The organism is Streptomyces sp. NPDC038707 (assembly GCF_040636485.1).
GTDB lineage: Bacteria > Actinomycetota > Actinomycetes > Streptomycetales > Streptomycetaceae > Streptomyces.
Map to the genome: position 1 here is coordinate 1 of NZ_JBEZUP010000029.1, position 99724 is coordinate 99724.

At 72.1% G+C, this 99724-nt stretch carries 87 protein-coding genes and 6 pseudogenes; 53 read left to right on the forward strand and 40 right to left on the reverse strand.

Going from position 1 to position 99724, the window contains the following annotated elements; all coding sequences use genetic code 11:
* The coding region (locus tag AB0E62_RS30000) for a hypothetical protein (protein ID WP_362200647.1) at positions 1-389 on the reverse strand (389 nt) is incomplete at its 3' end.
* Positions 390-739: 350 nt separating this feature from the next.
* Between AB0E62_RS30000 and AB0E62_RS30005 the strand changes: the two genes are divergently transcribed.
* From AB0E62_RS30005 to AB0E62_RS30025, 5 genes are all read left to right on the forward strand, one after another.
* Positions 740-2029, forward strand: a complete 1290-nt coding sequence (locus tag AB0E62_RS30005; RefSeq protein WP_362200650.1) for an extracellular solute-binding protein — start codon at positions 740-742, stop codon at positions 2027-2029.
* Between the two features lie 134 nt (positions 2030-2163).
* Positions 2164-3162, forward strand: a complete 999-nt coding sequence (locus AB0E62_RS30010; RefSeq protein ID WP_362200653.1) for a sugar ABC transporter permease — start codon at positions 2164-2166, stop codon at positions 3160-3162.
* A 13-nt stretch (positions 3163-3175) separates the two neighbouring features.
* The gene (locus AB0E62_RS30015; protein ID WP_362200656.1) at positions 3176-4090 is read left to right on the forward strand and encodes an ABC transporter permease subunit; all 915 of its coding nucleotides are present in this window, start codon (positions 3176-3178) and stop codon (positions 4088-4090) included.
* Between the two features lie 83 nt (positions 4091-4173).
* Positions 4174-5838 (forward strand): glycoside hydrolase family 13 protein, encoded by a 1665-nt coding sequence (locus AB0E62_RS30020; protein WP_362200659.1) that lies wholly within the window; start codon positions 4174-4176, stop codon positions 5836-5838.
* Positions 5839-5863: 25 nt separating this feature from the next.
* On the forward strand, positions 5864-6901 hold the full coding sequence (locus tag AB0E62_RS30025) for a LacI family DNA-binding transcriptional regulator (protein ID WP_362200878.1): 1038 nt from the start codon (positions 5864-5866) through the stop codon (positions 6899-6901).
* Between the two features lie 42 nt (positions 6902-6943).
* Here AB0E62_RS30025 and AB0E62_RS30030 read toward each other — a convergent pair whose 3' ends face one another.
* From AB0E62_RS30030 to AB0E62_RS30045, 4 genes are all read right to left on the reverse strand, one after another.
* Positions 6944-7174 (reverse strand): hypothetical protein, encoded by a 231-nt coding sequence (locus AB0E62_RS30030; protein ID WP_362200662.1) that lies wholly within the window; start codon positions 7172-7174, stop codon positions 6944-6946.
* 201 nt (positions 7175-7375) lie between these two features.
* A complete protein-coding gene (locus AB0E62_RS30035) occupies positions 7376-8287 on the reverse strand; it encodes an alpha/beta hydrolase (RefSeq protein WP_362200665.1) in 912 nt (303 codons plus the stop codon).
* 576 nt (positions 8288-8863) lie between these two features.
* Positions 8864-9178, reverse strand: coding sequence for an AzlD domain-containing protein (locus tag AB0E62_RS30040; RefSeq protein WP_362200668.1), 315 nt, complete (start codon positions 9176-9178; stop codon positions 8864-8866).
* Positions 9175-9891: an AzlC family ABC transporter permease gene (locus AB0E62_RS30045; protein WP_362200671.1), complete on the reverse strand. Its 717-nt coding sequence runs from the start codon at positions 9889-9891 to the stop codon at positions 9175-9177. Before AB0E62_RS30045 ends, AB0E62_RS30040 begins: the two co-directional genes overlap by 4 nt.
* 48 nt (positions 9892-9939) lie before the next feature.
* Between AB0E62_RS30045 and AB0E62_RS30050 the strand changes: the two genes are divergently transcribed.
* The gene (locus tag AB0E62_RS30050) at positions 9940-10515 is read left to right on the forward strand and encodes a CGNR zinc finger domain-containing protein (RefSeq protein ID WP_362200674.1); all 576 of its coding nucleotides are present in this window, start codon (positions 9940-9942) and stop codon (positions 10513-10515) included.
* A gap of 7 nt (positions 10516-10522) precedes the next feature.
* Here AB0E62_RS30050 and AB0E62_RS30055 read toward each other — a convergent pair whose 3' ends face one another.
* From AB0E62_RS30055 to AB0E62_RS30070, 4 genes are all read right to left on the reverse strand, one after another.
* Positions 10523-11512: a helix-turn-helix domain-containing protein gene (locus AB0E62_RS30055; RefSeq protein WP_362200677.1), complete on the reverse strand. Its 990-nt coding sequence runs from the start codon at positions 11510-11512 to the stop codon at positions 10523-10525.
* A 148-nt stretch (positions 11513-11660) separates the two neighbouring features.
* Complete coding sequence (locus AB0E62_RS30060; protein WP_362200680.1) at positions 11661-14468, reverse strand: LuxR family transcriptional regulator; 2808 nt, start codon at positions 14466-14468, stop codon at positions 11661-11663.
* A gap of 172 nt (positions 14469-14640) precedes the next feature.
* On the reverse strand, positions 14641-15657 hold the full coding sequence (locus AB0E62_RS30065) for a helix-turn-helix domain-containing protein (protein ID WP_362200683.1): 1017 nt from the start codon (positions 15655-15657) through the stop codon (positions 14641-14643).
* Between the two features lie 185 nt (positions 15658-15842).
* A complete protein-coding gene (locus tag AB0E62_RS30070; protein ID WP_362200686.1) occupies positions 15843-18131 on the reverse strand; it encodes a tetratricopeptide repeat protein in 2289 nt (762 codons plus the stop codon).
* A 200-nt stretch (positions 18132-18331) separates the two neighbouring features.
* Here AB0E62_RS30070 and AB0E62_RS30075 point away from each other — a divergent pair.
* The 3 genes and pseudogenes from AB0E62_RS30075 to AB0E62_RS30085 form a co-directional block, all read left to right on the forward strand.
* Positions 18332-19252 (forward strand): annotated as a pseudogene (locus AB0E62_RS30075) (ABC transporter ATP-binding protein); the annotation flags it as partial.
* Between the two features lie 176 nt (positions 19253-19428).
* On the forward strand, positions 19429-20799 hold the full coding sequence (locus AB0E62_RS30080) for an ABC transporter permease (protein ID WP_362200688.1): 1371 nt from the start codon (positions 19429-19431) through the stop codon (positions 20797-20799).
* Positions 20800-20803: 4 nt separating this feature from the next.
* Positions 20804-23554: an alkaline phosphatase family protein gene (locus AB0E62_RS30085; protein ID WP_362200691.1), complete on the forward strand. Its 2751-nt coding sequence runs from the start codon at positions 20804-20806 to the stop codon at positions 23552-23554.
* A gap of 118 nt (positions 23555-23672) precedes the next feature.
* On the opposite strand, the gene AB0E62_RS30090 is transcribed toward AB0E62_RS30085, so the two are convergent.
* The 4 genes from AB0E62_RS30090 to AB0E62_RS30105 all read right to left on the reverse strand — a co-directional run bounded on the left by AB0E62_RS30090 (position 23673) and on the right by AB0E62_RS30105 (position 25296).
* Positions 23673-23894 (reverse strand): hypothetical protein, encoded by a 222-nt coding sequence (locus tag AB0E62_RS30090; protein ID WP_362200694.1) that lies wholly within the window; start codon positions 23892-23894, stop codon positions 23673-23675.
* A gap of 225 nt (positions 23895-24119) precedes the next feature.
* Positions 24120-24551 carry a PRC-barrel domain-containing protein gene (locus tag AB0E62_RS30095; protein WP_362200697.1) on the reverse strand — a complete coding sequence of 144 codons (432 nt, stop codon included), beginning with the start codon at positions 24549-24551 and terminating at the stop codon, positions 24120-24122.
* Positions 24548-25153 (reverse strand): PRC-barrel domain-containing protein, encoded by a 606-nt coding sequence (locus AB0E62_RS30100; protein WP_362200700.1) that lies wholly within the window; start codon positions 25151-25153, stop codon positions 24548-24550. The genes AB0E62_RS30095 and AB0E62_RS30100 overlap by 4 nt, the downstream gene beginning before the upstream one ends.
* Positions 25150-25296, reverse strand: a complete 147-nt coding sequence (locus AB0E62_RS30105) for a hypothetical protein (RefSeq protein WP_362200703.1) — start codon at positions 25294-25296, stop codon at positions 25150-25152. The genes AB0E62_RS30100 and AB0E62_RS30105 overlap by 4 nt, the downstream gene beginning before the upstream one ends.
* 213 nt (positions 25297-25509) lie before the next feature.
* Between AB0E62_RS30105 and AB0E62_RS30110 the strand changes: the two genes are divergently transcribed.
* Entirely contained in the window at positions 25510-26244 is a 735-nt protein-coding gene (locus AB0E62_RS30110) for a hypothetical protein (protein ID WP_362200706.1), read from the forward strand.
* Positions 26245-26344: 100 nt separating this feature from the next.
* Positions 26345-27292, forward strand: a complete 948-nt coding sequence (locus AB0E62_RS30115; protein WP_362200881.1) for an aldo/keto reductase — start codon at positions 26345-26347, stop codon at positions 27290-27292.
* Positions 27293-27362: 70 nt separating this feature from the next.
* On the opposite strand, the gene AB0E62_RS30120 is transcribed toward AB0E62_RS30115, so the two are convergent.
* Both AB0E62_RS30120 and AB0E62_RS30125 read right to left on the reverse strand, forming a co-directional pair.
* Positions 27363-28139, reverse strand: a complete 777-nt coding sequence (locus AB0E62_RS30120) for a class I SAM-dependent methyltransferase (RefSeq protein WP_362200709.1) — start codon at positions 28137-28139, stop codon at positions 27363-27365.
* A 1228-nt stretch (positions 28140-29367) separates the two neighbouring features.
* Complete coding sequence (locus AB0E62_RS30125) at positions 29368-30720, reverse strand: endo-1,4-beta-xylanase (RefSeq protein WP_362200713.1); 1353 nt, start codon at positions 30718-30720, stop codon at positions 29368-29370.
* Positions 30721-30967: 247 nt separating this feature from the next.
* Here AB0E62_RS30125 and AB0E62_RS30130 point away from each other — a divergent pair, with 247 nt between their 5' ends.
* Positions 30968-32263, forward strand: coding sequence for a PHB depolymerase family esterase (locus AB0E62_RS30130; RefSeq protein ID WP_362200716.1), 1296 nt, complete (start codon positions 30968-30970; stop codon positions 32261-32263).
* Positions 32264-32335: 72 nt separating this feature from the next.
* Here the strand turns inward: AB0E62_RS30130 and AB0E62_RS30135 are convergent, their stop codons facing one another.
* Positions 32336-32734: a MerR family transcriptional regulator gene (locus AB0E62_RS30135; RefSeq protein WP_362200718.1), complete on the reverse strand. Its 399-nt coding sequence runs from the start codon at positions 32732-32734 to the stop codon at positions 32336-32338.
* Between the two features lie 64 nt (positions 32735-32798).
* Here AB0E62_RS30135 and AB0E62_RS30140 point away from each other — a divergent pair, with 64 nt between their 5' ends.
* Positions 32799-33716, forward strand: coding sequence for an NAD(P)-binding domain-containing protein (locus tag AB0E62_RS30140; RefSeq protein WP_362200721.1), 918 nt, complete (start codon positions 32799-32801; stop codon positions 33714-33716).
* A gap of 74 nt (positions 33717-33790) precedes the next feature.
* Here the strand turns inward: AB0E62_RS30140 and AB0E62_RS30145 are convergent, their stop codons facing one another.
* On the reverse strand, positions 33791-34525 hold the full coding sequence (locus AB0E62_RS30145; RefSeq protein WP_362200724.1) for a DJ-1/PfpI family protein: 735 nt from the start codon (positions 34523-34525) through the stop codon (positions 33791-33793).
* 251 nt (positions 34526-34776) lie between these two features.
* Here AB0E62_RS30145 and AB0E62_RS30150 point away from each other — a divergent pair, with 251 nt between their 5' ends.
* The 3 genes from AB0E62_RS30150 (at position 34777) to AB0E62_RS30160 (ending at position 37232) form a co-directional block, all read left to right on the forward strand.
* The gene (locus tag AB0E62_RS30150; RefSeq protein ID WP_362200727.1) at positions 34777-35514 is read left to right on the forward strand and encodes a hypothetical protein; all 738 of its coding nucleotides are present in this window, start codon (positions 34777-34779) and stop codon (positions 35512-35514) included.
* 199 nt (positions 35515-35713) lie between these two features.
* Complete coding sequence (locus tag AB0E62_RS30155) at positions 35714-36331, forward strand: sigma-70 family RNA polymerase sigma factor (protein ID WP_362200729.1); 618 nt, start codon at positions 35714-35716, stop codon at positions 36329-36331.
* A 136-nt stretch (positions 36332-36467) separates the two neighbouring features.
* A complete protein-coding gene (locus AB0E62_RS30160; RefSeq protein ID WP_362200732.1) occupies positions 36468-37232 on the forward strand; it encodes a class I SAM-dependent methyltransferase in 765 nt (254 codons plus the stop codon).
* Here the strand turns inward: AB0E62_RS30160 and AB0E62_RS30165 are convergent, their stop codons facing one another.
* On the reverse strand, positions 37233-37628 hold the full coding sequence (locus tag AB0E62_RS30165) for an SgcJ/EcaC family oxidoreductase (protein ID WP_362200735.1): 396 nt from the start codon (positions 37626-37628) through the stop codon (positions 37233-37235).
* A 99-nt stretch (positions 37629-37727) separates the two neighbouring features.
* On the opposite strand from AB0E62_RS30165, the pseudogene AB0E62_RS30170 reads away from it, so the two are divergent.
* A pseudogene (locus tag AB0E62_RS30170) lies at positions 37728-39044 on the forward strand (cytochrome P450).
* 122 nt (positions 39045-39166) lie between these two features.
* Complete coding sequence (locus AB0E62_RS30175; protein WP_362200738.1) at positions 39167-39637, forward strand: hypothetical protein; 471 nt, start codon at positions 39167-39169, stop codon at positions 39635-39637.
* Between the two features lie 447 nt (positions 39638-40084).
* Here the strand turns inward: AB0E62_RS30175 and AB0E62_RS30180 are convergent, their stop codons facing one another.
* Positions 40085-40573: a hypothetical protein gene (locus tag AB0E62_RS30180; protein WP_362200741.1), complete on the reverse strand. Its 489-nt coding sequence runs from the start codon at positions 40571-40573 to the stop codon at positions 40085-40087.
* 137 nt (positions 40574-40710) lie between these two features.
* On the reverse strand, positions 40711-41949 hold the full coding sequence (locus AB0E62_RS30185) for an MFS transporter (protein WP_362200744.1): 1239 nt from the start codon (positions 41947-41949) through the stop codon (positions 40711-40713).
* Positions 41950-42443: 494 nt separating this feature from the next.
* Between AB0E62_RS30185 and AB0E62_RS30190 the strand changes: the two genes are divergently transcribed.
* Complete coding sequence (locus tag AB0E62_RS30190; protein ID WP_362200747.1) at positions 42444-43895, forward strand: radical SAM protein; 1452 nt, start codon at positions 42444-42446, stop codon at positions 43893-43895.
* A 103-nt stretch (positions 43896-43998) separates the two neighbouring features.
* Positions 43999-44664, forward strand: coding sequence for a response regulator transcription factor (locus AB0E62_RS30195; RefSeq protein WP_362200750.1), 666 nt, complete (start codon positions 43999-44001; stop codon positions 44662-44664).
* A 4-nt stretch (positions 44665-44668) separates the two neighbouring features.
* Here the strand turns inward: AB0E62_RS30195 and AB0E62_RS30200 are convergent, their stop codons facing one another.
* From AB0E62_RS30200 to AB0E62_RS30210, 3 genes are read right to left on the reverse strand one after another with little or no spacing between them, the layout of a single operon-like run.
* A complete protein-coding gene (locus tag AB0E62_RS30200; RefSeq protein WP_362200753.1) occupies positions 44669-45976 on the reverse strand; it encodes a sensor domain-containing protein in 1308 nt (435 codons plus the stop codon).
* Positions 45963-47333 (reverse strand): FtsX-like permease family protein, encoded by a 1371-nt coding sequence (locus AB0E62_RS30205; protein WP_362200884.1) that lies wholly within the window; start codon positions 47331-47333, stop codon positions 45963-45965. Before AB0E62_RS30205 ends, AB0E62_RS30200 begins: the two co-directional genes overlap by 14 nt.
* 5 nt (positions 47334-47338) lie before the next feature.
* The gene (locus tag AB0E62_RS30210; RefSeq protein WP_362200756.1) at positions 47339-48088 is read right to left on the reverse strand and encodes an ABC transporter ATP-binding protein; all 750 of its coding nucleotides are present in this window, start codon (positions 48086-48088) and stop codon (positions 47339-47341) included.
* 341 nt (positions 48089-48429) lie between these two features.
* On the opposite strand from AB0E62_RS30210, the gene AB0E62_RS30215 reads away from it, so the two are divergent.
* The 3 genes from AB0E62_RS30215 (at position 48430) to AB0E62_RS30225 (ending at position 50829) form a co-directional block, all read left to right on the forward strand.
* Positions 48430-48645, forward strand: coding sequence for a hypothetical protein (locus AB0E62_RS30215; RefSeq protein ID WP_362200759.1), 216 nt, complete (start codon positions 48430-48432; stop codon positions 48643-48645).
* Between the two features lie 476 nt (positions 48646-49121).
* The gene (ppk2, locus tag AB0E62_RS30220) at positions 49122-50117 is read left to right on the forward strand and encodes a polyphosphate kinase 2 (protein WP_362200762.1); all 996 of its coding nucleotides are present in this window, start codon (positions 49122-49124) and stop codon (positions 50115-50117) included.
* A 106-nt stretch (positions 50118-50223) separates the two neighbouring features.
* Positions 50224-50829 (forward strand): HAD family phosphatase, encoded by a 606-nt coding sequence (locus AB0E62_RS30225; protein WP_362200765.1) that lies wholly within the window; start codon positions 50224-50226, stop codon positions 50827-50829.
* A 580-nt stretch (positions 50830-51409) separates the two neighbouring features.
* On the opposite strand, the gene AB0E62_RS30230 is transcribed toward AB0E62_RS30225, so the two are convergent.
* Entirely contained in the window at positions 51410-52642 is a 1233-nt protein-coding gene (locus tag AB0E62_RS30230; protein WP_362200768.1) for an MFS transporter, read from the reverse strand.
* A gap of 257 nt (positions 52643-52899) precedes the next feature.
* On the opposite strand from AB0E62_RS30230, the gene AB0E62_RS30235 reads away from it, so the two are divergent.
* The 9 genes from AB0E62_RS30235 (at position 52900) to AB0E62_RS30275 (ending at position 65088) form a co-directional block, all read left to right on the forward strand.
* Positions 52900-54504, forward strand: a complete 1605-nt coding sequence (locus tag AB0E62_RS30235; RefSeq protein ID WP_362200771.1) for an amino acid adenylation domain-containing protein — start codon at positions 52900-52902, stop codon at positions 54502-54504.
* Between the two features lie 51 nt (positions 54505-54555).
* Complete coding sequence (locus AB0E62_RS30240) at positions 54556-55944, forward strand: citrate/2-methylcitrate synthase (RefSeq protein ID WP_362200774.1); 1389 nt, start codon at positions 54556-54558, stop codon at positions 55942-55944.
* Positions 55941-58496, forward strand: coding sequence for an aconitate hydratase AcnA (acnA, locus tag AB0E62_RS30245; protein ID WP_362200777.1), 2556 nt, complete (start codon positions 55941-55943; stop codon positions 58494-58496). Before AB0E62_RS30240 ends, acnA begins: the two co-directional genes overlap by 4 nt.
* The gene (locus AB0E62_RS30250) at positions 58493-59869 is read left to right on the forward strand and encodes a DUF6025 family protein (RefSeq protein ID WP_362200780.1); all 1377 of its coding nucleotides are present in this window, start codon (positions 58493-58495) and stop codon (positions 59867-59869) included. Before acnA ends, AB0E62_RS30250 begins: the two co-directional genes overlap by 4 nt.
* Complete coding sequence (locus tag AB0E62_RS30255) at positions 59866-60873, forward strand: dipeptide epimerase (RefSeq protein ID WP_362200783.1); 1008 nt, start codon at positions 59866-59868, stop codon at positions 60871-60873. The genes AB0E62_RS30250 and AB0E62_RS30255 overlap by 4 nt, the downstream gene beginning before the upstream one ends.
* Before the next feature lies 1 nt (position 60874).
* Positions 60875-61834, forward strand: coding sequence for a D-2-hydroxyacid dehydrogenase family protein (locus AB0E62_RS30260; protein ID WP_362200786.1), 960 nt, complete (start codon positions 60875-60877; stop codon positions 61832-61834).
* 142 nt (positions 61835-61976) lie between these two features.
* The gene (locus AB0E62_RS30265; protein WP_362200789.1) at positions 61977-63329 is read left to right on the forward strand and encodes an LLM class flavin-dependent oxidoreductase; all 1353 of its coding nucleotides are present in this window, start codon (positions 61977-61979) and stop codon (positions 63327-63329) included.
* Positions 63326-63823 (forward strand): flavin reductase family protein, encoded by a 498-nt coding sequence (locus AB0E62_RS30270; protein ID WP_362200792.1) that lies wholly within the window; start codon positions 63326-63328, stop codon positions 63821-63823. Before AB0E62_RS30265 ends, AB0E62_RS30270 begins: the two co-directional genes overlap by 4 nt.
* A gap of 5 nt (positions 63824-63828) precedes the next feature.
* The gene (locus AB0E62_RS30275) at positions 63829-65088 is read left to right on the forward strand and encodes a hypothetical protein (RefSeq protein WP_362200795.1); all 1260 of its coding nucleotides are present in this window, start codon (positions 63829-63831) and stop codon (positions 65086-65088) included.
* Between the two features lie 154 nt (positions 65089-65242).
* Here AB0E62_RS30275 and AB0E62_RS30280 read toward each other — a convergent pair whose 3' ends face one another.
* Positions 65243-65911, reverse strand: a complete 669-nt coding sequence (locus AB0E62_RS30280; RefSeq protein WP_362200798.1) for a response regulator — start codon at positions 65909-65911, stop codon at positions 65243-65245.
* Complete coding sequence (locus AB0E62_RS30285) at positions 65908-66489, reverse strand: ATP-binding protein (protein WP_362200801.1); 582 nt, start codon at positions 66487-66489, stop codon at positions 65908-65910. The genes AB0E62_RS30280 and AB0E62_RS30285 overlap by 4 nt, the downstream gene beginning before the upstream one ends.
* A 424-nt stretch (positions 66490-66913) precedes the next feature.
* Here AB0E62_RS30285 and AB0E62_RS30290 point away from each other — a divergent pair, with 424 nt between their 5' ends.
* Positions 66914-68080 (forward strand): histidine kinase dimerization/phosphoacceptor domain-containing protein, encoded by a 1167-nt coding sequence (locus tag AB0E62_RS30290; RefSeq protein WP_362200804.1) that lies wholly within the window; start codon positions 66914-66916, stop codon positions 68078-68080.
* Here the strand turns inward: AB0E62_RS30290 and AB0E62_RS30295 are convergent.
* Positions 68074-68685: a hypothetical protein gene (locus AB0E62_RS30295; protein ID WP_362200807.1), complete on the reverse strand. Its 612-nt coding sequence runs from the start codon at positions 68683-68685 to the stop codon at positions 68074-68076. The two genes, AB0E62_RS30290 and AB0E62_RS30295, sit on opposite strands and share 7 nt — an antisense overlap.
* Before the next feature lie 606 nt (positions 68686-69291).
* On the opposite strand from AB0E62_RS30295, the gene AB0E62_RS30300 reads away from it, so the two are divergent.
* The 4 genes and pseudogenes from AB0E62_RS30300 (at position 69292) to AB0E62_RS30315 (ending at position 72254) form a co-directional block, all read left to right on the forward strand.
* Entirely contained in the window at positions 69292-69507 is a 216-nt protein-coding gene (locus AB0E62_RS30300) for a hypothetical protein (RefSeq protein WP_362200810.1), read from the forward strand.
* 115 nt (positions 69508-69622) lie between these two features.
* Positions 69623-70108: pseudogene (locus AB0E62_RS30305) on the forward strand (N-acetyltransferase); the annotation flags it as partial.
* 618 nt (positions 70109-70726) lie between these two features.
* Complete coding sequence (locus AB0E62_RS30310; protein ID WP_362200813.1) at positions 70727-71272, forward strand: RNA polymerase sigma factor; 546 nt, start codon at positions 70727-70729, stop codon at positions 71270-71272.
* A complete protein-coding gene (locus AB0E62_RS30315) occupies positions 71265-72254 on the forward strand; it encodes a CU044_5270 family protein (RefSeq protein WP_362200816.1) in 990 nt (329 codons plus the stop codon). Before AB0E62_RS30310 ends, AB0E62_RS30315 begins: the two co-directional genes overlap by 8 nt.
* Before the next feature lie 49 nt (positions 72255-72303).
* On the opposite strand, the gene AB0E62_RS30320 is transcribed toward AB0E62_RS30315, so the two are convergent.
* Positions 72304-73044, reverse strand: a complete 741-nt coding sequence (locus AB0E62_RS30320; protein ID WP_362200887.1) for a helix-turn-helix domain-containing protein — start codon at positions 73042-73044, stop codon at positions 72304-72306.
* Positions 73045-73121: 77 nt separating this feature from the next.
* On the opposite strand from AB0E62_RS30320, the gene AB0E62_RS30325 reads away from it, so the two are divergent.
* Complete coding sequence (locus AB0E62_RS30325; RefSeq protein WP_362200818.1) at positions 73122-73970, forward strand: NAD(P)H-binding protein; 849 nt, start codon at positions 73122-73124, stop codon at positions 73968-73970.
* A 51-nt stretch (positions 73971-74021) separates the two neighbouring features.
* Here AB0E62_RS30325 and AB0E62_RS30330 read toward each other — a convergent pair whose 3' ends face one another.
* Both AB0E62_RS30330 and AB0E62_RS30335 read right to left on the reverse strand, forming a co-directional pair.
* Positions 74022-74870 carry an aminoglycoside phosphotransferase family protein gene (locus tag AB0E62_RS30330; protein WP_362200890.1) on the reverse strand — a complete coding sequence of 283 codons (849 nt, stop codon included), beginning with the start codon at positions 74868-74870 and terminating at the stop codon, positions 74022-74024.
* A gap of 177 nt (positions 74871-75047) precedes the next feature.
* Positions 75048-75242, reverse strand: a pseudogene (locus AB0E62_RS30335) (transposase); the annotation flags it as partial.
* A 26-nt stretch (positions 75243-75268) separates the two neighbouring features.
* On the opposite strand from AB0E62_RS30335, the gene AB0E62_RS30340 reads away from it, so the two are divergent.
* Positions 75269-75811 (forward strand): MOSC domain-containing protein, encoded by a 543-nt coding sequence (locus AB0E62_RS30340; RefSeq protein WP_362200821.1) that lies wholly within the window; start codon positions 75269-75271, stop codon positions 75809-75811.
* Between the two features lie 219 nt (positions 75812-76030).
* The gene (locus AB0E62_RS30345; protein ID WP_362200824.1) at positions 76031-77104 is read left to right on the forward strand and encodes an acyl-CoA desaturase; all 1074 of its coding nucleotides are present in this window, start codon (positions 76031-76033) and stop codon (positions 77102-77104) included.
* A gap of 154 nt (positions 77105-77258) precedes the next feature.
* Here the strand turns inward: AB0E62_RS30345 and AB0E62_RS30350 are convergent, their stop codons facing one another.
* Complete coding sequence (locus AB0E62_RS30350) at positions 77259-78218, reverse strand: chlorophyllase (protein WP_362200827.1); 960 nt, start codon at positions 78216-78218, stop codon at positions 77259-77261.
* A gap of 158 nt (positions 78219-78376) precedes the next feature.
* Here AB0E62_RS30350 and AB0E62_RS30355 point away from each other — a divergent pair, with 158 nt between their 5' ends.
* The 3 genes from AB0E62_RS30355 (at position 78377) to AB0E62_RS30365 (ending at position 81775) form a co-directional block, all read left to right on the forward strand.
* Positions 78377-78973 carry a TetR/AcrR family transcriptional regulator gene (locus AB0E62_RS30355; protein ID WP_362200830.1) on the forward strand — a complete coding sequence of 199 codons (597 nt, stop codon included), beginning with the start codon at positions 78377-78379 and terminating at the stop codon, positions 78971-78973.
* Positions 78974-79280: 307 nt separating this feature from the next.
* On the forward strand, positions 79281-80624 hold the full coding sequence (locus tag AB0E62_RS30360) for a dicarboxylate/amino acid:cation symporter (RefSeq protein WP_362200833.1): 1344 nt from the start codon (positions 79281-79283) through the stop codon (positions 80622-80624).
* Between the two features lie 284 nt (positions 80625-80908).
* Positions 80909-81775, forward strand: coding sequence for an alpha/beta hydrolase (locus tag AB0E62_RS30365; protein ID WP_362200893.1), 867 nt, complete (start codon positions 80909-80911; stop codon positions 81773-81775).
* A gap of 305 nt (positions 81776-82080) precedes the next feature.
* Here AB0E62_RS30365 and AB0E62_RS30370 read toward each other — a convergent pair whose 3' ends face one another.
* The 3 genes from AB0E62_RS30370 to AB0E62_RS30380 all read right to left on the reverse strand — a co-directional run bounded on the left by AB0E62_RS30370 (position 82081) and on the right by AB0E62_RS30380 (position 85983).
* On the reverse strand, positions 82081-83673 hold the full coding sequence (locus tag AB0E62_RS30370) for a DHA2 family efflux MFS transporter permease subunit (RefSeq protein WP_362200836.1): 1593 nt from the start codon (positions 83671-83673) through the stop codon (positions 82081-82083).
* A gap of 189 nt (positions 83674-83862) precedes the next feature.
* Positions 83863-84333, reverse strand: a complete 471-nt coding sequence (locus tag AB0E62_RS30375; protein ID WP_362200839.1) for a MarR family winged helix-turn-helix transcriptional regulator — start codon at positions 84331-84333, stop codon at positions 83863-83865.
* A gap of 129 nt (positions 84334-84462) precedes the next feature.
* A complete protein-coding gene (locus AB0E62_RS30380; RefSeq protein ID WP_362200896.1) occupies positions 84463-85983 on the reverse strand; it encodes a carboxylesterase family protein in 1521 nt (506 codons plus the stop codon).
* Positions 85984-86266: 283 nt separating this feature from the next.
* On the opposite strand from AB0E62_RS30380, the gene AB0E62_RS30385 reads away from it, so the two are divergent.
* Entirely contained in the window at positions 86267-86713 is a 447-nt protein-coding gene (locus AB0E62_RS30385; RefSeq protein WP_362200842.1) for an Rrf2 family transcriptional regulator, read from the forward strand.
* Between the two features lie 143 nt (positions 86714-86856).
* Complete coding sequence (locus AB0E62_RS30390) at positions 86857-87696, forward strand: SDR family NAD(P)-dependent oxidoreductase (RefSeq protein WP_362200845.1); 840 nt, start codon at positions 86857-86859, stop codon at positions 87694-87696.
* Positions 87697-88080: 384 nt separating this feature from the next.
* Here the strand turns inward: AB0E62_RS30390 and AB0E62_RS30395 are convergent, their stop codons facing one another.
* On the reverse strand, positions 88081-88530 hold the full coding sequence (locus tag AB0E62_RS30395) for a hypothetical protein (protein ID WP_362200848.1): 450 nt from the start codon (positions 88528-88530) through the stop codon (positions 88081-88083).
* A gap of 165 nt (positions 88531-88695) precedes the next feature.
* On the reverse strand, positions 88696-89979 hold the full coding sequence (locus AB0E62_RS30400) for a hypothetical protein (protein ID WP_362200851.1): 1284 nt from the start codon (positions 89977-89979) through the stop codon (positions 88696-88698).
* A gap of 367 nt (positions 89980-90346) precedes the next feature.
* Here AB0E62_RS30400 and AB0E62_RS30405 point away from each other — a divergent pair, with 367 nt between their 5' ends.
* From AB0E62_RS30405 to AB0E62_RS30430, 6 genes and pseudogenes are all read left to right on the forward strand, one after another.
* Positions 90347-90673 (forward strand): PadR family transcriptional regulator, encoded by a 327-nt coding sequence (locus AB0E62_RS30405; protein ID WP_362200854.1) that lies wholly within the window; start codon positions 90347-90349, stop codon positions 90671-90673.
* A complete protein-coding gene (locus tag AB0E62_RS30410) occupies positions 90670-91026 on the forward strand; it encodes a DUF1048 domain-containing protein (RefSeq protein WP_362200857.1) in 357 nt (118 codons plus the stop codon). The genes AB0E62_RS30405 and AB0E62_RS30410 overlap by 4 nt, the downstream gene beginning before the upstream one ends.
* Position 91027: 1 nt before the next feature.
* Complete coding sequence (locus tag AB0E62_RS30415) at positions 91028-91354, forward strand: DUF1048 domain-containing protein (RefSeq protein WP_362200860.1); 327 nt, start codon at positions 91028-91030, stop codon at positions 91352-91354.
* A 221-nt stretch (positions 91355-91575) separates the two neighbouring features.
* Positions 91576-91971 carry a hypothetical protein gene (locus AB0E62_RS30420; protein WP_362200863.1) on the forward strand — a complete coding sequence of 132 codons (396 nt, stop codon included), beginning with the start codon at positions 91576-91578 and terminating at the stop codon, positions 91969-91971.
* A gap of 182 nt (positions 91972-92153) precedes the next feature.
* A pseudogene (locus tag AB0E62_RS30425) lies at positions 92154-92850 on the forward strand (IS5 family transposase).
* Between the two features lie 769 nt (positions 92851-93619).
* Positions 93620-93972, forward strand: a pseudogene (locus tag AB0E62_RS30430) (hypothetical protein); the annotation flags it as partial.
* Between the two features lie 62 nt (positions 93973-94034).
* Here the strand turns inward: AB0E62_RS30430 and AB0E62_RS30435 are convergent.
* Entirely contained in the window at positions 94035-94532 is a 498-nt protein-coding gene (locus AB0E62_RS30435; RefSeq protein ID WP_362200866.1) for a hypothetical protein, read from the reverse strand.
* A 95-nt stretch (positions 94533-94627) separates the two neighbouring features.
* Here AB0E62_RS30435 and AB0E62_RS30440 point away from each other — a divergent pair, with 95 nt between their 5' ends.
* The gene (locus AB0E62_RS30440) at positions 94628-95119 is read left to right on the forward strand and encodes a helix-turn-helix domain-containing protein (protein WP_362200868.1); all 492 of its coding nucleotides are present in this window, start codon (positions 94628-94630) and stop codon (positions 95117-95119) included.
* Positions 95120-95317: 198 nt separating this feature from the next.
* Here AB0E62_RS30440 and AB0E62_RS30445 read toward each other — a convergent pair whose 3' ends face one another.
* Entirely contained in the window at positions 95318-95854 is a 537-nt protein-coding gene (locus tag AB0E62_RS30445) for a CGNR zinc finger domain-containing protein (RefSeq protein WP_362200899.1), read from the reverse strand.
* Here AB0E62_RS30445 and AB0E62_RS30450 point away from each other — a divergent pair.
* Positions 95832-96014 carry a hypothetical protein gene (locus AB0E62_RS30450; protein WP_362200870.1) on the forward strand — a complete coding sequence of 61 codons (183 nt, stop codon included), beginning with the start codon at positions 95832-95834 and terminating at the stop codon, positions 96012-96014. The two genes, AB0E62_RS30445 and AB0E62_RS30450, sit on opposite strands and share 23 nt — an antisense overlap.
* A 545-nt stretch (positions 96015-96559) precedes the next feature.
* Here the strand turns inward: AB0E62_RS30450 and AB0E62_RS30455 are convergent.
* Positions 96560-98077: an alpha/beta hydrolase gene (locus tag AB0E62_RS30455; protein ID WP_362200872.1), complete on the reverse strand. Its 1518-nt coding sequence runs from the start codon at positions 98075-98077 to the stop codon at positions 96560-96562.
* A 617-nt stretch (positions 98078-98694) separates the two neighbouring features.
* Positions 98695-99144, reverse strand: a complete 450-nt coding sequence (locus AB0E62_RS30460) for a DUF5959 family protein (protein WP_362200875.1) — start codon at positions 99142-99144, stop codon at positions 98695-98697.
* Between the last annotated feature and the right edge of the window lie 580 nt (positions 99145-99724).

Here is a 99724-nt window from a genome sequence, read left to right on the forward strand (position 1 = left end):
AGCGCCTCACGCACCCGGCCCCGGTCACGCCGGTCCACCGACCAGGCCGCATAACCCTTCAGATGCGGGAACCGCGCCTTCTGCGCCTCGGTCAGCGTCGTCCTGACCAGCCTGATCCGGTGGGTGCCGTCGCCGGTTGGCGAGGAGCCACCGGTGCTGAGGGAGCCGTCGCGGGAGTACAGCAGCTGGGTGGAGGCGGCGCCCGCGACGCCGTTCCAGGCCACGGTGTCCCGGTCGATCCACACCGCCTCGGAGGCGGTCGCGTCCCGGGCGGTGGTCGGTCTTCCGCCGTCAGTGTGGGCGGCGGCCCCGGGGGCCGCGGCGAGGGGCTGGAGCAGGGTGACCGCGAGCAGCGCGGAAGCGACTGCCGCCAGCCGGTTGTGTGTCACGGGTGTGGACTCCTCGGGCCGATGGCTTGAGCGGACTGCGGCCACCCGGCTCTGCGGGAGCAGCCTCGTGGCCGTACGTCGGGCGCGACCGTAACCACGAGCGAGCTGTTACAGCAAGGGACTTGAAAGAATCAGCAAGGATTCTCAGTCCGGCCTCGCCGAGGCCCTCGCCCGGCGCGTGCAACGAGGTGGTCACATCCGGGGAACAGTGAAGGAATCTGTCTGCAACGTCTTTCGCAAGAGATTGCAACCTTGTATGTTCAACTCGCGCCCGGCGGCCGTTGGTTGAGACACACGGCACCCCGGCCCTGCTCTAGGGATGTTCCGGGCACCCAGATCAAGGAGTTGCTATGCGACGTGGCATGTCGATCGCCGCCGCGGTCATCGTGGTCGCCCTCACCGCTTCCGCCTGCGGTGGCTCGGGCGGGGACTCATCGAGCAAGCCGAAGGACCCGAAGGACATCTCCGGGACGATCACGTACTGGGACACCTCGGACGCCGCGACCGAGGCGCCGACGTACAAGGCGCTCATCAAGCAGTTCGAGAACAAGTACCCGAAGATCAAGGTCGACTACCAGAACGTTCCCTTCACCGACGTCGAGCAGAAGTTCAAGTCGGCCGCCAAGAGCGGCAAGGGCGCCCCCGACGTCGTCCGCACCGACGTGGGCCTGATGGCCGAGTACGCCGAGCTGGGCTACATCGCCCCGCTCGACGGCACCCCGGCACTGAAGGACACCGGTGACTTCAGCTCCGTCCCGCTGAACACGGCCAAGTACAAGGGCAAGACCTACGGCGTCCCGTCGGTCACCGACACCCTGGGCCTGCTGTACAACAAGAAGCTCCTGAAGCAGGCCGGCATCGCGGAACCCCCGGCCACCTGGGACGAGTTCATCGCCGACGCGAAGACCGTCAAGGAGAAGACGGGGGCCTACGGCACGTACCTGAACCCCGACTCCTACTTCCTGCTCCCGCTGCTCTACAGCAACGGCGCCGACCTGGCCGACCCCGCGGCGAAGAAGATCACGATCAACGACGCGGCCGCCGTCAAGGCGCTGACCACCGCGAAGAAGATCAACGACGAGGCGTCGATGAAGGTCGACTTCGCGAACGCCTACCAGAACATGCAGGCCGCCTTCAAGAACGGCAAGGTCGCCATGCTGATCCAGGGCCCCTGGTCGGTCGGCGACGACCTGAGCGGCCCGGCGTTCAAGGGCGACGAGAAGAACCTCGGCTTCGCGCCCGTCCCGGCGGGTGCCGGCGGCAAGGCCCAGGCCCCGACCGGCGGACACAACCTCACCGTGTACCAGGGTTCGAGCAATCTGGACGCCAGCTACCTGTTCACGCAGTTCATGACGTCGACGTCCAGTCAGGTCGAGATCGCCAAGGGGACCGGCACCCTGCCGACCCGCAAGTCCGCCTACACCAGTGAGGTCACCGGCAACCCCAAGATCGCCGGCTTCCAGCCGCTCCTGGAGAAGACGGCACGGGCACGCGTGGCGCTCCCGCAGGCCGGTTCGCTCTTCACGCCCCTGGCGCAGAACTACGTGAAGATCCTCCAGGGCGACGAGTCGGTCCAGGGCGGCCTCGACACCACCGCCAAGGAGTTCCAGAAGCTCCTGGACGGCTATTCCATCGGCTGAACCGCGGCGTACCGCCCGACGGCAACCGAAGAACACGCAGCCCCGGGGGACACCACTTCCCCGCTGCCGCCCCGTCCGGGGCTCCCCCGGGGCTGCGGTACCACCCGACTTCGCCCGCGAAAGAGCCGATGAGTATGACGACCGCAACGAGCACCGGAACGACCGACGAGACGGCCCGCGCCCACCGCGAACCACCCCGCGCACGGGGTACGTCGCTCCGCCGCGCCTGGGAGAAGTACTGGTACGCCTGGGCCATGGTGGCCCCGGTGGCCATCGTCATCGCCCTGCTGGTGCTGTATCCGCTCGGATACGGCTTCTACCAGTCGCTGACCAATGCGAACGAGTCCAACGTCGCCACCACCATCGGCGCCTTCCACCGCCCGGCCACCTACGACTTCGTGGGTCTCGACAACTACTGGCACGTCCTGTCGGGCGCGGACGGCGACTTCTACCCGCGGCTGGCGTGGACGGTCGTGTGGACGGTGTCCTGCGTCGTCCTGCAAGTCGGTCTCGGCACGGGGCTCGCGGTGCTGCTCAACCGCAAGATGCGCCTGCGGGGCTTCTACCGCGCGATGCTGATCCTGCCGTGGGCCGTCCCGTCGTTCATCGGCGTCTTCGCCTGGCGGCTGATGCTCAACTCCCAGTACGGGGTGTTCAACGAGATCATCCAGGCGTTCGGTCTGCCCGCGCAGAACTGGCTCGGCTCCCCGCTGTCCCAGAAGATCGCCGTCATCATGGTCAACGTCTGGATCGGCATCCCCTTCAACATGGTCGCCGTGCTGGGCGGGCTCCAGTCGATCCCCAAGGAGCTGTACGAGGCGGCCGAGATGGACGGCGCCTCGCCCTGGCAGCGCTTCGTCAACGTCACCGTGCCCGGACTGCGCCCGGTGTCGAACACCGTGATCCTGCTGGGCTGCATCTGGACGTTCAACATGTTCAACGTCATCTATCTGCTGCTGGGCAACAACACCACCGGCGACACGGACATCCTCGTCACCTTCGCCTTCCACAAGGCGTTCAACGGGATCTCGGACTACGCGGGAGCGGCGACCTACGGGATCATCATCCTCGCTCTCCTGCTCGCCTTCTCGACCTTCTACCGCCGCAGCACCCTGAAGTCCGAGCAGGCGTGAAGGAGCCATCGTCATGACCGCAGCAACGCACGAGACCACCACCACGCCCGAGGGCACCGCCCCGCTCCCCGCCGCCGTCCGCACGCCCCGCCGGGTGCGCGGCCGGGAGGAACGAGGGCTCGGCGCCTCCGTGGCCCTGCACGGCACGCTGATCCTGGCCACCCTGATCGCCGCCTTCCCGGTGGTGTGGGTGCTCTTCATCTCCCTGGGCCCGAAGAACGCCTGGCAGCAGCCGGGCGAGGTGCTGTCGCATCTCGGCTTCCACAACTACGGTGACGTACTGGCCCATTCGGACCTGCCGCAGTGGTTCCTGAACACCGTCATCGTGGCGGCCGGCACCACGGCGCTGGGCGTCTTCCTCGCCGCGACCGCCGGCTACGCCGTCTCCCGGATGCGGTTCCCGGGCAGCCGGCAGCTGATGTGGGTCTTCCTGGTCACCCAGATGTTCCCCAGCATCGTGCTCATCGTGCCGCTGTACCTGCTCATGGCCGAACTGCACCTGCTCGACAACTACCTCGGGCTGATCCTGGCCTACGCGACCACCGCCGTGCCGTTCTGCGCCTGGATGATGAAGGGCTACTTCGACACCATCCCGAAGGAGATAGACGAGGCGGGACGAGTGGACGGCCTGACCCCGTTCGGCACCTTCTGGCGGCTGATCGTGCCGCTGGCCCGGCCCGGTCTCGCCGTGACGGCCTTCTACAGCTTCCTCACCGCCTGGGGCGAGGTCGCCTACGCCACCCAGTTCATGCAGTCCGACCACTACACGCTCGCCGTGGGCATCCGCACCTTCGCCCAGGACCAGCGGCCCGACTGGGCGTGGACGTCGGCCACCGCGATCATCATCACCATCCCCGCCGCCCTCGTGTTCATGCTCGTGCAGCGCAGCCTGGTCTCCGGACTCACGGCCGGCGGCACCAAGTCGTGACCGGCACCGCCCCGTCCGGATCCCGGCGCCCGCCCACCGAGGACGCGCCCTCTCCGTCACCCTTCCACTCCCTGAGGGAATCCATGACCCAGCACGTCACCGGAACAGTCGCCCAGCAAGCCCCCGCCTCGGCCGCCCCGCACCGGGAGTGGTGGCGCGACGCGGTGATCTACCAGGTGTACCCCCGCAGTTTCGCCGACAGCGACGGCGACGGGATCGGCGACCTGCCCGGCATCCGCGCCCGCCTGCCGTACCTGAAGAAGCTCGGCGTCGACGCCGTCTGGCTGTCGCCGTTCTACGCCTCCCCGCAGGCCGACGGGGGTTACGACGTCGCCGACTACCGCGCCGTGGACCCCATGTTCGGCACCCTCACCGACGCCGACGACCTGGTGCGCGACGCCCACGCGCTGGGGCTGCGGATCATCGTCGACCTGGTGCCCAACCACTGCTCCGACCAGCACGAGTGGTTCAAGCAGGCGCTGCGCGAGGGCCCCGGCTCACCCCTGAGGGACCGCTTCCACTTCCGGCCGGGCAAGGGGGACGGGGGCGAACTGCCGCCCAACGACTGGGAGTCCATCTTCGGCGGCCCCGCCTGGACCCGGGTCACCGAGCCCGACGGCACCCCCGGCGAGTGGTACCTGCACCTCTTCGCGCCCGAACAGCCCGACTTCAACTGGGACCACCCCGCCGTCCACGACGAGTTCCGCTCCATCCTGCGGTTCTGGCTGGACCTGGGCGTCGACGGCTTCCGCGTCGACGTGGCACACGGCCTGGTCAAGGCGGCCGGCCTGCCGGACGTCGGCCACGACGAGCAGGTCAAGCTGCTCGGTACGCGGCCGGTGCCATACTTCGACCAGGACGGCGTGCACGACATCTACCGCGGCTGGCGGCGCATCCTCGACGAGTACCACGGCGAACGCGTCGCCGTCGCCGAGGCCTGGACCCCGACCGTCGAGCGCAGCGCCCTGTACCTGCGCCCGGACGAGCTCCACCAGGCCTTCAACTTCGACTACCTGGGCACCGGCTGGGACGCGGCCGGGCTGCGCGAGGTCATCGACCGCTCGCTGCGCGCCGTGAACGCCGTGCACGCGCCGGCCACCTGGGTGCTGTCCAACCACGACGTGGTGCGGCACGCCACGCGTCTGGCGGAGGGGGACCCGGCGCGCGGCCTGCGCCGGGCCCGCGCGGCGACCCTGCTGATGCTGGGGCTGCCCGGCTCGGCCTACCTCTACCAGGGCGAGGAACTCGGCCTGCCCGAGGTCGTCGACCTGCCCGACGAGGTGCGCCAGGACCCCGCGTTCTTCCGCACCACGGGCCAGGACGGCACCCGCGACGGCTGCCGGGTGCCGATCCCGTGGTCCGGCCAGGTGCCGCCGTTCGGCTTCGGCCCCGTCGAGGGCGGACCGGCCTGGCTGCCCCAGCCGGGGGACTGGAAGCACCTGACCGTCGAGGCGCAGGAGGGCGACCCGGCCTCCACGCTCGCGTTCTACCGCCGCGCACTCGCGGTCCGCCGCGAACACCCGGCGCTGGGCGCGGGCCGCCAGATCACCTGGCTGGACGCTCCGGAAGGGGTGCTGGCCTTCCGCCGCGACAGCGAGCACGGCTCCTTCGTCTGCACCGTCAACTTCGCCGCCGCTCCCGTCACCCTGCCGACGCCCGGGACCTTGCTGCTGGCCTGCGCGGACGTGCTGCCGGGCGCCGATACGACCGTGCTGCCCGGGGAGTGCGCCGTCTGGTGGGCGGCCTGACATGCGGCCGGTGCAGACCGTCCCCGTGACGATCCGGCTGGCCGACATCGCCGCACAGGCAGGCGTGAGCGAGGCGACCGTCAGCCGGGTCCTCAACGGCAAACCGAGCGTCGCCGCCGGCACGCGGCAGTCCGTGCTCGCCGCGCTCGACGTGCTGGGCTACGAACGCCCGGTGCGGCTGCGCCAGCGCAGCGAGGGCCTGGTCGGCCTCATCACCCCCGAGCTGGACAACCCCATCTTCCCGGCACTCGCCCAGGTCATCGGGCAGGCTCTCACCCGGCAGGGCTACACCCCCGTGCTCGCCACGCAGACACCCGGGGGTTCCACCGAGGACGAACTGACCGAGATGCTGGTGGACCGCGCGGTGGCGGGCATCATCTACGTCTCCGGGTTGCACGCGGACACCACCGCCGACACCAAGCGCTACGCCGATCTGCGCGCCCGGGGCGTGCCGTTCGTGCTCGTGGACGGCTTCTCGGCGAAGGTGCAGGCCCCGTTCATCTCCCCCGACGACCGGGCCGCGATGTCCCTGGCGGTGGCACACCTGGCCTCCCTGGGCCACACCCGGATCGGCCTGGCCGTGGGCCCCCGGCGCTTCGTGCCCGTGCAGCGCAAGATCGAGGGCTTCGTCCGCGCGGTGCAGGACCGGCTGGGCCTGTCGCCGGACCTGATCGAGTCCACGCTGATCCAGCACTCCCTGTACAGCCTGGAGGGTGGCCAGGCCGCCACCGTGGCCCTCATCGACCGGGGCTGCACGGCGGTGGTCTGTGCCAGCGACATGATGGCGCTCGGTGCGGTACGGGCCGCCCGGCAGCGCGGCATGGAGGTCCCCCGTGACTTCTCCGTCGTCGGGTTCGACGACTCGCCCCTGATCGCCTTCACCGACCCGCCCCTGACCACGATCCGCAAACCCGTGCCCGCGATGGGCCGCGCGGCGGTGCGCACGCTGCTGGAAGAGGTGGGCGGCACACCCGCGCCGCACAGTGAGTTCGTGTTCATGCCGGAGCTGGTGGTGCGCGGGTCCACGGCCGCACGGCCGAGGGCCCGCCACCCCGCCGCCTGACCCGGACGGGACTCACGGCAGGGGGAGCCGTCAGGGCATGTGTCAGGTGAACGGCAGGGGAGTGGACAGCAGCCAGGTGGCCGCCGCCGCTCCGCTCAGGCAGGCCGTCGTCCAGCCCGCCCAGGCCCGTCCGGAAAGACTCCGGGCCGCGTGCGCGGCCTCGGAGCCGATGACCACTCCGCAGATGAGGGTCAGGGACAGGTCGTCCCAGACGGGACCCGGCCGGCCGACGACCAGCCACCCCGCCGCACAGCCCGCCAGCCCGACGGCCATGTGGCGCCACGGCGTGGGGTTTCGGGGCTGTGATGAGGCACGCCCGCGGTGCGTGAGGATCAGCACGATGTCCGCGAGGACTGCCGCGATCGCAATCAACTGGTGCTCTCCGGAAGGTCCTGAAAAGATCGTTCAGCGGCGCCATGCAAGCACATATCGCGCCATTCCGGCCAGTCGGAGAGCGGAGTCGGCACACCTTGGTCAGGGGGAGTGCGCCGGGCGACCCGCGCCAGGGCTGTGGTCCCCCTTGCTCCCCCAGAAGCCGAGCAGGGCGCTGACGAGTGCCTCGGGTGCCTCTTCGGCCATGTGGTGCCCGGAGTCGATCGGCGCACCCTCCAGGCGGGCCGACGACCAGTCACGCCATACGCCCAGCACATCGCCGTAGAGGTCGGTCATGTCGTCGTGGACGGCCCACAGCACTTGCAGCGGACGGCCGATGCGCCGGCCCGCCCGCCGGTCGGCGTCGTCGTGCTGCCGGTCGATGCCGAGGCCCGCACGGTAGTCCTCGCACATGGCGTGCACGGTGGCCGGGTCGTGGATGGCGCGGCGGTAGTCCTCGTACGCCTCGGCGCCCATCTGCTCGGCGGTGGCCTTGTACCAGGCGTCAGGGTCGGCGTTGATGACGCGTTCGGCGGGCTTGTCGGTCTGCCCGAGGAAGAACCAGTGCCACCAGTCGGCGGCGAAGCCCGCGTCACAGCGCCGTAGCGCCTCCCCGATGGGCACGGCGTCCAGCACGCTGACGGCGGACACGGCTTCCGGGTGGTCCAGGGCGAGGCGCGTGGCCACGTACGCTCCCCGGTCGTGCCCGACGACGGCGAACCGGTCGTGCCCGAGACCGCGCATGACGGCCAGGCAGTCACCGGCCATGGCGCGCTTGGAGTACGGGCTGTGCCGCGCGTCGGTCGGCGGCTTGTCGGACTCGCCGTAGCCGCGCAGGTCGGGGCAGACCACCGTGTACCCCGCCGCGACCAGCAACGGGGCCACGCGGTGCCAGGTGGCATGGGTGCGCGGATGCCCGTGCAGCAGCAGGACCGGGGGACCCTCGCCGCCGTGCCGCACCCGCAACCGGACGCCGTCCCCCTCACGACGTGTCAACTCGAACCCGTCGAACATGCCACCTCCCGAGCCGGAACCACCATGGCTCCCCTGCCCCGGAGCGCCCCGGACACACGGCCGGACGCGGTCGGTCCGGTCCCGGACAGGGTGCCGGGCGCGGTCGGCCCGGCCGCCGAGCCTCAGCGGGCGGGCCGCCAGGTCTCGTCGTCGGCGGCACGGGCCAGGACACGCTGGAGAAGTCTGCGCAGGGACTCGACCTCGTTCACGGGCCGCGGATGTCCCTTCCGGGCCGGCCGCGACACACACCCGGACGACTCGCGGCTGCCGGCGCTCTCCTCAGGCCGCCGCGCGACGATCCCTGGCGGCCCTGTGCCGTGAACCGGACGATGACCGCCGGTACCCCCGTCGCGGCACTGCTCCTGCCGGCCGGCCACCACAACGGTCAGGCCGGTCCGCGCGTCCGTTCCCGCCGCGCCCGTCGCCTGACGAGGCCTACGCCTTGCGCGGCCGGCCGGTCCCGGATCCGACGCGGCCGGCCGCAGGGGGCTCTCCAATAGCAGTGCCGGCCGGTGCGGCGGCCGGATGCCCGGGTCCCGCGGCGCCGCCGTCGGCCGCCCCCGCCCGTGCGCCCTCTCACCCCGCGATCAGCCGGGTCACGGCCGCCGCGGCGGCGCCCAGGGCGACCACGAGCAGCGTGGGCCACTTCCGCCAGACCCCGAACGCGCCCACGGCCAGGCCCACCGCGCGGGCGTCGACCGCCAGCCGCTGGCCGTCGGCGAAGATCTGTGTGGAGATCAGCGCCGCGAGCAGCGTCGGCGCCATCAGGGCCACCACCCGCCGCATCCTCGGCGGCAGTTCCCGGCCGCCCAGCAGGACCGGCCCGGTGGCCTTCAGCGCCATCGACACCGCGCCCACGAGAAGGACCGCCAGCCATACTCCGCTCATCATTTCCTCAATCCCAGCAGACAGGCGACGGTGGCCGCGATCAGCGGCACGCCCGGGGCGGCGACCGGCGTCAGTGACAGGGCGACCGCGACCCCGAGGAGTGCGCACACCAGTGCGCGCCGATCGCCGATCTGCCCCTTGAGCAAGGCCAGGAAGAGCACGGGCGACACCACGTCCAGCCCGAAACGCAGCGGGTCCCCGACGTACTCCGCGCCCAGCGCGCCGACGGCCGTGCCACCCACCCACGCGCAGTAGACGACCACGCCCGCGCCCAGCAGCCGGGCGCGCGAGTAGCGGCCCCCGCCCAGGTGCCCCACGGCCCAGGACTCGTCCACCACCAACTGCGCGGACAGGAACCGTGCGACGGCGCTGCCCTTCATCACCGGGGCGACGCTGATCCCGATCGGCAGATAACGGGAGTTGAGGAGTACGGCGGCCACGATGGCCGCGGCGATGCCTCCGCCGGTGCCCACCACGGAAGCGGCCGCGAACTGGGCCGATCCCGCGAAGGTCGTCAAGGACATGGCGATGGGCGCCATGATCCCCATCCCGGCGGCCCGTGCCACCACACCGAAGGACACCGCGAAGCCGAGGACGGCGATCGCCAACGGGATCGCCATGCGCAGCCCGCGCAGCCACTCTTCCTTGAACCCGGGCAGGGGATAATGCCCTTCGGATGTACCGGAGGGAGCCGGTAATGCTTCTTGGGAGTCCATCGACCTTCCAGTCCGGAGACGGTCCATTACGGCAGATGATACGGAGCCATGATGCGCTTTACTAGTTACTCCGAGCATTCGGTGACATGGGCCGAGGACTTGGTGAACACCTACAACGTCGTGCGCGACGAGGAGAGGATGCCGGACACGGCCGCGCTGGCCGAACTGCTCATCGCGCACGGCATCCGGATCAAGCGCCCTCCCACCGGCAAGGACCTGCAAGAGGCCCGCACCGTGCGGGCGGCCCTGCGTGAGGTCTTCGACGCCCCGGACGAGGAAACCGCCGTCGCCCTCCTCAACCGGCTGCTCGCCGAGCACCACGCGGTCCCGCGCTACACCAACCACGACGGCGCATGGCACCTCCACGTCACCGACCCGCAGGCCCCGCCCGTCGACCAGTACGCCGTGAACGCCGCCATGGGCCTCCTCGGCGTCATCACCACCACGGGGATGAGCCGCCTGCACATCTGCGACGGCAACCGCTGCGCCGAGGTGTTCGTGGACGTCTCCCGCAACCAGTCACGTCGCTACTGCAGCCCGCAGATCTGCGGCAACCGCGCGAGCGCCGCCGCGCACCGGGCCCGCCGCCGGGAGACCACGGCCGACCGCCACGGCGCGCCGTAGCCCGGTCTCACGGCCGTGCCTCACCGGGCGGTGCCGCGGGGGAGGCGGCGGTGTCCCGCCAGGCGCTGGGTGAGCAGCCGTAGACGTCCTTGAAGGTGCGGCTGAAGTGCGCGGCGTTCCTGAAACCCCAGCCGCGGGCCACCGCCGAGATCGTACGGCCGGCCCGGGACCGGCGCAGCAGTTCCCGCGCGCACTCCTCGATCCGCCGCCGCTGGATGAGCCGGTGCACCGTGGTGTCCTCGCCCTCGAACAGCACGTGCAGATAGCGCAGCGAGATGCCGTGGGCCTCGGCGACCCCTGCCGGCGACAGGGCGGGGTCACGCAGGTGCGCGTCGATGTGGGCGCGGACCGAGGCCAGCAGCACGGCGCGCGGCGTGTCCGGCACCCCGTCGCCGGGGCCGGCCGCCTGCTCGTCGACGAGCGTGGCGACCAGGTCCGCGACATGGCCGGCGAGACGCTCCCTGACGTGGTCGTCGAAGGCCGCGGCACCGGAGGCGAGTCGGGCGGCGAGCGGACGCAGCAGCGCCGCCACGCCCCCGGCCGCGGGGATGGCGCGGCCGGTGAGGTGCGGGACGCGCGGCGCGGACGGCCCGAGCGAGCGTTCGGGCATCCGCAGGGCGTACAGGTGGAACGGTGTGTGCTGGTCCAGCGCGAAGGGGCGGCTCAGGTCGAGCAGGGCCAGCTGACCGGGGCGCACGACGTCCTCGCGGCCGTCCTGCCGGATGGCGCCGGTGCCTTCCTGCTGCACGAGCAGGGCCAGGCGGCCGTCCCCGGCGGCCGGTACGGTCCGGTCGGCGCGGCTCAGCCGCAGCGGGGCCGCCCGCAGCGACAGCAGCCGCAGCCGGCCCGCGTCGCCCGAGCCGAGCGTGCCCCGGAAACCGGAGGTTCCCTCGGGCAGGGTCACCTTCACCGGCGCCAGCCGCCGCCGGACCGCACGCTCCCACTCCCTGGCCCGGACCGCCCCCGGCACCGGTGCCGTTCCTGCCTCGTCCTGCACGGTCGCCCCTTCCTGTGCTCCGGCCCCGGCGGGGCGGATGCGTGACCATCAGCCTGGTCGGGAACGACGGGGAGGGGGGTAGGCCATCTGACCTGTGCCGCGGGTGCGTGTGACCTGTTTTGCGGGTGTGGGACCTCTTCCGGGGCGCCTATGCCGCGCCGCGCTCCAGAGCGCGCGCCAGGGCGGCGCGGGACGCGATGCCCAGCTTGGGAAAGATCTTCGCCAGGTGTCCGCCCACGGTGCGCGGGGACAGGCTCAGCCTGGCGCCGATCTCCTTGTTGGTGAGCCCGTCCGCCGCGAGCTGCGCGATGCGCAGTTCCTGCGCCGTGAGCGCGAGGCCGCCGCCCGGCCGGACGGCGGCGGACCGCAGCGCGCCCTCGGCCCGCTCGGCCCAGGGCGTGGCGCCCAGCGCGCGGAACGTCTCCCGGGCCTGCCGGAGGATTCCGGGGGCTTGCGGGCGGCGGTGGTCGCGCAGCCAGGTGCCGTGGGCCAGTCGCAGCCGGGCCAGTTCGAACACCCACTGGTCGGCGCCGGGCACGTCGTAGGCCGCCCGGTAGAGCGCGTCGGCCTCCTCGTCGGCGGCGGCCAGCGCCCGCGCGGCGGCCAGCAGGAAGGCGTGGTGCGGGGAGATGTCGTCCATCCGGGCCGCCTCGCCCGCCGCCACGTGCGCCCGTGCCTGCGCGGTCCGCCCGGTGCGCAGCGCCGCGTCCACGAAGTCGAAGAACGGCAGGTGGAACCAGGGCAGCCCGGGCGGCAGGACGCCGGGCGGGGTCAGACCGGCCAGGGCGGTGTACGCCTCCTCGTCCCGGCCGTGGCCGAGGGCGGCCAGGGCTCGCAGATGGGTGAGGTGGTCCGTCACGAACTTCATCCGCACCCGTTCGGCGAGCGGCCGGATCGCCCGGTCCACCGCGAGCAGACCGTCCTCGTCGCCGCGTCCGGCGAGGAAGTGGGCGTAGTGGTGCCGGAAAAGCAGGGCGTTGCAGTGGTAGCCCAGGGCGTCGGCGGCCTCGGCCTCGCGCAGGCACACCTCCGCCTGGTCCCAGTGGCCGCGGAGATAGTTCTGGTAGCCGCCGGCCTTGGCGATGCTGCCCTGGGTGGCGTAGGCGTGCTGTCCCAGGAAGCGGCGCCACAGCGAGGCGTCGGCCATGTCGACCGCGGCGGCGGTCCACAGCAGCAGCCATGCCGCCCCGGCCTGCTGTTCCTGGCTCATCGTGGCCGCCGTCGCGCGCAGTTCGCCGCCCGCGCCGTGCGCGGTGCGGGCGGGATCGGACCAGGCCCGGCGGCACAGGTCGGCCAGCGGGGAGACCTGGTGCCGGTGGGCGCGCAGGGCGGCCCAGCCGCGTGCGTCGGACGTGTACACCGTCGCCAGCAGCAGCTTGAAGTAGACCTGTTCGGCGAGGTCGGCGAACGGGCCGGCGCCCGCACCGGTGCGGGACAGGGCGTCCAGGGCCTGCGGGAGCAGGGTGAAGGACGACTCGAAGTCGACGTGGTGGCTCTGGTCGACGTAGACGACGGCGTAGGCGTACAGCGGCGCGCTGTCGGCGGGGACCGGCGCGCGGCGCAGTTCCTCGAGGAGTTTCGCCGCGTACGGCAGCCGTCCGCCGCGTGCGGCCATGGCGGCGGCCCAGGTCAGCCGGCGGGCACGGGCTCCGGCGTCGGTGCTCAGGGCGGCCGCGCGGTGCAGCAGCAGGGCGCCCTCGGCGTCGCCGCCGCGCAGCGCGAGCCGGCGGCCGGCCTCCTGGAGCCGTCCGGCGAGCGCGTCGTCGGGCAGGACGGTGGCGTCGGCCTCGTGGCCGAGCGCCCGGGGGTCGTCGTGCGGCAGGGCGGCGGCGAGCCGGCGGTGGGCGGCCCTCCGGTCGGGCCCGGAGGCCCGGGCGACGACGGCCCCGCGCACCAGAGGATGCCGGAAGGCGAGCCGGCCGTCGGGCTCCAGGCGGGCCAGGCCGCTGGCCTCGATCTCGTCGAGCACCTCGTCGGCGCGCCGGGGATCGAGACCGTCCAGCAGGGCCGGGGTCACCCAGGTCGCCGCCGTGCCGCCCAGGGCCGCGTGGAGCAGTACCCGGGCGGCCTCGCCGGACAGGCGGTCCAGCCGGGGGGCGAACAAGCGCTCCAGCCGGGGTCCGAGCGGGAACCTGCCCGGCAGCGGCATGACGCCGCGGGCCTGGTCGGGGTGGAGGTGTCCCGGCAGTTCGACCAGCGCCAGCGGGTTGCCGGCCGCTTCCTGGAGGATGCGGTCGGCCGTGGTGACCGCCAGGTGCGGGTGCCGGCGCCGCAGCAGGGTGCGGGCGTCCTCACCGTCCAGGGCGGCCAGGTCGACCACGCTGCCGGGCCGGCCCTCGGCCGCGGGCCCCTCCGGGCGGCCCGCGCTGACGAAGGCCAGCGGCACCTCGGCGGTCCTGCGCTGCAGGAACGCGAACACGGCCGCGCTGGAGGAGTCCACCCATTGCAGGTCGTCCACGAGGACCAGCACCGGGCGCATCCGTGCTTCGCCCGCGAGGAGCGCCAGCACGGCGGCCCCGACCAGGAATCCGCCCCGGACCGGTTCCGCGGCCTCCCCGAGGGCGAAGGCCAGGGCCCGCCGCTGCGGCTCGGGCAGCGCGCGCATACGATCCGACAGCGGCCACAGCAACTGGTGCAGCGCGCCGAACGCCACACCGGCCTCGGCCTCGGAGCCCACCGCGCGCAGCACGGTGAAGCCCAGGGCACGCGCCTCGGCGTGGGCCCAGTCCAGCAGGGCCGTCTTGCCGATGCCGGGCGCGCCCTGCACCAGGGTGCCCGTGCCGCCGCTGCCTGCCCGGGCGTCGTCCAGCACGCGCCGCAGCAGGGCCTGTTCGGGGCCCCGGCCGGCGAGCGGGGGACGGTTCTGGTCCGGACGGTCCGGAACCGGAGGACCGTCAGCCCGCCCGGCCACCGCGACCGACGCGGACTGACCCGCGACGGCACGCGGAACGGGCACGGCGGCCCCGGGCGCCGGCACGACACCCCCTGCACGCGGCCCGCTCCACGCGACCGCCGGCACGACACCCCCTGAACGGGCCCCGGCTCTGCCGGACACCCTGGTCCGCGGGGCGCCGGTCCCCGGGGACGCCGTGGCCGACCCGGTCGGGGCCGTCCCGGGAGGGACGCCGTCAGGCCGCACGGGACGTGTCCTGGCCGGTGCCGGCCGCCGGCGCGGTGGTGGCAGCCCGGGCCGGGGAGCCTGCCGGTGTCCGGCCCGCCGTGCTCAACTGCCGCCATTCGCGCGGCGAGTGCCCGTACACCCGGCGGAACGCCCGGCTGAAGTGGGCCGGGTTGACGAAGCCCCAGCGCTGCGCCACCGCCGCCACGGCGGGTGCGGAGCGGCCGCGGGCCAGTTCCCGCGCGCACTCCTCCAGCCGGCGCCGCTGGACGAGCCGGGAGACCGTGATGCCCTCCTCCTCGAACAGCCGGTGCAGATAGCGCACGGAGATGTGGTGGGCCGTCGCCACCGTCTCCGGTGTCAGCCCCGGGTCCTCCAGATGACGGTCGATGTGGTCGCGGATGCGCACGACCAGCTCGCCGCGTCCGCCGTCCGCGCCACCGGACGGGCCGCGCTCGGCCACCAGCGTGCCGAAGAGGTCCTCCACGCCGGCCGCGAGCCGTGCGGCCACGGCGGGGCCGTAGGAGTCCGCCGGGTCGAGCAGCCGGGTGAGGAAGGGGCCGAGCACGGCGCCGATGCCGTCCGTCCCGCTGACGGCGGTCACCGTGACGGCGCGCAGTTCCCCGTCGGACACGTCCAGACCGCGCCGGGGCAGCCGGACGACGTGGCAGGCGAACCGCTCGGGGAAGTCCAGGGTGTACGGCCGCGCGGTGTCGTAGACCAGGAGGTCACCGGGGCCGGCGACGGCGCTGCGGCCGTCCTGGACCAGCGTCGCCGTGCCGGCCGTCAGGACGAGCACCGCCACGCCGGGCTCGCCCGGCCCGCTCCGGCCGGCGCGCTGGGCGTCGGCCTCGAGGGAGCAGACGGGCAGATGCCCGAGGCGGCCGCCGGTGATCCGGCCGGTGAAGGGGCCGCTGCCGCGGGGGGTCACGGTCATCATCGGGGCCGGGGCGGTGGCGAGGGCGGCCCGCCACCGGTCGAGTCTGTCCCCGACGGGCACCGTGTCCGTCGACAGCACGAGGTCCACCTGGCTCTCCTCTCTCTCACCGCCAATCAACCAGCGGGCCGCACCGCGCACCAGGCACTCTCCAGGCAGAAACAGGGGGTGCCGCGTTGTGCGCGCGGGGAACAGCACCGTGCGCGCGGAGGCAAGTCGGTCCGCCGGCGGGCACATAGGGTGGCCAGGCCGCCTTCGCCGGGCGGCGGAACCGGTCAGGGCATGTCCAGGCGGGCGAGCCGGGAGCGGGCCTCGGCGACCCGCTTCGGGTCGGCGCCGGGACCGAGGGCGACGCAGCGCGTGAACACGTCGCGGGCCTCGGCCTCGCGGCCGGCGTCGAGGAGGACGTCACCGAGCGTGCGGAGGTAGCGGCTCTCCAGGGCGATGTTGCCGTCCGTGCGGCACAGTTCGACGGAGTCGCGCAGGTGCCGCACGGCCTCGTCCCAGCGGCCCATGCGGGCGCTGGCACGGCCGAGACCGGCGAGGGCGTTGACGCGGGTGACGGCGGCGATGTGCGGTTCCAGGCGGTCACCGGCCGCGTCGAGCCGGTCCAGGGCCTGCCGGTACGCGTCGGCCGCCGCCTCACCGCGCCGGTCGGCCTCTTGGGCCAGGGCGCGTCCGAGCAGCGCCTGGAGCATGCCGGGCAGGTCCCCGGCGGCGTCGAACAGGGCGATGGAGCGGGCGTTGTGGTCGAGGGCCGGGCCGCTCTCGCCGAGCAGGTGGTGGGCCCAGGCCGTGTACTGGTGCGCCCACGCCTGCTGGATCCGGTCGCCGGCCCGGCGGGCCGAGGCGAGCGCGCGGGCCGAGTACTCCAGGCTGTCCCGGGGTCGGCCCTCGCACAGGAGCACGGCCCAGGCGTAGTAGTTGAGCTGGGTGGCTTCGAGCAGCGGGTCGCCGAGCGCCTCGGCGGAGCGGACGGCGGTGCCGAAGACCTCCGGCCAGTGCCCCCAGAAGATCCACTGGTCGGAGAACCAGTGCAGGGACTCGGCCACCTCGACGACGGTGGCGTGGTCGCCGTCCGCCGCGGCGGCGTGCAGGGCCGCCAGCCAGTTGGGCGCCTCGGCCTGGAGCCACTCGCGTGCCCTGTCGGCGCTGGAGAGGTCCACGGTGCCCTGCCAGGTGGGCGGCGGCGCGCCGTGGTCGGGTTCGTACCACCGGCCGGCGACGACGGCCGTCTCCAGCAGCCAGTGGTGCATCGAGCGGCGGGCCCGCTCGACGTCCCCGGTGTCGTCCTCGGCGGCGAGGCGGGTACGGCCGTACAGACACAGCAGGTCGTGCAGCCGGTAGCGGTCCCCGGTGGCGCCGAGCAGACCCGCCTCGACCAGTTCCTCCAGGGTGTCCTCGGCGTCGTAGAGGTCCTGGCCGGTGAGGCGGGCGGCGCAGGCGGCGCCCGTGTCGGGGCCGGGGACCAGGGACAGGCGCCGGAACATGCGGGCGGCGGACGGGGTCAGCTGACGGTAGGACAGGTCGAAGGCGCGCGCCACCTGTACGTCGCCCGCGGACAGCGTGTCCAGCCGGCGTTCCTCGCGGGCCAGCCGGTCCGCGAGCCGGCGCAGGCTCCAGCCGGTGCGGGTCGCCAGCCAGTTGCCGGCCACCCTGAGGGCGAGCGGCAGGTGTTCGCACAGCCGGGCGACCTCCTCCAGGGCGTCCGGTTCGGCCGCGGCGCGGTCCTCGCCGACGAGGGAGGTGAGGAAGGCGGCCGACTCGGCCGCGGCCAGCCGGCCGAGCGGCAGCCGGTGCACGGCGTCGAGTCCGGTGAGCATACGGCGGCTGGTCACCAGGACCAGTGTGCGGCCCGAGCCGGGCAGCAGCGGGCGTACCTGCGCCTCGTCGCGGGCGTTGTCGAGCACCAGCAGGCAGTGGCGGTCGGCGAGGACCTGGCGGTAGAGGGCCGGGTGGGTCTGCGGGCCGGACCTGGCCAGGTCGCGGTCGGGCACGCCGAACGCCTTCAGTACCCGGACCATCAGTTCCGCGGCGGCGGGCGGGGTCTCGTCGGTGCCCCGCAGGTCCAGCATGAGCTGGCCGTCCGGGAAGCGGTCGGCGAGCCGGTGGGCGGCGCGCAGGGCGAGGGTGGTCTTGCCGGTGCCGGGTGCGCCGTGGACGGCGACGACGACGGGCCGGCCGGCCGTGGCCCCGGCATCCGCCCCGCTGCCGTCGCCGGCGGACGCTCCGGCGAGTCCGTCCAGCTCCGCCAGCTCGTCCGCGCGGCCGACGAAGTCGTCGGCGCCCCGGGGGAACGAGCGCACGCCGACGGGGCTGTATCCGGGGGTACGGCCGGCCCGGGCGGCGGCGAGCAGCCGCTCGCGTGCGGTGTCGTCCAGGCCGAGCCCGTCGGCGAGCGCGGCGACCGTCCGCCGTTGCGGAGCGGCCCGGCGCCCGCGCTCCAGGTCCCCGATGCCGCGCACGCTGACGCCGGACGCGTCGGCCAATGCCTCGATCGTCAGCGACTTCGCCAGCCGCAGCTCCCGCAGCAGCCGCCCGAAGACCGCCTCGTGTGCGGACATTCCCGTCCCCTCCACCCCGTCTTGATACTTGAACATTGTATGAGATGGGGGAGGTGTCATTGATCAAGGAAGGCCGGCGGCCGGTACCGGCGCCGGTTGACTCGCGTTTGGGCTTTCGTTCCCTGAGCGTTCAACCGGCGCTCCCTGTCGGTGTCGTGTGCGCTTCCTAGGGTCCATGAGGCCGGCGGAAGAAGGGGCTCATGGACTCACACCTCGCGGTACGGGCTCGCGGGATCACCAAGTGTTTCGGCGAAGTCGTCGCCCTCGACGGCGTCGATCTCGACGTGGCGCGGGGGCGGATCCACGGTCTGGCCGGACCGAACGGTGCCGGCAAGACGACGCTGCTCGGCCTGCTGCTCGGCCTGGCCGTGGCCGACGGCGGCCGGCTGGAGATCCTGGGCACACCGACGGGCCGGGCGTTCGAAGACCCCGGCAGCGTCTCCGGGTTCGTGGACACGCCCGGGCTGTACCCCTCGCTCACCGCCCGGCAGAATCTCGCCGCGCTCGCCGCTCTGCGCGGTGACACCGCCCGGTCGGCGCGGATCGACGACGCACTGGAACAGGTCGGGCTCACGGACGTCGCCGACGACCGCACCCGCGGCTTCTCCCTGGGGATGCGTCAACGCCTCGGCCTCGCCGCGGCCCTGCTCGCCGAGCCGCGGCTGCTCGTCCTGGACGAACCCGCCAACGGCCTGGACCCGGCCGGCAAGAAGCACGTCCACGGCGTCCTCACCCGGCTCGCGCGGGAGGGCACCGCCGTGGTGCTGTCGAGCCACCGCATGGACGATCTGGAGGCCCTGTGCTCCGAGGTCACCATTCTCGCGACCGGGCGGGTCGCCTTCACCGGGCCGCTCGGCGAACTGGCCGCCGGGCACGGCGAACTCGACTACCGGCTCGTCACGTCCGATCCCGTGCGGGCACGCCGGCTGGCCGCCGACGCGCCCGGCGTCCGCCCGGCCGGCGGCAGTACGGCACGCCAGGGCGACCAGGTGCTCGTGGTGCGCGCGGCGGTGCCCGCCCTCGACGCCCTGGTCGTCAGGCTCGTCCACGCGGGCATCGCGCTGCGCGAACTCGCCCCGGTGGTCTCCCCGTTGGAAGCCGCGTTCCTGGCCCTGACCGAGCCGGGGGCGGCCGTTGCCCAGGACACCGGGCAACGGGAGGACGGAGCCCCCGGCTTCCCGCGGCCAGACAAGCCAGGGCGACGGACCGACGCGGCGGAACAGCGCACCGGCACACGACGGCGGCGGACCGACGCCGCACGGCAACTCAGCGGTGCCCGACAGCAGGAGGCCGGTCGGTGACCGCGGCCACGACCCCGGCCGCCGCGGCCGGCCACGGCACCGCCTCCCGCCGTGTCACCGTCGCCCGGGGCTATCGCTTCGAAGTCGTCAAACTGGTCTCACTGTGGCGGGTCCGCCTGCTGGTCCTCGCCTGCTGGATCGCGCCGGCGCTCTTCGTGGCCGGGGTGAGCGAGCAGAGCACGCTGCCCACGGACACCCTTTTCGGCCGCTGGATGCACGCCACCGGGTGGGCCGGACCGCTGGTGACGCTCGGTTTCGCCGGCACCTGGGCGCTGCCGCTGCTCACCTCCGTCGTCGCCGGGGATGTGTTCGCCGCCGAGGACCGGCTCGGCACCTGGCGCCACCTGCTCGTCGTCGTCCGCTCGCCCCGGCGGATCTTCGCGGCGAAGGCACTGGCCGGCCTCACCGTCGTCCTGCTGCTCGTGGCCGGGCTGGCCGTCTCCAGCACCGTCGGCGGACTGCTGGCCGTCGGCGACCAGCCCCTGGTCGGCCTCGACGGCCGGCTGCTCGCGCCGGGGGACGCGGCCGTCAGGGTCCTGCTCGCCTGGGTCTGCGTGCTCGCCCCGACCCTGGCCCTCGCCGGGATCGGATTCCTCGGGTCGGTCGCGCTCGGGCGGTCCCCGATGGGGCTGCTGCTGCCCGCACTCGTCGCGCTGGCGATGCAGCTCGCCGAGATGCTGCCGCTCCCCGTCGCCGTACGCCTCGCCCTGCCCGGTGACGCCTTCGTCGACTGGAAGGGACTGTTCACCAGCCCGGCGCGGCTCACCCCGCTCCTGACCGGCATCGCCGTCAGCCTCGTGTGGGCCGTGACCGCGACGGCGCTGGCCCATGTCCTCTTCCTGCGGCGCGACTTCACCAACCCCACCGACGACGGCTCGCCGCGCCGCGCGGTCACCGCGGGAGTCCTGCCGCTCGCGGCGCTGCTCGCCGCGACGGTCACCGTGGTGGCGGCGACGACCACGGCCGGCGGCTCCGGCATCGAGCAGACCGAGGTGGAGCACTCGCTCGCCACCGAGTTCGCCCATCTGTACCGCATGCAGACCCGGCAGCTCCACCGCCCCGCGGTCACGGAAGCGCAGCTGAGGACGGCGGCGGCGTGCGCCAAGGCCGGTGTCCGGGACGGCGCCCAAGGGCCCGGGAACGACTGGCGCTGCGTCATCTCCTGGCACCTGCCGGGCGTCGCGGCCACCGGAGCGGCGACCTACCAGCTCGACATCACGTCGGACGGGCGGTTCGTCGCCGACGGCGACGGACCGAAGGAAGTGAACGGCTACTTCCTGGTGCGCACGCCGACCGGCGACGCGCCGAACCCGCTGTGGCAGTTCGACGGCGATGTCGATCTGCTCTCCACCTCCGCGAAGGGATGACGCCATGCAGACAACGCGCCGCCGCCGGCCGGCCGGGAGGGACCCCTACGTCCTGCTGGGCAGACCAGTGAGCCGCCGGGCGGTCCTGGTCGCGGCCTGCGTCACCGCGGCCGCCCTGGCCACCGGCACCGCCCTCGCCGACACGCGCCCGTTCGGCACCGACCAGGTCGGCCAGGTCACCGCCAAGGGCCAGGTCGTCTCCGCCGACCAGTACCTCGCCCCGTACGGCAGCCGCCTCGTCATCGACGACGGCAAGATCATGTCGTCGACGGTCAGCCCGGACGGCCGCCACCTCGCCGCCTCGGTCGCCGACGGCGACGCCGCGCTGGTCGTGGTGGACCTCGAGACCGGACAGGTGAATCAGCGCACAGGCACCTCCGCCGTGGACGACCTGCGCATCGGCAGCGGCGCCGTCGGCCAGGAGGGCCCGGCGTACTCGCCCGACGGCACACAGCTGTGGCTGGGCCAGACCGACGGCTACACCAGGTTCACCGTCCGCGCCGACGGCACCCTCGCCGACCCGGTGACCGTCAGGATCCCGGCCGCCGGCGGCAAGCACGCCCTGGTCGCCGCGGCTGTGTTCTCGGCCGACGGCAGCACCGTGTACGCCGCCGTCAACGGCCAGAACCGGGTCGTCGCCCTCGACGCGGCGACCGGGGCCGTCCAGCACAGCTGGGCGGTGGGCAACGCCCCGCGCGGCCTGGCCCTGGCCGGCGGCAAGCTGTATGTCAGCAACGAGGGCGGGCGGCCCGCCGAGGCCGGCGACTCCACGCTCAACTCCTACGGCACCCAGGTACCGGCCGACCCGAAGACCGGAGCCACCACCACGGGCACCGTCAGCGTCATCGACCCGGCCGACCCGGCCGCCGCCGTCAGGACGATCGACGTCGGACTGCACCCGACCGCGGTGTACGCGCGGGGCGGCGCGGTGTTCGTCACCAACACCGCCGACAACACCGTGTCGGTCATCGACACCGCCAACGGCAAGGTCGTCCAGACCATCTCCACCCAGCCGTGGCCCGAGGCGTCGGTCGGCTACGAACCCGACGCCGTGGCGCTCACCGACGACGGCCGCCTGCTGGTGACGCTCGGCCGGGCCAACGCGGTCGCCGTCTACCGCTACACCTCACCCCAGGAGCCGGTCGCCTACGTCGGCCTCCTCCCGACGGACTACTTCCCCGCCGAGATCACCACCGTGGGCCACGAGGTGGTCGTCTCGAACACCCGTGGCATCGACGCGCGCCGCCCCGGCGGCACCGGCCACGGCACCCACGACACGACCTCCAGCCTGACGCGGTTCACCCTGCCCGCCGACCGTGTCATCCGCTCCCGGACCGCCGAGGTCTTCCGCCAGAACGGCTGGAGCGCCGGCTCGGTCCGGCTGGCCAAGGGCAGGGGCCACACGAAGCCGCAGCCGGTCCCGCAGCGGATCGGCGACCCGTCGACGATCAAGCACGTCTTCCTCATCGTCAAGGAGAACCGCACCTACGACCAGGTCCTCGGTGACGTCCCTGAGGGCAACGGAGACCCGTCGCTGGCCCAGTTCGGCGAGAACGTGACCCCCAACCAGCACGCCCTGGCACGGCAGTTCGGGCTGTACGACAACACCTACGACATCGGCACCAACTCCGCCGAGGGCCACAACTGGCTGATGCAGGCCGACAATCCCGAGTACACGGAGTCCTCGGCCGGCGAGTACGCGCGCAGCTACGACACGGAGGACGACGCCCTCGGCCACCAGAAGACAGGGTTCCTGTGGACGGGCGCCCAGGCCACCGGCAAGACGGTGCGGAACTTCGGGGAGTTCCAGCAGTTCCTGACCAAGCCGGCCGGGGCGAGCTGGCAGAACCTGTACTGCGACGCCAAGAACATGGCGGCGACCGGGCGGGGCACCGCCTACCCCCTGAACTCGTCGTCGCCGATCCCGTCGCTGAACAGCGTGTCGGTGCCCGGCTTCCCGAAGTTCGACACCAGCGTCCCGGACGTCTACCGCTACCAGATCTGGAAGCAGGACTTCGAGAAGAACGGTCCGGCGAACCTGAACATGTTCTGGCTCTCCAGCGACCACACCGGCGGTCCGGCGGGCCCGGCCGCCCAGGTCGCCGACAACGACCTCGCGACCGGCAGGATCGTCGACGAGATCTCGCACAGCGCGTACTGGAAGGACTCGGCGATCTTCGTCGTGGAGGACGACTCCCAGGCCGGACTGGACCACGTCGACGGCCACCGCGCCCCGGTCCAGATCATCAGCCCCTGGGCCCGGCACGGGGTCGTGGACCACCGCTACTACTCCCAGATCACGATGATCCGCACGATCGAGCAGATCCTCGGGATCCACCCGATGAACCAGAAGGACAGCGCGGCGACCCCCATGCGGGGCGTGTTCACCCGGCACCCCGACTTCACGCCGTTCGACGCCCTGCCCAACCGGACCCCGCTGACGGACGGCCTGAAGACCCCGCCGTCCTGCGGGCTGGACACCCCGGCGGCACAGAACCCCGGGGCACCGGCCGTGCCCGCGGCGAAGGTGCCGGTGGACAAGAAGTCCCTCGCGGCCGAGTGGGACACCTGGAAGTCGAAGCAGCGCCTGACGGGACCGCACGCCGTCCCCGACTTCGCCAACCCCGCGCAGCTGAACCACCTCACGTGGTACCAGACGCACAACTGGACGCGGCCCTACCCCGGCGAGAAGAAGATCTACGCGCCGAACGACGTGCCCGGCGCCTACCTCCCCTCGCCCGAGTCCGACGGCTGACGCGTCCCGGGGCCGGAACGCGGGCCGCCGGAGCAGGTGACCGCCGGCACGGCTCGGTCGTGCGCGTGCCCCTCCCCGAAACAGCGGGGAGGGGCACGGCACAAGGGCGGACAGCGGATCAGCGGTAGGCGCGGATCGCGTACACCGAGATGCCGACCGTGCTGTACCTGGTCCGACGGCCCAGACCGATCCAGCCGTCCCCGCCGTCCGTGGGGAACGAGCCGACGAGGACCGCGTCGTTGCCCTGGGCCTCCGCGCCCCCGCCGATGGCGACCTGCCCGGACGGGCAATGGGCCGTGCGCCGCTGGAAGTTCGGTACGTCCGCGTCCGGCAGCCGCACGATCGCCGACAGCCGGGCCCCTCGCGCTCGCCATCCTGCCGCCCCGGCCCCTGAGGAAGGCCGTGTACAGGACCAAACGCCCGGAAGGGGGGAACGGGGAGCACGGGCGCGGATCGGTCGCCCGGTACGTCCCCGCACGTCCCGCCGGGCAGGCCCACGACCGGCTTGCGGTGTACTCCCGTACACCTGCCCCGAGTCGGTGGGCGGGAGCCGTGGCGGGCCGCGTCAGGGAGTCTCGGCGCGGACGACGACCGCGTAGGAGCCGATGCCCAGGAGGCGGTCGCCGGCGATGTCACCGAGGGCTGTGTACAGCGTGTCGACGTGTCCCGTCGTGTTGTCGAACGCGATGTCCTTGACCGTACCGTGCGCGGTGCCGTCTTCCGTCAGGACCCGGCGCCCCAGGGCCTCCTGGTGTGCGGGGAGGCCGCCCTGCCCGGGATCGGCGGCGGCACGGGAGCGCACGATCACGGCGTCCCGCCCCACCGCCTCGACCGCGTGCCAGGCGATGGCCGTGATGTGCCTCGGGGCGCCGGAGAGACGCAGGCACGCGATGCTCCCGGCGCGGGCGTCGATGGTCAGGCTCTCCACTCGCCCCAGCGGTTCGGCCTCGTCGGCGGTGATCACCGGCAGTCCCTGGACCTGCGTGAACATCATCATGCCGGGCCTCCTGCTCCGGTCGCGGGGCCGTCGGGGTACGGCGGTGCGGTGTGGGCGCGGAACGCCTCGACCTGGGCGCTGAAACTGGGCAGGTCGTCGGCGATGAAGTGACGGGCGTGCGCGGGGACCACCAGGGCCTGCCCGGAGACGGCCAGCGTCTCGCCGCGCGGGATGAACGCCCTGCGCTGATGGCGGTCCATGCTCTCGTCGGCGGAGATCTCGAAGCCGACCACACGGCCGCTGACCCCGGTCTCGATCACGATGTCCAGGACCGTGCCGATCGCCGTTCCCTGGTCGGTGAGCACGGGAGCGCCGATGACCTGGCCGTGTCCCCAGTCATCGGCTCCGACGACCACCTCCCGCTTCTCCAGCGCCGTCTCGCTGGGGATCATCACCGCGGACGGGCCGATGGCGTGCACTCCGGAGAAGGGCAGGCTCTCCTTGAGGGGGCCGGCCAGCAGACCCCGCCCGCTCAGCGTGAAGCCGGTGATCCGGCCCGCGCGGGCGTCGACGACGGTGTCCCTGATCTGGGCGACGGCCTCGCCGCCCAGCGTCACCACCACCCGCTTGGTCAGTTCGGAGGCGAGCATGAGGGGGATCACCGCGAACCCTCCCGGCCGGACCCGTGGTCCGGGCGCACCGCGATCACCGTTCCGCTGCGGCGCCTGGCCTGAACCGCCACGGCCGCCGCGGTGAGCAGCCCCACCACCGCGATCAACAAGATCACCCAGCCCCACCACGCCATCACCGGCCTCCTTGCTCTGCGTCTTCCAGCCGTCGTTCTGTCCGGCAGTCCCCGGGCTGTCCGGTTGCCCGCCGTACGCTCTCGCAAGCCTTCCGTGGCACGGGTGGCCGGAACCGGTGCTTCCGGAGGCCCCGGAAGAGGAAGCGACTATTCCACTGTCTCCGGGAAACCGGGGTTCCACGGGAACGGCAGCTATTCCTGAAAGGGTTTTATATGTCTGTGCGTCGTACGCTCACCGCGTCCGTGATCTGCGCGATGACCGTCATAGGTGTCGCGGGCTGTTCCGACGACGAATCGTCGGACCAGCCGTTCCAGGGGCAGAGCGCGGACGAGGTGGCGGCCAAGGCGGTGACCGCCACCCGGGACGCCACTTCGGTGCGCATGGCGGGAAAGCTGTCCGCCGAAGGGCAGCCCCTGACGGTCGACTTCCACGTCGACACCCAGAAGAACTGCGAGGGCAGGATGGCGATGCAGACCGGTGCGGCCGACGTCATCCACACCGGTCAGGCGACTTACGTCAAGGGCGACGAGAAGTTCTGGGAAAACGCCGCACAGGGCTCGGCCGGCGGGGAGAAGAAAGCCCGGGCGCTGAGCGGCCGGTGGGTGAAGGTGCCGGTCGGTGATTCCCGTACGACGGGACTGTGCGACAAGCAGGGTTTCCTGGCCGATCTGGACAGCGACAAGTCCGAGCGCAAGGGAATGACGAAGGGCACCGTCACCACGGTGGACGGCCGGAAGGCGATCCCGCTGCGGAAGAAGAAGGGGAGCGGCGAGACCATCACCATGTACGTCGCGACGGAGGGAAAGCCGTACATCATCAAGCTGGACCAGTCGGGCGGCAAGACTCCGGGCAGTGTCGTCTTCTCGGACTACGGAAAGCCGGTCAAGGCGACACCGCCGCCGGCCGGAAAGGTCGTCGACGGAACCAAGGCGGGGACGGCTTCCTGAGGGCCGGCCGCGCGCGGGAGCGCGGGGGAGGGGCCGCAGGGGGACCGGGCGTGAACCGGGTGCGGGCGGCCTTGACTTGAAGTGCGCTCCAGACCCGAGCCTGGTCCGTGTGAACACCACAGAACCTCAGATCATCCTGGGCACCATGGACTTCGGTACCCGGGTCGCCCCCGACCGGGCCTTCGCCGTCCTGGACTCCTTCGTCGCCTGCGGCGGGGCCTGGCTCGACACCGCGAACTGCTACTCCTTCTGGACCGACCCCGCCGGCGTCGGCGGGGCCAGCGAGCGGACCCTCGGGTCATGGCTCAGGGCCCGCCCAGGCGTGCGTGACGCGGTGCGGATCGCGACGAAGGTCCGCCAGAACCCGCTCGTCCCGCACGCCTGGCCGGAGAGTGCCGAAGGGCTCTCCGCCGACGCCGTCCGCACCGGCGCGGAGGAAAGCCTGCGGCGTCTCGGGGTCGACCACGTCGATCTGCTCTGGGCCCACGCCGAGGACCGGACCGTGCCGCTGGAGGAGACGGTCGGTGCCTTCGGCGAACTGGTCGCGAAAGGGACGGCCCGGCGGATCGGGGCGGCGAACCATGCCGCCTGGCGCGTCGAACGCGCCCGGTCGCTCGCGCGGGAGCAGGGCGTGGAACCGTGGACGGCCCTGCAAGTGCGCCACTCACTCGCCCAGCCGCGCCCATCGACCCCCGTCGCCGAGAGCGGCCACCGCATGCTCACGGAGGAGGACCTGGACCTCGCGCGGTCGGAGGGTCTGGCGGTGTGGTCGTACAGCTCGCTCCTGTGGGGGTCCTATGTGCGCGCGGACAAGCCGCTTCCCCTCACCTACGACCATCCGGGGACGACCCGCGTCCTCGCCGTCCTGGACGATGTCGCCACGGAACTCGAGGCCACCCGGAACCAGGTGGTCCTCGCCTGGCTGATGCGGCAGGGGATCGCCCCCATCGTCGGCGCGAGCCGGGTCGAGCACGTCGAGGAGGCCCTCGCCGCACGCGACGTGCGGCTCGGCGACGAGCACCTGAGGCGCTTCGCCGAAGCCCGGTGACAGGGGCCGGGCCGGAGGTCCACGGAGACGCAGGGAGGCCTCCGGTCCGGCGTCCTCGGCCGCACACCGCTCAGGAACCGGCGCGGCCCACGAGCAGCGGCTGGAAGAAGCCCGTCTCCCGCGGCATCCGCCACCCCAGATCCACGAAGCCGGCCTCGGCCGCGAGGCGGGCCAGCCGGTCCCGGCCGAGCGCCCAGTAGGTGGTCCGGCGGACCCGGACCCGCCATTCGCCGTCCGCCGGAAGGAGCTGGAAGTGCTCCAGGTCGTAGTGCTCGCCGTCGTCGTGCCAATGCCAGAGCTGGAAGGTGACGGTCCGGTCCCCTCGGCCGTCGGGGCCGGTCGTCCGGCGCAGTTGTGGAGGCGTCGAAGCGGGGCGGTCGCGCAGCAGGTCGTCGTACGGGCGTGTGCTGACCAGCAGCAGCCCTGCGGGACGCAGCACGCGGCGCATGTCCGCCAGGGCGGCCCGCACCTCGGGCTCGGTCAGCAGGTGGGGCAGCGAGTTGTCGGCGCAGACGACGGTGTCGAACCGGCCGTCGGGAAACGGGAGGCGTCTCATGTCGGCGGCGGCCGTGGGCAGGCGCAGACCCCGCCGGGCCGCCTCACGGGTGGCGCGGGCGGCGGCGCGGGGGCTGAGGTCGGTCCCGGTGACGTGGTGCCCGTGCAGGGCCAGACCGATGGCCTGGGTGCCGATGCCGCAGGCGCAGTCGAGCACCGTCGCGCCGTCCTCGTCGATCAGGGCGGCCAGCGCGTCCCCCTGCCGGCGGATCCCGGCGTCCCAGTCCGCGTAGACCAGGTGGTAGTCGTCGGCCAGTTCGTCGTAGAAACGCGCCACCGGTGCCTCGGGCATGACGTGAGGTTACACCGGCCGAAGAGACGTCACGGCGCGTCGGTGTTCTCGGAGGAGGCGATTGTCGGAGGGTACGTGTACAGTTCGGCGGCTCACGTTCCGGGGCTCCGGAAGTGGCGTTGCACCGTGATGAACCCCTGGCAAATCACCTGAAATTCGACCGCTCGGAAGTGCGGCCGTTCACTCGAACCGGTTTGTGATGTCGCTCACGCCCACTCGGGAGATATCGGGAACTACCAGCGTCTTTTCCGGGCCGGAGCACCTGCTGTGCCCTGATCGACATGTGAGTACCCGTCGCATGACGGCAGTAAGGCAAGGCATAGTGGGGACACCGCCGCCGTCGTGTGTGACGGGCATCACAAAAGCCCGATTTCGCTTGCGTACGCGTCGGTGACCGCATTCGGGCAAAAGGAAAGAGCTCCACCCGACGCAGGCCAGCGCACCTGGTGGAGCTCCTCCTCACACACCGTGTGCAGTGCGGCCGACTGTTGGTCGGTCAGGCCCCGGCCCTCGGGCCGGGGCTTTCCGCTACCAGGGCCATCCGTCCCGCGTGATCTCGTAGACCACGCGGATCACGAACCCCAGCCACCGGGCGGCCCGTTGGGGCCGGTCCCGCTTGCTGCAACACCGGCAGTGCCCCTCAGACTCGTACGGATCGGTCATCGGGACCCCTCACCCCCTGTTCCTCTCGGGGCTGCGGATTTCGCAGCCCCGTGGAGGCCCACGGCCTACGTGGACCCCACGCGTGTGAGCCCACGCGACAGGCCCTGGGGTAAGGGGTGAGGTGACTTTACCGGAGCGCAACGGATCTCGTTTCCCGCCAACAGCCGTACTAGCAAATGCGAATTGGCACCGCGTGCCATGCCGAGCGGTCGCACAGCCGTCCGCCCCGGAAGCTCAAGGGACGCTCAAGCGCGCTAGCTGCGCAATGTCGTGACGGCCCGTCTGGTACGCCGTGCCAGTTCCCGGCACCGGCGTGCTGAAGCTCACACGGGAAGCGCATGCCGTGGCTGAACGCGCGACCCCCGGGCTCCGTGCGCCCCCGGTCCTCGGGGCCGGGAGCCAGTCATTCGCATGTGCATCCACGGAACCTGCTCGAACCGCCCCCGGTCCGCGCTCCGCCCGGAGTCACCGGGGGAGGGCCCCGCCATGGCCGGCCGCGTCGTGAACGGCCGTCGCCCGGCCCCACGCGGGGACCGGGCGACGGCCGGACGGGTCGGAGAGGAGGTCAGGAGGCCGTGCACGCCCCGAGTGCCGGCGCAGCCGAGTTGCCGTTCTTCATGACCGTGAAGCCGAAACTGGTCGAGGCGCCCGCCGCGAGACTGCCGTTGTAGGTGGAGCGCACCGTCGCGACGTCGCCCGTCCAGGTCGGGCTGCCGTTCCACAGCGCGGACACCTTCTGCCCGGAGGGGAAGGTGAGGGTCACGGACCAGCCCGTGATCGGCGCGGCGCCGGCCGTCACGGTGACCTCGCCGTTGTAGCCGTCGTTCCAGTCGGAGGTCCGGGCGTAGGCGACGGTGCACGCCGCGCCGGGGTTGCCGTTGTCACCCCCGCCGTCGCCGCTCCCCGTACCGCCGAGCGTGGTCAGCACGGCGGTGTACGCGGGCTTCTCGCCGTAGTTGGAGTCGAAGACCAGCGGGGTGCCGCTGGAGCGCCAGGAGTACTTGTCGGTGATGCCCCACACGGTCATGCCGGTGCAGCGGGTGACCGCCAGGCATGCCTTCACCACATTGGCGTAGTTGGTGGCCTGCGCGGTGCCGGAGCCCTCGATGTCCAGCTCGGTGATCTGGACGTCGACGCCGAGGTCGGCGAAGCGCTGGAGGTTGGCCTGGTAGTCGGACGGGACCGGGGAGGCGCTGTTGAAGTGGGACTGGAAGCCGACGCAGTCGATGGGGACGCCGCGGGCCTTGAAGTCCTTGACCATGTTGTAGACGGCATTGCTCTTCGCGTTGACGCCGTCGGTGTTGTAGTCGTTGTAGCAGAGCTTGGCGTCGGGATCGACGGACCGGGCGGTGCGGAACGCCTCCTCGATGAAGCCGTTGCCGAGCTTGTCCTGGAAGGGCGAGCTGCGCCGGGCGCCGCTGGAGCCGTCCTGGAACGCCTCGTTGACCACGTCCCAGGCGTAGATCTTGCCCTTGTAGTGCTGCATGACCTGGGTGATGTGGTTGTTCATCGCCGTGCGCAGGTCGGTGGCGCCCAGACCGGAGACCCAGGAGGGCAGCTGGGAGTACCACACCAGCGTGTGCCCGCGGATCTTCATGCCCTTGCTCTGCGCGTGGCTGACGATCTGGTCGGCCGAGCCGAAGGTGAAGGTGTTCCGGGACGGCTCGGTGGCGTCCCACTTCATCTCGTTCTCCGGCGTCACCGCGTTGAACTCGCGGTCCAGTGTGCCGGCGTAGGCGGATTCGCCGAGGTGGCTCGCCGTGACCGCGGTCCCGAAGTAGCGGCCCTTCGCGGCCGCGGCGGAGCCGAGGGTGTCGTCGGCGGCCGTGGCGTTGTGCGACAGGGCCGTGACCATCGTCGCGGCGAGCAGCGCGGAGGCGAACGCGCCGGCTGTCCGCCTGGGCAGTGCTTTAGGCATGAGCATGCCATCCCTTCTCGAAACTTTCGCATCTTTGGCCGAATGTGACGCGCAGATTACGAAGCAGAGTGGCGGCGGTCAACGGTTCTGGCCGACTCGGCGGGGAGTTGCCCCAAGCTCGTCCCGTCCTGACTCGTCGGGGAGTTGTGCTTCGACGGCAGTGGTTGACTCCACCCTCCCATGCCCCTAACGTGACGCGGCGCGTTCCCGAAAGATGTCCGAATGTTTCGAGACGAAGGCCGCTGACATGATCCGAAAAAGGCCGAGAACACGGCCCTTGCTCACCGCCTTGCTGGCCGTCCTGGCGCCGTTGCTGGCCATGCTGACCCTGTCCGCGCCGGCCGCCCACGCCGCCTCCCTGACGGAGGTCACCGGCTTCGGCGCCAATCCGAGCAACCTGCGCATGTACGTCTACCGTCCGGACAGCGCGCCGGCCCGCCCCGCGGTCCTGGTGGCCGTGCACTACTGCACCGGTTCCGGTCCGGCCTTCTACTCCGGCACGGAGTTCGCCTCACTGGCCGACCGGTACGGCTTCCTCGTGATCTACCCCTCGGTGACCCGCAGCGGCGGCTGCTTCGACGTCTCGTCGCCGCAGGCGCTCAAGCGCGGCGGCGGCAGTGACCCGGTCGGCATCGCGTCCATGGTCACCTACGCCGAGCAGCACTACGGCGCCGACCCGGGCCGCGTCTACGTCACCGGCGCCTCGTCCGGCGCGATGATGACCAACGTCCTGCTCGGCGACTACCCCGACGTCTTCAAGGCCGGAGCCGCCTTCTCCGGCGTGCCCTTCGGCTGCTTCGCCACCACCGACGGCTCGAGCTGGAACAGCGCCTGCGCCAACGGAACCGTGACGAAGACGCCCCAGCAGTGGGGCGACCTGGTCCGCGGCGCCTACCCGGGATACACCGGGCCCCGGCCCCGCATGCAGCTGTGGCACGGCACCGAGGACACCACCCTGCGCTATCCGAACTTCGGCGAGGAGATCAAACAGTGGACCGACGTCCTCGGCGTGAGCCAGACGCCCGCGTCCACCGACCACCCGCAGTCCGCGTGGACCCGTACCCGCTACGGCGGCACCGGCACCCAGGCCCCCGTCGAGGCCATCAGCATCCAGGGCACCGGGCACACCCTGCCGGCCGCCGGCATGGCCGCCCGCGCCATCTCCTTCTTCGGACTGGACTCCCAGGTCACCCCGCCCCCGACCGACCCGCCCACCCCACCGGTCGGCGCCTGCCGGGTGACGTACACGACCAGCACCTGGAACACCGGACTGACGGCCTCGATCACCGTGACCAACACCGGTACCACGCCGGTCGACGGCTGGTCGCTGACGTTCACCCTGCCGGCCGGGCAGACCATCACCTCCGGCTGGAACGCCCAGTTCGGGCCCTCCAGCGGCACCGTCACCGCGCGGAACGCCGCCTACAACGCCACCCTGCCCCCCGGCGGCTCGACCACCCTCGGTTTCCAGGCCACCCACACCGGAGACACCTCCGCCCCGGCCTCCTTCAGTCTCAACGGATCGGCCTGCACGGCCGGTTGACGCTCTGGCAGTCGCGCTGACCGTGCCTTCCGCGCCCACCACGGCCGGCCCGGCGGTGGTGGGCGACGGCGGTCACGGGGGCGGCGCGGCATGACAGACCTCGGTGTCCGCGATGTCGTGCGGCGGCGCCGCGGTCATGATGGTGTCGAGTGCCGCGCGGGCGGCCTGGAGATCGGCCACCGCCCGGTCGATGCGCTCCCGTTCCCGCTCCAGACCGGAAAGCGTGCCGGAGCAGGCCGGTGCCAGCAGCCGACCGTCGTCCACCATGCACGGCAACAGCTCGGCGATCGTCCGCGTCGACAGGCCGGCCCCCAGCAGCGTACGGATGTTGTGCACCGTACGGACATCGTCCTCGCGGTACTCGCGGTACCCGCTGGAACGGCGGACGGGGCTCAGCAGCCCCTGTTCCTCGTAGTAGCGCAGGAGGCGCACGCTGACGCCGGTCCGGCGGGAAAGCTCTCCGATGCGCATGTGTCGCTCACCACACCGTTTCGGTTTGACTCTCACATCCATGTCAGACCCCAACCTAGTCGGCATGACGACGCAGCACTCAACCGAACCGAAGAACAAGCCCGTTACCCTCCTGGGACTCGGTCCCATGGGCAAGGCTCTGGCCGGGACCCTGCTGAGGAAGGGCCACCCGCTCACCGTCTGGAACCGCAGCCCCGAGAAGGCCGACGACCTCGTGGCCAGGGGAGCCCGGCGGGCGCGGACGGTGGCCGAGGCGGTCACCGCGAGCCCTCTCACCCTCGTGTGTCTCACCGACTACGCCACCATGTACCAGGTCCTGGAGCCGGCCGCCGAGGCACTCGCGGGCCGTGCCCTGATCAACCTCAACTCCGGTACCCCCGCCGAGGCACACGCGGCCGTCGCCTGGTCGCGGGAGCGGGGCGTGGGCTACCTGGACGGGGCCGTCATGGTGCCGCCGCCCATGGTGGGCGAGCCGGGCGCGGTGTTCCTCTACAGCGGTTCGCGGGACGTTTTCGAGCAGCACTCGGAGCCGCTGACGAGCCTCGGCGACCCCCGCTACCTGGGAGCGGACCCCGGACTCGCGGTGCTCCACAACACGGCCATGCTCGACATGATGTACACCACCCTGAACGGCTGGCTGCACGCCACCGCCCTGGTCGGCTCCGCCGGCGTATCGGCCCAGGAGTTCGCGGAGCTGGCCCTCGGCTGGTTCATGCCGGTCGTGGTCGACTACGCCACCCTGGCCCAGCGGGCACCCGACCTGGACGCGGGCCACTATCCGGGCACCCTGAACACGCTGGAGATGAACCTCAACGCGCTGGACCACATCACCCGCACCAGCGAGGAGCAGGGCGTCCACTCCGACCACCCGCGGCTGATGAAGGAGATCGCCGAGCGCGCCCTCGCCGAGGGCCACGGCGGCGAGAGCTACCTGTCCGTCCACGAACTGTTCAAGAAGGCGGCACCGATCCCGCGTCCGTGATGTCCCGTCCAGCGGGAAAGCCGCCGGGCGGGCACGGTGACCGGGCCCGGCGGCACCCTGGGCAGCGCGGCGGCCTATGGTCGGGACGCCTGCCAGACGGTTCCGCGCGCCTCGTACTCCAGCATCGTCTCCACGCCCGTCGCCGCGTCCGGCCCGAGTTCGCGTCCGACCAGCCACAGGCCCAGGTCCAGCCCCGAGGTGATGCCACCGGCGGTGACGAGGTCGCCGTCGTCGACCACCCGGGCGTTCTTGACGAGACCACCCTGTTCCTCGAGGTACGCCTTCGCGCCGTGGTGGGTGGTGCACGGGCGCCCCCGGGTCAGGCCGGCCGCGGACAGCAGTACCGCCCCGGTGCACAGCGAACTGATCGTCAGCCCCGGGCGGGGGGCCGCGGCGAGTGCCCGTGGCAGGGTGCCGTTGTCGATCTCGGCCCAGACGCCCGGGCCGTCGCGGCGCGTGTAGCCGCCGCCGGGCACCACGATCAGGTCCGCCTCCCGCGGAGCCCAGCGGTGCTTGACCTGGAGGCCCGTGCCGTACCCGCAGCGGACCGGACCGGGCCGTCCGGTGGTGACGTACCGGACCTCGACCCCGCCCGCGCTGTGCATGCCGGCGGCGGAGAAGACCTCGTACGGAGCGATGCAGTCCAGTTCCTCGACGCCGTCGAACACCACGATGTCGACCCGCAGCGGCCCCGCCCGTCGCGGTGCGGCCGCCGCCTCGGTGCCGGAGGCCGTGGCCGCCAGTGTCCCGGCCCCCAACGTCGCCGCGCCCGCCGCTGTCGTGCGGCGGAGAAACTCTCTGCGTTCCATGGGTGCGCCTCCAGTGTGAGCCGTAACTCGCCCTCGCGGGGCGGCGGGTGGCCCGTTCCGTGAACCGCCCGCGGGACAGTGGTCGTCCCGGGCGGCGGCGGAGTTCCCGCGCGGGGCGAAGTGCCGACCGGTGCCCGGCGGGCCGCGCTCCCAGGGCGGGCCACGCCTGCCGGGGCCGTCCTCCGGAACCGCGGGATGCGTGCCCACCCTCGTGTGACGGGTGAGGCCCCGCACTGCGAGGATGAGGCGCCATGAGGGCCGGGTGGTGTTCCCGCACGCTCAGGGCCGCGGTGTTCGCGGCCGTCAGCGTGCTGCTCGCCTCCCTGAGCCACGTCATGATGTCGGGGACCGCGGTGCCCTGGTGGGCCATGGCCGCGGGGGCGACGACGACCGGCGGCACGGCCTGGCTGCTGGCCGGCCGGGAGCGCGGACCGATCGGGATCGGCTCCCTCGTGGTCGCCGTGCAGGCCGTCCTGCACGCGTCGTTCGCGTTCGCCCAGGCAGCCGCACACCCCGAGACCTCGGGCGGCCGGTCACTCCTGCGGCAGTGGCTCGGCCACCTGCTGTGCGCCGCGCCGCCGGGTTCCGGTCCGGAGCACGGTGCCACGCCGGCGCCCATGGCCCCCATGGTCCCTCAGATGACGGGCGTCGTGCACTCCATGGGGCCGATGGACCACACGGCGACCGCGCATCACGCGGCCCACGGCACGGGCGGCATGCCCCCGGGCGGCATGCTCACCGCCCACCTGCTGGCCGCCCTGCTGTGCGGCCTGTGGCTGGCCCACGGCGAGCGCGCCGCGTTCCGTGTCCTGCGGGCCCTCGCCGGATGGCTCGCCGCCCCGCTGCGCCTCATCCTGCGGCCGCCCGTGCCGCCGTACCGGCCACGCGTCGGCGCCCGCCGGGGCCGTTCGGACGGCACGCTGCGAAGGCTCCTCCTCACCCGTGCGGTCACCTCCCGTGGACCGCCCGAGGGGTGCGCTGCCGTCTGACGGCAGCCGGATTCCCGAGGCACACACGAGCCACGAGCCGTCGGCTCCCCGCCCCGGGCACGGCCGCGTACTCCCGTACCCGGCCCTCACCCCTTTCACCGGTTCCGCCGGTTCCACCAACTCCGCGTGCCACTCGCGCCGTTCCGCGCGCCCCGGCCCGCAGAACCGGCCCCGGACTCCCCAGAAGGAGACACAACAGGTGCTCACTCCTGCCCTGACCGCACCGCGCGACGCATCGGAGCAAGGCCCGGCAGACGAGTCGATCACGGCCTGGGCACTCGCCGCCCGCGGTGGCGACCCCGACGCCGTCGACCTCTTCGTCCGCGCCCTGCACCGGGACGTCCACCGGTACGTGACGTTCCTCGGAGCCGACCCCCACAGCGCCGACGACCTGACCCAGGACACATTCCTGCGGGCCCTGGGGAGCCTGCACCGCTTCGAAGGCCGCTCCTCGGCGCGCACCTGGCTGCTGGCCATCGCCCGCCGCGCGGTGATCGACAGCATCCGCCGCAGCTCCGCCCGCCCCCGTCTGTCCGGCACCGACGACTGGCAGTCGGCCGCCGAACGGGCCCAGCCACGCGGTCTGCCCGGCTTCGACGACGGCATCGCCCTCGCCGACCTGCTCGACACGCTTCCCGACGACCGCCGTGAGGCCTTCGTCCTCACTCAGCTGCTCGGACTTCCCTACGCCGAAGCGGCCGGGGTGAGCGGCTGCCCGGTGGGCACGGTGCGCTCACGGGTCGCGCGCGCCCGCAGCTCACTGATCGGATGGCTGCGGGACGCCGAGCGCCGCGCGCCGGCGCCCGCCGCCGCCTGACCGCCCGCGCACGCCGCCGCCCGGTCCACGGTCCACGGCCCGCTCCGGGCGGCGGCACCCCCCCCGGCCCCTCCCTCGGCGGAGGGCCCGGGCCCGAATCCCGTCCGGCCGATCGTGTGACCAGTAGGCTGCGACGATGGAACACCTCACCGACATAGCCGACGTACCCGAAAGCCCCGCCCGGCCCGCGGCCGCGGAGCGGGTGAACGACTACGACAGTTTCGCCGAGGCGTACTCGGCGGAGACCGAGAACAGCCTCGTGAACGCCTACTACGCGCGGCCCGCGATGCTGGCCCTCGCCGAAGACGTGGCCGGCCGCCGGATCCTGGACGCGGGCTGCGGCTCGGGCCCCCTGTCCGCCGCGTTACGCGACCGCGGTGCCGTCGTCACCGGCATCGACTCCAGCGCCGGGATGCTGGCCCTGGCCAGGCGCCGGCTCGGTGACGACGCGGCCCTGCGCCTGGCCGATCTGCGCGAGCCCCTGCCGTTCGACGACGGCGCGTTCGACGACGTGCTCGCGTCACTGGTGCTGCACTACCTGGAGGACTGGGGGCCGACGCTGGCCGAGTTCCGGCGAGTGCTCGCACCCGGCGGCCGGCTGATCGCGTCGGTGGACCACCCCGTCGTGGCCTACACCCTCCAGGACCCACGGCCCGACTACTTCGCGACCAGCAGCTACGACTTCGAGTGGACGCTCGACGGGCAGTCGGTCCCGATGAGGTTCTGGCGCAAGCCGCTGCACGCGATGACCGATGCCTTCACCACCGCCGGCTTCCGGCTGCGCGCCCTCAGCGAACCGCGACCCGACCCGGCCGCCCGCGACCTGTTCCCCGACGGCTTCCACGACCTTTCGACCAAGCCCTGCTTCCTGTTCTTCGTCGTCGAGGCACCGCCGCGGTGATCACCGATCGACCCGCACTTCGGTGTTCTGGCAGGCGTGCAGCAGCCATGTCCCGTCCTCGCGCCTGGACATGACGTACAGCGGGGCACCTTCCGTGTCGCCCTGGGCCGAGTGGTAGACCTGCCGGACCTTGACGGCCGCCACGCCGGGCCGCAGGAACTGCGTGTGCACCGCCTCGTAGGTGACCTCGCCGTCCCAGCTCGCGTGGGGCAGGACGGCGCGGGTGAACTCGGCGATCGCGTCCCGCCCGATGAGAACCTTGCCGTGGGCGGTCGTCCAGAGGGCATCGGGATGGAAGAGCGCGAGGAACCCCTCGACGTCCTTGGCACGCTGAGTGCGCTCGACGGCGGCCACCACCTGTTCGATGGCCTCGATGTCCGTGATCTCGGTGTTCATGCGGTACACCCTGAGACCTCAAGCCGACTTGAGGTCAAGGGCCACACCCCTCGGTCCCCTGAGGCCCCGCTCGTTTCCCCACAGAAGAAGGGGACCACCATGCGCGTTCCCGGCCCCGAACACCAGGAGGACGGCGGGCTGCGTGCCGTCGCCGCCGCCGGTGGCCTGCACCGGTACCCCCTGCACCTGCACGACACGTACGGACCGGTCGTGCGCTTCCAGCTGCCGGGCGCCGGCGAGGCCGTGTCGATCGCCGACCCCCTGCTCCTGGAGGCCACGGCGCACCTCGACGAACGGCCCGGGAAACTGTTCGCCTTCCTGGACCCGCTGTGCGAGGCGGGCAACCTGCAGGTGCTCCCCGCCGACGAGCACACGCCCTGGCGCCGCCTGCTGTTCTCCGTGCTCGCCGGACGCCCCGCCCACGAGCGGCACTTCGCACGCTTCACCGGCCTGGCACGAGAACTCGCGGACCGCTGGGCCGGGCGGGCCGACGGCGGACCCGTCGAGCTGCAACAGGAGTTGACCGCCCTCTCGCTCCGCATGATCTGCGAGTTCACGCTCGGTGGCGCGGACACCGGCACGGACGCGGACCGCGTCGTCACCGCCTTCGAAGAAGTGCTCACCGAGCATCTCGGACGGCTCTACCAGGTGCCGCGGACCGACCCGCGCTCGGCCGAGCGGGCCGACGCGGCCCTCGCCTGCCTGCGCGCCACGGTCGACCGCGCGGTGGCGGCCCACCGACCGGACGGCCGTCCCGACCGCAGCGACCTGATCGGCGCGCTCATCGACGCCCGGCAGAGTCCGGCACGCATCCGGGACACCGTGATGGTGACACTCCTCGCCGCCCACCACACCACCGGCGTCGCCGTCTCCTGGACACTGCACCTGCTGGGCCGCCATCCCCACGTGGCCGAGCGCGTCGCCGCCGAACTGGACCGGGTCCTCGGCGACCGTGCCGCGCCCGACTACGGCGACCTGCGGCACCTCTCGTATCTGGACATGGTGCTCAAAGAGTCGATGCGCCTGTTCCCGCCCGGCCCGTACGGCGCGCGCGAGACGACCGAGGACCTGCGCATCGGCCCGTACGAGATCCCCGCCGGGACCACCGTGTTCTACCCCTTCTGGGCGGTCCACCTGAACCCCGGACACTGGCCCGATCCGCAACGGTTCGACCCCGAACGCTTCACGCCGCGGGAGGCGGCCCGGCGGCCCCGGCTCGCGTACATCCCCTTCGGCATCGGCCCCCGCAGCTGAGAGGGCGCCACTCTGGCCACGGTCGAGGCCCAGCTGATCCTGGCCGTCCTCCTCAAACGCCTGCGCCTCACCCCCGCACCGGGGCACGAGGTGACACCGACGGAACGGTTCGTCCTGTGGGCGCGCGACGGCATCTGGATGACCGCGCACCCACGGGTCTGAGCCGGTGTACCGGGCGCGGCGAGTCCGTGCCCGGCGCTGCGCACGTGCCCGGCGGCCGTCGGGTTCACGTCGGCGAGGCCGCAGTGTGGCCGAACCGCACCCGGATCCCCGATGATCGGGTCATGAGAGTCATCGTCCAGCGAGTGCGCACCTCGTGGACCAAGGTGTCACGGGGTGGCACGCGAGCCGCGCTGCGCAACGCGGCCCCGATCGCCTTCAGCCTGCCCCCTGGCCTGACGTCGGCGCTGCACGATGTCTCCCTGCGGGAGTCGGACTCCTTCGTGCCGTACACGAGCGTGCGCGATCTGTCGGACCCCGGGCTGGGACTCAGGGAATCGGACGGCCTGCTGCGAGTGCACCGGCCGGAAACGACGGTCTTCGGCATGCCCCGGCGCACCCGGCGCCCACCGGCGCTCCGGCTCGCCCCTGGCCAATGGGTCCAGTGGCAGATCAACTACCGGTTCGTGGGCACCTGGGGTGGGCCGTGGTCGTATCGGCTCGACACCTTCAACGTCGCCTACTGTCCCGCTTCGCTCGAGGTTTTCCTGGGCGCCCCGACACATCGCGTCGATGAACGGGCCCGTCTGCGCTGAACCGTCGGCAGGGAGACACAACCTGTGGTCCCGGTCGGGTGGGTCCGGCGTGGGCGAGAATGACGGCATGATGGTGTGCAAGATGTGCGGTGAGGCAAGACGCCGTTGGCCTCGGCCATGTTCCTCGTGCCGTTCGCGGCGGGACGGGACGGAGGTGGCCGCGGACGCCGTCGAGCTGGCCGGGGAGGCAGGACTGCTCGGGTGGATCGGGCGTGCGGTCGCGGGAGTTGGACGGCTGGTGCTGCGCGCGCTCGACCATTGACCTTGTGGTGGGTCGTGGCGAACTGGGACAGCGCCGGGGCCGGTTCCTTGCCCCGCGCGCTGCCTCCCGTCGGCGTGATCCCAGTCGCGGCACTGGGGGTCCAGGCGGGTGGGTGGGAGCTGAGGGTCCGCTCCGGGTACCACGCCGGGCCACTGGCCCGCCGGACCACCGCAGGCGGCTGCCGGTCAGTCCCGCCCGGACTGGGCGCCTTGCTCGCGTGCGTAGGCGTCCCAGTCGGCTGGGGGATAGGTCGCCTGCGGAGCTGCCAGGGCCACGTCGATCGCGATGGAGGTCTCCTCGTCGAAGAAGCCGAGGTCTCGGATCAACTCCATCGCCCGTACGGTGTCTTCACCGAGCGGACGCGCCATGCGGTCCGCGCCGGACGGGAAGGACACCGGTTGCATCCGCGCCACCCTGAGTGCGCGGTCGGCCCGGTCGTCCATGCCGAGGACGGAATAGCCGATGGTCAGAGACACCTGCTTGAGCCCCGCGGCCATGGACTCGGCAAGGTCCGTGGCGCCGCGCAGTGTCTGCGTGGGACTGCCCGCGGTGACTTCGTACGGTCTCCGCCGCCCGTGCTGTTGCTCCAGACGTTTCCGCTCACCCTCCAGGAGACGATGTGCTTCCTCCAGCACACGGCCGACACGCACCAGCTCGGTCAGGTCATGGGGCATCTTTGGTTCCTTCCCGCCAACTGGGCCGACTCTACGAGTGATTGCCGTGATCGCGTGGGCTGTCACGCATAGGGGACCTGATGGGGTGACAGACGGCCCTCGGCGTGTCATCCGATCGGTACCACCCAGCCTCACCCTCAGGCAGTCACCGTGGCGGTCGCGCGTTCGATGGCAGGAGTGAAGACGGTGGGCCGTACGAAGAGCAGGGCGACCAGGAGCGCCGCGGCGCCGCACCCGCACGTCAGCAGGAAGGCGGAGCGGAAGCCGGAGTGCTGGGCCAGCTGACCCGCGGCGACCGCGGCCATGCCCTGCCCGCCGATGAGGGCGCTCACCAACAGGGCCATGGTTTCGCTCAGGCGGTGCGGCGGGGCCACTCGTTCGGCCAGGGAGAACACGGCGATGAGGTGCGGCGCGACGGCCAGACCGATCGCGGCGATGACGACCGTCACGCCTGCGAAGCCCTCCACGGCCGGCAGCGGCAGCAGCAGGATCGCCTGGGCCGCGATGGCCAGCCGAAGGCGGGTGGTCAGGGCGAGCCCGGCGGTGCGCACCGTGGTGGCGATGCCCGCCAGCGCGCTGGTCACGGCCATCGCACCCCAGATGAAGCCCGCCGCTCCCGCATCGCCCAGGTGGTCGGACAGGGCACTGACACCGGCGTTGGCGCTGCCCCAGATCATTCCCTGCAACACCGCCATGAGCAGAAGGACCACGAGAGCCGGTGACAGCAGCGGCTTGCCCGAGTGGCGAGCGGATCGCGTGCCCGGCGGGGCGGTGGGGTGAAGTGCGAACAGCACGCCGAACACCGCGATGAGCGCGCCCGCGAGCACCATCGGAGCCACGGGGTGGATCGCGACGACAGCCATGCCGGCGAGCGCCGGCCCGGCGATGAAGCTGACCTCGTCGACGGTGGTGTCGAAGGACAGTGCCCGGACCGTCAACTCCGGGCGCCCCGCGGCGAGGGGGGCGGGCAGAGCACCGATCAGGGCTATCCACCGGCTGCGCGAGAGCGGCCCGATCTGGGGCACCGTCAGGCCCACCCCCGCCGCGGCGACGGCTGCCGTGGCCGCGGACCATTCGTTCAGGACCGCGGCCAGGAGGAAGGTGATGGCGGCCGCGTTGGCCAATGAGGCGGCCAGCACAACCGGCCGGTGACCGCGCCGGTCCGCGAGGCGTCCCAGGAGCGGGCCGCTCAGTGCCTGCCCCGCCAGCAGCGTTCCGGCCGTGACACCCGCACGGCCGATGCCGTCGAGCCGCGTGAGCATCAGCAGGGTCGCCGTGGGGCAGATCGCCGCGGGCAGGCGGGCCAGGAACGAGATGGCGGGCAGGGCGGGCCCCGCTACGGCGAAGACGGCGCGGAAACCCGCTCGTACGGGCATGGTCTCTCCGGAATGGTGTGCGGCCGGGGGAGTGGCCTGATGCGGCTCGTGCGTGCCTGGACTTTCGGCGTTCTGCCCCGGAGGGGCAGTTCGGCCGGGATCGAACGGTAGAGGAACACGTCGGCGCTGAGCGCGCGTCAGGGGATTGAGTGCGAACGTACTAGCTCAACTCCTGGAGGCGCATTGGATGATCAGCCAAAAAGGGGAGGGGGGTGGCGCACAGGGTTCGTCGTTTGCGTGGGTGCCGCGATCACCGCGGTCCGTGTGTTGACTGTCAGCAGCATCTGTCCGGCGTGGCGGGCGCGGCGGGGAAGAACGCGCGGGCCGGGTCTTCGCCGACAGAGCGTTGTCACGGGGGTATGAGCACCAGAAGGGTGAACTCTTTCCGTCACTCCTTTTCCGGCTGCGAAACCTGGCCACCTTTCCCCTGTCGCGCCGCAGCACAGCAACCGCCCTGACCACAGGGCCCACAGCAAGCTGAGGAAGGCACAGCCATGTCAGAAAGTGTGACGACGAGCACGATCCGAGACGAGCTGGCCGGACACATCCGCCAGGGCGTCATCCCGCCGTTCAATTACGCGTACCCGTCGCGGTCCGCCTACCGACCCCTGAACGGTTCCTGGAACATCCAGAGCATCTGGGCCGAGGACCTGAAACGCCACTCCGTTCCCGAACTCAACCTCTATCTGCATGTGCCGTTCTGCCGTTACAAGTGCGGCTTCTGCAATCTGTACACGGTCATTTCCGAAGACATGGACGTGTACGACGCGTACACGGACGCGCTGTGCACACAGATCAGGGACCACACGGAGATCATCCAGAGCCGCCGGCTGCGCACCGTCTACATCGGGGGCGGCACGCCCAGTCTCCTGAGCCTGCGTCACTTCGAGCGGGTCTTCGCCACGTTGGACGAGATCTACCCCAACTGGCGCAGCACCGTCGAAGAGGTGGCCATCGAGGCCACCCCCGATTCGATCGTCAAGGAACCCGGCACACTCGAAGGCCTCATCTCGATGGGGCTGACCCGGGCCAACATCGGCATTCAGTCCCTGGTGCCGGCGGAGATCCGCGAGGCCGGGCGCGGCCAGGCGAACGAGCGGGTCATCCGGGAGGCGATCGAGATCGTCCGGGACAAGCGCCTGCCCAACCTGAGCACCGACCTCATCATGGGATTCGCCGGTCAGACCCCGGAAAGCTGGTGCCATTCGGTCGACGAACTGGTGGCGCTGGCCCCCGAGACGATCAGCACCTACTTCCTGACCGTGCGGCCCGATGCCTGGTTCTCCAAGACCGGCGCCTATCAGTACATGTGGAACCCCGACCTGTACGAACGGTACGACTACGCCAATTCCGCATTCCGTGAAGCGGGCTACATCCAGGAGTCGAACGTCCGTTACAAGAAGCTCGGGCGTGGCGGTTACCAGCAGAAGGTCCTCACCTTCCACGGTGTTCCGCTGCTGGGACTCGGAGCCGGCGCACGCAGCTACACCAGCGCGGTCGACTATATGGTCGGCAATGTGAAACCCAGCTTCACCGAAGTCGCGGACTACATCGCGAAGGCGCGGAATCACGAACTGACCCCGCAGACCGGTTTCATACTCAACGACGAGGAGATCATCCGCAAGCGCCTGGTACTGGACACGTTCGACCTGGATCTGCGCGAGCTGGAGCGCTTCGGGTACCGCGAGAAGGCGCACCTCTTCGAGCCGGTGCTCGCCGCGGCCGAAGAACTCGGACTGCTGTGCCGACTGCCCGCCGAGCGCGTCCAGTTGACACCGGACGGTTTCAAGTACCGGGACATCCTGTCCTGGATGTTCTTCTCGGAGAACGTCATCGAGCTCGATCGCGCGTACTACGAGCGTCTGCACCAGCAGAACAGGCGGGCGCGGCAGCACATGGGCGGCGAGCCGATCCGCATCTCGGGCCTGAAGACGGCCGGCTCCTGACACCACGGTCCACGCGACCGCGTCCGGCAAGACCAGCGCAGGGATAACCGCTGGTACGGCAGCCGACGGGACTCCGGCATGTTCGGCATCCATAATGACGACCGTGATCAACAGGCACCTGCGCGTGGTACTGGCCGAGGACTCCGTCGTCCTGCGCGACGGAATGGTCGAACTGCTCGGCGCCCGCGGCTGTGAGGTCGTGGCCACCGCCGGTACGGCACCGGAGCTGCTCGCCGCGGTGGCCGCACACCGGCCCGACATCGCGGTGGTGGACATCCGCATGCCGCCCACACACACCGACGAAGGCATTCGCGCCGCCGTCGAGATCCGTGCGCGGACGGCCGAGGTCGGCATCCTGGTCTTCTCCCAGCACGTGGAGACGGCCTGGGCCGCCCGGCTGCTGGCGGACGGCGCCGCGGGCATCGGGTACCTGCTGAAGGAACGCGTCGCCCGCACCAGCGAGTTCGTCGACGCCCTGCACCGGGTGGCCGACGGAGGCACGGTGCTCGACCCGGACGTGGTCACCCAGCTGATGCGGGGCGGACGGCGCAGGCGGGTGGACACCCTGACCCCACGCGAACGGGAAGTGCTGGAGCTGATGGCGCAAGGCCGTTCCAACCGCTCCATCGCCGCACTGCTGGTGGTGTCGGAGCGGGCGGTGGAGAAGCATGTCGCCGCCGTCTTCACCAAGTTCGGCCTGTCGGCGACGGACGCCGACAACCGGCGGGTGAAGGCGGTGCTCAACTACCTGGCGGAGACGGCGGGCTGACCCCTCACCGCAGCCGCGTCGGCAGTTCGGCGACGACCAGGGTGGGTCCGCCGGGCGGGCTGTCGACGCGCAGGACTCCGTCCACCGCCGCGAGCCGCTCGGCCAGACCGGTCAGGCCCGTTCCGGCGCCTGGCACCGCACCGCCACAGCCGTCGTCGCGCACGCTCAGGCGGACCCGGCCGGCGGCCGCGCTCACCGAGAGTTCGGCCGAGCGGGCACCGCTGTGCTTGGCGATGTTGGTGAGGAGTTCGGCGGCGCAGAAGTACACGACCCGTTCGACCGCTCGGTGCGGGCGTTCTCTCAGGTCCAGGCGCAGGGCGACCGGCACCGGCGAGGCGGAGGTGAGGCCCGGCAACGCCTCGCCGAGGCCGCCGTCCAGCGCGACCGGATGGATGCCCCGGGTCAGCCGCCGCAGTTCGGTGATGGCGTCGTCGGTCTGGCCACGGGCACGGTGCATCAGGGTCCGCAACCGCCCGACGTCCGGCTCGACGGGGAGGGCGAGCGCGTCCTCGGCCAGCGAGAGGGTGATGGCCAGGGCGATCAGCCGGGCCTGCGTGCCGTCGTGCAGGTCGCGCTCCAGGCGGCGGAGCTGATCGCTGTTGTCCGCGAGCAGGGTGGCACGGGCGGCCTCCAGCTCCCGGACACGCTGCTGGGCATGGACGGGGCCGAGCAGCAGCCGGGCGAGCCGGCGGTTCGCTCCGTTCAGCGCCCCGACCGCGCCGGGCACCGCGGACAGCGTCACCAGGCCCAGGACGACGGACGCGGCATCCAGCCAGGTGACCGGCCGCGTACCGTCCGACAGACGGACCCAGAGCGGAAAACCGGCCAGCCAGCCGCAGCCGAGGGGAAGCACCACGGCGACGGCGAACCCGAGCACTCCGAGCGGCAGGCGCAGCACCAGATAGAGCAGGGCCCGCCAGGCGACCGGATCGGTCAGAACGGCACGGCCACGGGCGAACACACCCGGCGGGCGGGGCAGTGGGGCCGGCGCCTCGATGTGCTCGCCGAGCAACCGTCCGACCAGCCACCGGTGCGGCGCGCCGAGCCGACGCGCGCCCAGCAGCGCGGCGACCACGAACGGCAGGCCCACCACGGTGAGCGAGAGCAGCACGCCCGCGTAGAGGACGGCGAGCGCGTAGACGCCACCGAGCAGTGCGAGCGGCAGCCCGACGACCGCGAACAGCCATGCGCCGCCCCGGACGGACAGGTGTCGTCGCCGCTCGGCCACCTCGGATGCCGGGGTGCGGCGCGCCGCTTCCCCGGCCGCCGCCTCCCCGGCCGCCGGCTCACCGCCGTGTTCAGTCACGGTCACCGCTCACCAGTTCCGCCGCCGGACCGCGAACCGCCCGCAGACCGGTGGCCAGGACGGCCGGCACGGTCAGTGCCGCCGCGCCCGCGACCACGTACCAGCAGGCGGCCACCGGGACGGACGGCACCACGGAGCCGGTCGACGCCCTGCTGAACGCCGCTGACGCGGCCCCCGCGACCACCGCGCCGAGCAGGACACCCACCGCCGTGGTCAGCGCCGCCTCCACGGCCAGCATGCGCATCAGCTGCCACCGGTGCGCCCCGGCCAGCCGCAGCAGCGCGAACTCGCGGCGCCGTTCGGCGGTCACGGCCACCAGGGTGTTGACGGTGGCGACGGCGGCGAAGCAGGCCAGCAGCGCCACCTCGGCCTGGCGCAGCCAGACGTCCGTGGCGGAGGTGACGCCGGTGGCCGACGCCCGTGCGGTGCGCCCGGCGGTGTTCGTCATGATCAACATGGTGCCCGACAGCCCCACGAGCAGCGCGACCGGCACCACCGCGGACGACAGCCGCCGCGCGTACCCGCACAGGTTGGCGTGGGCCAGCCACCCCGCTCCGGGCGCCAGAGCCCGTACCGGCACCCCCAGCACGGCCACCAGGAGACGTACGGAGAGCGGTCCCGTCAGCGCGACCGCGACCAGGAGCACCAGCGCGGCGAGCAACGCCGCCTGCCCCGCCTCGTCCGTCTCCGCGGCCGGGCGCGTCGCGGCCAGCCGCAGGAGCAGGCAGCCCCCCACCAGCGCGGCGCCGCCGGCGAGCAGGCGGGGCGCACCCGTCCGCCCGTGCTCGGTCGAGCTCGCGGTGAGGGCGGCAGCGGGAGCGATCCGCGAGATCCGCCGGGCCGCGACGGCCGAGGCCGCCAGACCGACGGCGAGCGTGGCAGCCAGTGCGACCAGCATCGGTACCGGTGTCCCCGGCACCCGCATGCCCGGCGCCGCCGGCCCGAGTCGCCGTAGCTCGGCGAGGAAGCGCCGCGCCGCCGCCGCGCCCACGACCCAGCCGGGCACGGCCACCAGCACAGTGGTGATGAGGACTTGGCCACGTACCAGCCGCCGGGTCTGGCGGGGCGTCGCCGCGACCGTGCGCAGCAGGGCCAGCTCGCGGTGCTGCTGACGCAGGGCGAAACCCAGCGCGTTGACCACGACGAAGAACGCCACCAGGACGGCGATCTCACCGAAGGCGCCGGCGATCACCGCCACTCCCGGCTCGCCGGCCGCCTTCCGGGCGGACGCGGGCGTGGTGACATCGGCGGCGAACAGCGAGCCGAACAGGGTCACGGTGGCGACGGCGAGGAACAGCGCGACCGCCAGACCGGCGAAGGCGGCCGGGCGCCGGCGCAACTGCCCGAGGGCGACCGGGATCACCGCACTCACCCGCCCAGCCGGCTCAGGCGCTCGCCGACCCGTGAGGCGGTGGGCCGGTCGAGTTCGTCCACCACGAGGCCGTCCGCGAGCAGGAGGACCCGGTCCGCGTACCCGGCGGCGACCGGATCGTGGGTGACCATCACGCAGGTCTGGCCCTCCCGGTCCACGCCGGCCCGCAGCAGGGCGAGGATCTCGTGGCCGGTGGCCCGGTCGAGCGCGCCGGTCGGCTCGTCGGCGAAGAGGACCCGGGGGCGGGAGACGAGGGCCCGGGCAATCGCCACCCGCTGCTGCTGCCCACCGGACAACTGCCCGGGCCGGTGCCGCGCTCGCCCGGCCAGTCCGACCCGGTCGAGCGCGTCCATGACCCGGCCCCGGTCGGGCCGCTCGCCCGCCAGCCGGCCGGGAAGCTCGACGTTCTGCGCGACCGTCATCGCCGGCATCAGGTTGAACGTCTGGAAGACGAACCCGATCCGGCCGCGCCGAAGTGCCGCCAGCCGGCGCTCGGGCAGCCGGGACACCTCGATGCCACCCCACCAGACAGAGCCCCGAGTGGGCCGGTCCATCCCCGCGAGGCAGTGCAGCAAGGTGGTCTTGCCGGAGCCCGACGGCCCCATCACCGCCGTGAACGTTCCGGGCGCGAGGGCCACCGTCACCCCGCGCAACGCCCGCGTGGCGGCACTGCCGCGCCCGTACTCACGATGCAGGTCCTCCGCCCGGGCGGCGGTTCCCGCCCCGTCATCCGTCTCCGTCTCCATGCCCTCATCCTCGGCGGACACGGCGCGGCGGTCGATCGTGCGCACCCCCGGACCGGGGGTTCGGAAAACCGCACCACGCCGCGGGCGGCCGCTTCCACGGCGTTCCGGCCGGACCAGGCGGCCGGAGCCGTACCGGGCCGGGGCCGGATCACGGTTCCGCGACGGCCGACGGCATCCGGCGTCCGGCGTCCGGCGTCCGGGGACCGGGGTCCGGAGTCCGGGGTCCGGGGTCTGGTCGGGCGCGCCCCCTTGCCCAAGCGATCTCCACGCCTGTTCCATGACGCCCACAGGCGTCTCACCGAACCGGTGAGGTGCTCGACTCGGCCTGTGGGGGGGCACAGTTGGACACGGCACCACGACCCAGACGTCTCGCGGCCACACTGCTCGCCGCCGTGCTCGCCGGGACCGGGCTGACCGTGGCCGCCGCGCCCGCGGCCCACGCGGCGGCCTCCGACGCGGTGGCCAAGCTGCCGGTCTCGTCGTACTCGGGCCTGGCCGTCGACTCCGTCTACCAGCGCGTCTACATCGCCGACCAACGTGACTACGTCCGGCGCTGAGCGCGCCGTGTCCGCCCCGGGAGAGGCGCGTCTCCCGGCGGCGGGCCGTGGCCCCGCCCGGTTCCGCCGCCCGCCCCGGGCCCGCTGCCGCAGCGGACCGGACTCCGACGCCCTCGGACGCCGTCCGCCGCGGCAGGGGGACCCGTCGCCCGCCGAGCGGACCCCGGGACCGCCGCCGACCGGCCCGCGCGCGGCGGAGGGGGCACGCCCCGCGCCGCTCCCCGGGGCCGCACGGCGCGCCGTCCAGGACGTCCAGGAACACCTCGTACGGCCGTGAGGTGCCCGGTCCGCGCCCGGCCGGGGCGGGCCCGGCCGGGGCACGGGCGGCGATCCTCCCGCCTCGCACGGTACGGACTCGCACGGTACGGAAGGGAGCGAATGCGGCGGCGGAGGCGTCTGGGAACCGTTCTCGTGGGCACGTGGGAGATGATCGGGGCGGAGTGCCCCGGTGAGTGACGAGGCGGAGAGGCGGTGTCGTGGCCGAGCACGAGCAGGCGACCGGGTCACGGGAGACCCACGGCACGGCGCGCGAGGACGACCTGCTGCGGGGGCTCGAGGTGGACGACCGGCAGCCGGAGCGGCCGGTGCTCCTGGACTCCGGCGGCCGGCCGATCGAGACCTGGCGGGAGAACCACCCCTACGACCACCGGGTCGGCCGGCGCGAGTACGAGCGGACGAAGCGGATCCTGCAGATCGAGCTGCTGAAGTTCCAGCGCTGGGTCAAGGACACCGGCCGGCGGGTCGTCGTGGTCTGCGAGGGCCGGGACGCGGCCGGCAAGGGCGGCACCATCAAGCGGTTCACCGAGCGGCTCAACCCCCGCGGGGCGCGCGTGGTGGCGCTGGACAAGCCGACCGAGCGGGAGGCGGGCCAGTGGTACTTCCAGCGGTACGTGGCCCACCTGCCGGCTCGCGGCGAGATCGTCTTCTTCGACCGGTCCTGGTACAACCGCGCGGGCGTCGAACGGGTCATGGGATTCTGCACGGAGGACGAGTACCAGCAGTTCCTCCGGCAGGCCCCGCTGTTCGAGCGCCTGCTCACCGACGACGGCATCCTGCTGGTGAAGTTCTGGTTCTCGGTCTCCCGGGCCGAGCAGCGCACCCGGTTCGCGATCCGTCAGGTCGACCCGGTGCGCCGGTGGAAGCTCTCCCCGACCGATCTGGCCTCGCTCGACCGCTGGGACGACTACACCACGGCCAAGGTCGACATGTTCCGGGCCACCGACACACCGCACGCGCCCTGGACGGTGGTGAAGAACAACGACAAGCGACGGGGCCGGCTGGAGGCGATGCGCAGTATTCTCGACCGGTTCGACTACCCGGCCAAGGACCACGAGGCGGTCGGTACCCCCGACCCCCTGATCGTGGGTGCGGCGGAGACGCTGCTGGAACCGGGCGAGGAACCCACGGCCCTGTCGCCGACACCCCTGGCCGGCCCGGGCGGCGAGCCGGGCAACCACCCGCAGCCACGGTGACGGCCGGGCACGCCGCACACGGCGAGGCCGGTGCGTCGTGCCCGGCCTCCTGCGACGCGGCTCCGCGCGGACCCTGTCCCTGCCCCACCCCACCGAGGACTGAACCATGCACCCTGCTCTCGCCCCCCGTTCCGCCGGCTGCCTCCTGTTCGACTGGGACGGCACGCTCGTCGACAGCCAGTACGCCAACTACCGTGCCATGGCGGCCACGTTGGCCACCCAGGGCGTGGAGCTGGAACAGGAGTGGTTCGACGCGCGCACCGGCCTGTCCTCCGCGGAGATGATCGACGCGCTGGTCGCCGAGCGCGGACTCACCCTCTCCCGCTCCGTCGCCGAGCTCGTCGCGGAGCGGGACGTGCGGTTCCTGGCGGAGGCGCACGCCGTACGCCCGCTCCAGCCGGTGCTGGAGATCGTCGAGGCGTCCCGGCGCCGGCTGCCCATGGCGGTGGCCTCCGGCGGCGCCCGGCACGTCATCGAGGCGACCCTGCGCCACCAGCCGTTCCACGACGCCTTCGACGCGCTGGTCACCCGCGACGACGTCACCCGCGGCAAGCCCGCGCCCGACATCTTCCTCACCGCCGCCCGCCTGCTGGGCGCCGACCCCTCCCGCTGCCTCGTGTACGAGGACAGCGACGAGGGCATCGCCGCGGCGCACGCCGCCGGCATGGAGGTCGTCGACGTCCGCCCCTACACCCGCACCCCGACCGGCTGAGCCACCGGGGCCTCCGCCGGCCGACGGTCCCGCGTGGCGGTGTCCGAACTGGGGCGGGCCGCCCTGGCAGCGACCCCTCAGGGCGTGGCAATGCCCGTACGCATGGGGCGAGTCGGCGTGGACCGTGAAGCGACAGGGGCACGGTGGACAGGGGAGCGTCGGCCGGCTGCCGCCGTGCCGGCCCCGACCGTTCGCGCGGGCCTCCCGCCCGGCCGGAAGAGGGCCACGCCCCAGGCCGACGGCACACTGCGCTCGCCGTGGGCCGCGGGTTCCCTCGCCCCCGCCACCGTCCTCACGCCCCTGCCGGCCCACTTCCACGCGGACCGGCTGCCTCTCGTTCTTCCTCGGCTTCCGCGCCTGCCCGGACTTCCACCCGCGGCCCGCCGGTTCCGGTGGCGGGCGATCGGGCGGAGGTGCTTACTCGTGATGTGGAGTGCCTGCTGCCCGTGCAGCCACTGCCGCGTGGCGCTCATCGAGGGGCAGCGCGTGTTCCCCCCTGCACGCGGGTACACGCCAGGCCTCCCGCATCCTCCGGCCGGGGAAACGGTCACGCGCCGCTCTCCCCGGGTGGCGGGGCCGTTCAGCCGGCCGTGGGTACCTCGTCGGGCACGCTCCCCGTGGTGGGGCGTGTGCGCAGCGCCCGGGAGACGAGGGGCGGCATGGCCGCGCCCAGGGCGGTGTACGCCACGGCCAGCACCACCCACCCGAGGGCCCCGTGGCCGATCACGAGCCAGGTGAAGACCGCGGGCGCGATCATCTTGCCGACATCGGCGCCCATCGCGTGCGTGGCCTGGTACTGGCCCTGGGCATGGTCCGGGGCCAGGTCGAAGGCGATGCCCCAACTGCCCGCCGCCTGCCGCACCTCGCCCAGCGCGTGCCCGACCGCGCCCACGACGAGCAACAGGCAGGCCGGCACCAGCGCCGCCCCGTCGCTCAGTGCGAACAGCAGGCAGGCGGCCGCCACGCAGCCCGCGCCCTGGAAACTCGCCCGGGCGGCGGCCCCCGGATGGTCTGCGCCCCGGGCGGCCCTGGTCTGCACGCACACCACCAGGACCGTGTTGACCAGCAGGATCACCGCGCTCATCCAGCGGGGCGCCCCCGTGTGCCGCAGCACCCACAGCGGCAGCACCACGTCGAGCAGGATGGTGTGCGTCGTCAGCATCCCGTCCAGCGCGGCGAAACCGAGGAACGGCACGTCCCGCAGGACCGTGAGGGCGGGCCCCGCCGACGCCGGGACCGGGGGCACGGCCGGTTCCTTGACGGTGAGCAGGGCGGTGACCAGGAAGGCGACGGCGATGAAACCCACCGCCCCCTGATAGGCCGCGCGGGAGCCCACGGCGAGCACGAGGCCGGCCAGACACGCGCCGACCGAAACGGTGGCGTTGGAGGCCGCGCGCACCTGGGCGAGCACGGTGACCCGGTCCGCCGCCGGGATCAGGCCCGCGATCATGGCCTTGCGGGAGCTGCGGCCGGACCGGTAGGCGATGCCCTGGAGCGAGACGATGACCAGGTACGGCCAGAAGGCGGTGGCGAACAGCAGCGCGCAGGTCAGCACGGCCAGCAGCAGGAACGACCACATCTGGACGGTACGCGGACCCGCCCGGTCCGCCAGGTGCCCCAGCGGAATGCTGCACAGCATGACGATCGCGGCGGCGACGCTCACGCTGATGCCGAGCTGTCCCGTCGTCAGGTGCAGCACGGTGACCGCGTAGATCGCGCTGAGCGCCGTCCACAGCCCTTGGCCCAGTGACATCACCATGGTGATGACGGTGAGAAGGCGCGCGGGTCCGGGCGGCGGCAGCAGGGATCTCATGGGGGGCACTCCTCGCTGTGCTGTCCCGGCGAGGCTAGGGCACCGCAGGGACGACCGGGGGCTTGCGCCCACAAACGGAGTTGAGCGCGAAAAAACTGTTCTGCTCACTGCGCGCGTCGTATCCGCACCGCCGCACAGAGCAGCTTGGCAGAACGGGGTTTGCCCGCTCAAGGAGAAGTGCGCTCGCAACCGCACGGCCTGCCCGGGGGCCCGGCTAGCGTCGGTCCGGCTTCCCGTCACCGTCAGTTCGGACCGACATGACCACAGCACTTGACCAACGCCTCGGCGCCGGCCTGCTCCACCACGCGAGCACCCATCCCGGCCGTGTCGCCCTGACCATCGGACGCCGCGACTACACCTACGAGGAGGCCGCGGTCACCGCCCGCCGGTGGGCCGCGGCCCTCGTCGAGGCGGTCGGCGAACGCCCCCGCCGGGTCGGCGTGTTCGCCCACCGCAGCGAGGTCTCCTACCTGGGCGTGGTCGCCGCCCTGTGCGCCGGCGCCGCCTTCGTGCCGCTCAACCGGAAGTTCCCGCAGGAGCGGACGCGGACCATGCTGGAGCGCGCGGACGTCGATGCCGTGCTCGTGGACGCCGCGTCCGCACCCCAACTCGCCGAGTTGCTCCCGCGGATACCCGGGCGGCCGGCGGTCCTGCTGCCGGACGCCCGGCGGGCCGACGTCCCGGGGCTGGCGGGACACCCGGTGCTCGACGCGGTCGATCTCGCGGGTTTCCCCCCGCTGCGGGCGCTGCCCGAGCCGGCTCCCGACGAGCCCGCGTACCTGCTGTTCACGTCGGGCAGCACCGGAGTCCCCAAGGGCGTGCCGGTCACCCACGGCAACGTACGCGCGTTCCTGCGGGCCAACCAGGACCGCTACCGGCTCACCCCCGAGGACCGGCTCAGCCAGACCTTCGACCAGACCTTCGACCTGTCGGTCTTCGACCTGTTCATGGCCTGGGAGAACGGCGCCGCGGTATGCGCGATGGACCCCATCGAACTGCTCGCGCCCTCCAAGTACCTGGAGCGCAACGGCATCACCGTCTGGTTCTCGGTGCCCTCGGTCGCCGCCGTGCTGCGCAGGCGCGGAGCGCTGCGGCCGGGCAGCATGCCGACGCTGCGCTGGAGCCTGTTCTGCGGGGAGGCGCTGCCCCGGGCCACCGCCGAGGCATGGCAGGCGGCGGCGCCGTACTCCACCGTGGAGAACCTGTACGGGCCGACCGAACTCACCATCGCCTGCACCGTCCACCGCTGGGACCCGGTGACCAGCCCCGCCGCGTGCGTCCACGACAACGTGCCCATCGGGCGCCCCTACCCGGGGCTGCACACCCTGGTCGTGGACGAGCGGCTGACCGAGGTCCCCGAGGGCGAGCCCGGCGAGCTGTGCGTGGCCGGCCCGCAGACCACGCCCGGCTACTGGCGGGCACCGGAGCTGACGGCCGAGCGCTACTTCGAGCACGCCGGCCGCACCTACTACCGCACCGGTGACCTGGTACGGCACCTGGACGGGCAGTACGTCTGCCTCGGCCGCAACGACCAGCAGGTCAAGGTCGGCGGGCACCGGGTCGAACTGGGCGAGATCGAGGCCGCGCTGCGCCGGGCCGGGGCCCTGGAGGCGGTGTGCCTGCTGCGGCCGGAGGACCAGACGATCACTGCCGTGGTGTCGGGCGCCGTCGACCCGGACGCCCTGGCCGACGCCTGCGCGGCGGACCTGCCGGCCTACATGGTGCCGAAGTCCGTGCACGTCGTCGAGGAGATGCCGGTCAACACCAACGGCAAGGTGGACCGCGCGGCACTGCGCGCCCGGCTGGCGAAGCAGGAGCAGGAGCAGAAGCAGGAGCAGGAGCAGACGGCCGGGCGCCGCTGAGACCGCCCGCGGCATGACCACCCGCACACGAACCAACGCAGGAGGGGAACCATGAGCAGCGTCGACGCCCTCATCGCCCGCACCCTGGGCATCAGCGAGGACCGCGTCACCACCGCCCTCGAATACCAGTCGATCCGGGAGTGGGACTCGCTCGGCCATGTCTCGCTGATGGCGGCGCTCGAAGAGGCGTACGGGGTGACGATCGACGACGAGCTGACCCTCACCCTGCGCTCGGTGCCGGCGATCCGGGCACTGGCCGAGGGAAGCGCCCCCGGCACGGCACCGGCGCCGGCGGAGCGGCCCGCCGTGCACCGGGGCCTGGACGGCATCAGCTTCGACCGCACCACGATCACCCGCATCGACGGCACCGAAGGTGTCCTGGAATACCGCGGCTACAGCATCCACGACCTCGCCGAGAACGCCTCCTTCGAGGAAGTGGCCTATCTCCTGATCCACGGTGAACTGCCCGACGCCGCCGCCCTGTCGGCGTTCGAGAAGGAACTGCGCACCGCCCGCGAGCTGCCCCGGCCGGTACTCGACCTGGCCCGGTCCCTGGCCGGCGCGCACCCCATGGAGGCCCTGCGCACCTGTGTCTCGGCACTCGGCGCCTTCGGCCCCCGGCGGGACGCGGGCACCGACGAGACCTACGACGAGGCCCGGGAGGCCGGTGTCGCGCTGCTCGCCCGGATCCCGATGATCGTCGCCGCCCACCACGCCTACCGCACCGGCCGGGAGCCCTCGATCCCGGCGGAGGAGACCTCCTACGCCGACGCCTTCCTGACCGCGCTGCTGGGCGAGCGGCCCACCCCGGCCGCCGTACGGTTCATCAACAAGGGGTTCATCGTCCACGCCGACCACAGCTCCAACGCCTCGGCGTTCGCCGCCCGCGTCGCCGTCGGTTCCCGGGCCGGGATGACGGCCGCCGTCACCGCGGCCGTCGCCACCTTCGCGGGGTCGGTGCACGGCGGCGCCGCCGAACGCGTGGTCCGGCTCGTCGACCAGGTGGGCACGCCCGAACGGGCCGGGGAGTACGTGGCCGCCCTGCGCGGCCGGGGCGAGCCGGTGATGGGCTTCGGCCACCGCGTCTACCGCACCGAGGACCCGCGGGTCCGCCATCTGCGGGCCACCGTCGTGGAGCTGAGCCGGGAGCGCGGCGACAGCCTCGGCCTGGACATCCTCGACGCCGTCACCGCGGCCATGCGCCCCTACGGCCGCTACGGCCTCGCCCCGAACGTGGACCTCTACGCCGGGCTCGCCTACCGCCTGCTCGGCCTCCCCGACGACCTCGCGGTGCCGCTGTTCGTGGTGGGCCGTACCGCGGGCTGGGTGGCCCAGGCCCTGGAGCAGCACGCGAACAACGTGCTGATCCGGCCGCTGCTGGAGTACGTGGGCCCGCGGGGCCGGACGTACCCGTCCGAGCGGCGGGCGGAGGCCCGATGAGCGCGCTGGTCAGGACCCGGCTGGCAGGCCGCGAGGCCGGGGTGTACGGCCTGCCGGAGTTCGCCGGGGCGAGCGGCTTCGACCTGGCGGCCGTCCCGTACACCGGGCGGGTGCTGCTGGAGTCGCTGCTGCGCGGCGGGGACACCGCCGCGGCCGCCGCCCTGGGCAAGCGGCTCGCGGCGGGGGAGGAGCCCGGCCTGGAGATGCCGTTCCGGCCCGCCCGCATCCTGGTCCAGGACTACACCGGCATCCCGCTCCTGGTGGATCTGGCCGCGCTGCGCGACCGCGTGACCGAGCCGGCCGGGGTCAATCCGGCGCTGCCGGTCGACGTGGTCGTGGACCACTCCGTGCAGACCGACTTCGCGGGCCGCCCGGACGCGCTCGCCCGCAACGAGGCACTGGAGCTGGAGCGGAACAACGAGCGGTACGCGTTCCTGAAGTGGGCCGAGGGCGCCTTCAGCGGACTGCGCGTCATCCCGCCCGGCAGCGGCATCGTCCACCAGGTCAACCTGGAGCGGCTGGCCACCGTCGTGACGCGCGGAACCGGTGACGTGTTCCACCCGGACACCGTGATCGGCACCGACAGCCACACCACGATGGTCAACGGCCTCGGCGTCCTCGGCTGGGGGGTCGGCGGTCTGGAGGCGGAGGCCCTGATGCTGGGGCTCGCGCAGCCGGTGCGGATACCGGCCGTGGTGGGTGTGCGCCTCACCGGGGCCCTGCGCCCGGGGGTCTCCCCGACCGACGTGGTCCTCGCGCTCACCGAGCGGCTGCGCCGGGAGAACGTACGGGGCCTCATGCTGGAGTTCACCGGCCCGTCGGTGGCCGCGCTGTCCGCCCCGGACCGCTGCACGATCGCCAACATGGCACCCGAGTACGGTGCGATGTCCGCCTTCTTCCCGGTGGACGACGAGACCCTGGACTACCTGCGCCGCACCGGCCGTACCGAGGCGGAGACGGACCTGGTCGCGCAGTACTGCCGGCGCCAGCGGCTGCTGCGCGACGGGCAGGAGCCCCGGTTCGGGCGGGTGATCGAGTTCGATCTCGGCCAGGTCGGACCGAACCTGGCCGGGCCGAGCCGCCCCGACCAGCGGATCTCGCTCGCCGAACTGCCCGGCTCGTTCGCCGCCCTGCACCCCGGGGCGCCGCGCACCGAGGCCGGTGTCCGCGACGGAGACCTCGTCATCGCGTCGATCACCTCGTGCACCAGCACCTCCAACCCCAGGGCGATGCTGGCGGCCGGTGTGCTGGCCCGGCGGGCCGTGGCACGCGGGCTGACGGTCCCCGGGCACGTGAAGACGAGCCTGGCCCCCGGATCCCGCGCCGTCACCCGGTACCTGCGCGCGGCCGGCCTGCTCGACGATCTCGAGCGGCTCGGTTTCCACGTCACCGGGTACGGCTGCATGACCTGCAACGGCGGCAGCGGCCCGCTGAACGAGGGCGTCGGCGCGGCCGTCGACCGCGCGGGCCTGACGGTGGCGGCGGTGCTCAGCGGCAACCGCAACTTCGAGGCCCGGGTGCACGCCCAGGTCCGGGCCGGGTACCTGGCCTCGCCCGCCCTGGTCGTCGCGCTGGCGCTCGTCGGACACGTCCGCGCCGACCTGGAACGCGAACCGCTGGGCACGGACGCCGACGGCCAGCCGGTGTTCCTGCGCGACCTGTGGCCCGACGACGGGGAACTGCGGCGCCTGGAGGCCGAGTTCGTCACGCCGGACGTGTTCGCCGACGACCCGGCGGCGCGGACCGGCTGGGACGCCGTACCCGCCCCCCGGGCGGACGTCTTCGCCTGGGACCCGCACTCCACCTACATCCGGCCACCGGCCTACGCCGACGCCGGGCCCCGCTCCGGCCCGCTGACCGGCGCCCGGGCGCTGCTCGCCCTCGGCGACGACGTCAGCACCGACCACATCTCCCCGGTCGGCGCGATCCCGCCCGCCTCGCCCGCCGGCCGGTACCTGGCCGGACACGGCGTACCGGAACGGGAGTTCAACTCCTACGGGTCACGGCGCGGCAACCACGAGGTGATGGCGCGCGGCACCTTCAGCAACCCACGGCTGCGCAACATGCTGACCGGCGACGGGGACAGCGGCGGCACCACCCTGCACCTGCCGAGCGGCGAACGGCTGCCCGTGTACGAGGCGGCACGCCGGTACGCCGCCGAGGGCACCCCGCTGATCGTGCTGGCGGGCCGCTCCTACGGCATGGGGTCATCGCGCGACTGGGCCGCCAAGGGCCCGTGGCTGCTGGGCGTCCGGGCGGTCCTCGCCGAGAGCTTCGAGCGCATCCACCGCGCCAACCTGTGTGCCATGGGCATCCTGCCCCTGCTGCTGCCGGAGGGCCGCGGCTGGGCGGACCTCGGGCTCACCGGGCACGAGGAGTTCCGGCTGGCCCTGGAAGGAGCGCGGGAGACCGGCACGGCGCGCGTCACCGCCGGCGAAGTCTCCTTCGCCGTCCGGGCCGACGTGCAGTCCGCGGGCGAGTGGGACGTCCTGCTGGCGGGCGGCACCCTGCCCTACCTGCTGCGCCGGCTGCGGACGAAGGAGGCGCGATGAGCGTCCTCGACGCGCTCGGCCTGCGCGCCGCCGCCGGAGCGGACGCCCTCGCCGCCGGCGAGAAGTCGTTCCAGCCGGTCCACCTGGGCACCCAGGACGTCACCATCGGCGCCCTGCTGGACCTGCTGCACAGCGAGCCCGACCTGCTGCCGCCGCGCACCGGGCACCTCGGCAACTGGGAGGACATCGCGCTCGGGCGGTCGGGGCCGATGGACTTCAACACCGCGATCTGCGGCGCGGGGCACGGCTATCCGCTGATCTACGGCTTCACCCGCACCGAGGCCGCCACCGAGGGCGGCGACGAGGCGTACCAGCCGGGCTCGCTGATCGAGCAGGGCAAGCGGGACCCCCTCACCCTGTACACCTGGGACGGCCGTGCCTTCGTACGGCGGGACCGGAGCCGGCCGCTGTTCTGCCCGCTGACCCAGGCGGAGGTGGACGGCAGCCTGGTGCCGCTGGCCGACCTGCACTGGCGCCGGATGCGCACGATCCCCGGCTACCGCTTCCGGCGGTGGGCCGATGTCCTGGTCGCACACGCGCCACTGGTCACCGACATGCTCACCCTGCTCATAGAGCAGGCCGACGCCACGGCCAAGCAGGGCACCCGGCTGTCCGAGCTGATCAGCCAGGCGGTCCGGCTGGACGGCGACGTGTCCCGCTGCGACCTGGCGGCCGACGGCACCGGATACGTGCTGGACGGCTACCGCTACCCGTCCGCCCGCGCGCTGGCCGAGGCCGCGATGGCGCTGGTACGGGCCCTGGTAGCACCGGCGGCGTTCTTCGAGCAGTTGCCCGGGCTGCCGCCGGTGCTGCCGGTGATGTCGCTGCAACTGACCAACGTGCTGTTCGGCCTGCTGGACACCCACCACCCGGACCGCCCGGCCGGCCCGCCGGAGAGTCCGTTCATCACGCATGTGCACTGGGGCGCGCGGGCCATGGCCGGATGCCCGCCGCGGCGCGGCGGCTACTTGACGCGCCGCTCCACCGTCCGCTCGCTCCGGGCCATCACCACCCCGCTGGTGCGGGGCTTCGGCCAGGCGGCACCGGTGGCGTTCGTCCTGCTGCCCGCCCAGGTCTTCATGCTCTGCCCGCCCAGCACCTCTCCGGCCGACGCCGACCTGCTCGCGGACCTGTTCCGACGGGTGCGCGCGGCCGGGCCCGACGCCGCCCACGCCACCGCGCTCGGCTGGCTCGGAGAGCACGGCCAGAAGCTCTCCGCCTATCTGCGCGACCGGTTCCGGCCCGGCACCGGTGTGCCGGCGGACGGCACGCCGCGCGACCCGGCGGTGCCCGTGGAGCCGGACGGCTTCCGGGCACTGACGTTCCGTCAGGCAAGCGGCACGGTCGCCGCCTTCGAGGAGGTGCTGGGGTGAGGTTCGCCCACCGCGTCCTGTCCATCGGCCTCAAGGAGCCGTTCGTCAGCAACACCGGCGTCACCACCGAGGTGCGCCAGAGCATGGTCGAGCTGACCTGGGAGGATCTGCGCGGGTACGGCACCGCGCGCGGCGCCGACCCGGCCGAGGTGGCCGCCTGCGCCCCGCTGCTGGCGGGCGCCGGGTCCCCCTACGAACTGCGGCGGGTGCTGGACCGGCTGGCCGAGGCCGGCATCGGACCCGCCGCCCGGGCGGCCGTCGACATGGCGCTGCACGACCTGCTCGGCAAGGCCTGCGGGCAGCCGCTGCACCGGCTGTGGGGCCTGGCCGGACTGCCGCTCGCGCCCACGGCCCTGTCCATCGGCGCCTGCCCGGACGCAGAACTCCTCGCCCGGGGCCGGGCCTTGGCCGACTGGCCGGTGCTGAAACTCAAACTCACCCCGCGGGACGACGGCAGCCGGGCCGGGCTGCTCCGCTCGGTCTACGGCGGCCGCATCCGCGTCGACGGCAACGGCTCCTGGAACCCCGAGGAGGCGGTGCGGGTCGCCCGCACCCTGCACGGCCACGGCGTGGAACTCCTCGAACAGCCGGTCCCGCCCGGCGATCCGGAGGCCCTGCGGTACGTCCACGAGCGCTCGCCGGTGCCGGTCTACGCCGACGAGGACTGCGCCGGACCGCAGGACATCCCGCGGCTGCGCGGCCGGGTGAGCGGCGTCAACGTCAAGCTGGTCAAGTGCGGTGGGCTGCTCGCCGCCCGCGAGACCGTGACACTCGCCCGCCGCGCCGGGCTGCGGGTGATGCTGGGCTGCAAGCTGGAGAGCGCCCTCGGCGTGACGGCGATGGCCCAACTGGCGCCGCTCGCCGACGAACTGGACCTGGACGGCCATCTCGGACTGGTGGGTGACCCGTTCACCGGCGCGGCCGTCGACCGTGGTGTGATCGGTCTGCCGACGGCTCCCGGCCTCGGCGCCACCACGACCAGCACGGACTACGGAGACAACTGACATGCGACTGCGCTGTGCCGTCCTCGACGACTTCCAGAACGCGGCCCTGGACTCGGCCGACTGGAGTCCGGTCGAGGACCGCGTCGAGGTCGTCATCTTCCGCGAGCACATCGCCGACGAGGACGAACTCGCCACCCGCCTGGCCGACTTCGAGATCGTGGTCACCCTGCGCGAGCGGGTCCCGTTCCCGGCCACGCTGCTGGACCGGCTGCCCCGGCTCCAGCTGCTCATCGCCTCCGGCATGCGCAACTCGGTCATCGACTACGCGGCCGCCGAGCGCAACGGGGTGACCGTGTGCGGCACCGCCAGCTCCTCCACCCCGCCGGTGGAGCTGACCTGGGCCCTGCTGCTGGGCCTGGCCCGCAACCTCGTCGCCGAGAACAACGCGCTGCGCGCGGGCGGCCCCTGGCAGTCCACCGTCGGCGCCGACCTGCACGACCGCCGGCTCGGCCTGCTGGGCCTGGGCAAGATCGGCAGCCGGGTGGCCCAGGTGGGCCTGGCCTTCGGCATGCGGGTCAGCGCCTGGAGCCAGAACCTGACCAAGGAACGGGCCGACGAGGTGGGCGTGGAACTCGCCGCCTCCAAAGAGGAGCTGCTCAGCAGCAGCGACTTCGTCTCCGTCCACCTCAAGCTGAGCGACCGCACCCGCGGCCTGGTCGGCGCGGCCGAACTCGCCCTGCTGAAGCCGACCGCCTACCTGATCAACACCTCACGAGCGGCCATCATCGACCAGGACGCCCTGCTCGCCGCGCTGCACGAGGGCCGGATCGCCGGCGCCGGACTCGACGTCTTCGACACCGAGCCCCTGCCCGCCGGCCACCCGCTGCGCTCCGCGCCCCGGCTGCTCGCCACCCCGCACCTCGGCTACGTCTCGCAGTCCAACTACGCGGCGTACTACAGCCACGCCGTCGAGGACATCCAGGCGTACCTCGCCGGCGAACCGGTACGCCGGCTCGGCTGACCGGCTGACCGGCTGACCGGCTGACCGGCTGACCGGCTGACCGGCTGACCGGCTGACCGGCTGACCCGGCCGCCCACCCGCCGGTGGCCGGCCGGGCACGCGGGCGCCCCTCAGTCCCCACCCCTGCACCTTGGAGATCCACGTGAGCCAGCAACGCCGCATGATGAAGCTCGGCGCGTTCCTGCCCGCGCCGGGCCACCACGTCGCCGCCTGGCGTCATCCGCACGCCCGGCCCGACGGCGGTCTCGACTTCGACTACTACCGCGACCTGGTGCGGACCGCCGAACGCGGCCTGTTCGACATGGTCTTCCTCTCCGACGGAGCGGGGGTGCGCACGAAGTACCGGGACGCCGACGAGCTGAGCCGGCAGGGCCGCATGGTGCACTTCGAGCCGCTGACCCTGCTGTCCGCGCTCGCCGTGCACACCACGCACATCGGCCTCACGGCCACGGCCTCCACCACCTACAACGAGCCCTTCAACGTGGCCCGGATGTTCGCGTCGCTGGACCACCTGAGCGCCGGCCGTTCCGGCTGGAACGTCGTCACCTCCGCGACCGACGCCGAGGCCCGCAACTTCAACCTCGACCGGCAGCCCGACCACGCGGCCCGCTACCGTCGGGCACGCGAGTTCATGGAGGTCGTCACCGGGCTGTGGGACAGCTGGGAGGACGACGCCTTCCTCTACGACAAGGCCTCCGGCCGCTTCTTCGACCCGGACAAGCTGCACATCCTCGGCCACCGGGGAGAGCACTTCCAGGTCCGCGGCCCCCTCAACGTCGCCCGGCCGCCCCAGGGTCATCCGGTGATCGTGCAGGCCGGATCCTCGCCCGACGGCCAGGACTTCGCGGCCCGCTGGGCCGAGGTCGTCTTCACGGTCCAGCAGACCCTGGACGGCGCCCAGACGTACTACCGCGGGCTGAAGAAGCAGGTCGCCGACTACGGCCGCGACCCGGACGAGGTGAAGATCCTGCCCGGCGCGTTCATCGTCGTCGGCCGCACCCAGGCCGAGGCGGAGGACAAGTACGCCACCCTCCAGGACCTGGTCGACCCGGTCGTCGGGCTGGGCATGCTGTCGTACCAGCTCGGGATGGTGGACCTCGCCGGCCACGACCTCGACGGCCCGCTGCCCGAGCTTCCGCCCACCGAGGGGTCGACCAGCAAGCAGCAGCTGATCTACGAGAAGGCCCGCAGGGAGGGCCTGACGATCCGCCAGCTGTACCTGTCCGTGGCCGCGGGGCGCGGTCACCGGTTCCTGCTGGGCACCCCCGAGAGCATCGCGGACGCGCTGGAGGAGTGGTTCGTCGCCGAGGCCGCCGACGGCTTCAACATCATGCCGGACTACCTCCCCGACGGCCTGGACGCGATCGTCGAGCTGCTCGTGCCCGAACTCCAGCGGCGCGGGCTGATGCGCACCGCGTACGAGGGCACCACGCTGAGGGAGCACCTCGGGCTGCGCCGGCCGGCGTTCCGCGGCGCGGCAGGGGTCTCCTCGTGACCGTCGCGGAGACGGCCCTGCGGTCGGTGCTGCGCGCGCACCCCTCCGGTGTCGCGGTGCTCACCGCCCGGGGCCCGGCCGGACCCGCGGGCGTGACCATCACCTCCCTCACCTCGCTCAGCGCCCGCCCCGCCCTCGTCTCCTTCGCCCTGGCCGACACCTCCAGCACCTGGAAGCTGATCCAGGACGCCGAGTGGTTCGGGGTGCAACTGCTGGGAGCCCACCAGGCGGACCTGGCCGAGCGGTTCGCCACCCGGGGCACCGACCGGTTCGCCCCGCCCACCGCCTGGCACACCGGCCCGCACGGGGTGCCGCTGCTCGACGACTGCCCGGGCTGGCTCGTGTGCGCGAGGCGCGACCGGTTCCGGGTCGGCGACCACCACCTGGTGGTCGCCGCGGTCGAGCACGTACGGGAAGGCGAGGCCGCCGCCGGCCTCGTCCATCTCCACGGGGGCCTGCGGCCGGTCGAGTCCACCATCGTGTCGAGGATCTGAGAGTCATGCCCAAAGTCCTGCTGTTCTCCCGCCAGCCGCTCACCGACCGCCCGCTGCACGAGTGGCTGGACGACACCGCCGACAGCGTCGTGCTGATCACCACCGCGAAGGCCGTCGAAGGCGCCGAGGACATCCTCGCCGAGCACTTCCCCATGCACCGCCTGGTGCCCGACTACCACTCCTGGGCCACCGAGCAGATCGCCGAGGAAGCCGCGCGCGAGCACGGAGCCGATCTGGTCGCGAGCACCAGCGAGAGCGACGTGCTGCGTGCCGCCCGGCTGCGGGCCAGGCTGGACCTGCCCGGCCAGCGGCCCGACTCCGCGACCGCCTACCGCGACAAGGTGGTCATGAAGCGGATCGCCCGCGACGCCGGGATCCGGGTGCCGGCGTTCACCCCCGTCGACAGCGTGGCGGACCTGCTCGGCTTCCTGGAGACGGCCGGCTTCCCGGCGGTGGTCAAGCCCCGCTTCGGGGCCGGCTCGGAGGGCGTCACCGTCCTGCGCGGCCCGGCGGACGTGGCCGGCTTCCTGGCCCGGCAGCGCGCGGCGGAGGTGCCCTATCTGCCCGGGCAGTGGATGGCGGAGAGCTTCGTCCACGGGGACTTCTTCCACGTGGACGGCATCATGCGGGACGGCCGCGCGGTGCACGCCTGGCCGGGTCAGTACCGCGGCAGCGGCATCGCGCAGCGGGTCTGGGAGGACTCACCCCTCAGCAGTGTGATGCTCGCGCCCGACGACCCCCGGTTCACCACGCTGACCGCGCTGACCCGGGACGTGATCGCCGCGCTGCCGGCCGCCCCGCTGCCGCTCGCCTTCCACCTGGAGGCATGGATCGACGACGCCACCGGGGAGCCGGTGCTCTGCGAGATCGCCAGCCGGGCCGGCGGCGCGCTGATCGCCCACGCCTACGAGAGGGTCTTCGGCGTCCAGCTCGCCAAGGAGGGCCTGCGCGCCCAGTGCGGCAGCGCCCTCACCCTGACCGCGCAGCCGCCGGCCCCGTCCGAACTCGCCGGCTGGACCCTTCTGCCGCCCGGTTACGGCGCGTTCGTGCCGCCGGCCGAGCCCTGCCCTGTGCCCACGGCGGAACTCACGCTCCAGATGGCACCGGGTGCGGTGGGGCGAGGTGTGGAGCACCTCACCCAGGCGGCCGCCGTCGGCCTGGTGGCGGCGCGCAGCGCGGAGGAGGTCCACAAGGACCTGGACGAGCTGGTGCGCTGGTGGTACGCCGCCACGTCCTGGGTCCCCACCGAGCCGGTCACCTCCTGACGGCCGCCGCGCCAAGGCGGTCGTGGCGGGAGGTCGTCACCCGCCCGGAGGTGCCGGCTCCGGGGCGGGTGACGCGGGGGAGCGGAAGCGGTGAGGTGACCCGTCGTTCCTTCTCCCAGGGTGCCGCCCGCCAGTTCGGCGGGCGGGCGGCACCTCAGACGGTGGAGTAGTAGTGCTCGGGCCGGCCGCTGTCCCCGTACTTCAGGGTGAGGTGCAACCTCCCCTCCTCCTCCAGGTACTTCAGGTACCGCTGTGCGGTGGACCTGCTGACCCTGGCCTGTTCCGACACGTCGTGGGCGGACACCGGCCGGCCGGCCCGCGTGACGATCTGCCGGATCAGCTCGGCCGTGCGCTGTGTGTACCCCTTGGGCATCGGAGCCGCCGCGGCCGGAGCGCACAGGCTGCCCAGGAGACGGTCGATCCTCTCCTGGTCCAGCTCGGTGTCGCGAAGGGCCCCGCGCAGCCGCGCGTAGGCCTCCAGCTTGCCGCGCAGCGCCTCGAAGGTGAACGGTTTGACGATGTACTGGAGCACCCCGGCCCGCAGCGCCTCCCGCACGGAGGCGGTCCGGTTGTCCGCGGTCACCATGAGGACGTCGACGGCCGGCCCCTCCCGGCGCAGCCGGCGGGTGAGCGACAGGCCGCTCTCGTCCGGCAAGTAGTGGTCCAGAAGCACCAGGTCGACGCCCCCGGCCTGGACGGCGGCGAACGCGGAGGCCGCGTCGTGCACCCGCCCCACGACCCGGAAGCCGGGCACCCGGGACACGTACCGGGCGTTGATGCCGGCGACGTAGAAATCGTCGTCCACGACAAGCACGTCGATCACGAGGCGTACCGTTCGCCGGAGGACACCTTCCCGGGCAGCCGTACGGTGAACACCGCGCCGCCGCCCGCGCGTCCGGACACGGACACCGTGCCGTCCCGCTCGTGCGCCAGCCGCCCGACGAGGGCCAGGCCCAGGCCGAGGTGGCCGGCGCCTGTGTGCCGTTTGGTGGATGCTCCCTCGATGAAGATCCACTGCCGTCTCTCCGGTGGCACGCCCGGACCGTTGTCCGACACCCGCAGCTCGGTCATGGATTCCCGCTCGTGCAGGCGCACTTCGACACGGGGTTCGTCCCCGGCGGCCGGCCGGTGCCCGGCGAGCGCGTCCACGGCGTTGTCGATCAGGTTGCCCAAGATGGTGATCAGGCCGGCCGAGGACCCCGGTTGCCGTCCCAGCCGGGAGCAGCCGCTCACCGAGAGCCGTACTCCCTGGGCCTCGGCGGTCATGACCTTGCCGACGAGCAGGGCCCGGACGAGCGGATCCTCGACCTCGGGCGGAATGTCCTCCCAGTCGTGCGTGGCGAGTTCGAGCAGTCCGACGAGGGTGTGCAGGATGTTGCGCCGTTCATGTCTGCGTGACACGTCCGGCAGGTGCGCAGGAGGCCGCAAGGCAGGCAGACACGTGATCATCAAGCCCCGTTCCTAGTCCCCGTGCATACGATTCGGTCATGGCGGCCGAATCGCATGCCATCCGATCAAGCCAGCGCGGGAGGATGGTTGCCCCCGCCACGCTGTTGGCGGATTCTCGGCGCCGCCGGAATTCATTGATCCGGATCAACGACGGCAGCGGCAATCCCTGTTGGGCAAAGAGATTCTTTAAACAAGGTGTTTACCGGGGAGTGTTTCCGGGAGATTACCGGGCATAGCAGAAAGCACGGCCCCGGCGGCGATCACCATGATCAGTGTGATCCGCACCGTCGGTCCGGGGCTGCCGCGCCACCGGGTCTGGCGGCCTGCCCCGTATCCTGAACCGCGTGGGTGACGAGGGGGAAGCGCCGAGCCGGCCATGACGCACACGGGTGGCGGTGGCCCGCGAGCACGCGGCGCGTGGTCGCGGGAGGTCGCGATCACGGCGATGGCGTTCGGATTCTGTCTGCCCGGCGGGACGACGCGGGTCGGCGACACCCTGTCGGCGCCGCCTGCCGCCGCCTGCGTCATCGCCGTGGTGTCCTGCTCCGTGGCGGCCGTGCGGCACCGGGCACCCCTGGCCGCCCTGGCGGCCACGACCGCGGCCGGCCTGCTGGTGCCGCTCCTGCACCTCCTGCTGCCCCCGCTCATCGAGGTGCTCACTTCCGTGGCGCCGGCCGCCGCCGTCCCCCTGCCCGGGGACTTCTCGTGGAAGGACGCGAGCAGGATGGGAGTGGTGGCGGCGGCCCCGCTGGCGGCCGGCCTCCTCAGCCACTCGGTGCGGAACCGACGGGCGCTTCTGTCCGCCGTGGAGGAGCGGGCCCGGCGGGCCGAGAAGAGCCGGGACAGCGAGGCGCGCCGGAGAGTGGCCGGGGAACGGGTGCGCATCGCCCCGGAGCTGCACGACCTGGTGGCCCATCAGATCGCCCTCGCCCGCGCTCAGGCCACGGTCGCCGCCCACTTCTTCGGCACCCGCCCCGAGCAGACCCGCAAGAGCCCCGGGCAACTCGTCGTGATCACCGCCGCCGCGCTCGACGGCCTGCGGGCCACGGTCGGTCTGCTGCGCCGGTCCGGGAACGCGGCCGCCCCCGCCGGACCGGCGCCCGGCACCGGGGCGTCCACGGCTCCGGATACGAGTGTCCTGGTCACCGGCGCTCCTCCCGCCGGCCGCATGCCGTCAGCCCGCCCACGGGCCGGCACCGCCGGAAGGCCCGCCGTTCGGTCCGGTACAGGAAAGTCGTCACTGGCCGATCACTCCAGACACCAGTGGGGTACGCGGGATCCCGCGCGCCTCCCGCACTTCCCTGTGGCGCCCCGCACCGGGCATCGTTCCCCGCAACCGTCGTGCCCTGGTGCACCCGGACCAGCCACTCACCTGTCCTGGTGCCTGCGCACTGCACGCCGAGGCGCCGCCCAGACCCTGAAGGGGCGCGCGACGTCCCGGACCACGGCCGCGCATTCCGGCAGGAAGCAGCAGTGTGTCCGGCGGCCCTCGCGGATCCGCCGGACACACGGAGAGCTCGCGGCACCCTCGTGGCGTCAGTGAGCGGGGTCGTGCTTCGCCGGGTGGACGGAGGGCGGCACGGCGTGCCGCGGAGGAGCGGCGCTGGGTGCCTGTGGCCGGCTGTGGCGGAATTGGGCGGACGAGACGTACTCGTAGCCGGACCACACAGAGCCGCCGCGCCATGCGGATCCGTCCCAGACATAGGCCGAGGCGGACGTCCCGTAGTAGCCCTGCCCGCAGGCCTGCCAGCCGCCCCAGTCGTATACCAGCTCGGGGCCCCGGGGTCCGGGGAACTCGCCCCCTGCCTGGCTCGTCGCTCCGTACTTCCAGTCGCTGGCGCGGCACACCGCCCAGGCGGAACCGTTCCACCGGTAGACGGTGGCCCGCGTGGCGGCCCAGCCGGACAGACCGGTCCCGCACCCTTGGGTGAGCGCGTAGGTGTGGGAGTACGCGAGGTTGCCGGAGAACACTCCCGGTTGCTTGTGGTCGATTCCCGCGTCTCCGTGGACGCACAGGCCGGAACCGTTGTACACGGTCACCGACCTGGCCCAGGTGTACGCGTTCGCCGGGTGCGTCCAGACGACGGCCGTCAGCAGGGCCACGACCGTGCACAACACGGCTTTCAGAGTCAGACGGAATGCTGCCATGGTTCCTCCGTTTCTCGATTCGCCTGTGCACCGGTTCCCGGGGCTGCCCCAGGTGCCGCCCGGCGGCGGAGTCCTGCCGGACGGCACGACCAGGCCGGCGGCGTCGGTCGGAGAAGGAGCGGTCGGCGGAACAGGCTGGGATGCGCGACATGGCCGGTACACACACGGCCCCACGGGACGAGATGCCTTTCCAGGACTGCGAACCGGATGGCCCCGAGAAGGGTGAGCTTCCGTCGGCTCACCGCATCCCACCATAGGTGATCCGGCCGGCCCACGCCTGCCGGCAGCCGTGGCGGCCCGCCCGGTGAACACCTCCCGCCGGCGCCGAGCCCCGCCGGGCAACACATCCGCTGGGCGATGACACGCTCGTGAGCCGCCGGACAACCGCCCGGCCGTCCGGCGAATGACATGCGCCGAGCGGTACTCCCCACCATGTCATTGACCCTGGCCACGAGGGCTGGTCAAGATGGCGGGATGGCGAAGATCCACACGGCGAGACTCACGGCGGGGGGACCGACCTGGGATCTCAGACCCCCCTCCCGGCCGGGCGGGAACCCGGCGAACAGGCGGGCACTTCCCACGAGGGCAGCGGATGTCAGCGCCCACATGAAGCGCAACCTGGCGCGGCTCACGGAGGCGCTGAAGGGCGGCCGGGAGGAGCTTGCGCGCGACTTGCTGAAAGAGGCGCGATTCCTCCTTGGGCAGCATCCGGCCCTGTTCGACGAAGCCGTTCGCCGCAAACTCGCTGCCGCGTCCACCTTGCTTCGCTCATCGGCGTGGAGACAACAGGCCGCGCGACAGCGGCACGGCCGACGCCCGTAGCGCCGCGCGGTACCGTGCACGATCAGACGTCGGCCGGGTGTTTGACCATCCGAACGAGATGCGCCCCCGTGGTGGACCTCCCGGCGTGGACACTGGCTCGCCGGAGGTGCTGGAGATGATCGAGGTCGTGTTGAAGCTGTCGGCCCGTGCCTTGGAGCATGCGGACCTGGCGTCGCTCGGGTGGGCGGGGTCGGATCATCACCTGGCCAATGTGGCCCGGCAGTTGGAACGTGCTCGGAGCGGGGAGGCCGACTACCTGGCGGTGTGCCCTCCGACGAACATCCCCGTAGCGAAGGTCGGCGTCGACTACCAGGTCAAGGAGGGTGTCGGCACCTTGTGGCAGCTGGCGGTGCACCCCGCATTGCAGTCGTGCGGGATCGGCACGTTCCTTGTCGAGGCAGCGGAACTGCGCACGAGGAACCGCGGCCTGCGGCAGACGGAACTGGCTGTGGAGGAAAGCAACCCCCGGGCACGCGCGCTGTACGAGCGGCTGGGCTATGTCGCGTACGACTGCCGACCGGACTCGTGGGACGAGCAAGCCCCTGACGGATCGTTGCGACGGTACGAAACGATGTGCACGTTGATGCGGAAGGAACTCGCGTCAGCGCGGTCACCTTCACGGGACCTGCCGACGGACGCGGCGGCGGAACCGGTACTCGGCGGGGCGTCAGCCCAGCTGATCCACCGAATGCCGAGCCGCTCGACCTGGGCGGCCTCTGCCGCGTCAAGCCCGCGCGACCGGTGACCTCAGGCAGGAAGACCGGCCCTTCCCAGCCGAGTTGACCCGCCGCGTCCAATTGCTGCGGCCCGAGCAGCAGTTCCAGCACTACCGCTGTGGCCTCGGGAGGCAGCCACGGTCGCGTCCCGGCGCGTCCGCCAAGTCGAGACCCTGAACGGCGACTTCCGGCACCCTGGTGAGCAGGAACTCCGGAAGAGTCCGCGGCGAGCGCGGTGCCTCGGACCAGGGTTCACATCGTGTCGGAGATCCCACTCGGACTCGGACACCCCGGCAACCGGGAAAGCTCCACGGCTTCGCAACGGAACGCTTCCAGCACACGACCCTGAACTGGCTCCAGGACGCTGTCGTCCTCCCGGACGACTTGTCGCCCGACCGTGACCCCGGACGGGAGCACCCATGAACGTGGCTGACGGGGGAGGTTGCCCCGATGTGTGTCTGTAAGGATCGGCGGGCGGCGCACATATACGGGCCGGAGGGGATGTGAACGCGATCGATGAGCAGCGCTTCACCGCGCTGTACAGGGAACACCATCCGGCTGTGGACGCGTACGTGCGCCGCCGGCTGGGTGGTTCCCCGGCGAGCGACGACGTAGTGGCCGAAGTGTTTCTGACCGCGTGGCGGAAGCTGGAGGCGATACCGCGCAAGGCGGTCCTGCCCTGGCTGTACGCCACGGCCCGGCGGACGCTGGCGAACACCTACCGTGCCGAACGGCGCCGGCTGGACCTGGCGGAGGAGGTGGCGCGTCAGCCGCACGCGCACGCGGCCGATCCGGCGGAGGGAGTGGCCGGGCAGCTCGCCGTGGCCGCGGCATTCGCGGCCCTGAGCGAATCCGACCGGGAGGTGTTGCGCCTGGTGTCATGGGAGGAGTTACCGGCCCGGCAGGCGGCGAAGGCCGTCGGCTGTTCCACCGCGGCCTTTCACGTGCGCCTGCACCGCGCCCGCGCCCGGCTGCGCCACCACCTCGACCTCGCTCAGCAGAGCCCGGCCCCACAGGCCTCCGCGACCGTTGGAGGAGCAGATGCGTGAACTCGACCAGTCCCTGCGGGCGATGAATCCGGTGGCCGTGGGACGTCCCGCGGACGAGACACGGCTGGAGGACATCCTCGCCCTGCCGAGAGACACCGTCGCCGCGCCGCGCTCCTCGTCGCGGCCGGCGCTGCGCTGGTGGCTCGCCGCAGCCGCGACGGCCACCGCGGCGGCGGTCGCCTTCACGGTGACCGGCCCGTTCGGGACGGCGTCCCAGCCCGCCCTCGCGCTGACCCCCGTACCGCTGGCCTACCAGCCGAGCGGACGGCCGGCCGCGGAGGTGCTCCGGGACATGGCCGACCGGGTCGCGGACCTGCCCGACGACAGGCCCGCCCCCTGGAAGACCGAGCACTTCGTGTGGGACTCATGGTCCTTGTCCACCCGCGTCGACGACATCCAGGTGACATCAGCCGTCATACCCGAGCACCGCGAGACATGGCAGAAGTCCGACGGTTCGGCCCACTGGAAGACCAGGACTCTGCCACCCGAGTTCCAGAACAGGCACCAGCGCGAGCTCTGGGAGGACGCCGGCGCACTGGGCCGGACCCCGCAGCAGAGCACCGGCTCGGGCGACGCGTCACCTTCGACCGAGCCGCCCACCACCGTGCAGGGGATGCGGGCATGGCTGGCGAACGGGCAGCGGATGGGACCGGGTCTGCTCTACGAAGTGGTACCCGAACGCTTCCAGGACCACGTGTTCTCCCCCGCGCAGCGAGCGGCGCTCCTGCGTGTTCTGGCGGACACGAAGGGCATCGTCCACACGGGCAAGGTCAAAGACCGCGCGGGACGTACCGGCGAAGCGTTCTCCCTCACCGGACGCTTCGGCGGCCTGCCCGACCGGCGGACGCTGATCCTCGATCCGCGCACAGGGAACCTGCTCGCCAGTGAGGAACAGATTCTGGACGATACCGGCAAGCTCAACGTCAAGCCCTACTCGGTCATCGGCTACATCACCTTCGTGAAATCCGACCGGCTTGCCTGATGCCTCAGCCTTGTCGTCCAGGGGACCTGGACCTTGGCGCGCGACCACGTCACGTGGCGCAGGGCGTCGTGGCGGGAAGGCGGCCCGCGTGGAAGGCAGTGGGTGACACGCCCATGAGCGTATGGAAGTCGGCCGCCAGGTGGGACTGGTCGTAGTACCCGGTATCCGCGGCAAGGCCCGCCCACTGTGCGGTGCCCGCCCTGGCCAGCACGCTACGGACCCGCTGGATACGGGCGAAGCGCTTCGGGGCCAGGCCGACCCGGTCGGTGAACAGGTCGCGCAGATGGCGTTCGCTGACCGACAGCCGCCGGGCCAGTGCGGCGACCCTTTCCCCGGTGCCGGACAGCGATTCGACGGCCTCGCGGAGCAGGGGGCCGCGCGGGTCCGCGTCGTCCCGCAGGCATGCGAGCAGTGCTTCCCCGATCCCTCGCAGGACCGAGCCGGCGTCGGACAGTTCGTTGAGACGGTGTGCGAGGCGGGCGGCGCGCGCACCCCACAATTCGGTGAGCGGTACGGCCCGGTCCCGCAGTTCGCCGACCGGGACACCGAACACCGACCTGGCCACACCGGGACGCAGCCGGGCCCGGACGCACATCGGCAGTTCCTTCCCCGGATGGTAGGAGGCGCGGCTGCGCGGGCCCACCACATGCAGGTCGCCGTCCCGCGGAGCAGTCCTGCGGTAGACCAATGCCGTGGTGACGTCGGGGAGGTGGACGAGCGGCAGGAGCCCGTCGGGCCGTATCAGCGTCACGTCCGCGATCCAGGGCCGGAGCGCGGGCATCGGGATCATCGTCTCCACGCCGGCCACTCTACGGCTTGCCGAATCTTCCTATACCGGCCGGGCAGCGGGGCGGCAGAGTGCTGGACATGATCCTTGTTACGGGTGCGACGGGCACCATAGGCACGGAAGTGGTCCGGATCCTGGCCGAACGGGGCGAGCGGGTCCGAGCCATGACACGGAACCCGGAAGGCGCGAGCCTGCCGGCGGAGGTCGTGCGGGGCGACTTCGACGACCGCGGCTCTCTCGACGACGCGGTGGCCGGGGCCGACGCGGTCTTCCTGCTGGACGCGCCGGGGCCCTGGATCGAGCGCCACGACCTGGCGATGCTCGACGCCGTACGGTCCCACGGCGTCGCAAGAGTGGTGAAGCTGTCAGCCATCGGCACCGGAGAGTACACCGGACTCAGGACCAGCGCCTGGCACCTTCCCGGTGAACGCGCGCTACGGGCGGGGCGTACGGCCTGGACGATCCTTCGGCCGAGCAGCTTCGCGACCAACACCTTGCACTGGGCCTCCGACATCCGAGCGGGGCGGCCTGTCGCCAACCTGACCGGGAAAGGCGCTCAAGGCGTCATCGACCCCCGAGATGTCGCCGAGGTGGCGGTCGCGGCGCTGACCGCACCCGGTCACACGGGCAGGACCTACACGCTGACGGGCCCCGAGCTGCTGAGCGCGCACGAGCAGGCGGAGATTCTGCGGAAGGTGCTCGGCCGGCCGGTTGAGATCGTCGACGTGCCGCTGGAGGCGGCGAAGCAGCGGATGATCGCCGCCGGCCGGGACCCGGAGTCCGCCGAGGACGCGCTGCGCGGTCAGCGGTTCATCGCCGAGGGAGGCAACGCACGGCTGACCGACGACGTGGCGACCGTTCTCCACCGCGGGGCCCGTACGTATGCGACCTGGGCCGCCGACCATCGGGCGGCGTTCGGGGACCGGTGACGTCCGAGCGCGTCGCGAACGCGGCCTTGACCTCAAAGCCGAAGTCCGTGATCAGTTCTCGCCTCGGGCGGCCTTGGAGCCCCGACGGAGAAGCCTGGAGAGTCGGTCGGCTTGCCGCTCAGCCGTTCCCGGCGGGTTGCGCGGCTGCCGAGGGTCGTCGAACGACAGGAGGAACAACCACACGAGAGCCAGGAGCCGACGGCACGCCAGCAGCCGTGCCCGTTCCGCGCGGCTCAGATCGAAGTGATGCAGGAACGTCTCGACGTCCAGAGGCTGGTCGACCCAGCCGGCCACGTGTTCCGTGATCTCCGCCAGTTCGAAAGGCCGGTCGCTCCGACCGGATTCCTCGAAATCGACGACCCGCACGCGAGTGCCGTCCCACAGATAGTTGGCGAGGTTCCCGTCACCCGGCCCGAAGACCGGCGGGACGTCCGGCGGGGTGACATCCTCCAAACCCGAGTGAGCCAGCCAGTCCAGCCCCAGATCCATGGCTTCCGCCACCTCATTGCTGACGCGGGGGCGGATCTGTGGTGTCCAGGCCCGGATCCTGGTGATGAGTTCATGCTGACGGCCGGGCCGGACCGGAATCTTCGCCAGCGCGTCCGCCGGCACCGCCGCATACATCTCGTTCGTTGCCTCGGCCAGTGCCTTGAGCTGATCTTCGCCGAGTACCCGGCCTCGGAGCGGCTCCCCCGGCAACCGCGACATCACCACGACCGGTTCCTCAGCGGAAAGGTCGACGCTGTGAGGAACGGGAGCCAAGCCTGGTGCGCAGGCGGAAAGCACGGTCAACGCCTGCCATTCGCGTGCGCACTCCGCGTGGCTCCCGCGTCGGAATCTCTTGATCACGCTATGGGGATTCAGCTCAATGGTGTGCGTACTCCAGGCGACGGCAGTCATGAACCACGATCCTTCCAGTAGCCCCCGCAGAACAGGACACGCGGGCCGGGCGGCTGCCGGCTCATGGGGATCTCGACCCTGCCTGATCGCCGGGTGCCGCGCCGTCGGAGAGGGCGAGGCGGACGGGCTCACCCTAGCCGGTGCCGCGGCGGGTGAGTGCGGTGAGCGTGGGCAGTCCCTCCACGTCACCGTCGGTGGCCAGTAGGCGATCGCGTCGATCACCTCACGGTGGTCCCGCCAGCGGCCACCCCGTCTCGGCGTCCGGTCCGGGAGCAACGGCTCGATCCCCGCCCACTGCGCATCAGTCAACGGCACAACCAGACCAACGAACGACTGATCCAAGTGAGACAGTTTAGGCTCGTGGCTGGTCACGGTTGCCGACGAGGGGGTTCCGAAGGATGAGCGGGCGAGTGACGGCGGTCAGCAGCAACGGGGAGTACGCGTTCACCAAGCCGAACCGGGACAGGATCACACTGCTCGCCGGGCTCGGGGTGGAGGGGGACGTGCACGCCGGTGTGACGGTCAAGCACCGTTCGCGCGTCGCGCAGGATCCCACCCAGCCGAATCTGCGCCAGGTCCACCTCATCCACGAGGAGCTCTTCGCCGAGGTCGGCGAGGCGGGGTTCGACGTGGCGCCCGGCGAGCTCGGCGAGAACATCACCACGCGCGGTATCCAGCTGCTCGGTCTGCCGGTCGGCACACTGCTGCGCATCGGCGATTCCGCGGTCCTGGAAGTCACCGGCCTGCGCAATCCCTGCGCGCAGATCGACCGCTTCCAGGACGGGCTGCTGAAGCAGGTCGTCGGCCGCGACGAGGCGGGGAACATCGTGCGCAAGGCCGGCATCATGAGCATCGTGAGGGAAGGCGGCGTGGTGCGCCCCGGCGACCCGATCGAAGTGGAACTCCCCAGCGGTCCGCACCGGCCCCTGGACCGGGTCTGACCGCCGTCCCGGGCCCGCCGTGACCTGACCGCGGTCGCCCGGCATCCTCGTGCGCCGCGCGCACCGCGTCTCGGCGAGTCACCGAAGAACTCCACCGAAAGGCCAGGTCAGGGCGCTGAGGTGGTGGAACCACCCCCGGCCGCCCTGGGGCAAACCCCCGGTCCGAAGCGGTGCTTGCAGGCTGTCCCGCACGCAGGGGGCACGCCCAGACTCGGTGGCATGACGATCTCGCCGCAGGCCGCGGTCCTGGCCACACCACCCGACGTTCCTTCCCGTGCCCCCGGGGCCGGCAGTGACTTCTCCCGGCTGTCCCGCCGGATCACCGAGGAGGGACTGATGCGGCGCCGCCCCGGCTACTACGCGGCACGGCTCGGGCTCGTCGTCGGGCTGACGGCGGCGGGCTGGGGCGCCTTCCTCGCGGTCGGGGACAGCTGGTGGCAGCTCGCGGTGGCCGCCTTCCTCGCCCTGATGTACGGCCAGACCGCGCTGGTGGCCCATGACCTGGCGCACCGTCAGGTGTTCCGGCGCGACCGGCCGAGCCGCATCTGGGGCCGGATCTTCGGCAACCTGGGGATCGGCATGAGCTACGGCTGGTGGATGAACAAGCACACCCGCCATCACGCCAACCCCAACCACGAGGAACTGGACCCGGACGTCGCCCCGGACATCCTCGTGTGGTCCACCGCCCAGGCCCGTGACAGCCGGGGCCTGGCCCGTCTCATCGGCGGCCACCAGGCGTGGCTGTTCTTCCCGCTGCTGACGCTGGAGGGCTTCAACCTGCACGTGTCGAGCGTGCGGGCGCTGCGCTCGCCGTCCATGAAGCACCGCACGCTGGAGGCCGGGCTGCTCCTCCTGCACTTCGCCCTCTATCTCTCGGCACTGTTCCTGGTGCTCCCGCCCGGCAAGGCGGTGGCGTTCCTCGCCGTGCACCAGTGCCTGTTCGGCGTCTACCTGGGCTGCACCTTCGCCCCGAACCACAAGGGCATGCCCACGCTCAGCGGCGACGAGCGGCCCGACTTCCTGCGCCGCCAGGTCCTCACCTCCCGCAACGTCCGCGGCGGCCGGCTCACCGATGTGCTGCTCGGCGGGCTCAACTACCAGATCGAGCACCACCTCTTCCCCGGCATGCCGACCCCGCATCTGCGCCGGGCCCGGGTCATCGTGCGCGCGTATTGCGCACAGATCGGTGTGCCCTACCACGAGACCGGCCTGATCGGCTCCTACCGCGAGGCCCTCGCACACCTGCACCGGGTGGGAGAACCGATCAGGCGGCAGCGCCGGGCGGCTGCCTGACCGCGGCCCCCGCACCACGATGAGCCATGGACCAGGCGGCGGCGGACCGTACCGAGCGGTCCGGACGGAACGGCCGTGACCGTCAGCCCGCCGGCCGACCGGCCCCGGGCGGCGGCCGGTGCGCGCGCCCGGTGGGGGAGGGGCCGGCGGGGGCTTACTTGGACTCGACTCGTCCTACCGGGTCGGGGCCGTTCGTCAGCGCCTCGCGCACGGCCGGCCAGGCGTTGTCCCCGGGGTCGAGCCGCGTGCGGAGGTAGGCCGCGGTGAGGCGGGCGACGGCGGCGACGCGCGCGGGGTTCTCGTCGGTGGTCTCGGCGGCGTCGTACCCGGCGATCCCGCCGAGTCCGTGTTCCGCGTCGAACAGGGTGAGCAGGGTCTTGGGTCCGGGGGCGAGGTGATAGGGGTCGGCGTGCCAGTCCGGTCCCCTGTCCGTGAAGTGCCGGGAGTCGTCCTTGTCGCCGGCGACGACCAGCGCGGGTGCGGTCATGGTGGAGAAGTCGACGGCGCCGATGACCGGCCACTGCCCGGCCATGGGCCCGTTGAAGGCGTCACCGCCCCGGCCGGGCGCGGCGAGCAGTACGCCGGCCTTGATCCGGGGCTCGACGAGGCGCACCACGTTCCCGGTGCCGGGGTCGGTGAGCCCGGCACCCAGCAGGAGGGCGGCGGTGAAGCCGCCGAGCGAGTGTCCGGCGAGGCCGATCCTGGCGCGGTCGATCCGTCCCGCGAGCTGCGGCACGGTGCGTTCGATCACGTCGAGCCGGTCGAGGATGTGGGTCATGTCCTCGGCGCGGGACCGCCAGAAGTCGGGCGCGCCCGGTGCGTCGGCGACCAGGTGGCTCAGGGTCCTGGAGGTGAGGTGGGTGGGCTGGACGACGACGAATCCGTGGGCGGCCCAGAAGGTGGCGAGCGGAGCGTAGCCGTTGAGCGAGGAGAGGTTGTTCGAGGGGCCGTGACCGTGGGAGAGCAGGATGACGGGGAGGCCGGTGCCGGTCGCGGGCGCGGAGACGCGTACCTCCAGGTCGACGGGACGTCCGGGCACGGGGAGGACCACGGGGCTGAAGGACAGGACCGGGGCGGGCGCGCCCAGGGCGTCGGTGGCGGCGGAGGTGCTCATGAGGGGGATCCCTTTCGGTGGCGCCTGCCGGTCTCCCGCGACCGGCGACGAGCAGGGCGAACAGGGCACGCCGCTTCGGCTAAGCTGAAGCGGAACAATGCTCCGCTTAGTATCCGGAGCGTTGCTCCGCTTTGTCAACGGCATGGAAGGAGCAGGTGATGGCCGCCGACAGCCCCGCAGGGCAGTCACCGTCCCGAGGCAGGCGGGCCGACGCCCAGCGCAACCGGCAGGCGGTGCTCACCGCCGCCGCGGAGGTGTTCGTCACCTCGGGTGTCGACGCGCCGATCCGCCAGATCGCCGCCCGGGCCGGCGTCGGGATGGCCACCATCTACCGCCACTTCCCGACCCGGGCGGACCTCGTCACGGCCGTCTACCGCCACCAGATCGAGGCATGCGCCGAAGCCGGTCCGCACCTGCTGGCGAGTGCGGACTCCCCGATCGAGGCGCTGCGCCGCTGGATCGACCTCTTCGTGGACTTCCTCGTCACCAAACACGGACTCGCCGACGCCCTGCAGTCCGACGACGACCGCTTCGCCGCGCTGCACACCTATTTCCTGGACCGTCTGCTGCCCGTCTGCGCGGAGCTGCTCGACGCCGCGGTCGAGGCCGGTGACATCAGGCCCGGCACGCAGCCGTACGAACTGATGCGCGGCATCGGCAACCTCTGCGTCGGGCGCGACAACGACCCCCGGTACGACCCCCGCCGCCTGATCGCCCTCCTCCTCCGGGGACTCCAGGGGCCGGACACGCCCTGACGCCGACGGGCGGCAGCGCGTCCGCGCCGGCGCTCCGGAAGGGCCGCAGGGAGCTCCCTCAAAGAAGTACTTTGAGCGTCTCAAAGTACAAGTGTTAACGTGTTCGGTGTGAAGACAGCTGTGCGCCCCCATGAAGCCATGAGCCCCCTGCTCGTGGTGCGCCTGCATGTCGACCTGTGCCGCTGTATGTCCGCGGTCTGTTGCCGCGCGCTCTGACCGGCAGCATGCAGCGGCGCCGCCCGTAGCGCGGGTGCGCCGCCCCCGTCCCCCCTTCCGTATCCCCGTTGGCCCTCACTGGAGTGTGTCCGTGTCCGCGTCCGCGAGCACCGAAATCCCCGCCAAGCCCGTCCGGGGCAAACCCGCGGTGCCCTTCTGGGCTCAGATAGTCGCCGGTCTCGTCCTCGGCGTCGTCCTCGGCTGGATCACCCGCAGCTTTGACGTGCAGTGGCTGTACACCACGCTCGACAAGGTCGGCCACATCTTCGTCCAGCTGCTGAAGCTGGCCGTCGCCCCGCTGGTCTTCTTCGCGATCCTGATATCGATCACCAACCTGCGCAAGGTGAACAACGCCGCCCGGCTGGCCTCCCGCACCCTGCTCTGGTTCATGATCACGTCGCTGATCGCGGTCGCCATCGGCCTCGTGATCGGCCTGATCACCAACCCGGGCGCGGGCACCGGCCTCACCCCGAAGGACGGTCGGCTGCCCGAGCACGCGGGCTCCTGGCTGGACTTCCTCACCGGGATCATCCCGAAGGACGTGGTCACGCCCTTCACCGAGCTGAACGTCCTGCAGATCGTCTTCATGGCCGCCGTCGCCGGCATCGCCGCCCTGAAGCTCGGTGAGAAGGCGCAGCCGATCCTCACCCTCAGCGAGTCGGTCCTGGAACTGCTGCAGAAGGCCCTGTGGTGGGTCATCCGCCTCGCCCCGCTCGGCACCGTCGGCCTCATCGGCTACGCCATCGCCGACTACGGCTGGGACCTCATCGGCAAGTACGCCACCTTCACCGCCGACGTCTACATCGGCTGCGCGCTGGTCCTCTTCGGCGTCTACCCGCTGCTGCTGGCGACCGTCGCCAAGGTCAACCCCGTCCAGTTCTTCAAGGGCGCCTGGCCTGCCATCCAGCTGGCCTTCGTCTCCCGTTCGTCCGTCGGCACCATGCCGGTCACGGTCAAGGTCACCGAGCGCCTCGGCGTGCCGAAGGAGTACACCTCCTTCGCCGTCCCGTTCGGCGCCACGACGAAGATGGACGGCTGCGCCGCGATCTACCCGGCACTCGCCGCCATCTTCATCGCCCAGATCTTCGACGTGCAGCTGAGCATCGGCGACTACCTGCTGATCGCCTTCGTCTCGGTCATCGGCTCCGCCGCCACGGCCGGTCTGACGGGCGCCACGGTCATGCTGACGCTGACCCTGTCCACGCTGGGCCTGCCGCTGGAGGGCGTGGGCCTGCTGATGGCGATCGACCCGGTGCTGGACATGATGCGCACGGCCACCAACGTCGCCGGCCAGGCACTGGTCCCGGTCGTCGTCGCCGCCCGCGAGAAGATCCTCGACCTCGACGCGTACAACTCCGCCTCGGGGACTCCCGTGGACGACGAGTACGACGTGCGCGATGCCGAGCAGAAGGTGACCCTGCCGGTCACCGCCTGACCCTCCGCACACGATGGCGCCCCCACCGGCCGGCAGGCCGACGGGGGCGCTTCGTGCGTACGGCCACCGGCCACCGGCCGTCGGCGGATCGCCCGGTAGTCCTCGACCGACCGCTCCCTGAGCGGGTGCACGCCCGCACGGGGGCGCGGAGGGCCGGTGCGCCCCGAGCAGGCGACGCGTCCCCCATGGGCGACGCCCTGTACTGACCGGTCCCGAGGACCGCCTTGGCATTCAACCTTTGGCAGAGCCTCAGTGGGACCGGTAGGTTCTCCGCGGTGACCTCGATGGAGACGCAAGGCTTCGTGTCGATGACGGACGGGGCGCAGGTGCGCTGGACGGCCCTGGGAGACGCCACCCGGCGGCCGCCCGTGGTCATGCTCCATGGCGGTCCGGGGCTGCCGGACTACCTGGGCGATGCAGCCGCCATGATCGCGGACCTGGCGCCCGTGTACCGGTACGACCAGCGCGGCACGGGCCGGTCGCCCTGGCGGGGGCGCCATTCCCTCGCCCGGCATGTCGACGATCTCGCCGAGCTGCTCGACGCGTGGGACGTGTCCAAGGCCGTGCTGATCGGGCATTCCTACGGCACCGACCTGGCGAGCCGGTTCTGCCTGGCGCACTCCGACCGGGTTGCCGCGATGCTGCTGATGTGCGGGCCGTTCGTCGGTGACTGGCGCTCCGGGGACCGGGCGGAGCGCGATCGCCGCATGTCCGCAGCACAGCGGGAACGGCTCCGCGCATTGCAGGAGTTGCCGGACCGCACGGAGGAACAGGAAGTCGAGCTGCTCACGCTGGCCTGGTTCACCGACCACGCCGATCCCGAACGCGGGTGGCACTGGGCGGCACAGGGTGCCCGGCGGCGGCGTCCCGTCAACTGGACCATGAATGGCGAACTCGGCAGGGAAGGACGCGCGGACCCGCTCGATGCGCATCTGGCCGAGCTGCGCGCGTGCCTGCCCGCGCGAACGGAACTCCTCGGTGGGGCTGACGATCCCCGCCCTGTGTCGGCTCTCGCGTCACTCGCGCTCCGGCTCGATGTTCCACTGACGCGGGTCGAGGGCGCTGGGCACGAGCCGTGGCTGGAGCAGCCTGACGCCGTGCGTGCGCACCTTCGGCGATTCGTGCGAGGCGCGAGGGGCGCACAGGGTTAACCAGGCCGCCCACCTGCGTGTTCGCTGGATGCTGGGGCGGCCTTCGTCTGATCATGTGCCGCGCGCAGGGACGAACTGTTCGAGCCGGCCGATGCGTGCCGTACGCGGACGCTCCGGTGATGCCGCCGGTGGATCCGACGCTGGTGACCGAGCACCGGCGTGGGCACGGCGCCACGTACGAGGCATCAACCACCCTGCCCACGGGGCCGCTGTGCCACGCACGCGATCGGGCCCCGGAGAACGGCCGGACCGAGCCGCCACCGCCCCGGCGGTCGGCTCGGCCTGGCGGGTTCGTCCGTCCTTCCTCAGTGACGGGCCGCTTCGGGGGCCCGCCGTACACCGGCGGCGGCCGTCAGCGCGCCGATGACGGCCAGCACACCGGAGACCGCCGCCGCGGTGTGCACCCCGTTCATGAAGGCCTGGTGGCTTCCCTCGACGATCGCGGCCTTGAGCTGCTCCGGGGCCTGTCCCGGGACCGGGGCGACGCCCATGGACACCGCGTCCTTCGCCTTGCTCAGCCCCTCGGCCGCGGTCGCGGGCACCCCGGACGAGGCCAGTTCACCGGTGAGGGTGGAGCCGACGCGGCTGCTGATGAGCGACACCAGTACGGAGGTGCCGAGCGCGCCGCCGACCTGAAGGGCCGTGGCCTGGAGGCCGCCGGCGACGCCTCCGTCCTTGACCGGCGCGTTGCCGACGATGGCGTCGGAGGAGGAGGACATCACCATGCCGACGCCCAGGCCGAGCGCGACGAACGGCGGCCACAACAGGGCGTACGCGGAGTCGGCGCTCCAGCCGAGCATGACGAAGCACGCGACCGCCTGGAGTGCCATGCCCAGCGGCATCGTCAGCCGGGGCCCGAACTTCTCGGTGAGCGCGGCTCCCAGCGGGGAGGCCACGACCGAGGCGAGGCTGAGCGGCAGCGTGCGTACACCCGCCTGGACGGGGGTGAAACCGCGGACGTTCTGCAGGTACAGCATCACGAAGAAGATCACGCCGAGCAGGATGAAGAAGTTCAGCGCGGTGATGACGGTGCCGATGGTCAGCGCCGGGTTGCGGAACAGCCGCATGGGCAGCAGGGGGTGGCGGAGCCGGGTCTCGTACCAGCCGAACAGCAGCAGCACCACGACGCCGGCCACGATCGTCCCCAGGGTGCCGCCCGAGGTCCAGCCCCACGTCTCGCCCTTGACCACGCCGAACACCACGGCGAGCAGGCCGACGGCCAGCAGGATGACGCCAGGCAGGTCGAACTTCTCCTCGGCGGCTGCCGTGTTCCTGCTCTGCGGCAGGACGATGACGCTGAAGACGAGGGCGATGACGCCGATGGGGGCGTTGATGTAGAAGACGGACTCCCAGTTCACGTGCTCCACGAGCGCACCGCCCACGATGGGGCCGAGGGCCGTGGAGACCGAGGAGACCATGGCCCAGATGCCGACCGCCATGCCGAACTTCTTGGGCGGGAAGGCCGCCCGCAGGATGCCGAGGGTGTTGGGCATCAGCAGGGCTCCGAAGAAGCCCTGCAGCGCGCGGAAGGTGATGACACCCTCGATGGAACCGGTGAGACCGATGGCGACGGACGCGGCCGTGAAGCCCGTGACGCCGATCAGGTAGAAGGTACGGCGCCCGAACCGGTCGCCGAGCTTGCCGCCGAGGATCAGGGCCGCCGCGAGGGCCAGCAGGTAGGAATTGGTCACCCACTGCAGATCGGCGGTGCCGGCGTTCAGGTCCCGGCCGATCTCGGGGTTGGCGATGGAGACGACCGAGCCGTCCAGGCCCACCATGAACAGCCCGAAGGCGACGGCGATCAAGGACAACCACGGGTTGGCACGCGGACCGCGCGGGCGGTCCGGGTGCCGCGCCCCTTCCACGGGCGCGGAGGAACTCAGAACTTCGGAGGGCATGACACATCTGTCCTTAGTGAGGATGCCCCGGTCCGGACGGCACGGGGCGTCCGTGGGGGGAGGGGGAGAGCAGAGCGGCCGCCGTCATCGCAGCGGCGAGCGGAAAAGAAGAACGACAAGGTGCGAGGCAGCTCGGAGAGGCGCCCCTCACAGGCGCGTACCGGACCCGTTACGGGCCGGTACGCACCGTCACCGGTCGGAAAGGAGGCGCCCCGCGAGGGCGTTCAGCGACCCCAGGGCCGCGCCGAGGGCCTTCAGATCGCCGTCGGTCATCGTGCTCAAGGCCCCCATGACATGGGAGCTCATCAACCGGTGGACCTCGGCCAGCTCATGCCGGGCCTTCTCGGTCAGATGCAGGTGCGCGACCCGCTTGTCGGCGGGGTCCTGCCGGCGCTCCAGCATGCCCAGCTCGGTCATCTGGGACACGAGCGCGCTGACATTGCTGGGCTTCATCAGCAGGGCCTCGGCGGCCTTGCGCACCGTCACACCGTCATGGGACTCGACATGCCGGAGCAGAGCGAGCTGGGCCTCGGGAGGCTTGGGATGGGGATAGACCTGGCCGACTTGCCGGTCCAGGGCGCGGGACAGCGCGGGCAGGCACGCCGCGAGCCCGGAGGCCACCCGGCGAATGTCCTGAGCGGACGTGCTGCGCTGATCCATGACAGCCAGTGTAAGTATGTAAATATAACTATGTCAATATAGGTAATGCTGAGGCTGCGCCGCGCGGCACGGGCAGGCCACCCGGCCGCGGGGTCGAACTGCGCCCCCGGGACGTTCTGCCGAGCACCGTCACGGGGTCATCAGGGGGAGCGGGGCGAAGGTGTGTCGCTCCCAGAGCCGACGCGAGGCCTCTTCCGGATAGGCGGCGACCGTGGGCGCGGTGTCGAAAAGCTGGACGAGGCGCTGGTCGGTGTCGTACGCGGGCCAGCCCGGATCTCCTGTGGTGGCGAAGGTGGTCCAGGCGGAGCGGAAGCGGGCGGACAGGGTCTCGGTCTCGGGTGACGGCGTGGGGCCGATCAGCATCTCACCGATGCCGCCGTAGACACCGAAGACGAGAGGCACGTCGAGGCTGTGGCAGGCGCCGAGCGCACCGTCGTCGGCCGGGGCGGAGAAGGTGAGTTCGTACAGGTGCGCCCGGCCGCCTCCGGACGTGTGCGCCTCGGCCAGGTGCAGCGAGGGCATGCGGAACAGCCAGTCGGACTGGACGAGTTCGAACAGGTACTCCGCGGAGGCGTCCGGGAACGCCGCGCGGTAGGCCTGCTCGGCGTCCGGTGCCGGACCGAACAGGCCGAGGATCATGGAGGCGAGGTCCTCGTCCACCTGGCCGAGCATCCCGCCGAGGTGGAGAAAGAGCCGGAATTCGTCCCGGTTGTGCCCGACGACGAGTTCCACGTCCCGGGCGGCACCTTGCGCCAGTGCGTCCCAGGGCGCCGCGGGCAGCACCTCACCGTCGATGACGGGGGAGAACGCGGTCGGGGTGAAGGCGACGGGGCCCCAGCGGTGGGCGTACCCGGGCATCCGGGGCCCGAGTGCGGCTCCGGCTTCGGTGAGCTCGTGCGGATCCACGCCGGCCAAGTCGGCCACGGTCGGGCGCAGTCCGATCCCGCCGGCGAGGGCCTTGGCGATGTCTTCGGCCAGCGCGTCCGAGAAGAAGGGGCCGGGCACGCTCTGGGCGATGGCCCGTCGGAACAGCGACCGGGCCCGAGGCATGGCAAGGAGAGCGGCGATGGACCCCGCGCCGGCCGACTCGCCGAAGACGGTGACCTGTGCTGGATCGCCCCCGAAGGCGACGATGTTCTCCCGCACCCACTCCAGGGCGGCAACCTGGTCGAGCAGGCCGCGGTTGGCGGGCGCGCCCTCGATCCACAGAAAGCCCTCCACCCCCACGCGGTAGTTGAAAGTGACCACGACAAGCTCGTTCTCCCGGACGAGGCGGCTCGCGTCATAGGCGGGGTCGTCGGCGGAGCCGAGTTTGTAGGCCCCGCCGTAGATCCACACCATGACCGGGCGTCGCGCGGCCGGATCCGGGTCCGGTGTCCACACGTTGACGGTCAGCCAGTTGTCCCCGGCCGGCGCGCTGCCGGGAGAAGGCGTCGCGCCACCGATCGGCTCCTGCGGAGGAGGCGGTCCGAACGCCAGGGCGTCCCGGACGCCGTCCCACCGGTCCACCGGCCGCGGCGCACCGAAGCGCGCCGCGCCGACCGGCGGCTGGGCGAAAGGGATGCCACGGAAGACCGCCGGCCCTTCCTCACGTCGGCCGCGGACCGCGCCCGTCCTGGTCATGACCTCAGGAAAATCAAGGGTGTTCATGGTGTCCATGGTGCCTCCTCGGTGACACGGACCCAGCCGAACCTGCCGGCCGGTGGGGCGGTGTCCGTGGCGGAGCGCAGGGAGTGGCGGCCCTGGTGATGTCACGCGCGCACGGTTCCGTTGCCGCGCTCGTTTGCCGGCCCGTCCGGTCCCGGACCGGTGTGTTCCGGGCCCGTCCTCCGGACGGTTCCCACGACCGGCATCCGGCATTGACACGTGAATCAAACTGCTACTAGCTTGGTTGCAGTTTGATGGACGAGGTGAGCGTTGTGAAGGAGTCGCGGTGAGCATCAGCAGCAGGACCGCGGTCGCGATTCACGCGCTCACCATGCTGGGGCGCTGGGACCGCTCGCTGACCTCCGCGGAGATCGCGGAGAGCCTGGCCGGCAATCCCGTTCTGGTGCGGCGGATCCTCGGCGGTCTGCGTGACGCCGGTTTGGTCTGGTCCACCGAGGGGCGCAACGGCGGCTGGTCGCTTGCCCGGCCCGCCCGCGAGATCACGCTCTACGACGCCTACGCCGCGGTGGAGGCGGGGCCGGTCCTCGCGCGGCACCCGCATCCGCCGAGCGCCGAATGCGAGGTGGGGCGGAACATGCAGAGGCTGCTCGAGGTGGAGTTCCAGAGCGCGGAGCGGGCCATGAAGGAACGGCTCGGCCGGACGACGATCGCCCACCTCGTCCGGGAGGTGCTGGCCAGTGAACGCGAGGTGGCGCAACGCGTCACCAACTGACAGGCGGCGGGGGCAGAGCCCTTCGCCGCTCTTTTGTGCCCTAACTGTAACTATCGCAGTGGCAGTCTCCGCGCGCACCCGTGGGCGGGAAGCTTTTCTGCCGCGCGGAATCCGAACGGCTCAGTGTTCCGAGGAGGATCACGGTGAAGACCATTGTCGTCACGGGGGGCACTTCCGGCATCGGGCAGGCGATCGCGCACACCTGTCTCGGCCGCGGTGACCACGTGGTGGTCATCGCTCCGGACCCGGCGAAGGGGAGGAAGTTCCTCGACACGGCGCACAGGGCGGGTGCGGCCGACCGTGCCGTCTTCATCGAGGCCGACCTCAGCCTCGTCAGCGAGAACCGGCGCGTCATCGCGGAGATCGAGGACCGGTTCGCCGTGGTGGACGCACTCGTGCTGTGCGCACGGTACTTCCGCAGCCGTCGGACGGTGACCTCCGAAGGGATCGAGCACAATCTCGCCCTGTACTACCTCAGCCGGTACCTGCTCGGACACGGCCTGGCCGACGTGATGAACAAGGCCGGAAAGCCGGTCGTGGTGAACATCGCCGGTCCCGGTGTGGGGACGCCGGGCATCCACTGGGACGATCTCGGCCTCGAACGCGGCTACGACGGCTGGACGGCCATGGCCCAGGGCGGCCGGCTCAACGACCTTCTCGGTGTCTCGTTCGCCGAGGCGGGAAGCACGCGTCGCGCCCGGTACGTGCTGCTGTTCCCCGGTGGGACCCGCACCGGCTTCGCGGGCGAATTCGACGCCGCCACCGCGGCTCACATCGAGCAGATGAAGCGGGCCGCGCAGCCGGTCGAGTGCACCGTCCCGCCGATCCTGGACATCATCGACGCTCCGCCCCGGGAACCGCTGAGCGCCTTCGTGGAGGGCGCTCCCCTCCGCCTCCTGGGCCCGGCGTTCGACAAGGACGCCGCGGCGCGGCTCGACGGCATCACACGGCAGCTCCTGCGCGACCAGGCGAGCGCATCATGACGCTGATCAACGCCACGAGCGACCGGGTGGTCTGTCGTAGTCGAGCGGGACGCCGGGCTGGTTGACGAACACACCCGATACCCCGGGCACCCCGGTACTCCGGATGCAGGCCGCCGTTCGGCAGCTCAACGGCGTCCCGCGGTCGGGCCGTGTGCTCGCTACCCTGGAGGATGCGGTTGACGGCGCGCGGAGGGGCGCCGACGAACTGCCGCCGGGGGCGCCGGTCCCGGCAGCACCCAGGCCACCCGGCGCCGAGCCCGGCCGTGGCCGGCACCCGTTTCCCGTGCCGCCTGCCCCCCACCGGGCTCGAAGGCCGTCCACAGCCGGTCGCATGCCCGTACCGGCGGGACGTGAGCCCGTACCGGCGGGACGCGTGAGGCGGGGCTACAGGCCGCGGCAGATCTCGCGGGCCTGGCCCAGATCCTTCATCACCGTCGCGTCGAAGTCGAAGACCCGGGCGTGACGGTCCTCCGAGCGGCGAATGGCCTGTGCGAGTTCCTTGTACTTCGCGTCACCCGCTGCCGCCGACGCCGAGAGCACCCCGGCCGCCGCATAGCGGTTGAAGGCGATCTCGCCGGCAGAGCCCTTCGTCGTGTACTTCGCCGGGTCGAAACCGTCGAGCGCCTCGCACGCGGCTCGCGCATCGGCTGCCGGAGTCCCCTTTGCGGGACGGGAGTTGGCGTGTGCGTTGATCGCCCACGCGGCACCCGTCCCCGCGGCGCCGAGCACGAGCCCGGCTATGAGGGACAGCACTACGGTCCTCGTGCGAGTGCGGGGGCGCTCGTAGGACGCCGGGGCGGGCGGGAAGGTGGTGAAAGACTGCTGTGGCTGCATCCGGCTAAAGGTAGCGTGACCGCCCACGGCCCGGACAGGGGGACCGGTACGCCGCCCCGGCAGGCCTGTGCCGGTGCCCTGCACGCCGGTCGTGCCGACGGTACGTCAGGTTCCACGCGGTGATGGGCGGACCGGCCGGGCGCGGGCGGACTTGCCCGGCCCGGGTCAGCGGACCTCTCCCAGACAGCGCAGGGCTTGGCGGAAGTCATCAAGGGCGGGGCCGAACTCGCGGGCGGCTGCGTGGAAGGCCGACCGGTCGATCAGGGCTTCGGCCAGGGTCCGCGTCCCGTCGGCCGGGTCCTGCCGAGACAGGCTGCGGGCCAGATCCACTCCGTCGTCGAAGAGGGAGCGCACTCGTTCCGCGAACAGATGGGTGCGGTGCTCCCAGTAGGCGGCGGAACGGACGGTGAAGACCCGGTGCAGCCGGACCGCTGCGGCCAGATGCCGGTCCGGATCCCCGGCGGCCCGAGCAGCGAGGGCGTCCACCTCTTCACCAAGGGCATGAAGGCCGTCGAAGCAGCGCCGCTTGCTGTCGGGCGACCAGTGCATGGGCGTCGTCCCTGACGGGGGACGCGGTTCGCCGGACGCGGGCGGCTCGCTGTCCGCGCCGGAGAAGGACAGCAGCACGGCCCAGAACGTCGTCTGGTAGCCACTCCAGGACGTGCGCTCGCCGGTATCGGCCAACTCCGTCAGCAAGGCGAGTGCCTCGTGCCGGACGAGGGCCGCCCGCTCGCCTCTGCCGTAGGTGTCGAGCAGCCGTGCGTACCCGATGAGGGCGTGGAAATGACAGGCCATCGGTCCCCGGTCATGGGCGGCTTCGGCCGCTTCCATGCCCACGAGTGTCTCGAACGCGGCGAGTGCCTCGTCGGACCGGCCGGCGTCATGCAGGGCGGCGATCCACTCCAGGAGTGACCAGGCGAGACCGCCACCGCTCGGCCCCTCGGGCAGGATCGCCGCGACCACCTCGGTCATGGCATCGGCAGCCTCGGCGTACCGGCCCTCCTCGGAGAGACCGGCGGCCCACTCACGCAGCCCTCTGACCACAGGCTGCCCGGACAGTTCGGCCTCCGCACGGCCGATGGCGAGCATCTCGGCCCGCAGGGCGAGTCCCTCGGCGCGCCGGCCCACCCTGTACAACTCTCTCTGGCAGGCGTCGAGAGCCCCGTACAGAACATCCGCACGGTTGGGTTCGGCGGGATCGATGGACCGCGCCACGGCCACCGCCTCCTGGCGCAGTGCGAGACGGGCCGCGTGCGGTTCCCCGGAGCCGCTGTCGTAGCTCAGGCGCTGGAGCGCCTCGGCCAGGCGCGGCAGGTACGAGGCGGGGCTGACCCGAGCGAGCACACGGTAGGCGTCGACCTCCTCACGCGGCGTGCGGCGGCCCGACCCGAGCAGCACGTTCCGCGCCCGCAGGATGTCGTCCTGGTCAACGTTCCCCGAGTGATTCATGAGGGCGATTCTGGGCGCCGGGGGAGGGCTCAACAAGGCTTCCCACCTGTGCCGTCGCTCCTACGCATCCCCTCTCTGACCGGTCATGATGGGGATGGCTTCACCTCCCGCGGACGGGAGACCACCCCGCGACCGCGCACAGCAGCACTCCGGCCTGCCGATCGCGCGGCATGTTCCGGGCGACGCGCGGGTACCGCCACCGCCCGGTGCTGTCCCGGCGGCATCCGCCCCGGCCTCCGGTCTCGCGACAGGAAGGCCCCCAGCCCGCAGAGGGTGAGACCGCCACGCGGGACACCCCCACTACTCAGTGATACTTTATAGTGGTACTCGGTAGTACAAAGTACCGCTGAGCCGAGGAGGGCTCACGTTGGATGACCTGACGGAGATGCTGAAGGGCACGCTCGAAGGGTGCGTGCTCGAAATCATCAGCAGTGAGGAAACCTATGGGTACGCCATCACCCGACAGCTGAACGAGCTCGGCTTCGACGGCGTCGTCGAGGGGACGGTGTACACCATCCTGCTGCGGCTGGAGAGGAACAAACTCGTCCAGGTGACGAAGCGGCCGTCTGGGGTCGGGCCGCCGCGCAAGTTCTACTCGCTCAACGACGCCGGGCGCGAGGAACTCGCCAGGTTCTGGGCGAAATGGGAGTACGTCTCATCACGCATCGACAGGCTCAGGGAGGGCGGAAGGTGAACTTCTGGGAGAAGGCCACGGGCAGCGATCTCACCAGGGAATGGAAGGCGTTCGAAGCCCGGGCCGAGACCCTGCCGGACGACTACCGGGCGGCGTGGGGACAGATCGTCGCCCACCTCTTCCCCTTCGGGGACTTCACCGGCCGCAATCTGATGCCGATCCTCGACGCCGCCTTGGGCCTGCTCGAGGAAACAGCGGCCGAGGGGCAGAGCGTCCACGAGGTGCTCGGCGACGACATCCGGGGCTTCTGCACGGGGCTGGCAGGCGGAGAAGGGGCTCGAACCTATCGCGACCGGTGGCGAGAGCAGTTGAACAGGAACGTGGCGAGGAAACTGAACCGACTGGGAGACTGACGTGGGCATCCAGGACATCATCGAGGGCAAGAGGCAGTGGCGGGCGCATATGGCACGAGTCAAGGCGCTCCCGCCGGATTACCACATCGTCTACAAGGAGATGCAGAAGTACCTGCTCAAGGTCGGGCCGATCGACCTGCCTGACGGGCCTCTGCTCCCCGGGATCCTCGACTTCTTCGAGGAGGGAGCCGCCGCGGGCAAGGGAGTCCTGGAACTCATCGGCGACGATGTAGCCGCGTTCTGCGACGACTTGGTCAAGGACTCGCGCACCTACGCGGACCTCTGTCAGGAGTCCATCAGCGGGGAGGCCGACAGAGCGCAGGAGTGACACCCGCCGCCTCATGCCAGGTGCCCGAGCAGGCCGACGGGACCTGGCTCCACGACCCGGAGCAGCACCCGCCCGCCCAACGTCGACCCGGACGGCCTTTGCCTGCTCCTTCACGCCCGGCTGAGCCGGGAGGTATGCGAGTTCCTGGCCGACGCCGCCCGCGTGGTGCGCATGGATGATCGCGCCGAGTCGTTGTCGTACCCCTGTGCGATGCTCCTGGGATGCTGAATGTGGAGATGCTGCGGCCGCTGATTGAGGCCGCTTGGGACCGGGACACATGCGACCCAGCGGGCAGGGACGAGTGGCGGCCGGAGAACCCGTCCTGGAGCCAGTGCGGAGTGACGGCGCTGGTGGTTCAGGATCTGCTGGGCGGGGACCTGATCCATGGCGAGGTGCACATGAACGGCGCCAAGGTGTGGAACCACTACTGGAACCGGTTGTCCGACGGTACCGAGGTCGACCTCACGGCCGATCAGTTCCGCGTCCTCGAAGGCGCCGGCGTCGTCAACGGCCAGGTGGTGCATCGGCCGCCGGAGGGACCGCGGCGGTGCCGCGAGGAGTATGAGTTGCTGCGCGAGCGGGTGCTGGCCGCTTTGTCAGCGGAACGTGCCGAGTGAGTCAGTCTTGTCCGGCAGCGTCCTTGTGGGGAGTTCGCGCCACTACAGCGTTCGGGACCGGCCCAGCCGCCGAGGAAGCAGGCAAGGGGCAGGCCGCGACGTCGGCGTAATTGGTCGTTCCAGAGTGAGCTGAGCCATAGGTCGTGCACTCCGCGAACTCGGTCGGCAGGGTGTCCGGGTGCGTGCTGATCTTGTTCCCTGACGATCTGTGGGAGCGGGCGGCTCCGCTGCCGCCGCCCGCTCCCGAACGGCGCCTTCGCTGTCCCGGGCGGCCGCGCGTTCCGGACCGGGCGGCGCTGGCCGGCATCATGTACGTGCTGCGGACCGGTGTCGCCTGGCGCGACGTCCCCTCCCAGGCCGTGGGCTGTTCCGGAGTCACGGCCTGGCGCCGGCTACGGGACTGGACCGAGAACGGGGGGATCATGTCGGCTCCTCGCCCGTCGACCGCGCCCGCCCCGGCTCCAAGCGCCATGTGATCGTGGGCCGTTGCGGCGCTCCGCTCGCCGTGACGCTCACCGGAGGCAACGCCACGACGTCACCCGGCTGCTGCCCCTGCTGGACGCGATACCGCCGATTCGAGTACTGCGAGGACGCCCGCGGTGCAGGCCCCGGCGGCTGTTCGCTGACCGGGGCTACGACTTCGACAAGTACCGCCGCCTGCTGTGCAAGCACGGCATCAAGCCGATGATCGCCCGACGAGGCGTCGCCAACGGTTCTGGACTCGGCAAGGTGCGTTGGGCCGTGGAGCGCGCCTTCGCCTGGCTCCACCCGTTCAAGCGCCTCCGCACCCGCTACGAGCGACGCGCCGATCTCCACCAGGGACTACTCGACCTCGCCCGCAGCATCATCTGCCTCCGACGCCTTCGAAGGTCATTCTGACACGATCAGTAAGCAGGCGCGCATGTCCGGTCTCCCGAGGAACCATGCCACATCGGCACAACGGGACGAGACCTCCGCGGTCCGCTCCCGTGACAGCACCTGACTGGTGCCGCGTAGAGTACTCGGCGGCCATGAAGACGTCCGGCCGTGCTGCGTACGGAACTCGGCGCGTGCGCTCCCCGGGCGGTGGCAACGCGCTGCGACAAGCGTGCCTACGTCTTCACCGGCACCGTGACCGTCGCATCGATTCCGCCGATGCCTCGGGCCGTGACCCGCCGGACGTCGAGCGCTGTTCAATCCTTCCAGTCGAGCTGGTGCTCCGGCACGCCCACACTCGCTCCATAGGCAATGGCCTCCGTGCGACGAGGGTCGTCGGCGCCTGCATAGCGAAAGACACGGCCGGCGAAAACCACCACTCGCTCCTCGTCGTCCACTCGGGAGTCGGCGTACCAGCCCCCGACAGGGGAAAGGCCATCTGCCGTCGCTTGAGCCAACGGAGCGTCGTCCTCCGCGTCATTTCCGAATTCCAGGACCGTCCACACCGGCGACCGGCTTCCGCGTGCCGAATCAGCCACATCCAGTCGGGTCACCCGGCACACTCACCGGCCAGGCAGCTCCAGCACCGCGCCCGACCGAAGACTCTCTCCAACGACGCAGCCCGTGATCACCGTGTCTCCTCCTCGTCACCGATGTGTCAGCTACCACCGTAGGCAGCAAACCCATATGCACGAGGGCAGTTCACATGATCGCCGGACAAAGCCCGAGAGGAGGTGTGTCATTTCACCGCATGAAGACCTGGAAGACCTCCCGCGACCCGGACTGCGCCACGCCACGAAGAAGGCCCGGCCTCCGGCCCACCCTGGGCGGCGCGAGGTCCCCGGTCGGGAGCCGAGACCCCGCCGACGGGCGGCCTACACCCGGCCGCACGGGGTCAGACACCGGTTCGCCGCGTACGACCTGGGCAGAGACATGCTCTCCGGTCCTGCGCTGCTTCACCCTGGACGGCACCGACCACGCCACCCGCAAAGAGCGGGGCAGCATGATCGCCGTCACATCATCCGGCGGCCCCGGCACGCCGCCGAACGCTTCCGCGAGGTCGTGGCCAAGGCCAACGTCGCCTGAATCGGGCTTATCCTGACGACTGTGTCACCGGCCGCGTCGATCCCCGCTTCGTGCGCCGCTCATCAGGGCAGGCGGGCGTGTTCGGCTCGGGTGGCGGCGATCCGTTCACGCGCGAGCGTGCGGGCCCGCTCGGTGTCGTCGCCGGTGAGCCGGGCGAGGATCGTTGCGAGCGGCCTGATCCGGCCCCAGCCGCCCCAGTGACCCTCGGGGATCTCGGTGGGGAATACCCAGATCCGGCTGGCGTCGCGTGGCCAGGCGCCGTTCTCCGCGTCGAGGATCGCTTCGGTGACCTCGGCGATGACGCTCGCACGTTTCTGCTCGTCGAGCTGGCCCTCGGGGACGGACGGGACGACCTTGTAGCGAGGTGCGTCCGCGGGTTCTCCGCCGACGTAGACGCCGGCCGGTCGATGCAGCCAGAGCCAGGAGACGGAACGGCTCACCGGGTCGGCGGGGTCGAAGCCCTCGTTGCGGACGAGGATCTCGGTGATGCGGTTCAGCAGCGCAGCCTCGGCATCCGGCTGGAGCGCGCCGTCGGGGATGTACACGTCGAGCATGGGCATGGTCGCTCTCCTTGATGAGTTTAGTTCTTCAACTCAGGCCGGAGCCTAGGAGGGCTAAGTGCAACTTGTAAACCCAGAGGGGTACACTCGTCCTCATGGAGACGCGGCGAATCGACCCAGTGAACTGCTCGGTGGCGCGCGCCCTCTCGGTGGTGGGGGAGCGCTGGTCGCTGCTGATCGTTCGTGAGGCGCTGGACGGCGCGCGCCGGTTCGGAGAGTTCCACTCCCGCCTCGGGATCGCCAGAAATCTCCTGGCGACTCGGCTCGAGACCTTGGTGACCGCGGGAGTGATGCGCCGCGTGCCCTATCAGGAGCCCGGGGATCGGCAGCGCTTCGCCTACGAACTCACCGAGCAGGGCCGGGCGTTGCGGCCCACGCTCGTGGCGCTCCTGGAATGGGGCGACACGTACCTCGCCGACCCGCAGGGCCCGTCGGTCATCGTCCGGCACCGGCCCGTCGACGATGCGAGCTTCTGCGACGAGCCGGTCAAGGTCGTCCTCCAGTGTGCTGCGGGGCACAGCCACCTCGCCCCGGAAGACGTCTGCCGCACGCCCGGGCCGGGCGCACGCTTCGTGGAAAGCTCCTGAGGCCCCAGGGCCGTACCGAGCGGCTCGTATCGCGAGAAGCATGATCCAAGCGGTGGGGCCGACGCCTGGGCCACGGGACAAACGCTGGATGCTGCGGCACTGGCGAAGGGACCGGCCTGTCTCACCCCGTGCCCGGTTTCCTCGCGGTGCCGTATGGGCCGGCGCCGTGGCTCCAGGGCCGCCCGCCCGCAGGGTCCGTCAACGGCGCGCGTGTCGGGCGTAGTGGCGCTGTGCCTTGGCCCGGTTGCCGCAGCCGGACATCGAGCACCAGCGCCGGTTGCCGTTCTTCGACACGTCGTAGAAGTGCAGGACGCAGTCGGGACCCGCGCAGGCGCGGATGCGTTCCGGGCGTTCGAGTAGCCGCAGGCAGTCGGCGGCGGCGGACCAGGCGGGAAGCCAGGAGGGGGCGTCCACCTCCACCACGGTGCCGGGCCCGTCGGACGTCAGTACGGAACGTGTCCGGCCGTGCTCCAGTACGGCGTTGACAGCCGCCACCGCCTCGGGGGCCGGGCCGGTGGGGGCCGCGACGGCCAGGGCGAGGGTTTCACGGGCCTGGAGCAGGTGCTGCCGGGTGTCCTGGTCGGCCGGCGCGGCCGTGCCGCCGAGCGTTTCCCGCACGCTCGGGCCCGCGAGCCACAGGGCCAGGCCGTTCAGCGAGTCCAGCAGGTCGTGGGGGCCCGCGGCGTCGATCCACCGAGTGTTGAGCAGGTCCGTGGCGAGGGGCTCGCCGGTCAGCGGCCTCGGGTCGGCCTCCGGTCATTTCCTGGTCATCGGTTGCCGGGACGACGACCGCCTTGTGTACGAGGCAGCCCTGTCCGACACCCTGTGCGACAAGGCCGGGAAGGGCGCCTCCTTCTGCCCGCGCGCCGGCACCGTCGCCCCGGCCACGCCGTGAGAGCCGCCCTCGCCAGGCCGCGCTCGCTGCCACCCTGTGTGCCAGGGCTTCAGCGGCACCCTGACCGTCATCGCCGACGAACCGCGCCCCCTACGTCCGGCCACCACGGTCCGAGCAGGCGCTGACCCCCACCGTGTCGGCCGCACCCCCACCGAACTGCCACAGCCCGGGAAGCCGAACGGCGACTGGCCCCTGGGCCATGCCACGGCCGTCCCGTCCCGTCCCCGTCCCCGGACACACGCTCGGTCGTCCGCGCGCACGCACACCTACTGCCCTACGGCGGCCTCGTGACCGCCCCCGGGCCGACGGCCCGCGGCCGGCCCGCCGACCGGCCGGCACCACCGGACGGTGTGGTCGCGCCGAGCGGCCCCGACGACGCGCTTGAGTCCGGACCGCGCCTCCCGCTCACCGTTGCTTCCCCCGTCCCCTCGGACCTGGACGGACAGTACGCGGCGGCCTCGCCGCGCTCGTCGACGCTGCCCCGGACCAGCGCGCACCGCACTGCGGCGGGGGCCGCCCCGGTGGTCGAACTCGGGGACGGCCGGTCACCGGACCGCTGCCCCGCGGTAGGCGCGCGGTCCCTCTGACAGGGCCGGGCAACTGGTGCCCCGTGGCGGGACCGCCAGGTCGGTGAGGTAGCTGTCCACGGCGTCCTCCATGCACGGACCGCTGGTGACGCTTCCGTGGCCGTGGCCCTCGTACGTGAGGAGCACGCCGCCGCGGCCGAGCTGCCGGGCCACCGAGACGGCCCACGGGTAGCCGGTGGCGGGGTCGTGCAGCGCGTTGGACACCAGGATCGGCGGGGCGCCCCGTACGTCGAGGCGGTGCTGCGGGTTGGCGGTCGGCGCGCCCAGACACGCCGCCGCCATATGGATCGGCAGCAGGTAGGGCAGGTCGGGCGCCGTCATGTTCATCGTGGCGACGAGCGAGGCGTACTCCCGGTAGTCGCGCACCGGCAGGTGCCAGTCCGAGCAGAAGACCGGCGTGGCCGGAGGCAGCGGCGCTGTCGAGGTGGGCGACGCGGGCAGCGGCCTGCTCGTCTCCATCCCCGCGATCACCGTGGCCAGACCCGCGTAGTCGGCCTCGTAGAACTTCCGGAACGCGATCCTGTTGACCAGGTCCGAAGACGACAGCGAAGTGCCCGGCTTCGCCGGATTCTCCAGCTCACCGCGCGCGGCCCGGGCCAACAGGCCCTGCCACACGGCGCGGACGTCGCGACCGTGCAGCGCGCAGTCCGCGGCACCGTCGCACCACCGCACGAACTCCCGGAACGAATCCTCTGCCGTGGCCGCCTCGGACCGGAGGAAGGCACGGGTGGTGGGAACGCTGTGGTCCATGACGCTCTCCAGCACCATCGCACGCACGCGGCGCGGGTAGGTCTCGGCATACTGCGCCCCGAGCAGCGTGCCGTACGAGCTGCCGTGGAAGGTCAGTTCCCGCTCGCCGAGGGCGGCCCGGAGGGCGTCCACGTCGCGGACCGTCTGGGCGGTGTCGAGGTGGGCGAACACCGGGCCGGTACGGGCCCGGCAGTCGGCACGGAGCCGCCCGTTGTACGCCACGGTGGCGTCGAAGTCCGCCTGGCTCTTGAGCTCTGGTGACGGCCGCTCGGCAAGCACGCCGGCGGAGCAGGTCACCGGGTTGCTGCGGCCCACGCCGCGCGGGTCGAAGCTGACGATGTCGAACCTGCGGCGGGTCTCAGGGCTGAACCGGCTGATACGGCCCACCACCATCTCCACCCCCGAGTCGCCCGGCCCGCCGGGGCCGAACACCAGCGAGCCGACGCGTGCGCCGGGGTCGGTGGCCTTGCGGCGGGCCACAGCCAGGTCGAGTCTCGGCCCGTCCGGGCGGGCCCAGTCGACCGGCACCGAAAGAGCGGCGCACTCGGCTCCCGGCTGCTCCGGGTCGTCACACGGTAACCAGCGCAGGACCTCGGTGGCAGACGGCGATGCGAGGGCCGGGGGAGCGGTGACGAGGCCGGTGATGACGGCCATGGCGGCTCCCACGGCGACGGTCCTGCCCCGCCCGGCGACGCTCCACAGTACGGACCTGCCCCATGACGACATGGTTCCTCCTCGTGAAGGGAGTGGTGGTGTCAGGCGTGCGGACCCGGCCGGGGCACTGACATCACGTTAGGCGCACTGCCGACCGTGTGGTGCGCCTGTCAGGGGCTTTTCAGGGTCGGGTCGGGGGCCGCTCAGGGGGCTCCCCGCCTTCGCGGCGGTGCGATGAGCCAGGTGCGGCGTCGCTGAGCACGGTGTCCTCGTGGAACGGTCAGCGGGGCCGGAGCGCAAGAGGAAGCCCGACGGGGCTGACGATGCGGCCGGCCGCGGACGACCCGCTCCTTCCCGCTGCGGCATGGTCAGCAACCTGCCGCACTGCCGTACGCCGTGATCCACGGAACGGAGAACGGGAGCTACCCGACCCGGCCCAGCTCTGCCATGTCGTATCCCTCGGAAGGCGCCGACGATTCCACGGTCAGGCACCGGGCCGGCCCACGAGGGCGGCACCGCCGACCGCGAGGTCATGGTGGACGACCCACAGCGGCGGGGCGGCCGCCCCAGCGCCGTCCGACCACTCGGTGCGGGAGCGGACCTGGGCCGATGCGTCACGGATCGGAGTACGGGAGCCTGCTGCTGAACCAGACCCGTGAGGGTGGTCAGGTGGGCTGGCGGTGATCAGTTCAGTGCGGCTTGGGAGCCCACTCGTAGGCCCCGGGAGCCGTTTTCGCGGTCTCTCGTGGCCAGGCCTGCTCAACGCGCCGGAGCCGGTCGTGGTGGTCCTCGGTCCAGTCGTCCGGCGGCCGGATCGTGAGCGTCACGGTGAGGCGGTCAGGATCCTCGACCCAGACAGAGACCGAGTGGTCGTCATTCAGATGGATACCGAGGGCCAGGCCCCGGTCGTCGCCGATGCTCGCGTTGCCGCCCGGGATGAGCCCGGCCAGCGACTGCCGCCAGGACGCGAGGTCCTGCGGGGAGAGACACATCTCCAATCGCGCGTCGACGAAGCTCGCGGACACCAGGACCTCAGCGAGCAGGACGTCGTGGCCGGTCAGTACGCCGGGCTGGAAGCGACCGGTGACGCGCACAAGGCACCGGTTGCCGTCCATGTCCTCCAGGTGGATCAGGTCCATTGCTCTCGACTCCGTCACAGCTGGCCTCGCTTTCTCGCGCTGGTCCGGTGAGCCGCATCCTGCCTCACCGGTACTCCCCGAGTCCTGGCGACCCCACGCCGGAACGAGCCCGCACCACGAGCTCGCCGTCCAGGCCGGTGTCCGCCGGTGACCGCTGTTCGGCCGTCCTCAGCCGGGAGGCGACGGTGCGGGTCGGGCGCTGTGCACGGTGGTCCTCACCCTCGCGCTCGGTCCGGCGGTGCTGCGGGCGCTGCGCCGTGCCACCCGGCGGGCCGCGTTCGAGACCGCGGTCACATTCGACGGCCCCGGACAGTGACCCGGCGCACGGATCCGGGCGCGTGAGGTGAGCGAGCCGGTGAAGGACCCCACATGACGCACGTCACCTACGACCCGACGCCGTAGACCGTTAGGCCGGTTTCGCCCCTTCTCGCACCCCCTCTGACCTGCGGAATGAGATCCACGCCACATACTTAGCGTCCCTCACCAATCCGGCCACCACTAGTAAAAGGGGTCATTGCGGGCACCTTCCCGGGCTGCTTATCTGGATGACGTCGCCAGGCGCCACGAGCCCCGCAGCGGG

Coding starts and splice junctions, on each gene's coding strand:
- AB0E62_RS30005 (WP_362200650.1), top strand. CDS start 740: ATGCGACGTGGCATGTCGATCGCCGCCGCGGTCATCGTGGTCGCCCTC.
- AB0E62_RS30010 (WP_362200653.1), top strand. CDS start 2,164: ATGACGACCGCAACGAGCACCGGAACGACCGACGAGACGGCCCGCGCC.
- AB0E62_RS30015 (WP_362200656.1), top strand. CDS start 3,176: ATGACCGCAGCAACGCACGAGACCACCACCACGCCCGAGGGCACCGCC.
- AB0E62_RS30020 (WP_362200659.1), top strand. CDS start 4,174: ATGACCCAGCACGTCACCGGAACAGTCGCCCAGCAAGCCCCCGCCTCG.
- AB0E62_RS30030 (WP_362200662.1), bottom strand. CDS start 7,174: ATGGCCGTCGGGCTGGCGGGCTGTGCGGCGGGGTGGCTGGTCGTCGGC.
- AB0E62_RS30035 (WP_362200665.1), bottom strand. CDS start 8,287: ATGTTCGACGGGTTCGAGTTGACACGTCGTGAGGGGGACGGCGTCCGG.
- AB0E62_RS30040 (WP_362200668.1), bottom strand. CDS start 9,178: ATGATGAGCGGAGTATGGCTGGCGGTCCTTCTCGTGGGCGCGGTGTCG.
- AB0E62_RS30045 (WP_362200671.1), bottom strand. CDS start 9,891: ATGGACTCCCAAGAAGCATTACCGGCTCCCTCCGGTACATCCGAAGGG.
- AB0E62_RS30050 (WP_362200674.1), top strand. CDS start 9,940: ATGATGCGCTTTACTAGTTACTCCGAGCATTCGGTGACATGGGCCGAG.
- AB0E62_RS30070 (WP_362200686.1), bottom strand. CDS start 18,131: ATGTCCGCACACGAGGCGGTCTTCGGGCGGCTGCTGCGGGAGCTGCGG.
- AB0E62_RS30085 (WP_362200691.1), top strand. CDS start 20,804: ATGCAGACAACGCGCCGCCGCCGGCCGGCCGGGAGGGACCCCTACGTC.
- AB0E62_RS30095 (WP_362200697.1), bottom strand. CDS start 24,551: ATGATGATGTTCACGCAGGTCCAGGGACTGCCGGTGATCACCGCCGAC.
- AB0E62_RS30105 (WP_362200703.1), bottom strand. CDS start 25,296: ATGGCGTGGTGGGGCTGGGTGATCTTGTTGATCGCGGTGGTGGGGCTG.
- AB0E62_RS30110 (WP_362200706.1), top strand. CDS start 25,510: ATGTCTGTGCGTCGTACGCTCACCGCGTCCGTGATCTGCGCGATGACC.
- AB0E62_RS30120 (WP_362200709.1), bottom strand. CDS start 28,139: ATGCCCGAGGCACCGGTGGCGCGTTTCTACGACGAACTGGCCGACGAC.
- AB0E62_RS30125 (WP_362200713.1), bottom strand. CDS start 30,720: ATGCCTAAAGCACTGCCCAGGCGGACAGCCGGCGCGTTCGCCTCCGCG.
- AB0E62_RS30130 (WP_362200716.1), top strand. CDS start 30,968: ATGATCCGAAAAAGGCCGAGAACACGGCCCTTGCTCACCGCCTTGCTG.
- AB0E62_RS30135 (WP_362200718.1), bottom strand. CDS start 32,734: ATGCGCATCGGAGAGCTTTCCCGCCGGACCGGCGTCAGCGTGCGCCTC.
- AB0E62_RS30140 (WP_362200721.1), top strand. CDS start 32,799: ATGACGACGCAGCACTCAACCGAACCGAAGAACAAGCCCGTTACCCTC.
- AB0E62_RS30145 (WP_362200724.1), bottom strand. CDS start 34,525: ATGGAACGCAGAGAGTTTCTCCGCCGCACGACAGCGGCGGGCGCGGCG.
- AB0E62_RS30150 (WP_362200727.1), top strand. CDS start 34,777: ATGAGGGCCGGGTGGTGTTCCCGCACGCTCAGGGCCGCGGTGTTCGCG.
- AB0E62_RS30160 (WP_362200732.1), top strand. CDS start 36,468: ATGGAACACCTCACCGACATAGCCGACGTACCCGAAAGCCCCGCCCGG.
- AB0E62_RS30165 (WP_362200735.1), bottom strand. CDS start 37,628: ATGAACACCGAGATCACGGACATCGAGGCCATCGAACAGGTGGTGGCC.
- AB0E62_RS30175 (WP_362200738.1), top strand. CDS start 39,167: ATGAGAGTCATCGTCCAGCGAGTGCGCACCTCGTGGACCAAGGTGTCA.
- AB0E62_RS30180 (WP_362200741.1), bottom strand. CDS start 40,573: ATGCCCCATGACCTGACCGAGCTGGTGCGTGTCGGCCGTGTGCTGGAG.
- AB0E62_RS30185 (WP_362200744.1), bottom strand. CDS start 41,949: ATGCCCGTACGAGCGGGTTTCCGCGCCGTCTTCGCCGTAGCGGGGCCC.
- AB0E62_RS30190 (WP_362200747.1), top strand. CDS start 42,444: ATGTCAGAAAGTGTGACGACGAGCACGATCCGAGACGAGCTGGCCGGA.
- AB0E62_RS30210 (WP_362200756.1), bottom strand. CDS start 48,088: ATGGAGACGGAGACGGATGACGGGGCGGGAACCGCCGCCCGGGCGGAG.
- AB0E62_RS30225 (WP_362200765.1), top strand. CDS start 50,224: ATGCACCCTGCTCTCGCCCCCCGTTCCGCCGGCTGCCTCCTGTTCGAC.
- AB0E62_RS30230 (WP_362200768.1), bottom strand. CDS start 52,642: ATGAGATCCCTGCTGCCGCCGCCCGGACCCGCGCGCCTTCTCACCGTC.
- AB0E62_RS30235 (WP_362200771.1), top strand. CDS start 52,900: ATGACCACAGCACTTGACCAACGCCTCGGCGCCGGCCTGCTCCACCAC.
- AB0E62_RS30240 (WP_362200774.1), top strand. CDS start 54,556: ATGAGCAGCGTCGACGCCCTCATCGCCCGCACCCTGGGCATCAGCGAG.
- acnA (WP_362200777.1), top strand. CDS start 55,941: ATGAGCGCGCTGGTCAGGACCCGGCTGGCAGGCCGCGAGGCCGGGGTG.
- AB0E62_RS30250 (WP_362200780.1), top strand. CDS start 58,493: ATGAGCGTCCTCGACGCGCTCGGCCTGCGCGCCGCCGCCGGAGCGGAC.
- AB0E62_RS30260 (WP_362200786.1), top strand. CDS start 60,875: ATGCGACTGCGCTGTGCCGTCCTCGACGACTTCCAGAACGCGGCCCTG.
- AB0E62_RS30275 (WP_362200795.1), top strand. CDS start 63,829: ATGCCCAAAGTCCTGCTGTTCTCCCGCCAGCCGCTCACCGACCGCCCG.
- AB0E62_RS30290 (WP_362200804.1), top strand. CDS start 66,914: ATGACGCACACGGGTGGCGGTGGCCCGCGAGCACGCGGCGCGTGGTCG.
- AB0E62_RS30295 (WP_362200807.1), bottom strand. CDS start 68,685: ATGGCAGCATTCCGTCTGACTCTGAAAGCCGTGTTGTGCACGGTCGTG.
- AB0E62_RS30300 (WP_362200810.1), top strand. CDS start 69,292: ATGAAGCGCAACCTGGCGCGGCTCACGGAGGCGCTGAAGGGCGGCCGG.
- AB0E62_RS30315 (WP_362200816.1), top strand. CDS start 71,265: ATGCGTGAACTCGACCAGTCCCTGCGGGCGATGAATCCGGTGGCCGTG.
- AB0E62_RS30320 (WP_362200887.1), bottom strand. CDS start 73,044: ATGATCCCGATGCCCGCGCTCCGGCCCTGGATCGCGGACGTGACGCTG.
- AB0E62_RS30325 (WP_362200818.1), top strand. CDS start 73,122: ATGATCCTTGTTACGGGTGCGACGGGCACCATAGGCACGGAAGTGGTC.
- AB0E62_RS30330 (WP_362200890.1), bottom strand. CDS start 74,870: ATGACTGCCGTCGCCTGGAGTACGCACACCATTGAGCTGAATCCCCAT.
- AB0E62_RS30340 (WP_362200821.1), top strand. CDS start 75,269: ATGAGCGGGCGAGTGACGGCGGTCAGCAGCAACGGGGAGTACGCGTTC.
- AB0E62_RS30345 (WP_362200824.1), top strand. CDS start 76,031: ATGACGATCTCGCCGCAGGCCGCGGTCCTGGCCACACCACCCGACGTT.
- AB0E62_RS30350 (WP_362200827.1), bottom strand. CDS start 78,218: ATGAGCACCTCCGCCGCCACCGACGCCCTGGGCGCGCCCGCCCCGGTC.
- AB0E62_RS30355 (WP_362200830.1), top strand. CDS start 78,377: ATGGCCGCCGACAGCCCCGCAGGGCAGTCACCGTCCCGAGGCAGGCGG.
- AB0E62_RS30365 (WP_362200893.1), top strand. CDS start 80,909: ATGGAGACGCAAGGCTTCGTGTCGATGACGGACGGGGCGCAGGTGCGC.
- AB0E62_RS30370 (WP_362200836.1), bottom strand. CDS start 83,673: ATGCCCTCCGAAGTTCTGAGTTCCTCCGCGCCCGTGGAAGGGGCGCGG.
- AB0E62_RS30375 (WP_362200839.1), bottom strand. CDS start 84,333: ATGGATCAGCGCAGCACGTCCGCTCAGGACATTCGCCGGGTGGCCTCC.
- AB0E62_RS30380 (WP_362200896.1), bottom strand. CDS start 85,983: ATGAACACCCTTGATTTTCCTGAGGTCATGACCAGGACGGGCGCGGTC.
- AB0E62_RS30395 (WP_362200848.1), bottom strand. CDS start 88,530: ATGCAGCCACAGCAGTCTTTCACCACCTTCCCGCCCGCCCCGGCGTCC.
- AB0E62_RS30400 (WP_362200851.1), bottom strand. CDS start 89,979: ATGAATCACTCGGGGAACGTTGACCAGGACGACATCCTGCGGGCGCGG.
- AB0E62_RS30420 (WP_362200863.1), top strand. CDS start 91,576: ATGCTGAATGTGGAGATGCTGCGGCCGCTGATTGAGGCCGCTTGGGAC.
- AB0E62_RS30435 (WP_362200866.1), bottom strand. CDS start 94,532: ATGCCCATGCTCGACGTGTACATCCCCGACGGCGCGCTCCAGCCGGAT.
- AB0E62_RS30440 (WP_362200868.1), top strand. CDS start 94,628: ATGGAGACGCGGCGAATCGACCCAGTGAACTGCTCGGTGGCGCGCGCC.
- AB0E62_RS30455 (WP_362200872.1), bottom strand. CDS start 98,077: ATGTCGTCATGGGGCAGGTCCGTACTGTGGAGCGTCGCCGGGCGGGGC.
- AB0E62_RS30460 (WP_362200875.1), bottom strand. CDS start 99,144: ATGGACCTGATCCACCTGGAGGACATGGACGGCAACCGGTGCCTTGTG.